This window comes from Deferribacter autotrophicus (assembly GCF_008362905.1).
Taxonomy (GTDB): Bacteria; Chrysiogenota; Deferribacteres; order Deferribacterales; family Deferribacteraceae; genus Deferribacter; species Deferribacter autotrophicus.
The window spans coordinates 1-115,343 of the sequence record NZ_VFJB01000002.1 but is presented as its reverse complement, the minus strand read 5'-3'; the positions used below and the strand labels follow the sequence as shown (position 1 = coordinate 115,343).

The following is a 115,343-nucleotide window of genomic DNA, read 5'->3' as shown; positions in this document are numbered from 1 at the left end:
GAAGATTGGTACTGCAATAAGAGCCAGCGCCATTGATCAACTTGCAGCTAAATTGATGGGGATTAATGTAAATAAAATTATTGTACTGATATTCATAATCGGTTCATCATTAGGTTCTGTGGGTGGTTTGTTTATTGGGATGTATTATAAAGGGATATATTTTAACATGGGATGGATTTACGGTTTAAATGCTTTTGTGGCGGCAATTATTGGTGGAATAGGTAATATCCCTGGCGCTATGCTAGGTGGTATGTTACTTGGTTTGTTTAATGCCTTTATTGCTGGTTATGTATCAAGTACTTGGGCTGATGCCTTTACTTACATTTTGCTCATCATAATCTTAATATTTAGGCCAACCGGTATTCTTGGAGAACGTGTTGCGGAGAAAGTGTAATGAACGATAAAAAGACATTAGTAGGATTTTTAGTATTTGTTGCTTTTTTGTTAATTTTTCCTTTTATAGCAAACTCAAGATGGCTTGCCGTTGGGACTACTTTTATAATTTATTCCATAGTTGCTCTCAGTCAGGATATTGTACTTGGAAGAGCCGGAATGTTTGATATGGGGCATGCTCTCTTTTTTGGATTGGGAGCATATTCTACTGCAATTTTAAATACTGTTTTTAATGTACCTGTTTTGTGGACAATTCCCGTAGCTATTGTTTTGCCACTGATTGTTGGTATTTTACTTGCTGCTCCAATCATTCACTTAAGAGGTGATTATCTTCTCGTTACTACAATTGGCTTCAATATAGTTTTTGAACAGGTACTTAAAAACAATCTTTTTGGTATAACTGGTGGACCTAACGGAATATTTGGGATTGGGGCACCTGAAATCTTTAGTTTTCAATTTTTTTCACAGCAATCAATTTACTTTCTATCCTTTTTTGTTTTGATGCTCACATTTTTCATTATCAGAAATCTTGAAACGAGTAAAATAGGTAGAGCTCTACATTACCTAAATGAAGATTCATTGGCGGCAGAATGTGTAGGTATAAATACGCGTTTTTACAGATTATATTCATTTGGTTTAGGTGCTGCTTTAGCAGGGCTTGCTGGAGTTTTGTTTGCTGTGCAATATGCTGCAGTTAGTCCTGAGGCATTTAGTTTTATTCAGTCCGTTCTGTTTTTTACAATTGTAATAGTGGGCGGACCATCATCAATTCCAGGTATTTTACTTGGAACCTTTGTAATGTTTGTATTACCAGAGATTTTTAGACAGTTCGCTACTGCAAGATATTTTGTATTTGGTATAGCAATGATTCTTACAATGATTTTGAGGCCAAGAGGGATTTGGCCAGCTAAATTTGGTAGAATTCCAAAATATATGGTGAAGGATTAAATTATGGCGTTGTTAGAGCTATCAAATGTAACAAAAATCTTTGGTGGACTTGTTGCTGTTGATGACCTTACTTTTAACGTAGAAAAAGGGCAGATTTTTGGTCTTATTGGACCAAATGGTGCAGGTAAAACAACTGTTTTTAACTGTATTACAGGAGTTTATAAACCAGAAAAAGGAGCTATCAGGTTCAATGGTAAAGATATAACTGGTTTAAAACCATATACAATAGCAAATATGGGTATTGTGAGAACATTTCAAACAATAAGATTGTTTGGAGAGATGAGTGTAGCTGAAAATATTATTTCAGGTAGACATAGTAAGAGTAAGCAAAAGTGGTATCACGGAATTTTTCATACACCCTTTTCTGCTAGAGATGAGAGAGAAAACTGGGAAAAAGTATGGGAATACATGGATCTGTTTGGTTTGACTGAATACGCAACTGTTTCGGCAACCAGTCTACCATATGGTATACAAAGAAAAGTGGAGATGGCAAGAGCCCTTGCCACTGAACCTGCCTTATTGATCCTTGATGAACCTGCTGCAGGTTTGAATGATAAGGAAACTTTGGAACTTGTGGATACCATATCTAAAATAAGAGATATGGGTGTGACTATTCTATTGATAGAGCATGATATGGACCTTGTGATGAGTGTTACTGATCAGATAGTGGTAATAAATTTTGGTAAAAAAATATCAGAAGGGACACCTGAGCAGGTTCAGAATGATCCGAAAGTTATTGAAGCATATTTAGGAAGCGATGAGGATGACGATGAGTAGTAAAGAATTGATGCTTAATATTAAAGATTTGAAAGTAAATTATGGAAATATAGAAGCTGTTAAGGGAATTTCATTAGAAGTATATAAAGGTGAAATCGTTACAATTATTGGGGCTAATGGAGCAGGTAAAACAACTACGCTTAGAACTATCAGTGGTTTGTTAAGGGCAAAATCAGGTAGTATCAAGTACAAAGGTATTGAGCTTACTAAGCTTGAGGCTCATGAAATTGTTAAATTAGGGATTTCTCAATCCCCTGAAGGGAGAAGAGTTTTCTCTACGTTAACTGTAGAAGAAAATCTTATTCTTGGTGCTTATACAAAAGAAAATGTTGATAGGGAAAAATTAAAATGGATTTATGAGTTATTTCCTAGGTTGGAAGAAAGGAAACAGCAGCTTGCAGGAACTCTTTCTGGTGGTGAACAACAGATGCTTGCTATTGGTAGGGCATTGATGTCCAAACCAGAGTTGTTGCTTTTAGATGAGCCAAGCCTTGGACTTGCACCTCTTTTAGTAAAGTCAATATTTAAAACGATTAAAGAGATTAGTGAGAGTGGAGTTACAGTTTTATTAGTAGAGCAGAATGCCAAAGCTGCATTGAAGCTTGCTGATAGGGGGTATGTGTTGGAAGTTGGAAAAATTGTTTTTAGTGGAACATCTCAAGAACTGCTGAATTCTGAAAAGATTCAAGAAGCTTATTTAGGAAAGAAGAAACATACCATATTGTAATCAGTTGCAAATAAAAATTAGGGGGCTTTTTGCCCCCTGTATCCTCGATATCAAAACTATCTGATGTCTTTGAATCAGCATAACATAGTTTTTGCATAATTATTTGGAAAATTGTCAAAATGTTTCAAAAAAATACAAAAAGATATTTTAGATGGGGCTTTTCATATTTTTTATGCGCTGTTTTTCACATTTGAGATAAGCTGATAATTTCTGATTACTCTGTTATAATAGAACTTTGGAACCTTTTTCTTTTTCCTGAGTCTGTAATTTAGATTTGATGGCCCTAGGTTATAGGCTATAATTGCATATTTTATGTTACCATTATATTTTTTTAAAAGATAAGCAAAATAACTCACTCCAATTTTTATGTTGGTAATTGGATCAAAAAGTTCTTTTTTATGAGAAATGTCAATGTCATCATTAAATTTTGAAATGTAATAAGCAGTATTTGGTAAGATTTGCATTAATCCAATAGCTCCTTTTCTTGAAATACTGCGGTGGTTAAATGAGCTTTCTGTAAGGATAAGGGAAAGCACAAGATAGGGGTCAATGTTATTTTTTGTGGATTCATCAACTATAGTATAAGCAATATCCATTGTAGAATATCTTACGTTTCCATTGGTAAAATATGTAAGGACATTGTTTATGTCTATTATCTGGTTATACTTACTAATTAAATATCTTGTATCTTCTTTTTCATTTATAAGGGTTGTTATTTTATTTTCGATTTTGTTAATGTAAATTTCTTGTTTGTTAATTATATCAAATAGATAAGCAGAGATCGAGTTAATATATAAACTAAAAGTTAATAATGTAAAGAAAAGAACTTTCAAAAAGCTATTCATAAGGTGTAAATTATGTTTGATTGTCATTGTTAACCTTGAAAAACCCTTAAAAATTTTATATTGTCGATTTTTAAAATATACAATTATTGTATTTTGTAAATGATTTTTTAAGAGGTGGAAGATGGAAAATTTGCATTCACTGGTAACCCAGCTTGATTCCATTGTCTGGGGACCTTTCATGCTGGTTTTGCTTATTGGTACAGGTATTTTGCTTACTGTAAGGTTGAAGTTTATCCAGGTGTTGATGCTTCCCAAGGCTTTAAAGCTTATTTTCAAAACAGTGAACGCTAATAAAGCCGAGGGAGATATTACACCGTTTCAAGCCTTAACTACAGCGCTTTCCGCGACAATAGGAACAGGTAATATTGCAGGCGTTGCTACAGCAATTGCTACCGGAGGACCTGGTGCAATTTTTTGGATGTGGTTATCAGCATTTTTTGGAATGGCTACAAAGTATGCTGAAGCTGTTCTTGCAGTTACTTTTAGGAGGAAGCTTGAAGACGGTACCAGTATAGGCGGTCCTATGTATTACCTGAAAGAAGGGTTGCAGGTTAAGTGGCTTGGGGCATTGCTTGGAATTTTATTTGCTATTTTTGGAATTGTAGCGTCCTTTGGTATTGGAAGTATGGTGCAGTCTCATTCAGTTGCATTGGCTGTAAATGATGCTTTTAATTTACCAAAAGGTGTTACCGGTTTTGTTATGATGATTTTGACAGCGCTTGTAATAATTGGTGGTATTAAAAGGATTGGTAAAGTTACTGAGAAAATTGTTCCATTTATGGCTGTGTTTTATTTTGTTTTTGCAATAATCGTAATATTCATAAATATTGATCAGTTTCTCAATGTGTTGGCTCTGATTTTTAAGTCAGCTTTTTCCCCTGTGGCTGCAGTTGGAGGTTTTGCTGGTGCTGCAGTGAGGGATGCAATTAGATATGGAGTGGCAAGAGGGGTTTTTTCAAATGAAGCAGGTCTTGGTAGTGCGCCCATAGCCCATGCTGCTGCTCAGACAGATAATGCCGTAAGGCAGGGGCTTGTGGCGATGACAGGTGTTTTTTTTGATACTATTATAATTTGTTCTTTGACTGCCTTTGTTATCCTTTTAACCGGTGTTTGGGATAATGGTAAAACAAGCACTGAGCTTACAGCTGCAGCATTTGCTACTGTTTTTGGTGGTAGTGGCAAAACTTTTCTAGCAATAGCTCTCATCTTTTTTGCTTACTCTACCATATTAGGATGGTCATATTATGGTGAGCAGTGTGCAAAATTCTTATTTGGTTACAAATTTAGTTATTTTTATAAGGTGATATACTGTTTAAGTGTATTTTATGGTGCTTTAAGAAAAACAGATTTTGTATGGGATATGGCAGATTTATTTAATGGGATGATGGCAATCCCTAACCTTATTGGATTACTACTGCTTTCGGGATTACTCGTTAAGGTTACAAAAGATAAGATGAGTGATGTTTAAATTTGATAATATTATAGTAGGTAGGTTTCTAAAAAGATATAAAAGGTTTATGGTTGATTTTGAGAGGAATGGAGTAGTTGAGACTGCTTTTAATCCAAATACAGGTTCTATGAAAGGGCTATTGAATGAAGGTTGTTTAATAGCCCTTTCCATTTCTGATAATACAAAAAGAAAATACAAATACACTGTTGAAGGTTTTCAACTAGATGGAAACTGGGTTTACACAAACACAATCAATGTGAATAGAATAGTGGAATATTATATTAAAGACGGGGCTATAAAAGAGCTTTATCCTTATGACTATTTAAAGAGAGAGTATTCAATCGGGGACAGCAGAATTGATTTTTATCTTGAAAAAGATGGTAGAAAAATCTTGGTGGAAGTTAAAAATGTTACATTGCTAAACGATAATGGAATTGCTGCGTTTCCTGATGCTAAGACAGAAAGAGGGAGGAAACATCTTCGCTTATTGACTGAAATGTCGAAACAAGGCTATGACTGTTATATTTTTTATGTAATTGCAGTAGATGCAAAATCTTTTGAATGTGCATGGTACATAGATAGTCTTTATTGTAAAGAGTACAAAGAGGCATTAAACTATGGTGTAAAACCAATTTTTTATAGAAACCATTTTAACGTTGATAGGAAAGAAGTGATTCTAAAACCCATGGGAAATTAGAAATGAATTATTTGGTTTAATTAGTTCTCACTGATAAAGTGAGAACTAATTTTTAAATAAAATTTTTATCATTTTAATAATTTTTAAATTAGTTTTCTTTAGAAAACTAATTTACTAAAAATAATAATTTCTATTTTTATCCTCTTTTCGGGGGTTCTAAAGGGGGTTTACCCCCTTTATGTTCTGTAAAAAAAAAATTCAAAAACTGGTGGGAATTTTTATGAGAGAAATAAAATAAGTCATTTATTATTAATTAGTTGCCACTTTTTCAGTGGCAACTAATTAAAGATGTGAGCTCGTATTCTATTTTTGCCTGAGATGTTTTTAACTTTTTATCAATTTGATAAAATTTTTCAATTAAACTGAAAAGCTCTTTTTTTGACCATTTCTCTGATGCAGATTTAATTTGAGCAATTTTATACGTCTGGCCAGAAATCAAATCTGGTGAAATAAGATAATGTAGTGTTTCAATCCCCCTTTTTGTGAGCATGTAAAAAGCCATTTGTAAATTTTCATGGTTTTCAATCATCAAATTTAATTTTGCAAGAGCCTTCTTCCAATCTTTGTTGTAAAATGATTCAATAAAAGCAAAAACATTATTTACATTTGAAGAACTAATAATGTTTAATATTTCCTCAAAAGATTCAGGCTTTTTATTGTGAAAGTAAAGGGAGATTTTTTCGAGCTCCTGATTAACTATTTCCATATTTCTTTGACATAATTCATAAATTTCTTTTGCTTCATTAAAGGAAATTGGTAGATTTCTTTCTTGGAATTTAGATATTATTTCTGAGACATCATCTTTGTAACTGTGCTTTTTCTCTTTTACAATTTCAAAACTATTTTCAAAAGCTTTTAATAATTCTTTGTTTTCTTCAGCTAAAAAGATTATATGCGCTTCACAGGGTGATTTGAATAATTCTGAATTTTTTGAAATTTCTTTAATCTTATGAGCATTTTTTATAATCAAATGTTTATCTTCACCAAATAATGGATAAGTAAAAAGATAATCTGATATTTCTTCCAGATTAAAGTTTTCATCGCTGTATTTTCTTACATCTGTATTATCATTCTCTTTGATAATTTCTTTTAATTTGTTTTCAATAAATTGAGGACTACCTATTATGATTAATTTCTTCTTTGAAATCATTTATAAAATCCAGAAGTATGTTGTTTAAACTTTTAATGAGAGCTTCCTGTTTTGAAGAGAGTGTTTGAGTGATATTTGTATAAATTGTGTAGTTATTTGAGTCTGTGTAAGTTTTTCGAAAAATTTCTTTTTCAGATTTTTTTACTTTTATTGTCACAGAAATGTGCAATTCTGATGATGTTGCCCTGTAATTTTGCTGTATAATTTTACTTTCATAGAAAATTTTATTTATTTCAATACTCAGTTTGAGATTATTGTTAGGATTTTTAGTGAGAAGATTGTGTTTGTTAAAAAAATCGTAACAGGTAGAATTTAAAATTGAGGTGTAATCTGATTCGGATGTTAAGTTTTTGATTGAGCTTAAATAAAATTTATCCTTTATGTCAATTTTTTCAAAACCTGCCATCCTGTATCCACAGGACAGCAGGATAAAAATCATAAAAAAGCTGAAATATTTTACCAATGTTTTCACTTTACAACCAAACTTACGAGTTTGTTAGGCACATAAATTTCTTTTACAAGATTTTTCCCTTCAAGATACTTTTTTACTTTTTCATTTTCTTTTGCAAGTTTTAATACTTCATCCTTTTCCATATTTCTTGGTATGTTGAGTTGTGCTCTCACCTTACCATTAATTTGAACTACGACAACGATTTCATCTTTTACTGTATATTTTTCATTGTACTGAGGCCAATCTACTTTTGATACATATCCATTGAATCCGCAAAGATGCCATAACTCCTCAGCTGTGTGCGGGATAAATGGGGTAATGAGTTTTATAAGGGTTATCAATGCATCTTTAAAAGCTGTTTTTTCTGAGTCGTTTGATAGTTTTCCTTCTAACAGATAAAGATTGTTTGTGAACTCCATTATAGCAGCAACGGCAGTGTTTAACTGAAATTTTTCAATATCATTAGTGACCTTTTTAATGGTGGTGTGTGTATGATATAAAATTTCTTTTTCAATATTTCCATTTTCGTTAATTTCGCAGTTTACATTGCTTTTTATTAGTTCGATATGTTTTATGATAAGTCTCCATACTCTGTTGATGAATCTGAAAGCGCCTTCAACTCCCTGTTCACTCCATTCAAGGTCCTTTTCAGGTGGTGCTGCAAAAAGAGAAAACAATCTTGCAGTGTCAGCTCCATACTGTTCTATTAAGGCTTCAGGATCAACTACGTTTTTTTTGGATTTACTCATTTTTTCTATTCTACCGATTATTACTTCTTTACCGCATTTTGCACATTTTCCATCTTGAACTTCTTCCGGGAAAAGCCAACCATGCTCTTCACATTTGTAAGTTTCTTTACAAACCATCCCTTGGGTCAGTAATCTTTCAAAAGGTTCATCAAAGTTTATATATCCTAAATCCCTTAACACCTTAGTATAGAATCTTGAATACAATAAATGCAAGATAGCATGTTCTATCCCACCTATATACTGATCTACTGGCATCCAGTATTCTACTTCATCTTTGTTAAAAGGGGCAGTATCACACTTTGGAGAGCAGTATCTTAAAAAATACCAGCTTGATTCTACAAACGTATCCATTGTGTCTGTTTCTCTCTTTGCGTTAGCTCCGCATTTAGGACATTTTACATTTACGAATTCTTCAACCTGTGATAGCGGATTGCCTGCGCCTGTAAATTCTACATCAGTAGGCAATTTTACAGGTAAATCTTCTTCTGGAACAGGTACAATACCACATTTGTCACAGTAGATTATTGGTATGGGTGCACCCCAATAGCGTTGTCTTGAAATTCCCCAGTCTTTCAATCTGTAATTTACTGTTTTTTTACCAACACCTAATTCTTCAAGATATTTTACAATTTCTTCTTTCCCTTTTTCATTATCAAGTCCATTGAAATTGCCGGAATTTACCATTTTACCAGGACCGGTGTAAGCTTCTGTCATTTTATCAGGATTTAATTCTTCACCTTCTGGTTGAATAACAACAATGATATCAAGACCATATTTTTTTGCAAATTCAAAGTCTCTCTGGTCATGAGCAGGTACAGCCATTACAGCTCCTGTACCGTAATCCATCAGTACAAAATTAGCAATAAAAATAGGGAGTTTTCTCCCGTTTACAGGATTGATAGCATATTTGCCAGTGAAAAACCCTTTTTTTTCTTTATCTTCAGCCGTTCTTGAAATTTTATCCTCTTTTAGTATTTCATTAATAAATTTTAGCCCTTCCTCTTCTTGTTTTGTGCCTTTTAACAATTTTTTGGCAGCAGGGTGTTCAGGGGCTATTGACATAAAAGTAGCACCAAAAAGAGTATCTGGCCTTGTGGTGAAAACTGTAATTGTTTCGTCCGTCCCATCTATTTTGAAGTCGATTTCAGCACCTGTTGATTTTCCAATCCAGTTTCTTTGCATGGTAAGTACACGCTCTGGCCACCCTTTGAGTTTGTATGTATATTCTAACAATTCTTCAGCGTAGTCAGTGATTTTGAAAAACCAACCTTCAAGTTCTTTGATTTCTACTTCGCTTGAGCATCTCCAACAACAGCCGTCTTCCACCTGCTCATTTGCCAATACGGTGTGACACTCAGGACACCAGTTAACTAGCGAGGTCTTTTTATAGGCAAGCCCTTTTTTGAACATTTCAAGAAATATTTTTTGTTCCCATTTATAGTACTCTGGGTCACATGTAGCAATTTCTCTATCCCAATCATAACTAAGACCAAGCATTTTTAACTGCTTTTTCATGTAATCTATATTAGAATATGTCCACTTTGCAGGATGAATATTATTTTTAATAGCAGCATTTTCTGCTGGTAGTCCAAAGGCATCCCATCCCATTGGATGAATTACATTAAACCCCTGCATCATTTTATAGCGTGCAATTACGTCTCCTATGGCATAGTTTCTTACATGTCCCATGTGGATTTTACCTGAAGGGTATGGAAACATTTCAAGACAGTAATATTTTTTCTTTGATGAATCAGCTTCTGATTTAAAGATTTTTTCTTTTTCCCAAATATCTTGCCATTTTTGCTCTATCTCAGCAGGATTATATTTCATGTAAAATTCCTCCCTATATTATAACTTTTTAATTTTATAGATTTATAAAATTAGGTGAAATAAATCAATGATTAATTTAAAAATTTTGGATTGAGGGGTATGAGTGAACAGAGGGGAATTCACCCCTCTTTAATTTATTAATAATTTTCTACAAAAAGTTCGAAATGCTCTTGTGGGTGTGCACAAGCAGGACATGCAACAGGTGCTTCAAAACCTTCATGAATATAGCCACAGTTTCTACATTTCCAGTAAACTTTTGTGTCGCGTTTGAAGACCCTATTTTTTTCAATATTTTCAGCAAGTTTTAAAAATCTTTTTTCATGCCATTTTTCTACTTCAGCAATCATTCTGAATTGATGAGCAATTTCTGGGAATCCTTCTTCATCAGCTATTTCTGCAAATTCAGGATATAATTTTACAAATTCCTCATGCTCACCAGCAGCAGCAGCCATTAAATTCTGATAGGTGTTACCAAGTTGTGCTGGGTATGAAGCAGAAATATCCACCATAAGAGGTTCGGTAAGGTTTAAATTTTCAATAACATGTTTATAGAATCTTTTGCCGTGTTCCCTTTCATTATCAGCTGTTTCTATGAAGAAAGCTTCAATTTGACGATAACCTTCTTTTCTAGCTATGGAAGCATAAAAGGTGTATCTATTTCTTGCCTGTGATTCACCTGCAAATGATTTCATTAAATTTTCAAGTGTTTTTGTTCCTTCTAAGCTTTTCTTTGGCATTGTATGACCTCCTTCTTTAGTTTCTCTTATAGAAATTATAGCATACAAATTTTAAACTTTCTTAAAATTCGTCTTAAGTTAAATTAGAATATGTTTAAAAATTATGTTTGTCAATTATATTTTATAAGTAATAAAATTTAGTATATAAAAATATTATAAAATTATATCTTGCTTTTATTAGAATTATTTTTAGAATAATTATATGAGTGATAAAAATCGGTATATTAACCAAATTTTAAAAAGACATAATCTGAAGGCTACCCCACAGAGAATTATTTTGATTGAAGCAATTGAAAAATACGGACATGCTACCATAGAAGAACTATATGAGGAAATTAAAAAGATACTTCCTACTATTTCTCTTGCTACAGTTTATAAAAATTTAAAAGTTCTTATAGATAACAGGATAGTGAAAGAGGTTCATTTAGAATCTCAAAAGACTCTTTTTGAACTTAATACAAAAGATCATATTCATCTTATTTGCAAAAGTTGTAATAAGATTATTGATAGAGAATTTGATAGGGAATCAATTATCAATTTTGCAAAACAATTTACAGATATGGAAGTGATTGATTATGAAATAAATTTATATTTTATGTGTAAAGAGTGTAGATTGCGTTAAAATTAGTTGTTAAAAACGGAAATTAGTGATAAATTGCCTTTTATGTTAAAAAAGCTAACATTTTTTTATTTCTTTTTAACGGCTTTCACCACGTTTTTTTATTCAGACTTTTTCATGTTTAAAGAGGGTGTTTATTTCCATGGTATGGTAGGTATTTTGGGATTTGCATTAAATGCATATTTATCTATTGTTGTTAACGAAAAAAATTTTAAAGTTGTTTTTGATACATTACAAAAGATATATTTTTATCTTTCAATAATATTGATAACATTAATTTGCTTTAAGCTTTATGTTTTGATTACCATTGTAAGCTTTGTATACTTTATTTTCACAATACCTATGTTATTACGATACGATCCTGATTATGTTGGTTTAGAAAAATTATTTATAAAAAGTTCTATTTATATTTTACTTCTAGATTGGGTTTATTTTATGTATTCATTAAACTATAATACTTTTTTTGGAATGAAAACAAAATTTTCTTATAATTACTTGTCTTTTTCTTTCCCTTTATCACTTATACTTTTTTCTGAATTTGTTAAATTTTTAAAAATGAAAAAGAAAGAGATTGTAGTTTCTGTGATTGTTTTAGTGGGTGGTGTTTTAACTATGTTTATTGGAATGCTTTTAAATATCCCGATTATTGAGTTATCGAGTGCAGGGATTTTGTTGCTTCTTATTTTTTATTATTTTGTTAAATCTGGGAAGATTAATGATAAATTTTTATTTTTCAATTATATGGGTTTGCTGCTAACTGGAATTTTCGGCTTCTGGTATTTGTATACAGTAATTGCAGGGGTAAGTGATAAGGTAATACTTTTATTACATGCACATTTTGCTCATTATACTTGGGCTACGTTCGGTTTATTTTATCTGTTTGTTAAAAATGTTAAAAAAAGAATATATTGTATGGCAAATTTATTGTTGTCTCTAGTGTGTTTGTCTGTTTATTTAATAAAACCGTATGCTTTTCTTTTGTATATTTCGTTTTGCTTCTTTGTAATATCTGGTCTGATTGCATTATTTGCTTTCTTAAAAAATGGTGTTAGATATGGATTTAAAACTTCTTGAGATTGCATCACTGCTTGTAAGCAAAAAAGACTTAGATGAATTGATGGATGAAGTTTTATTGCGGCTGAGAGAAATTGTAAATGCTGATGCTGGAAGTATATATCTTTATCATGAAGAATCTGATACTTTGATTTTTAAATATACACAAAATGATACAGTAGATATACCTTTTAAGGAATTTAGTTTGCCTGTTGATGAAAACAGTATTGCCGGATACTGTGCTTTTAAGAAAGAGATGTTTATTATAGATGATGTATATTGTTTAGGAGATGAGTTTCCTTTTAAATTTAATAGAGATTTTGATAAATTGTCAAATTATCGTACGAAATCGATGCTTTTGGTTCCTATTTTTGATGCAAAAAATAATCTTATTTCAGTATTACAACTTATAAATAAAAAAAACATACCTTTTGGCAATCCTATTATTAATTTTGAAAAGGATGTCACTGTTTTTGACAAAAAAGATATTAATGTGGTTCATTCTTTGAGTGGTATTATTGGGGTAGCCTTGGAAAATAGCATACTTTATAAAAACATTGAGGAAATGTTTGAAGGCTTTATCAGGGCTAGTGTTCAGGCTGTTGAATCAAGGGACCCAATTACAAAAGGGCATACAGAGAGGGTTTACAGAATAACATATAAGATTATTGAGGAAATGGACAAAGATGATGAAAATTTTCCTGATTTTAAAATGGGTAGAGATGATTGGAAAGTTTTAAAGTATGCAACACTGCTACATGATTTTGGTAAAATAGGTGTTAGAGAAAACGTGTTGATGAAACCAAAAAAATTATATGACGATCAATTTAAAGCATTACAAATGAAGCTAAAACTTTATCATTGTGTAGAAAATATCGATAAGGATGAGTTTTTAGAGATGTATGAATTAGTAGAAAGGGCTAATGAGCCAACAATTCTTGAAAATGAGCTGTCAGATAAACTGGATAGGTTAAAAAATGTAATATTCAAGGATAGTATTGGGGATGAGTATAGATTGCTGGACGAACATGAATATAAACAGTTGTCTGTAAAGAAGGGTACTTTAACTGATGAGGAAAGAAAAGAAATTGAGTCTCATGTGCTCCATACTTATGAGTATTTGATAAAGATTCCTTGGACAAAAGAACTTAAAGATGTGCCAAAAATTGCATGTATGCACCATGAAAGGCTTGATGGAAGTGGATATCCTTTTGGTTTAAAAGAAGATGAAATTCATATTTATGGTAAAGTGATGGCAATTGCTGATATTTTTGATGCTTTAACTGCTAAGGATAGACCTTATAAAAAAGCAGTGCCTGTTGATGTGGCGTTAAAGATTATTAGTGAAGAAGCTGATAAAGGGAAACTTGATAAAAAAATTGTTGAATTTTTTATAGAGAAAAAAATATACAATATGTTATAATATACACAAGCTTTAATATCTGAAAGGGGAAGTAAAGTGAAAACTGTGTTAATAGTTGATGATGATCCTTCAATAAGATTGTTGTTGAGAGATGAGCTGTGTGATTTAAAACTTAACGTTATTACTGCAGTGGATGGGGAAGAGGCGTTAATTTCTTTTGAAGAAAATGATATTGATTTGGTTATATTGGATTTGAAGATGCCAAAGGTTGAAGGGGATGAGGTTTTGAAAGTTATTGGTGAAAAAAGTAATGTGCCAGTAATTTTATACTCAGCAAATATTGACTCTTATGAAGGGCTCGACAAGCTTCATGGTAATGTATATTTTGTGGAAAAGAGCTCAAATTTAGATGATTTAATAAGTAGAGTTAAAAATGTATTAAATGTTTGATTTGAAAAAAGTAAACACAATATTAAAAAAGATTAAACCGCATTATAATGTAATCTACTTTAAGACCATTGATTCTACAAATAACTTTGCATTAAATTCTGATTTGAGTCCCGATAATATTATAGTTGCTGATAGGCAGATTAAAGGAAGAGGTAGGCAAGGAAGAGTATGGAATTCTGATGAGGAAAGTAATCTGTATTTTACTCTGGTATTGGAAAATAATAATTTTATAGATTTGTTTAAAATGAATATTATTTCTGCTTATGCATTGTGTGATGTAATGAAAAGTGATTATTCAATAAATTCAAAAGTAAAGTGGCCTAATGATGTGGTAGTTGATGGCAAGAAAGTTTCAGGTGTTTTACTAGAAGCAAGAATGGAAGGGAATAAATTGAAGAAAGTGGTTTTAGGGATTGGAGTTAACTTAAATAATAAAGAATTTCCTGACGAATTGAAACATAGAGCAGTGTCAATTTTTCAACTAAAAGGTGAAAAAATTAATAAAGAATACTTTTTTATAAGGTTTTTTGAAGAGTTTGCAAAGTGGGAGAGAAAACTTAATTTAATTAAAGAATATTGGGTTGAATATTCTGCGCATCTTAATGAAGAAATAATGTTTCATTATAATAATAATGTTGAAAAGTTTATTGAAAAAGGTATAAATGATGATGGATCTTTAATCGTAAAGGATATGAATGGTAAAGAAAAGATAATTTATTATGGAGAAATAGGATATGATACTTGCAGTTGATATTGGAAACACCAATATAGTTTTAGGTGTGTTTCATAATAATAAATTGATTTCAAATTTTAGACTTGCCACAGACTATTTGAAGACTACAGATGAATATGCTTCTATTATTATGTTGTTAATGGAAAAAAAAGGGATAGATATTGATAATATTCGTGGCGTTATAATATCTAGTGTTGTTCCTTCCTTAATATATACTTTTAGTAAGTTATGTAGGAAATATTTAAACAGTGAGCCAATGATTGTAGGACCTGGTATTAAAACAGGGGTAAAGATTGCGATAGAAAATCCTAAAGAAGTAGGAGCAGATAGAATTGTAAATGCTGCGGCTGTAATCAGCATGTACGGCTATCCTGCAATAATAGTTGATTTTGGAACCGCTACCACTTTTGATGTGATTAATAAAAATGGTAGTTATGTTGGTGGTTTGATTTGTCCTGGTATTAAGCTCTCTATAAAAGCTTTGCATACAGGAACAGCAAAATTACCTGAAGTAGAAATAGAAAAGCCTGAAAGAATAGTGGGAAGCAATACAATCAGATCGATTCAATCAGGTATTTATTATGGATATTTGTCGATGGTTGACGGTATTATCGAGAGGATAATTGATGAGTTGAAATGTGATACAAAGAATTTATCCATTGTAACAACAGGTGGACTTGGAAGTATTTTTGTTGAAGAGTCAAAATATTTGCAAGTATATGAACCGAATTTAACATTAGAAGGGTTGAGGATAATATATGAAAAAAATAATTAGTTTTTTTTTAATAGCAATTTTTGTTTCATGTGCTCCAAGAGTAGATAAGTTAAAACTTTCTGAGTCCCATTATAAATTGGGACTTGCATACTTGACTAGTGAAAATGATTTCAGAGCTTTAAAAGAATTTGAGGAAGCTTTGAAGTATAATCCAAAAGATGATAGGGTATATTATGCCATTTCTACTTTTTATTTAAAAAAGAATATTTTTTCTAAAGCTGAAGAGAATATTTTAAAAGCTTTAAATATTGCTCCAAATAATTCTGAATATATAAATACCTATGCATCTATTTTGGCTGCAAAAGGAAAAACTGAAGAGGCAATTAGTCAATGGATGAGGATATTACAGGATCCAACATATCCTAACATTCCGATGGTATATTATAATATTGGTTATGCTTATTTTACTTTAGGACAGCTAAAAGAAGCTTCAATCTTTTTTCAAAAATCAGTAAAAATGAATAGATTTTTTACTGCTTCTTACTTGATGTTGTATGACATTTATATGAAAACAGATCAGGTTGAAAAAGCTGAAGCGATTTTGGAAAAAAGTGTTGAGTATAATCCGGCTAATAATTCACTTAAATTGAAGTTGGGTGAGCATTACTATAACCAAAAAAAGTATAATAAAGCCGTAGAGATTTTTGAAGAAATTATTATAAAAACTCCTAATAGCCCTGAAGCAAAAAAAGCATCTAAATATCTTAATTCATTGGGTATTTATAAGTGAGTGAATTTGCAAAGCTCCTTAAAGAGAAAAGAGAAGAAAAGGGATTATCACTAAAAGATATATCTAGTAATATAAAAGTAAGTCAACATTATCTAGAATTTATTGAAAAGGGAGAATATACAAAATTACCTTCATATGTACATGCATATGGTTTTGCAAAAGCATATTGTGAATTTTTAGGACTTAATTTTGATGAGTTGAAAAGCATTTTTGATGAAGAGTGTAAAAAAGAGGATTTTGAAAGAAAATTTGTAAGAATTGAGAGTGATGAAATCATTCAGAAAGAAGTAAATTTAAAAAATATACATAGAGCAATAATATTATTTGTTGTAGTTTTAGTTTTAATTTTAGGGGTTGTTTATTATTTCCTAAGTGTGAATAAAAAGAAATTAAGTCAAAAAAAAGATGTGATTATTACAGAAACTGTTGCTGAGAATATTACTAAATATGAAGATGTTATTGCTGCAAATGAAACTGAAAGCAGTTCAATGGAGATAGACCCTGCAGAAATTCTTGAAAAGATAAAAGAGAAGAAGTTATTGGATAATGAAACTAAACATAAAGTTACACTTATATTCAATGATATTTGTTGGGTGAACATAAAAATTGATAATTCATCCGTTTTAGACTTTATTGCAGAGCAGGGTACTAAAAAAGAGATTAAATTTAAAAAATATTTTTTAATAGATATTGGTAATGCCGCTGCATTGACTATAAAATATGATAATATTACGTTTTCAAGATTTGGTGGATATAGGCAGCCTGTGAAAAATTTGTATTTCACTGTAAATGAAGATAATTATTTAATGTATGAAAAGATAAAATAATGCTTGCTTTTTTATTTAATACGTATATTTTGTAAAAAAAAGACAAAAAAGGTATGAATTATGTTTAAAGTGGGAATTTTTGCAAACGATTCTTTATTGCTTTCTGAATTAGTAGAGACACTAAATAACAGAGGTCTATCAATATTAACCAATATTTATACTGAGCAAGGTTATTTAGATTCAATGGATAATAGTGATTTTGTTAATATTAATAGCGTGCCTGAAAGGTTTGAGGATGATTTTTTAATAGTTTTGAGTGATATTTCTAACTATCTTGAAAGGTTAAAGGGTTATGAAAGAAAAGTGATCGATTTTTCTCGTACTGTTAGAGGTGTTAAACATGTTTCGTATATTTCCGAGCCTATACTTTATTGTTTAGAGCAGCTTGATATGGATGAAGATGATATTTTTGCCGTTATAAATGTTCCTGCTGCAGTTTTTGGCAAAGCTGCAGTTGATGATTTGCTAAATCAGACGAGAGATATATTTTCGTTTACAAGAAGCGTATACAAAGTGTTGGATAAGATGTTACCTTTTAATTACTTTTTTATAAAAGAAGATAATAATATATTTAAAAATTATTTGTCCTTTTTAAAAGAAAATTTGGAAGTAGATTTTGAATTGAGGATGCTTCCTGTTTCGACAGGATTTGTGATTGATATTTATGGAGAGTGTGAAATTGAAGATGATAAAATATTTGAGGAGCGATCCATAGATACCTTGCAAGAAGCACTGGAAGGTGAAAAAGTTTCATATTTTAAAAACAATAAAAAGATTACACTGGTTGGTGATTATTTGAAAGTAATAATCAACCAAATAATGGATGAAATTAAATAAGAGGAGTTTGATATGATTTACATGGATAATGTGGCGGGTACGAAGCCTGATAAAAGGGTTGTAGAAAAGATGTTACCTTTTATTAGTGAAAAATACGGAAATCCCAGTGCTCATTTTTACCCGCTTGGTAGAGAGTCTTTTGAAGCTATCGAAGAGGCAAGAGGGCATGTGGCTGCATTAATTAATGCCAAGCCTGATAATATTATCTTTACGTCTTGTGGTACAGAGTCTAATAATTTGGCTATTAAAGGGGTTGCTAATAACCCTGAGTATAAAGATAAAAAACATATTATTATTAGTGAAATAGAGCATTATTCAGTGCAGAATGTGGCGTTGAAGTTAACAAACTATGGATATGAAGTAACAAAATTAAAAGTTGATAATACCGGTCTTGTAAATCCGCAAGATTTGAAAAAGAGCATTAGAAAAGATACTCTTTTGGTCTCTATAATGCATGCAAATCCTGAAATCGGCACAATTCAAGACATTGAAGAATTAGGTAAAGTATGCAAAGAAGCAGGTGTCATATTTCATGTGGATGCAGTAGCTAGTTGTGGACATGTTGAAGTGGATGTTGAAAAGTTTCAATGCGACCTTTTAAGTATTGCATCTCAAAATTTTTATGGCCCAAGAGGTGCTGCTGCTTTATATATTCGTGATGGAGTTAGAATTACACCGTTGTTTGATGGAGGATTTCAGGAGAAAGGTTATAGAAGTGGTTCAGAAAATGTAGCTGCAATTGTGGGTATGGGAGAGGCTGCTAGAATTGCCAAAGAAGAAATGGCTGAGTACAGTAAAAAGATGATTAAGTTGAGACAGAAATTATGGGATGGACTTGCAAAGATGTTTGATTTTCTCCATTTTACAGGGCATCCTGAGAAAAGATTACCTGGCCATGTAAGTTTTTGGATAGAGTATATTGAAGGCGAGTCATTGCTCATGTGGTACTCTTTAAAAGGAGTATGCGCAGCAAGTGGTTCTGCATGTTCTTCAAATATTTTGGCAGAAGATGAGGAAGAGCTTGAGGCATCTCATGTTTTAACAGCGGTTGGAGTTCCCAATGATATTTGTGCCGGATCATTGACTTTTTCCATGTCAAAGTATATTGAAGAGAAAGATGTGGACTATGTCTTGGAGATTACTCCAGGTATAGTTAATAGATTGTGTGAAATGTCACCTTATTTTAACAAAAAGTAATGTTTTAGGAGGATATGATGGCAAAAGGACCATATAGTGACAAAGTTATGGATCATTTTATGAATCCAAGAAATATGGGGGAGATTGAAGATGCAAATGCGATTGGTGAAGTGGGCAATCCAGCATGTGGCGATGTTATGAAACTGTATATGAAGATAAATGATGAAGGTGTTGTTGAGGATGTGAAGTTCAAAACATTTGGGTGTGGTGCTGCAATTGCGTCAAGCTCAATGGCAACAGAGTTAATTAAAGGTAGAAAAGTAGAAGAGGTTTTAGAGCTTACCAATGAGGCCATTGTAGAAGCTTTGGATGGGTTGCCACCAGCAAAAATTCATTGTTCTGTGATGGCTGAAGAAGCAATTGAAGCTGCATTAAAAGATTATTACTCCAGAATGGGGAAAGATCCAAAAATAGTGGATGAAATGAAAGAAAAAATAAAATCAAAGGTAGTTAGTTAGGAGGTATTTGATGACATTAAAAGAACGTGTTCAAGAAGTTTTAAACCAGGTAAGACCAGGGCTTCAAGCTGATGGTGGTGATGTAGAATTAATTGATGTAACTGAAGATGGTATCGTTAAAGTTCAGTTAACAGGTGCATGTGGGACATGTCCGTTTAGTACTATGACTTTAAAGCATGGTATTGAAATGAGACTTAAAGAGATGATTCCTGAAATTAAAGAGGTGATTGCGCTTTAATTTTTCGAGGTTATTTATGAAAAAGTGGAAATGTAAAGTATGCGGATATATTATAGAAGGTGATACTCCACCTGATAAATGCCCTGTATGTAACGTACCTGCATCAGAATTTGAAGAAGTAGAATGATATCTAATTTTTGAAAGGAGAGGTTTCAAACCTCTCCTTTTTTGTTTTTAACTCAAGTATACCAATTTTAAAATTGAACTTTGAACTTCGAACTTTTTCTATTTCCCCACATCCTTCAATTTTTATGGGCTAGAGAATTGAGGATATTGCACAGTACACAGTTAAATATCATGAATGCACAACCAAGTGTTTAACATATTGATAATAATGAGATTGCTTCGTCGCATCCGCTCCTCGCAATGACGAAAAAAAGAGTTGTCACCCTGAGCGTCAGCGAAGCAATCTATTGTTTATCATAAAGTTACACACTTGAAACGTTTTTTATTGTGCAATGCCCTCGAATTGTTTTTTATGGTTGTAGGTAAGTTATTCTGCAAGAAATTAAGATTTTTTGAATTCTTTTGTTATTAACTCAGAAGGGATGCTTGCTAATATTAGTAAGCATTAATTTAGGCTGAGAAAAGTGAGTTTTTTCTATGTTGTTTGATATAATTCAACCAATCTCCGGAAGGGATGACTTTTAGTTCATTTAGTTTTTTTGAAAATTCTTTTTTTGCAGCATAAACCCAAAATGTGATATTATTTTTATTGAATTTCACCCTTTCATAGGGAGAATGGGGAGAATTTATTTCTTCATATTCATCAAGCTGATCTATAAGGCTTGCTGGCACCTCAAATATATCTCCAATTACTAATCCTTCTTTACCTGGAACAAATAATGGGTATTTATCCTTAGTAAGGTATAATTTACCTTGTAGTGTTATGGTAGTTATATATTTTGCATTTTTTAAGACAACTGTTGAAATAGGGCACCCCAATCTTAGGGTGCCGTAGAAGAAAAACAGATCTTTCATATTTATTTTGTAATTATCGCAGGATTTATTTCAATTTTTGCCTGATTTCTCAATTTATCAATATAACTGCTTAAAGCCTCATTTTGCTTTATATTTAAGATATAATTCTTAATTTCATCCTTTTCTTCTTTAGTTATTTTATTGTAATCAGGTGTTTTTACATCAATAACTGAGATAATATAAACATTGTCACCCATTTCATAAGGTGTTGATAACAATTTACCTTTATTAGTAAAAATATCTTTAGATAAATCGGTGTTAATGCCTAAATCAGGAATAGGTTCCGTTCTTTTAAAATATGGAGTGGTTGTAACTGAGTATTTTTCTTTATCTGCTATCTCATTAATGGTTTTATATTTCTTCAAAAAGTTTTCAGATTCTTGTCTAGCTAACTCCACCGCTTTATCATCGATAAAATCTTTTGTTACTTCATCTTTAATTGTATTAAATTCTGGGATGTATGAATCTTTTCTATCTTCAAGCTCAAAAATGTATTTTACCCCTTGAATATCAACAATGTTTGTAATTTCAGCGGTATCGAGCCTAAATAATTTATTTTTTAAATCAATATTATTTCCAATAGGAGGGACGTTGTCAAATATGGAGAAATAGCCAGTTTCATAAACTTTTATATTTTTATTTTCTAGAGCATAGGCAGTAATATTTGAGGCTTTTAAAATGTCTCTGTATGTATTAAACACATATTCGTTGAAAGCAGCATTCTTTTTCAATGTCTTTAATTTTTCAATTATTTGTTCTTTTGCTTCGTCCAAAGTCAACTTTTTCTCAGGTTTATAATCGTAAACTTTAATTATATGAAATCCCACAGGTGTTTTTACAACGTCTGAAATTTCACCTTTTTTCAATTTAAATGTTGCATCTTCAAATTCTTTTATCATCTGCCCTTTGGTAAAATAACCTAAATCACCACCATTTTTAGCGGATGGATCTTCAGAGTATTTTTTTGCTAAATCTTCAAATTTTTCACCTTTTTTAATTTTAGCTAGGATGTCACTAATTTTCTTTTTAGCACTTTCCACTTCATTTTTATTTTTCCAGTCTTTAACTCTTATCAAAATATGTTTTGCAGCTATTTCCTCTTTTTGTTGAAACTCATCTGGATGTTGAAGATAGTATTTTTCAATTTCTTCTTCAGTTGCTTTGAAAGTTTTATTAAATTGTTCTGGATCGAACATTATATATTTCACTTTTATTTTTTCAGGGACTCTATAATTTTCTTTGTTTTTTTCAAAATAATCTTTGAGTTCGCTATCCGTGTACTTTACTTTGTTTTTAAATTTCTCAGATGAGATTTTTATATAACTTATTTTAGCTACTGTATTTCTGTAATTGTATTCATTTTTTATTTCATCTTCATTTACAAAGACGCTGTTTTCTATCAACGCTTTCATTTTATTAACTATTAATTCTGTTCTAATAGAGCGTTCAAATTGAGATGGCGTCATTCTGTTAAGTTTTAGAACTTCCATATAACGTTTTCCATCAAATTTTCCGTTTGTTTGAAATGAAGGAATTTTTTGTATTTCGTGAAGGACTTCTATATCAGAAACAAAGACACCTTTCTTATTAGCTTCATCGATTAAAAGGTACTTTTCAACAATTCCATCTATAACTTGTTTATTGATATCAAGATTATCAGGAAGATTTCCACCTAATAAAGATTTCAGAGTATTGGAGAAGTTTTCGTATTCTTTTTGATATTCTGCAAAACTTACTTCGTAATCATTCACTTTTATGGCAAAATTTGCCTGCTTTGTTTTTCCTCCCATTCCCCATACTAAGAATATGGTGCCAATGAATGCAGCGATTACTAACCAAAGAAAAATACTTAATAATCTTTTCTTTTCTCTGAATACTCTGAGCATATGTGACTCCTCAATGAAATTTTGATTTAAATTGGCTCGACAGGGACACTCCGGCACATGGGAAACCACGCTACCGTTGCTCCCTTCCGGGCCTGGCGGGGTTCACGCAGCTCCCATTGCAGAGGCCCCATCGAGCCATCCTGTTGAAACGGAGAGGGAGGGATTCGAACCCTCGGTACCGCTTTTAACGGTACACACGATTTCCAATCGTGCTCCTTCGGCCAGACTCGGACACCTCTCCAAATCGTAGCAGAATGTCTCTATAACTTAAAATATTCTTTGTGTCAACAATTCCATATTCAAATTCTGAACTTTTGGTGTATATTAGTGTCTAATTAGTGAAGGAGGAAAGAGTGTCTGATAAAAGTATTGTTAAGACAGTGCTTGAAGGTGATATAGATTCATTTGAACTATTGATTATTAAATATCAAAAGCAGCTTTTTAATGCGATTTTATCTCTGGTGAAAGATACAGAAGTTGCTGATGATATTGTGCAAGAGGCTTTTATGAAAGCATTTGAAAAACTTGAGACATTACGTGATAAATCCCAGTTTTACCCATGGCTAAAAAGAATTGCTATTAATTTAGCCCTTGGCCATTTAAACAGAAGTAAAAGAAATGTGGATGTATATTCTGATAATGATGAAGAGAGTGAAAGAACAGATTATTTTGAAAATATTGCAGCTGATAATAATCCTGAAGAGCTTTTATTAAAAGAAGAATTAAAAAGATATGTAAGAAAATTTGTTGAATCACTTCCTGATAAATTACGGTTAGTGGTAATTTTAAGAGAAGTGGAGGATATGAGCTATGAAGAAATTGCTGATGTTTTAAATATTCCTGTTGGAACTGTGAGATCAAGGCTTTTTAATGCAAGACAAATAATTAAAACAAGGTTAATAAATCAGGGGTTGGCAGATGGATTGTACAAAATATCGTAAAATGATTTCATTATACGTAGATAATGAATTGAATGATTATGAAGTAAGTGATTTAATTACTCACATCAAAAAATGTGATAATTGTAAAACGTACTATGAAAATATTTTGTCATTAAAAGACAATATAAAAATATCATTTACAACTAATCCAGTCGATTATGACAAAAGTGCAGAGATTATGTCTAAAATTAGCAGAAGTGCGGGAAAAGGATTAAATAAGAAAAAGAAAAATTACTTTGTATGGATTAGTGTCGCTGCTGCACTTTTCATATTCGTTGTATCTTTTTATTTATATAACAACCTTAATAAAGAAAAGATTGCCGAGCAGTATAAATTAGAAAAATATGTGGCTGAACATCTGGAAAAAAATAGGGTAATTGATTTAGATTCACATATATCCAAAGTAAATTATGAAAAATAAATTAATATTTAATAAGCTTTTTTTGATTAGTAATATTATATTTTTAATTTTTAGCATTTCTATAAAAATAGGCTATGCAAAGACGCATATTGAAGGTGTATCAATAAAAATTGCTCTTGATGAGCATCATTATATAACCTTGGATTTTGAAAAAGAAACATATAAAGAAAAATATTTAAAAAACACTGTAGTTAATTTAGTTAATGATTTTTTTGATGCAGGTGCAATCTCAAGTGAGTATTATTCTGAAAAAATGTCTTTTAAGAAAATAGGAGATTCTCAATACCGCATTTATGAGTATTACTCTGTTTTTAATGATAGGTTTAATCATGTTATCTGGACATATAAAGATAATAGAATTTTTAAACATGAAGTTTATGATTTATCAAAAAAACTTCTTTATTCTTATACTTTTAATTTATTAAGAAGTAATGAATTTGTTAAAAGGTCTAAGAGAGTATGTAGTGGGTGTTATTTTTATAAAGGGTTTAAATTAATTTATAAGGGGAAAAATGTAGAAGGTGAAAATCAGCTTTTATTCACGGATGGTTTAAACAGTTTTTCAGTTTTTTGGAAAAAAGGGGAAAGAGAAGTTCAAACGGTAAGAAGGATTGTTTTAGGTAATTATATGCTAAGAGAATATTTAAATGGGTATATTTTTACCGTCGTAGGGACAATTCCGTATTTTGAAATGGAAAATATAATAAAGTATTTAATAAAAAAGGAGGTTATTAAATGAGAAAAAAAATATTGTTCATAAGTGTGTTGCTGCTTTTTGCGGTAAATCTATTTGCCTATTTTGGTGCACCAGAATCTTTTGTAGATGTTGTTAAAAAAACAAGAGATGGGGTTGTCAATATTAGTACAACCAAAATTATTAAAAGAAAAAGTATTCCATTTTTTTTCGATGATGATTTTTTCAAAAGATTTTTTGGTGATAATTTTAAGCATTTTGATGTTCCTAAGGAATATAAATCCAAGTCTCTTGGTTCTGGGTTTGTTATTGATAAAGAAGGATATATTGTTACAAACAATCATGTTATAGATGGTGCAGATGAAATTGTTGTTAAACTTGCTGATAAAAAAGAATTTAAAGCAAAAGTTGTGGGGAAAGATCCTTTGACTGATTTAGCATTGTTAAAAATTGATCCAAAAGATGAAGAACTACATCCATTAACACTAGGTGATTCTGAAAAAACTGAGGTGGGTGAATGGGTTGTTGCTATTGGTAATCCCTTTGGACTCGAGTGGACTGTTACTGCAGGTATTATAAGTGCAAAAGGGCGTGTTCTTGGAGAAGGACCTTATGATAATTTTATGCAAACAGATGCTTCCATTAACCCTGGTAACAGTGGAGGACCTCTCGTAAATATGAAAGGTGAGGTAGTTGGTATTAATACTGCGATTATTCCATCAGGACAGGGGCTAGGTTTTGCTATTCCGGTGAATATGCTTAAAGAATTATTGCCAAAATTAAAAGCTGGTAAAGTAAAAAGAGGATGGTTAGGTGTGACAGTTCAGCCTTTAGATGACAAACTTGCAAAATCATTTGGTCTTAAAAAACCTGAAGGAGCTTTGATTGCAGATGTTATTAAAGGGGATCCTGCTGATAAAGCTGGTTTGAAAGCAGGGGATATTGTAATAGCAATTGATGATAAGCCTGTTAAAGATAGTAGGGACTTGGTGATGGAGATAGGTAAACGAAATCCGGGAGAAAAGGTAACGTTGACTGTAATTAGAGATGGGAAAGTTAAAAAAATTGAGGTTGAACTTGGAGAACGTAAAGATGTGGATGTAGCAAATGGGGAAATTTCAAGAGAAGGGAAATTAATTGTTGCAGATTTAGATCAAAATGAGTTAAGAGAAATTGGAATTGATGGCGGGGTAAAAGTAACAATTGTTGATCCAGCTTCTAATGCTTATGAAGCAGGGCTTAGAAAAGGGGATATAATTGTTTGGATTAATAGACATAAAGTTAAAAATTCTGATGAATTTTATAAGATTTATGATAAAATAAAAAAAGGTGATATTGTTGCTTTAAAAGTTGTAAGTAGGCAGGGAAGTAAGTTTATAGCATTCAATAAAGATGAATAACTAAAAAAGGAGGGGTATCCCTCCTTTTTTAATAAGTTTAAGCGGGGGTTTATGAAAGTAACATCTAAAAATATTATAATTACTGTCTTAGCTATAATTTTGAGTATTAGCTGTTATTTTTTATTTAAGGCTCTTTATTTATTAAATGTAGATTTTCCTTATTCTCAAGAAATCTTAGCGGCTTTGATCGGAACTCTCATAACGATATTCATTACAGCTATTTTGTTAAATAAACAAACTGAAGTGGAGCTCTTAAAAGAGGAAAACCTGAAAATATTGGAGTTAAAAGCATCAATTTATGATGAACTGTTTAAATATTTGGAAGAGGTATTTTTAAAGCAGGAGTTGAGTAATAAAGATATTATAAAATTGAAATTGATAAATCAGAAGCTTTCCACGGTTGCATCTCATGACGTTTTAAAGATTTTTGGAAAATTTATTGATGAGTTTAATGAGGCGTCGTTAGATAAAAAGATTTTAGAAAATGATGTGGATGAAATTCTTGGTATTTTATCTGAATTGTCGAATGCAATTAGATATGATTTATTAGAAGGTAAGCATGTCGAAAAGAAATCTGAAAAAGCAGCTATCTTAAAACAGATTCTAAAGAATACTGAAATGTTAGAGAAAAATAAAATCTAGAATGTTGGTGGGTGGTTCACCCAGATCACTTCTGTTGTGCTGTTAGTAGGGTTTTTCCAGCTGTGTGGCAAATTTGATTTATAAATTGCTGAGTCGCCTTCTTTAAGATGAAAAACTTCATCACCTACGGTAATTTCAAGCTCACCTTTTAAAACGATTACAAACTCTTCTCCATTATGAGAATGCTGTTCTTTACCACTGTAAGCACCTGGTTCAAGATACATATAGAGAGCTTCTAGCTCAGTATCAGAAAACTGTGGTCTTAAAAGTTCGTAAGTTACTTTAGATTTTGGGTTTACCAATTTGTTGCGTTCATCTTTTCTAACAACTACTTTTTGATGTCTTGTGGGTTGATCAAAAAAGTGCATTATACTTACTTCGAGGGCATCGGCTATTTTTTTTAAAGATGAGACAGTAGGAGAAACCAAATCTCTTTCTACCTGAGATAAAAAACCAAGTGAACAACCTGATAATTTACTGAGCTGTCTTAATGTTAGTTGTTTCTTCTGTCTTAACTCTTGTACTTTTTTGCCAATCGTCATATGTTCAATTTATAAAACAAAATGAAATAAGTCAAGCAATTTTTATTATTATTTAATAAAATTCAATAAAACTTAATTCGGTTTTTCATATCTTAAATAATTTATTGTAGGTTAAAACTAAACTATTAATAGAACAGGGTTATAGAAATAGAGGTTGGTTGGGCATATAATAAAAAAATAATTGACAATCAGCATATTTTAAAATAAGTTATAGTTCACAATTTTAAACACTTAAAAAACTAAACGAGGAGGATGTATGAAGAAATTATTGTTATTAATATTGAGTTTTGTTTTAGTAATTTCTTTCTCACTTTTCGCAAAAAGTAAAGAGCTTACCATCGGTGTAGTAGGTCCTGAAACAGGTAACCTTGCTGTTTATGGTACTAAAACACTTGATGGAATTATGCTTGCAGTTGATGAAATTAATGCTGCAGGTGGTGTAAATGGTAAGAGGTTAAGAGTTGTTCACTATGACGATAGAGGTGATAAAGCTGAAGCGGCAGCTGCAACTCAAAGATTGATAAACAGAGATAGAGTATGTGCAATTATTGGTGAGCCTACTTCAGGAGCTACATTCGTTATCGGACCTATTGCTAACAGAGCAAAGGTTATATTAATTTCTGCTGGTGCTACAGCAAAAGGTGTAACAGATGGTAAACCTTTTGTTTTCAGAGACACATTGCTTGATAGCGATGGTGCTCCAGCTACACTTAAATTTATCATGGATAAATTTGGATGGAAAAATTTTGCATTGATAACATCAGTTAATAATGATTATAGTGTTGGTTTGTCAGGAATATTTAAAGATGCTGCTAAAAAATATGGTGCTAATATTGTAGTTGAGCAGACAGTTTCCGATGGTGATACAGATTTCTCAGCTCAAATCACAGCTATCAAGCCACATAATCCTGATGCTATTATTTTTACAGGTTACTATCCAGAAGGTTCATTAATTATGCTTGAAGCAAGAAAACAAGGTCTTAAAGCTCCTATGGTAGGTGGTGATGGTCTTCTTGCTCCAGATCTCTGGAAAGTTGGTGGTGATTCAGTATTGGGTTCAATTGTTTATGCTGGTTTTTCTCCTCAAGCAAAGGCTGAAAATGTTCAGAATTTTGTGAAAAAGATGAAAGAAAGAGGTAAAGAAGCGGACATGTTTTCTGCTCAAGGGTATGACGCAGTTTACCTTCTTGTAAATGCAATGAAGAAGGCAGGTCTTACAAGCTGTACTGATGTAAAACAAAGAATTAAAATGAGAGATGCACTTGCTGCAACAAAAGATTTTATGGGTGTTAGTGGAAAGATGAGCTTTGACAAAGAAGGTAATGCAAAGAAGGTTCCATTCATTCAAATGGTTGACAAAAAGGATGGAAAATATTATTTCAAACTCCTTAATGAATAAAAGTTAATTTAGTTACAATAAAAAAAAAGCCGCCGAATGGCGGCTATTTCTTTGTTAGGAGGCATCATTGTTAGAGATAATTATTAAACAGCTATTGAATGGTTTAACAGTTGGTAGTGTTTATGCTCTTATTGCTCTTGGTTATACTATGGTTTATGGAATTATTAAGCTGATTAATTTTGCTCATGGCGATATCTATATGGTTGGTGCTTTCTTAGGACTTATTGCTGCAACTGTTCTTGTTAAAAATTTTGTAGTTGTTCTTGTTTTTGCTATGATGGGCAGTGCTATTTTGGGTGTTTTAGTAGAAAAGGTTGCGTACAAACCATTGAGAAACTCTTCAAGAATTTCTGCGTTAATTAGTGCTATTGGTGCTTCGATTATTATATCAAATACAGTTGTTTTAATTAATGGCCCACAAAGGGAAGCATATCCAAAGCTTTTTCCAAATATTACTTTTACTGTAGGTGATATTTCAGTTTCATTATTGCAAATGTTTATAATTTTGGTTTCAATTGGCTTAATGTACGGCCTTTATTATATAGTTCACAATACAAAAATGGGTATTGCTATGAGAGCAGTATCCCAAAATTTAAATGCTGCAAGACTTATGGGGATTAACCCTGATAAAGTGATAAGCTTTACTTTTGCAATTGGTTCATCACTGGCTGCTGCAGCAGGTGTTTTAGTAGGAACTTACTACACCGCTATTGATCCGATGATGGGATTACTTTTTGGATTAAAGGCTTTTGTTGCAGCTGTTTTAGGTGGAATTGGAAGTATTCCAGGTGCTATGTTTGGTGGTATTGTTTTAGGATTGGCTGAAGTGCTTGGAGTTGCTTTTATATCTCCATCATTTAGAGATGCAATTGCATTTGGTATATTAATCTTTATTTTGATTGTAAAGCCTACTGGGCTATTTGGCTCTACTGCAAAAGAGAAGGTATAGAGGGAAGCTTATGGATTTGTTATCATTTTTACAGAATGATTATTTTCTGCAAATAGCTACAATGACATGTATTAATATAGTTATTGTTCTTGGACTCAATTTAATTACAGGTGTGACAGGGCAGCTTTCTTTAGGTCATGCTGCGTTTATGAGTCTTGGTGCTTATAGTTCTGCTCTGTTGGCATTAAAATTAAACATGCCTTTTTGGGTGTGCGTGTCCTTTGGTACTCTATTTGCCGGTGTGATGGGAGCATTGCTCGGTATTCCTATATTGAGATTAAGAGGTGATTATTTGGCGATTGCAACACTGGGATTTGGAGAGATTGTTCGTGTTGTTATTTTAAATACTCCGTTTGCTGGAAGAGCTTTAGGACTTTATGCTATACCTCAGTATACAACATTTATTATAGCTCTTGTTGCCGTTATTGTTGGAATAATTTTTATGTATCGTTTTGAAAATTCTATGCATGGATTAGCACTTAGAAGTATCAGAGAGGATGAGATTGCTGCTGAGATGATGGGGGTAAATATTGCTCGCTATAAAATTTTAGCATTTGCAATAGGTTCTGCATTTGCAGGATTAGGTGGTTCTTTGTATGCACATTTTCTAACATATATCAATCCAAACGATTTTGGGTTTATGAAATCAATAGAGCAGTTGTGTATGCTTGTACTTGGTGGGATGGGTAGTATTACTGGGGCTGCAGCAGGTGCTATTGTTTTGAGTACTGTTCCTGAATTGTTAAGATTTGCTTCTGAATATAGGATGGTAACCTACGGTGTAGTTTTAATTGTTATGATGGTTTTTAGGCCTCAAGGGCTGTTTGGTAAAATTAGAGTAAATGTTTAAGAGGCTGCCATGAGTAATGTTATATTAGAATTAAAAAATGTTTGTATGTATTTTGGTGGTTTAAAAGCTGTTGATGATGTAAGTTTTGAAATTAAAGAAAATGAAATCATGAGTTTGATAGGGCCCAATGGTGCTGGGAAGACAACTATTTTCAATGTAGTTACAGGAGTTTACACACCAACAAGTGGTGAAATATTATTTAGAGGGAAATTATTAAACAAGTATAAACCACATGAAATCACAAAGCTTGGGATTGCAAGAACATTCCAAAATATCAGGTTGTTTAAGCAGTTAACAGTTTTAGAAAATGTAATACTTGCTATGCATTGTCGCAGAAAATTGAATGTTTTTCATTCAGTTTTGCGCTTACCCTATTTCTATCGTGAATTAAAGAAAACTGTTATGAAGGCTGAGGAATTTCTAGACTATATGGGTTTATTAGGGAAAAAGGATGAAAAAGCTGAAAATCTTCCTTATGGTGAGCAAAGGAAGTTAGAGATTACAAGGGCACTTGCTACAGGAGCTGAGCTATTACTTTTAGATGAACCTGCAGCAGGTATGAACCCTCAAGAGACTACTGATTTAATGAGATTGATTGAAAAGATTAGAGAAGATTTAAATAAAACGATTTTTTTAATTGAACATGATATGAAAATGGTGATGGGAATTTCTGATAGGATTGTAGTGTTAGATTACGGTAAAAAGATTGCCGAAGGTTTACCTGAGCAAATACGTAATAATAAAAAAGTTATTGAAGCATATCTTGGTAAAGAGGTTGCAAATGCTTAAGCTTGAAAAAGTTCATACAAAATATGGTCATATTGAAGCCTTAAAAGGTATTGATCTTCATATTAAGGAAGGCGAGATTGTTACGATTATTGGTGCAAATGGAGCTGGTAAAACAACAACATTAAACACAATTTCTGGTATTTTAAAGCCAGCTGCTGGAAAAATTACGTTTTTAAATGAAGATATAACAAACTTATCTGCTGATAAAATTGTTGCAAAAGGTATTATTCAAGTGCCTGAAGGTAGACAGATTTTCGCTAATTTGACAGTTTACGAAAATCTTTTGATGGGTGCATATTTGAGAAAGGATAAGGTTGAAGTAGAAAAAGATTTAAAAAAGGTATATGAGCTTTTCCCGAGACTGGAAGAAAGAAAAAATCAGCTTGGCGGAACTCTTTCCGGTGGTGAACAGCAGATGCTTGCCATTGGTAGGGCTTTGATGAGTAGGCCTGTGCTTTTGCTTTTGGATGAACCAAGTCTTGGTCTAGCACCGATTATTGTAGAAAATATTTTTGAAATTATCAAAGAGATTAACTCTCAAGGGACAACGATACTCCTTGTTGAGCAAAATGCACATCTTGCCCTTTCCATTGCCCACAGAGGCTATGTGATGGAAACAGGACGTATAATCATGGAAGATGATGCAAAAGCTCTCCTGAATAATGAAGAAGTAAAAAAAGCTTATCTTGGTATGTAAAAAAGGCGGCAATTATTGCCGCCTTTTTAATATGCGAAAAATAAAAAAATTTTTTAAAAAGTATGTTCAAAATATTGAAATTTATTTTTTATTTTGATATAATGAACTATAAAATTTAAAAGAGAGGTGGACTATGTTCCTGTTTAACAACAGTATCGTTAAGATACCTTATCCGGAAAACGAACCAGTTTATAGTTATGCTCCTGGAACTAAAGAGAGAGAGTTATTAAAAGAAGCAATCAACGAGTTAAAAAGCCAGAAAATCGAGATACCATTAATTATTGGTGGTAAAGAAGTAAGAACTGGTAAACTTGCAAAAGTTGTTTGTCCTCATGATCACGGGCATGTTTTGGCTGAATATCATCAAGCTGGCGAAAAAGAAGTGAAAATGGCAATTGAAGCTGCTCTTGAAGCTTGGAAAGAGTGGCAGAAATTTAGATGGGAAGAAAGAGCAGCAATATTTTTGAAAGCTGCTGAATTGTTAGCTGGAAAATATAGATATATTCTCAATGCAGCTACAATGCTTTCAGCTAGTAAAAACGTTTTTCAAGCTGAGATTGACTCTGCGTGTGAATTAATAGATTTTTGGAGATTTAACACATATTTTATGCAGCAAATTTATACAGACCAGCCTCCATATTCTCCAAAACCAACATGGAATTATGTACAACATAGACCACTTGAAGGGTTTATCTTTGCAGTGACTCCATTTAACTTTACATCAATCGGTGGTAATTTACCTACAGCGCCTGCTATTATGGGTAATGTAGTTGTTTGGAAACCAGCATCTACTGCAGTGTATGCTCCTTATTTTATTATGAAACTATTAAAAGAAGCTGGGCTTCCTGATGGAGTTATCAACTTTATCCCTGGTCCTGGTTCTGTTGTGGGTAATCTTGTATTGAAAGATCCAAACCTTGCAGGAATCCATTTCACTGGAAGTACAGAAGTATTTCAAAACATGTGGAAAGTAGTGGGTGAAAATATCAAAAATTATAAATATTATCCAAGAATTGTTGGTGAGACTGGTGGTAAAGACTTTGTTTTTGCTCATAGCAGTGCAGATGTTAAAAAACTTGTTACAGCGCTTGTAAGAGGTGCTTACGAATATCAAGGACAGAAGTGTTCTGCTGCATCAAGAGCATACATACCTAAATCACTCTGGAAAGATGTAAAAGAATTGATGGTTGAAGAGATTAAATCTATCAAAATTGGTAATCCAGAAGATTTTACAAATTTCTTCAACGCCGTAATTGATGAGGCAGCATTTGAAAATATTAAATCTTATATAGATTATGCTAAAGAGTCTAATGAAGCTGAAATAATTGTTGGCGGTGGTTGCGATAAATCTGTGGGTTATTTTATTGAACCAACCCTGGTTGAAACCACAAATCCTAAGTTTAAACTGATGGAAGAAGAAATTTTTGGTCCTGTATTGACTGTGTATGTGTATGATGATGATAAATATGAAGAAACATTGGAGTTGTGTAACAGTACATCACCTTATGGTTTGACTGGAGCAATTTTTGGAGAAGATAGAAAAGCTGTTAGTGTTGCCCTTGAAAAACTTGAGTATGCTGCAGGTAACTTCTATGTAAATGATAAACCGACAGGTGCCGTAGTAGGACAGCAGCCTTTTGGTGGTAGTCGTGCTTCCGGTACAAATGATAAAGCAGGTAGCTATTTGAACCTTATTAGATGGGTGACTCCAAGAACAGTTAAAGAGAATTTTGATGCTCCTGAAGACTACAGATATCCTTTTATGAGTGAGGAATAAAGATGGGATTGTTGAATTTTCTCATTTCTAAATCAATTATGTATATACCAGGCCCCATTGTGGGCCTTTTTGCAAAAAGTTATATTGCAGGTCCAAATCTTTACGATGCAGTTAAAGTTACACATGAAATGAATAATAAAAACATGATGGCTACAATTGATATACTTGGTGAGTTTATTAGTACTAAGGATGAAGCAAAATATTTTAAAGAGAGATGTATTGAAATACTAGATACCATAGATAAAGAAGGACTTGATGCAAATTTATCCCTTAAACCAACTCAAATGGGGCTTCTCCTTGATAAGCAATTTGCTTTTGACAATATCAGAGAAATCGTGGCACATGCAAAATCGTTAAACAACTTTGTTAGGATAGATATGGAAGACTCCCCATGTACAGATGACACCCTTGAATTTTATAGAAAATTACGTGAAGAGTTCCCAGGACATGTGGGTACCGTTTTACAGGCTTATTTGAGAAGAACTCCTGATGATATTGAAAAACTGTCTGATGGCCCATTGAATTTCAGATTGTGTAAAGGGATATACAATGAACCGAGAAAAATTGCATATAAGGATCCGTATATAATTAACAGAAATTATACTTATTGTTTAGAGAAACTGTTTCAAAAGAGAGCTTATGTAGGGATTGCAACTCATGATGAGAAACTTGTATTTGAAGCATTACGCCTTATCGAAAAATATGATTACAAAAAGGATGAGTATGAGTTTCAAATGCTTTTAGGTGTGGACGAAGAGTTAAGGGAAATTATTGTATCTGCTGGTCATAGACTTAGAGTATATGTACCTTTTGGAAAGGATTGGCTTCCTTATTCCAGAAGGAGATTAAAAGAGAATCCAAATATTGGCCGACATGCTTTAAGACAGCTATTAGGCCTCCATGGGAATTGATTGAGGAAGCTTTTGCTTCCTCAATCAAATATATTGATAAGGTAATAGATTATCCAGCCTGTTAAAAATCCATCAAAAAACGCCCAAATGATTCCTACAAAAATCCCTTTTAAATTTTTAGTAGAAAAGCCTAAGTAAACCAATTTTATTTTGTCTAATATTAAATTGCAAAATTTGTTATTTTCAAAAAGTATTAACAGGCAAAATGTAATTGTGTATAATGAAGCTGCAATCATAGCGATTTTCATGGTATAATTATAAAAGAAAAAAAGAAAATAGAAAAGGAGTTATCTTATGAAAAGGATTTTATTTTTGTTCCTGATATTTTTAATATCTTGTGTATCTAAAACTGACCCTTATAAATTGAAATATATATGGCAGCCAGAATCCGATTATGGAAGGGAATTGAAATCGATATATGTGGCCGAGCTTTTGTCTGTCTATGAAAATATTAAATTAACCGGTTTAAAGGTGCAGGAAAAAGGGATAGGTTTTACAACCTCGCTGGAATGTGAAGGGAAAGATATCTGTGATGACAATAAATTTTATATGTTTATAATTTTACAAAATGGTGAGCTTAATAGTTTACGTTACAAAGATTATGAAAAACGTAAATCTAAGATGTTTAAGAAATATGGAAAAGATATTAAATACTTATTGAAAACAAGCAAGTTAGATAATTTGTTAAAAAATAAAGATTTTGGCGGATTTATAATTGATCTTAACTGGACTTTTAGGGATTTAAAGCATATTACAAAGCCGGTTTTTGAAAGTTATAAATATGAAATAAAAAAAGATGAAATAATGTAGTGGGAAAATTTAAAACACATGTAAAAACACTTTGAAAAATTATCGAAAGAAGTATATTCCAATATGCGCATATATGAATAAATAAACATGGAGGTCAAAATGGAAAAAGTTGTAATCGTGGGTGGTGGCCCTGCTGGAAGAGTGGTTGTTCATTCTTTGTATGCAGCGAAAAAAGAGTATGATGTGGTGTTAATAAAAGATGAAGAAATTAATGTAAACAGGTGTTCTGTTCCTTATGGAATAGTTGATAAAAAACCGGTGGAAAAATATTGTATTTCTGATTCTCTTATTACTGAATTTGGAGCAAAGCTTGTTATTGATACTGTAGTCGAAATAAATAAAGAGGAGAATTTCGTTGTAACTGAAAAGGGGCAAAAATTTAATTATGATTATCTTCTTTTGGCTACAGGTTCAAAACCTATTATCCTACCCATTCCGGGGATTGATTTGGATAATATAACATCAGTACGTTCGAAAGCAGATTTGGAAAGGCTGAGAAAATATGCAAAAGAATATAAGAAATGTGTTGTTGTAGGTGGTGGATATATTGGTGTTGAAGTTGCTGTGGTGTTAAAAAAATTGGGTCTTGATGTGACGATAGTGGAGATGTTACCTCATATATTGTTAGCCACTATGGATGATGACTTTGCCGAGATAATAGAAAATCATGTAAAAGAAAAAGGTATAAACGTGATGACAGGAGCAAAAGTTGTTGAGTTTGCGGGTAGTGAAGGGAAAGTAAAACAGGTTATTTTGGAAAATGGTGAGAGAATTGATGCTGATTTTGTCATTGTTTCGGTTGGTGTTGTTCCAAATACCGAATTGGCTGAAAAATCAGGTATAGAAGTTTCAAAATTTGGTGTTGTGACCGATGATTATTTAAGAACAAGTGTGGAAAATATTTTTGCTGCGGGAGATTGTGCTGAGAAGAAATCTTTTATTACCAAAAAGCCTACTAGGGGTGAGTTTGGCACAAATGCTGTTTTTATGAGTAAGGTTGTAGGAGCCAATATCCAAGGTAAAAATGTAATTTTTCCTGGTGTAATAAATGCAAACGCATCCACTGCTTTTGAATATAGTTTTGGCTCTGCCGGATTAATTCAAAAAATGGCTGAAAAAGAGGGGCTGGATATTGTTGTAGGTGAATCTGAAGTTTTAGATATGTATCCGATGATGGATGGAGTGGATAAAATTAAGACGAAATTGGTTTTTGACAGAAAAACAGGAAAATTAATTGGTGGTTCGGTGTTGAGAAAGGGGCATTGCACTGCTAACAATGTGGATTTTATCTCTTTTGCAATCCAAATGGGAGCCACCATCGAAGATATTATGAAGTATCAATATGCTACGCATCCCGAATTGGCTGCAAAACCTTCTGATAACACTTATATGTTTGCAGCAAGGGATGCTTTAAGCAAAATGTAGAAAATTTAGAAGGGGGGATAATCCCCTTTTTATGTTTTGTGTAGGTATCCGTATAGGGATATTTCAAGAAAATCTTTTTCAGTTTTCAAGAAAACTCCTGAGCCTTTTTCTACAATACCTATTTCATAAACTTTTTTCGGAACAATTTTTAAGAACGTTTCATAATATTTTTTATCGATGGTAAAAGTGAGTGCATATTCTTCGCCAGATTTCAAAATTTCATCTGTTGATACTGAAATGTTTTCAGCAACAGGTATTTTATTTTTATCAATTATAATTTTTACTTTGCTTGTATCAGCAATAGATGCCAAATCTACTCCAAGTCCGTCACTAATATCTGTACAACTTGTAACAAAAGGTAAAGTCCCCAGAAACTTACCGAGCTCTACTTCAGCTTCAAGATGATAATGTTCTGTAACGAAATCTCCTCCCAGTTCTTTGTTTAAGTAATAAATGGATTTTCCAAGAGGGCGAGATACAAAAACTATATCTCCGGGTTTTGCTCCTTTTCTTGTAAGTAAAAATTTGTTTTTTCTCCCAATGATTGTAACAGAGATGAAAAGTAATGCTGATTTTGAAAGGTCACCACCAATTAGATCGAGCTTATAATGGTCAAGTGCTTTCTCCAAAGCTTTTAAAAGGTCAGCATCATCAATATAATCGGGTAAGCCAAGTCCCAGTAAAAGATATTTAGCCTCTGCTCCCATTGCAGCTATGTCGCTAACATTTGAGGTGACGGCTTTGAGGATTATATCATTCAGATTATTTCTATAAATGAAATGTACGTTTTCGATAAGTATATCTTTTGAAATGATAAAATCTTGTAAAACTGCAGCATCATCAGTAAGATTCAATGATATTGATTTGTCTTTTGACAGGTTACGAAGTTTTTTTATTAAACTTTTTTCATCCATTATAGAAACTCAAGATTTCTTTTACTTTTTCAAATGGTTTTTTTGAAGCGCATATATAAGAGCTTATGGCAAAACCATCTATTTCTATGTTATTAAAATTGGAAATATTATCCCCTTTTATTCCACCTATGGCAACAGCAGGCATATTTGCTTTTTTGATAAGATTGATATAATCGTCCTTGCTTAAAACAGGTCTTAAATCTTCCTTAGTATTTGTTTGAAAAGCAGGACCTATCCCGATGTAATCCGCAGGTATGTCGTTTGCATAACGTATATCAGATTCGGTATTGCAAGAATAACCAATAATTAAATTAGGATATTTTTCTTTGACTACTTTTGCCGGAATATCCTTGACACCAAGATGAACACCATCAGCTTCAAGAACAATCGCCAAGTCTACTCTATCATTTACAATGAATAAAGCATCTTTGTTATTTAATATTTTTTTTATTTTTAAGCCTATTAAGTAGTTTTCTCTTGCAGTTTTGTATTTGTTACGAAGCTGGAAAGCTCTGGCTCCAGCTTCGTAACATTGAAGGATAAACTCTTCTAAAGGTAATTTTAGAAAATCAGTTTCTAAAATAATATAGCATTTTAAATAGTTGGCAATTTTTGGTCTATTTTTACTGCACATAATCTTCCACACATGGTGCAGGAATTTATATCCCTATTTTTTTGAAACTTTTCTCTTGCCCTTTTTGGGTCAATTGCAAGCGAGAACATACCTTCCCAATTAAGCTCTTTTCTATATTTGCTCATCTGTAAATCTCTTTCAAAGGCACCTGGAACACCTTTTGCAATATCTGCAATATGAGCAGCAATTTTTGATGCAATTACCCCTTGGTATACATCCTCTTCATCTGGAAGACACAAATGTTCAGCAGGGGTTACATAACATAGAAAGTCAGCGCCCACTGAACCTGCAATTGCTCCCCCTATGGCACTTGTTATATGGTCGTATCCTGGAGCAATATCAGTGGGAAGAGGTCCTAAAATATAAAATGGTGCTTCATCGCAGAGTCTTTTTTCTAATAAAATATTTGCCTCAATCTGGTTTATTGGGACATGTCCTGGGCCTTCAATCATAGCCTGTACATTCTTTTCTCTTGCCCTTTTTGCAAGTTCACCAAGGATAATAAGCTCATCTATTTGGGCTCTGTCTGTAGCATCTGCAATAGCACCAGGTCTGAAACCATCTCCAAGACTCAACGTCACATCATATTTATAAGCAATTTCAAGTAAATCATCAAAATATTCATAAAGGGGGTTTTCTTTTTTATTTCTTCTTATCCAGTCTGCTAAAATAGATCCACCTCTACTAACAATACCACACACTCTGTCTGTTCTGTCCATTCTTTCGACAGATTCTTTTGTGACACCACAGTGAACAGTTATATAATCTATCCCTTGCTTACATTGTTCTTCGATAGATTTAAATAATGTATCTGGATCCATTTTATAAGTAGGTATATCTTGTTCAGCTAATTTTGCTGCAACAGCATAAATAGGTACTGCACCAACCATAACTGTGGAGTGTTCTAAAATTGCTTCTCTAATAGCCTGCAAGTCTCCACCTGTGGATAAATCCATGACGCTGTCAGCACCTGCTTCAATGGCCACTTTCAATTTATTAATTTCTCTTTCGATGGATGGACAATCTATGCTTGTACCGATATTTGCATTTATTTTTGTTCTCAATTTCTTACCAATTCCCATTACATTAGGGAAATCGTGATTTTTATTTTTAGGAATAACAACTTTACCTTGAGCTACCAGTTCACGTAGTTCATTAGGTGAAATCTTTTCATCTTTTGCGATTTTTTCCATTTCTTTGGTTATAATTCCTTTTTTTGCAGCTTCGATTTGGGTCATCTTTTACTCCTTTCTAAAAAAAAATCCTTTCCGCCGCAGAGACGGAAAGGATTATTGTTTCCTTCACCGTTTCCCTGCGCCGGAATTACCCGGATCAGGTTCAAGGGGTATTTTCTCAGCCCCATAAAAGGAGCACCCCCACGGTGAAATTTATAATAGTTTAAAATTTTAAAAATTCAACAAAATAATTTATTGATTTTGCATAAAAAAGGGGTATCGACGTACTACTAAACATGTTTTCAAATCTTTACTTGTTAATTTTTCGGATACCTAAATATTTTTTTAAATCATTTATTTTTACTTCTAAACTGTTTTTAGTGCCTATACTATTGAGTTCTAACAAATCTTCGAAAACCTTATAATTAATATTTTTTAGTAATCTTTTTTGTGTCCTATTTTTTCCATTTTGTTTGATTTAGGAGTATTACTATTGTTAGGTGGGATTCAAACTGTGGTGAAAATGAGAAGACATCATTTACCTAAATCTTTCTAGATCTTTCTTAGTTGTAATTATGACATATTGTTTTGAATGGTCTATATTATAAAATGTGTTTTTGTATTATTAAAAATAAGTTTAATATTATCCTTTTTTGTTTTAAAATGATTATCTTCAATATATGTTTTTGATAATTATCCTCCATTTATTGATGTTATAATAATGACTGCGAGTGATAAATAATGGGGTAAAACTAACAATATTAGAAATTTTACCATATATAACCTTCTTTTATTTTTTAAACTATATCATAACATCTACAAAAGTTATTTTATTGTGATGAATAGTTGTTCAGTATGCCTTTAAAAACAAAAAACGGTTTTACTATAAAGGTGTGATTTATTATAGACAACAAAATAATTTTGTGTTATAAAAACAAATTGTATACAGTATACCATAATGATCGGAGAGGCTTATGGCAAAAGTTTACTATGGTTTCTGGAAAGACCAAATAATAGATAACAGAAATAAGCCGTACGAGGAGTGGACGGACGCTCCGCTAAAGATAGACGATGAATTTAATGGTAAGAAATTAAAAGTTTTCGTCAATTGGAACGGTTTTTTAGTTTTTGATAAAGATGTGGATCTTTTAGATGTTCTCACAAAGTACATGTATGAAATTAGTGGCTTTGGTTGTTGTGGTAGATGTTTTCCAGGTAGGATGGGAACAAGAATTTTGGCCGAGCAGTTGCAAAAAATAAAGAATGATGGTTTTAAAGAAGAAGATATTAAATTGGCATACGATATAGCTTATTCAATATATGTCTCTGCGAAATGTACCGTAGCTCCCACAGCTACTGTACCGGTAAGGCAGTTTTTGAAAAACTTTATGGAAGAGGAGTTCAAGGGAGTAATTCAAGGTGAAAACAGCAAAGAACTTGAATATGTTAAGCATTTGACTGCACCTTGTACTGCAGGGTGTCCTGCAAATGTTAAGATACCAGAGTTTATTGAAGCAATTAAGGATCATAGGTTTTTAGAGGCTTTAAAAATTATAAGGACTACTATGCCCTTACCCGGCGTATGTGGTAGGGTTTGTCCTCACCCTTGTGAAGCTAATTGTAGACGTGGTTTGGTGGATGATCCTGTAAATATTATGGTATTAAAAAGAACTCCATGGGATTACGAATATTATCATCATAAAGAGCCTGATATTGAAAAAATAAGAGATGAAGAAACAGGTAAAAAAGTTGCCATCGTGGGAGCAGGACCTGCTGGTCTTACGGCTGCTTATTATTTGGCATTGATGGGGCATCAGGTAAAAATTTATGAGATGCTTCCAGAGCCAGGTGGTATGGTTGCTGTGGGTATTCCTGATTATAGACAGCCAAGACACCTTTTGAGACGAGAGGTTGAAATAGTTCAGTCTTTAGGTGTTGAGATACAGTATAATACAAAACTTGGTAAGGATATATTTTTAAAGGATTTAAAAGAGCAATATGATGCTGTTTTACTTGCAATCGGAGCTTTTAAAAGCCGTGATATGGGTGTGGAAGGTGAAAAGGACGGTTATAAGGGTGTAATGGATAGTGGTATTGGCTTCTTGAGACGTGTGTCATTGGGTGAGCCCGTTGAAATTGGTGATAGAGTAGTGGTTGTTGGTGGTGGTAATACTGCAATAGACTGTGTAAGGACTGCTTTAAGGCTTGGTAGTAGCGATGTAAATCTGGTTTATCGTCGTTCACGTGCTGAGATGCCTGCTGAGGATTACGAAGTAGTTGATGCAGAGGAAGAAGGTGTTAAATTTCATTTCCTTTGCAATCCAGTGAAGCTTATTGCTGAAGATGGTAAGCTTGTGGGTGTGGAATGTGTTAGGATGAAGCTTGGTGAGCCTGATGAGTCAGGTAGAAGAAGGCCTGAGCCTATTCCTGGTTCTAATTTTGTAATTGAATGCGATACGATTATTCCTGCTATTGGGCAATTCCCTGATTTAAGCTTTTTAAGTGAAGAGGATGGAATTCAAGTAACAAGATGGAATACAATAGCTGTTAAAGAAGATCTGTATATGACTGACGTGCCAGGTATTTTTGCCGCTGGTGACTGTGAGTGGGGTCCTGCTACAGTGGTTAAAGCTATTGGCGCTGCAAGATGGGCAGCAAAAATGATAGATAGATATCTTATGGAAGGTGAGCCATATCTAACGGATGAGGAGAAATTAGAGCTGACTTTGTATAAGAATAAAGTGTTTGAAAAAGATGAGAGGATTCAAGAAACACATACAATTCCAAGAGTTCACCAAGAGAAGTTGCCACCTGAAGTTAGGGTTAGAAATTTTGAGGAAATTGAGAAACCGTATACTGAGAATCAAGCATATTTGGAAGCTACAAGATGTTTGAGATGTATTAGAATGGCAATGGTTGGTTTGGATAAATAAATATTAGGGGTATTGATATGGCACAGATTTTTATAAATGATAAACCTTACGAGTTTAAAGAAGGGGAAACCATATTAGATATTGCTAGAAGAAACGATATTTATATCCCTGTGATGTGTTATTTGAAAGATATTACCCCTACTGGAGCATGTAGGCTTTGTTTGGTACAGGTTGAAGGTATTGAAAAGCCTGTTGCTTCTTGCGTGACCTACGCTACCGATGGTATGAAAGTATACACTGATACCGAAGATGTTATTAAACAAAGAAAGAGAAATCTTGAGTTTATTTTAATAAAACATCCTCTTGATTGTCCTGTATGTGATAAAGCTGGTGAATGTATGCTTCAGGATACAACTTATGAATTTGGTATAAATGAGGAGTCTATTAAGTCTGTAAAACCGAATAAGCCCAAATTTGATTGGGAAATGATAATTCATGATGCAAATTTATGTGTACTATGCGAAAGATGTGTGAAAGTTTGTCACGAGATTACCGGGTGTAGTGCTTTGAAAATTAAGGAGAGGGGCTATAACAATCTAATTACTACAGCCAATGATGCAGGCCTGCAGTGCGATTTCTGCGGGCTTTGCGTTGATTTCTGCCCTGTTGGGGCATTGCTTGATAAGCCATATAAACACAGTGTAAGAAACTGGGATTTGGAATATGTAGAGACTACGTGTAATTATTGTCCGGTTGGATGTTCTGTCAAATATGGAAAGCATGAAAATATCATTTATAAGAGCTCAAAAGTAGAAGATAGTTATATTTGTTCCTTAGGAAGATATGCTTATAAATACACTGAACATGAAGATAGAGTAAAAACTCCTCTTATAAAGGCCGATGGTGAGTTAAAAGAGGTTGAGTGGACTGCTGCAATTGATAATATAAAAACTAAATTGGATGAGATTGTTGATAGATATGGCAATGACAGTATTGCTTTTATTTTAGGAAGCAGACTTTCTAATGAGGCACTTGTTAATTATAAGGTATTGGCTGATGGATTAGGAGTGAAGAAGATTGTATCAGATTTATCTTTTTATCACCCTGAGTTTTTCAATTTATATCATAAAAAGTTTAACAGTTATGAGGTTGTAGGCAGACTTGATGATATTAAAGATTCAGACTTAATATTTGTAATTGGGGCTGATCTTGCAAGGGAATCACTTGGAATCAAATGGAAAGTGATGAATGCTGTTATTCATAACGACTCAAAACTGGTAACAATAGGGCTTAAAAAGTATGAATATGATTATTTTACTGATGCGTCAATTTTAGCAGATTATGGTGATTTTGCGAAAGTTTTTCATGATATTATTAATTCTGATAATAAGATATATGAAGATATTAGAGGGTATATTAATAAAGCTAAAAAGATATCCTTTATTGTAGGTAATGAATATCTAGAAGCTGAATCTCAAAAAGAGTCAGTATTTGCATTTGTGGACTATGTGGGTGAAGATAAACTTAAATCTTTCTTTTATACCTTTGATAAACCTAATGTAGTAGCAAGCTTTTCTTTGGGTGTTTACGGTAATTACAGTGCTGATGAGTTGATTGAGGATATTGATAGAGGAAAAGTTAAATGTTTGATTGTTGCTGATTTTTATCCTTTTAATACAAAGGGTAATTATAAAAGGTTGAGAGATCTGGTTGGTAAAGTAGAATATTTTGTAAGTATAGATCTATTTAAGAATGATTTTAACAAGGGAGCTAATGTTATTTTACCTGTTCTTTCGCATCTTGAAAGTGAAGGAACTTTTACCACTATTGATGGCAGAATTGTAAAATATCAAAAAGTGATTGAACCTGAATTAGATGCAAAAAGTGATGTGGAGATTGCTTATTTGATAGGTTTTGCTAAAGGGTTGCAGCTTGAAAGCTATCCTAAGGCAGTTTGGGATAATGAAATTAAAGGTAAAAACGGTTATCCTGATGCTACCTACGATGAGATAAACGGATTACTTTATAAAGATAAAGATTACAATGTGAATAAAATAGAATATACTTATAAAGAGCAACCTAAAGGGACAAAAGAAGTATATGTAAACGCAAGATATCATAATAACTATTTATCTACAAAAGCTGCAATTGAAAAGAAATCTGATGAAACATATAGAAGATATTATTTTGATGTGGATAGATCTGTGGTTGTTGGTGAAGATGCAAAATGTAATATCCCAAACTGTAGTTTAGACAAAAATATAGCTAAAGGTATTGTTTTAATTCCAAAAAACTAAAAGGAGCTATTTAGCTCCTTTTTCTTGCATATCTGTTTTCCCTAAAACATATATGAATGAGATTTTTGTAAAAGAGCAGTAATTTTATGAACATTATCAGTATGTTACGCACTATATACAGAGGAAAATATTTTTCTCATCGTATATTAGAAATATGAAGAAAATGGTTAACAAAAGATTAAAAACAGCTTATGTAATTTATAGAGCACTGAAGGTGATAAAGGACTTTTTCTCATTGGTTGGAAGAAACCGTCGAGAATGTTGTCCCCACCTTCAGCTTTCCAAATACTGGACGGAACATTAGTTGCGAACCTGTATTATGTTGCGATGATAGTATAAAGGGAAGCAAAGCTCAAGAAAAAAAAGAGGGAGAGCTTATCAGATGAAGAGATTTGATAAGGTAGTGGGCATTGATGTGTCAAAATCGAAATTGTCGATAAGTTTTTATGATGGTATGACACACAATTATTACGAGACGAGCAATAATATAAGATCTTTTACGAAGGAATTTCTTGAGAAAGTAGAAGTAGAGGATTGGTCGAAAGTACTTTTTATGCTTGAGAGTACGGGTGTATATCATTTGAAATTAGCTACGTATTTGAGTAAGGATTTAGGTTATGTAGTGAGTGTAGCAAATCCTATGTCGATAAAGAGGTATTCGGACATGCAATTGAGGAAGGCCAAGACAGACCGTACAGACTCCAAATTAATAGCCGAATTTGGCTTAGAGCATGGTCATAGATGGATATTTAATCATAGGGATGATTTTTATTACGAGATAGATAGTCGATTAAAAGCGATAGAGGATTTTCATGAGCAGATAAATAGATTGAGTAGTCAGATAGAGGGGTTGCAACATTTACCATATGAACAATCAGAAATTATAGTTTGTTATCGAGAGATAATTGATGTTTATAAGCAGAAGATTAAGAAATTGGAAAGAGAGTTAGAGTTTTTATTGAGAGAGCGTTACAAGTCGAGTTATGAGCTAATCAGTAGTATTCCTGGGGTTGGGTTAAAGTTATCGTCGATAGTGTTAGGTAAGTTGGAGTGTTTTCATAATTTTAAGAGGGCGAAAGAAATTGTGAGTTATATAGGCTTATGTCCGGATATTAAGGAGTCAGGGACCTCTGTGAGAGGTAGTGGTCGTATATCAAGGCGGGGTAATGTATACATAAGGAGGATATTGTATTTATGTGCGTTGTCAGCGATTCGTTATAATAAATTTTGTTCAGATTTGTATAAAAGACTTTTATCATCAGGTAAGGCGAAGAAATTGGCAATAATAGCGGTAGCAAATAAACTGATAAGGCAAATATTCGGAGTGTTAAAGAGTGGAAGGCCGTATGATCCTAATTATTTGGAAAATTTAACAAGGGTTGCAAAAAATGTTTGACATTAAACACGGAACATTCTCGTGGCACGTCCGGTGCCACTTGCGAGGCAGGTTTCTCAAAAATCGCCATCCATGGCGATTTTTTGGAAACCTAAACCCGAAAAATATTTTCCTCTGTATTAGAAAATGTTATTTTGTGAATTTTGGGATGGCGCCAGTAATAATTTTTCTTGAAAAATGAGGTTTTATGTTTATTATATTTAGTGAAAAATTATTAGCACTCGGAGGTGGGTGATGCCAATTTATGAATACAAATGCAAAGAATGCGGCAACGTGTTTGAATTAATGGAAAGTATTAATTCAGATGTGTATGAGAGAAAGTGCGTGAAGTGTGGCGGTACAGCCAAAAGGATTATTTCTTTATCAAGTTTTCATCTGAAAGGTTCTGGTTGGTATGTGACAGATTATAAAAATAACAAAGGATCCGGTTCTAAGACAAAAAGTGAAAATACAAGTTGCGGGTCCGGATCAAAAGAAGCTTGCTCAACTTGTGCAGCATCACAAAATAATTAGTTACTGCTGAAAAAGTGTATTTTATTGATAAATAGAAAATTATTCATTTGTGATATTTGCAAAGATGATACTTAAAGGGGGCAAGCCCCCTTTAGAACCCCCTATAAAGAAAATAAAATGGATAAGAATTTGTTTATTATTTTTTACATAAATTAGTTTTCTAACGAAAACTAATTTAGGGGGCAAGCCCCCTTTAGAACCCCCGAAAAGGTTTAGAGTTTACAATAAATTATATAAGATAACAGATTTTAATAATTGATGGATAACAATCAGTATAATAAGGAAAAACATATTAACTATTAATTAGTTGCCACTTTTTCAGTGGCAACTAATTAGTTAGCCCATTATTCGGGCTAACTATTTTTATCATTAAAATCTATTTGTTCTCTTGTTTCCTTAATTATTTTCCATGAACCTTTTATTTGTTTCATATAAGTCGTACAAAACTGGACGATTTTTTCTTGATCATCTAAAATGTACTCGAAAAAAGTGACTTTTGATAAGCTACTTTTAATGTTTTCATCAAGAATCTGAATTTTTTCAATTTTTATCTGTTTTGAAAAATTGTTCATGAATGTGATGTAATCGGTAAGTGATGGGTGCATTTGTTTAAAGAGACTGCTATCATCGTAAAGCTCATAGATATCTTGAAAACGCTTTTCTTCAAGAAGTTTTTGGCGATAAATGATTATTTCAGCTGGACGCATGTTTTAATTTCTTCTTAAAAATTTTGTAAAAAATTTTATCGAGAAGAGGTTGGAATGTTTTTCTGTTCAATGCAGAGATAAAAACTGCTTCAGGATACTCTTTTTTTCTTTCTTTTAAAGTTTCATCATCAATTAAATCAATTTTGTTGAAAACAAGGATGGTGTCCATATCCTTAAGATTAAGCTCTTCGAGTATTTTATTTACACTTTCAATTTGTTTTTCATAATTTTTGTTTGAAATATCGACTACATGCAACAAAAGATCTGCATCATAAAGCTCTTCCAGAGTAGATTTGAAAGCATCTTTTAAATCTTCAGGCAAATCTCTAATAAAACCGACCGTATCAGTAATTATTATTTCTTTTTCTTCAGGAAAACGAAGCCTTTTAGAACTGGTATCTAAGGTGGCAAACATCAAATTGTCGGCGTATATGTTGCTATTTGTCAGGCTATTGATTAATGTTGTTTTTCCAGCATTAGTGTATCCTACAATGGATACTGTGGGGATATCCCTTTTAGTTCTTTTTTTCCGTTGGATATCTCTTGTTTTTTCTATCTGTTTTAGTTTTCTGGTTAAAAAGGCAATTTTGTCTTTAATTCTACGTCTATCTATTTCCAACTTTGTTTCGCCGGGACCTCTTCCTCCAATACCACCGGTAAGACGTGACAGGGAATCATCTTTTACACTTAATCTTGGCATTAGGTATTTTAATTGAGCAAGCTCTACTTTTAATTTCCCTTCGTTGGAGTGGGCTCTTTTGGCAAAAATATCTAGGATTAGCTGAGTTCTATCCATGATTTTAATTTCTACTAACTTACTTATTTCACGTGCTTGTGAAGGAGTAAGGTTATTGTCAAAAATTATGTAATCTACTCCAAGTTGATAAGCCCGGATTGCGATATTTTTTAACTTTCCAATTCCTAAGATGTATTTTGGATCAACTTTCTGCTTTATTTGGTATATTGTGTCAACAACATTTAAACCTGCACTTCTTGCAAGCTCTTTTAATTCTAATAAGGATTCTTTTGCTTCTTCCTTATTTTTAAAACATCCCACAAGAAATGCATTATTTTCCTTTTTTATCTGAAAAAGTGAAATACTTTTTTCTTCAATCTCTTTTTCCAAATTTTTAATAAATTCTGAAAAATTTGTCTTTTGGTTGTAAACATCAGTTTCATCCAAAATGTTATATATATTATTTTCTCTATTTGGTGGTAAAAGAAATGCAGTTTCGATTTTTGCTGGTAGACCTTCTTGATTTATAAGAATTGCTGATACTGCGTCAAGTCGAAGCATTGCAAGGTCAGTAATATCATCTTCAGTTAATCCTTCATTGTAAAGATGTGTATGAACTAATCTTAATCCCCTGAGTTTTCCCGGTACTAATCTAAATCTTTTGAGTTCAGGTATAAAAATCGATTTGTTGTCACCTACAATAACATATTGAATTTCATTATATCTATCAATCAAAAGCCCAATTTGTCTATTAATTTCTTTTGAAAGCAAGGACAACCGTTTTGCTAATTCAGGTGAAATAATAAAATCAGTTTTAAACTTTTTCCTATTAAGCTTTTCTAATTTTTTGATAATACTTTGTTTTAAATCTTTAGTATTTCCTGATAATATGATAACCTCCTAATGATATCTTATAAAAGTATTATAGTCAGTTGCAAAACTTTTGCAACTGACTTATAATTTTAACAAGTATTTCAGTAGGGGTGGAAGATGATAAATCCATTTGATGCTTTGGATTTGATACTATCAAATGTCGAGGAAGTTGGGTATGAAGTTATTCCTGTGTTTGATGCTATGAATAGAGTTGCTTATGAAAATGTTAAATCAAAGGTAAATTTACCCGGATTTGATAATTCGGCTATGGATGGATTTGCTTTTAAGTATGAAGATTTAGAAAAATGTAACGGTAAATTTCAAATTCAAGGGACAATTTCTGCTGGTGATTTTAATGATTATAAAATTGAAAATGATTGTGAATGCTACAGGATAATGACTGGTGCTAAAGTGCCTGAGGGTGCTGATACTGTGGTGGAATTTGAAAAAGTCGATGAAAAGGATGGTTTTATTATTTTACAGGATGAAATAAAAAGAGGGAAAAATGTTAGAAAAATTGGTGAAGATATAAAGGTGGGTGATGAGATAGATATAAAGGGGAAATTTTTAAAGTCGTGGGATATTTCGAGATTGATTAGTTGTGGTATTTTTAATGTTAAAGTGTACAGACGTTTGAAGGTAGCGGTTGTGGCTACTGGTGATGAGCTATTAGTTCCAGGTGAAATTCCCAATAGTGAAAAGATTTATGATGCAAATAGTTATAATATAAAGCTTTTACTTCAAAATTACGGTATCGATGCATCCTATTTTGGTGTTGCAAAAGATGATTCGGATGAGTTTTTGAAGCTATTTGACCAATTTAAGGATTACGATGCGGTTATTAGTAGTGCTGGTATCTCTTTTGGGGATTTTGATGTTGTTACCAATGCTTTTGAGAAGAGAGGAACCAAATGGTTATTTAAAAATGTTAAACAGAAACCTGGCAAACCTTTCTCTTTTGCGTTAATTGATGGGAAAATACCGTTTTTTGCTTTACCTGGAAATCCTGTAAGTGCTTTTTTCTGTACGTTTTTTTATGTATTACCTGTGTTAAGAAAAATGCTTGGATTCAAAAAATATACAAACAGTTTTGTGTATGCAAAGCTTATGGGTAATATGACGAAAAAAAATAAACGTTTTCATTTTAATCGTGTAAGTGTAAAATTAAATGATGGAGAGTTTTTGGCTTTTCCTTTCAGAACACAGGATTCACACGTGATAAGTTCCATATTTTTCGGTAATGCGTTTGCGGTGATAGAAGATGAAAGGGTTGGTGAGATACCCGCAGGGGAAAGATTGAAATGTTATCTTTATGATCATGAGTCAATTTTTTAAAAAGTATGATAAGCTGTATGAAGATGATGATATATTGGTGGTTTGCAAGGATCATGGTGTTCTTGTAATCCCTGACAGGTATGATAAGGATCTGTTTAATTTGAAAAATCATTTTGATGATGTGTATGGTAAGATTTTCGTAGTTCATCGTCTTGATGCTGGTACGGGTGGCTTGGTTGTTTTTGCAAAAAACAGTTTTGCCCATAAAAAATTATCACTGCAGTTTCAAAATAATGCAGTAAAAAAGAAATATTTTTGCATTACTGAGGGGGTGTTAAAATATCCGTTTACGACATTGTTGCCCATATCAAAGCGAAACTATCATGGTAAGTATAAAATCAATTTTAAGAGTGGTAGAAAATCGATAACAACTTTTTATCCGCTATCTTATAATGAAAGATATTCCTTTGTTGAAGCTGTTCCGAAAACGGGTAGATCACATCAGATAAGAGTTCATTTAAAGGCCTATAAAACTCCGCTGATGCAAGATTATTTGTACAATAAAAAGATTGATGATAAAAGATTAACACTTTTTGCGTATTTTTTGGAATTTGAACATCCAGCAACAGGAAAAACCGTTCAATTTAAAGCAAAGTTATTTGATTTTATGGAAGAAAAATTAAAAGAAGCTGGATTATCTTATTTATAAGATAGCGCTTTATCAGGAGATGAGAAAATGAGATTAGTTGTGGTTGATTCAGAAAGATGTGTAGGATGTCAAAGTTGTATGTTTGCTTGTTCAAGAAGTCATGGGGAAGCAGGTTTGTCAAAAACTTGTATCATGGTCAGGTCTGTTGGGGGGATGGAGTATGGTTTTGTTATTGTTGTATGTAGGGCTTGTGAAAATCCGTCTTGTATAAAAGTTTGTCCTACTAATGCTTTAAGTCGGAGGGGAAGAGGTGGGGTTCATCTGGATATTTCAAAATGTATAGGATGTGGGAATTGTCGTGATGCATGTCCAATTGGTGCGGTTTTTTGGGATGATGAAATTAATAAACCGATGATTTGTTCGCATTGCGGTTATTGTGTAAACTTTTGTCCTCATGGTGTTTTAAAAATGGAAAAAGGGGAGGGGAGACATGCTTAAAAATGATTCATTTGCTAATGTTCTTTACATAGATCTTACCGAAAAACGGTTCTGGATTGAGAGAAGGGAAGATCTTTTTAACGAGAATATAGGTGGTTCAGGTGTCGCTATTTCTCTTCTTCATGAAGAATGTCCGGAAAATTGTGATCCCTTATCGCCAGAAAATCCTATTATTTTTGCAGTGGGACCTTTAACCGGATTATTCCCTTTGGCATCAAAAACCGTTGCTATGTTTAAGTCTCCTCATACAAATAATCTTGGTGAAAGTCATTGCGGTGGACGAAGTGCTATTGCCATTCGAATGGCCGGTTATGGAGCGATTGTTATAAGAGGTAGAAGCGATTTCCCCGTGTATATTGCCATTCATGGGAATAAGGTTTATTTCCGTGATGCTTCCGCTCTTTGGGGTATGAGGAGTAGTTTTACAGCTGGAAGGATAATAAGGGAAAAAGAGCCGGGAGAGGGATTAAGAACGATAATGCGTATCGGCAGGGCCGGGGAAAAACAGGTATCATATGCGTGTGTAACTACAGAAACTTATCGCCATTTTGGTAGACTTGGTTTAGGTGCTGTATTTGGTAGCAAAAATCTAAAAGCGATAATTATTTCAGGAAAAAGGTCTTTACCTGTTGTTGATAACAAACAATACAAAAGGCTCTATTCGGATATTTACAAAGTCGCTGTTTCAACACCGGCAATGAAAAAATACCATGATTTGGGGACGCCACAAAATGTTCTTCCTTTAAATGAGCTTGGAGGATTGCCCACTCGTAATTTGAAAGAGACAAGATTTGAAAAGGCAAGAGAATTGTCGGGGGAAAATTTTGCTGAGAATTATCTTGGGAGAAGGATTGCTTGCGCTCATTGTCCTGTGGGGTGTGTTCATATAGCAGTTTTGAGAGATCCTTATGGGGACGAGCCATATTTTTATAAAACATCCATGATTTCTTACGATTATGAACCGATTTATGCATTGGGATTTATGCTTGGTTTACCGGATGTTCCAAGTTTTCTAAAATTGATGGATAAAATTGAAGTTCTCGGGCTTGATGTAATGAGTGCCGGAGTTATTCTCGCTTGGGCAACTGAAGCTTTAGAACGTGGTATAATTTCTATTAAAGAAACAATGGGTGTAGAGTTTAAGTGGGGGGAACTTGACCAGTATCTAAAAGCTATTGATTTAATAGTGGAACAACCCAACGAATTTTATCAAGCTTTAGCGCGTGGAGTAGAGTATGCGTCTTCCAAATATGGAGGGAAAGATTTCGCTCTAGCTTTTGGTAAAAACGAAATGCCTGGCTATCATACGGGTCCGGCAGCACATTTGGGATATTCAATAGGTGCCAGACATAGCCATCTAGATAATGCCGGTTACAGTATAGACCAAAAAGTTCTTACGAAAAAGAGTTTAAGTCCAAGAGAGATGGCCGAAGCTCTAATTTCGGAAGAACAGTGGCGACAGATTTTATCAAGCTTGGTGATTTGTTTTTTTGCCAGAGAAGTATATAAGCCTGAAATTGTATCTGAATCATTAAAAGTTGCAGGTTTCGAATTGGGGATAGATGAATTAAAAGAGATTGGTAAAAAGATTTTTTATGAAAAATATAAATTTAAGTTTAGAGAAGGGTTTTCTTTTGATTCTCTTAGATTACCTAAAAGAATTTTTGAAACACCATCACCTTTGGGTAAATTGGATGAAGGATATATGCGTAGTGTGTTAGAGCATGTTAAAGAAATAATTAAATAGTTAGCCCTTTTTATGGGCTAATTTTTTTAAAGGTTAGAGTTTTGTTAAACTCTGTTTTTTCTGATTTCCATATCGATAAATTGACCAAAAATCAATGTGATGAGACTTAAAAAAGCACCCAATAAAAAGGATATTTTATAGTCAATGCTCCATAAAATACCGCCAATGACAGGGAAAATTACTGCTGCAATGTGATTGATTGTGAAGCCCACAGCCATACTTGGGGCGATATCCTTTGGATCAGCAATTTTTTGAAAAAATGTCCTGATAGCTATAGCAAAGTTAAAGAATATATGATCTAAAATGTACATCAATCCAACAAGAATTTTAGAGTTTGAAAAGGCATAAATAGAAAAAATAATGATTAGAGAAAAATATTCCAAGCTTAAAACCTTTCTTTCTCCAAACCTATTGATGGCTTTTCCGATTAATGGATTGATGAAATAATTTATGAGGTTGTTAATTACAAAGAGTGCCGATATTTCAACAACGGAAAAATGGAATTTTTTTACCAATAAAAAAACAGAAAAGGCCACAAATATCTGTCTTCTTGCACCGGCAAATAATGTTAAGACATAAAATAACCAGTACTTTTTTCTAAAAATCATCTTTTTTCTTTGTGGTGGTAGGTCGTTTCTAGTGGGATCAAAAAAGAGTGTTATTACTCCTAAGATTACAATGAAAATTCCTATGGCTGTGAAGATTTGAGTATATGTAAAATATCTTACAATAAAGAACAGTATGACTCCGATAAAAATATTTGTAAGAGCGGCTATGGATCTGAGTTTTGCAAATACAAGTGGTGCTTCAGATGTGTTGAAATATTGTAATGTGAGTGACTGGTTAAGTGTTTCGTAGTAATGAAACCCGAATGACATCACTAATGTTGTAAAAATTATGCCGTAAAATGTGGGTAGATATCCGGTAAGTCCTATACCAATTCCTAAAATTATTATTGAAGTGGAAGCCAATCTGTGTTCGGAAAATATTAGCAAAAGATAAATCACTAAAAGAGCGAGAAAGCCCGGGATTTCTCTGACTGATTGTATCACACCGATGTGGAAACCTTCTAGTTTTGCAACTTCCACAGCAAAATTGTTAAACAGAGTTCTCCAACCTTGAAGACCTGAAAAAGCAGCTAGGGTTAGAATTAACAAGAAGATATACATTTTAAGACTTTCTTTAGAAAAGCTAAAATTTTTCATGGAAGAAAAATATATATCAAATTTTTTTTATGTAAACAAAAATTTATTAATATTTGACAAATTTCAGAAAAATTTAATATACTATAATATGTTTATCACATTTATCATCTTCTTATTTTATGGTCTTTCATTTTTTATCTTGGGATTTGCCATCTTATTAAAAGATAAGAGATTTAGTAGATTAAAAATAGCTAACCATCTAAATTACATAGCTTTTTTCGGGATTTTGCACGGTATCCATGAATGGATTGATTTGTATATTTTAATGGAAAAAAACTGTATAAAATTGGAATCTTTAATTAATTGGTATCAAATTAAATTTTTTATCTTACTGTTGTCGTTTTTATTTTTGTTATATTTTGGAATTAGTACCATATCCATATTAGCGAAGTTAGAAGTTTCAAAAATTTATAGATATCTTTTTTTGGCAATTGGTTTTGGATTGTCGTTAGTTATTTATTATAATTCAATAAAGATGAAGAATGATATTCTGATTAGATATGTGTTTGGTTTTTCATCTGCCGTTATATCTGGTGTGAGTTTTTTAATTATTTATGCAAAATTTAGAAGCAAGCATATATTTGGATACAAAAATCTAATGTTTTGTGGTTACTCATTTATTGGATATGGAATTTTTAGTGGTTTATTTCCTTCTAATTTTCATTTTGGGATTGTTTATGTAGCAATGATTAGAGGGATATTTGCCATATTAATATTTATTTTTCTTTTTAAATTCTTAAAAGTTTTCGATGATGAATATATCCAGCATATAGAAGATAATTTAAGGTCTCTTGCTTTAAATGATAGATTGTCATCTATTGGAAGATTAGCAATGGGAATTGCTCATGAAATAAATACTCCTCTTACAAATGCAACAATGATTGTGGAGATTTTAAAAAGCAAATTTAACGTCCAAGATAAAAAAATTTTAGAAAAACTTGATTCCTTAGAAAAAAATATTGACAGGGCCTCAACGATAGCAAAAGAGCTACTTCTGTTTTCTAAAGATGAGAAGATTCAATCATTTGAGAAAATAAATATTAAAGATATTATGGAAAATGTTAAGTTTTTTATAAAGAATCATGAGAAGTTTAAATTTGTTGTTTTTAATGTTGATAAAAATTGCTATTTCGAAGGGATAGCACATAAAATTGAAGAGGTGTTAATCAACCTGATAATGAATGCATTTGATGCTGTGGCAGAAAACCCTAAGATTGAAGTAAGTGCACATTGTAGTGACAAAAACATAATTTTATCAGTTAGTGATAACGGTGAAGGGGTAGATCCAGAAATACTGGATAAGATTTTTGATCCATTTTTTACAACAAAAAAACCTAATTATGGTACAGGTATGGGGCTTTATTTATGCTATAATATAGTTAAAATGCATAAAGGTGAAATATTGGTTGAGTCTGAATTAGGTAAAGGGACAACTTTCAAAATTATATTACCGAGATATCAAAATGAAATGCTCAATTTTAATTCTGGATGATGATATTGAATTATCTGAAAATATGAAAGAGTTGTTGGAAGATAGTGGCTTTGAAGTTATGGCCACGGATAATATTGATGAAGCGTTAAATCTAATAGAGGATTTCAGTCCTTCAGTTTTATTAGTAGATTATCTTATGCCTGATTTAGATGGTATTAGTTTCCTTAGTAGGATTAGAGAAAAAAACAAATGGATAAGGATAATATTAATGACAGCTTTTCCGTCCGTTGAGTTAGCTGTTGATGCTATAAAAAAGGGTGCAAATGATTTTATAGCAAAACCTTTTAAAAAGGATGAACTGATTACAAAAATTAATAAATCTCTTGAGGAATTGAAATTTATTTCAAACAGTTGTAACGAATCCGATATTGATGAGATATTAAACTGTTTATCGAACAAGATTAGGCGTGATATTTTACAGCTATTGTTTAAAAAGGATGAAATGCGTTTTATGGAGATTGTTAGAAGTTTGAATATGTCGGATCATACAAAGTTAAATTTTCATTTAAAGATTCTTATAAAGAATAAGCTTATTATACACAAAAATCAAATTTACAAGATTACTAAAAAAGGTATCAATGCATTACAATGTATAAAAAGATTAATATAGTTAACTATCAAAATTTTCTTTCAAACAATCATTTTAAGCACTGTCTCAGTTAGTAGTTCATTTGCTTACTTTTAAATGAAGAATATACAACATATTAATAATCAAAGAGTTTATTGATAGATGTGAAAAAAAATTCACAGAATATTTTATTATGTGACTATCTTTTATCTAGAATATATTTTTATCTAAATATATCTAAATTAATATGAGTGTGTCCTATAATTTATTTACGTGGAGGTGGTTATGAAAAAGTTTGTTTTATTGGTTTTGTCATTTTTACTTATTTTATGTTTTAGTGTGGTTGCTAGTGAGAAGAAAAAAGGTGTTGGATATGTTGGTTCTGAGGCATGTAGAAGCTGTCATGAGGACATTTATAATCTTTTTATTGAGTCTGGGCACCCATATAAGCTGAGGAAGGCTGAACTTGCTAAGAAAGCTGGTTTACCATTGCCTAAAGGGTACACGTGGGATGATATAGCTTATGTTATTGGGGGTAAAACTAAGAAAGCAAGATATATTGGTCTTGATGGATATATTATTACCACAGACAAAGAAGGTAATCCGATACCAACACAGTATAATTTGGCTAATGGTACATGGGTAAATTATCATGCTGGTGAGATTAAACCATATAAATGTGGTCCATGTCACATGACAAATTACTCTCCTGAAGGGCATCAAGATGGTAGACCTGGTATGATAGGTACTTGGTCATTTGATGGTATTCAGTGTGAGGAATGCCATGGACCTGCATCGGCACATGTGGCAAATCCAGAAGCTGTAAAGCCAATAATTGACACAAGTGCTAAGGCTTGTGGTAAATGCCATATCAGGGGATCTGCTGATAAAATACCTGCAAGTAAGGGTTTTATCAGACATCATGAGCAGTATAACGAGCTTCTTGCAGGAGCCCATAAAGATCTTAATTGTATAGAATGCCATGATCCTCATGCAAAGACTAAGGTCAGTATAAAGATAAAATGTGCGGATTGTCATGATAAGATAGCTGATGATTTTGCAAAAACTACTCATGGTAAGAGTCAAGTTGATTGTATAAGTTGCCATATGCCAAAAGCTGCAAAATCTGCTATAAAAGAAGCTAAGTATGTAGGTGATATAAGGTCTCATTTATTTAAAATTAACACTTCTGCAGATTATTCAATGTTTACAAAAGACGGTAAGTTTGCAAAAGGTGAACTTGGATTAGAGTACTCATGCTTAATTCCAGGTTGTCATGGTGGAATGACTAAAGAATGGGCAGCAAGGTATGCTAAGAAAATTCACAAATAAACTGAAATGAAAAAAAGCGCCATAATGGCGCTTTTTTTGTATTTTACGTTTTGGTATACATTGATTATATAGTTGCCACTGAAAAAGTGGCAACTAGTTGATAATAATTAATCTTTTTCCAATATTCCTATAAAAATTCCACCAGTTTTTGGATAGTTATTACAAAAAAAATGGGGGATAAAAGTTATACTATTACCTTATTTCGGGGGTTTTAAAGGGGGATGTAATCCCCCTTTAAGTCCTTTGTTGCTATTTCAAAAAATTATCATATAACACTTAAGCTTCATTTTTTCAGCAAACACTATATAATTTATTATTGAATATCTTTTTCAAGTTACTCTTTTTTTCATCATTTATAAATGTCCGTAATAAGTTGAGGCAATACATTTTTCTCACTCTCGCTCTACATCTAGTAGAAGCTCCGAGGCAAATGCCTCTAAAACCGCCGTCCGTGGAGGTTTTATGGGCATTTGAGCCTGAAAAATGTATTTCCTCAATTTGTGTGAATAAGGGAATTTGCAAAAATCGGGGTGATGCCAGAGGATCTTTCTGGAGTCACCCCATTTTTTGTAAAAGAGCAGTAATTTTATGAGTATTATCAGTATGTTACGCACTAAATACAGAGGAAAACATTTTTCTCATTCTCGTGGCACGTCCGGTGCCACTTGCGAGGCAGATTTCTCAAAAATCGCCATCCATGGCGATTTTTTGGAAACCTAAACCCGAAAAATATTTTCCTCTGTATTAGAAAATGTTATTTTGTGAATTTTGGGGTGACTCCAGAATGATCTTTTTGTTGACAAATAAAAGAAAATGGATATGCTTAATCATGGCGCTTGGATCCCTGGCGGGACCGAGACGGCTATAGAGAAACAATAGGGAATTGTTGCATATAAATAGCCTTCCGGTCACCGCCGGAAGGCTTTTTTTTTGTATGAGGTGATAGGATGAGTAAATATAAAGAGATTAAGAAGATTACTGTTAGTCATTTGAAAAAGATGAAGCAAGATGGTGAGAAGATAGCATGTCTCACTGCATATGATTATACTTCCGCTAAGCTTGTGGATTCAATTGGTGTGGATCTTGTTTTAGTGGGTGACTCGTTAGGTATGGTAATTAATGGTTATGAAAATACCCTTAGGGTTAGTCTTGATGAAATTATTTATCACACGAAGGCAGTCAAAAGAGGGTTAAAAAGAGCTTTTTTAGTAGCTGATATGCCTTTTGGGACTTATCATGTGAGTGATGAGGAAACCTTGAATAATTGTGTGAGAGTGATAAAGGAGTCAGGTGCTGAAGCTCTAAAACTTGAAGGTGGTAAGGAAATAGCGCCTTTAATCAAAAAAATAACTCAAGCTGGAATCAATGTGGTTGGACATATTGGATTGATGCCGCAATTTGTTCATGCTATGGGCGGTTATAAAATACAGGGTAGAGATGGCGGTGAAAAATTATTGGAAGATGCGAAGGCTTTGGAAGAAGCAGGTGTTTTTTCTATTGTTTTAGAAGGTGTGGTAGTGGATGTAGCAAAAAAGATAACAGAGTCAGTAAATGTGCCTACCATTGGAATAGGTTCAGGTAAATACTGTGACGGACAGATTCTTGTTTTTCATGATGTTTTCGGAATGTTTGATGATTTTGTTCCTAAATTTGTAAAAAGATATGCGGATGTAAAAAGAGTAATTGTAGAAGGTGGTACAAAGTACGTGAATGATGTAAAAAACTCTGAATTTCCTGATGATGAACATTCTTTTTTCTAAAAATAAGGTGGGAAAATGAAAGTTGTTAAAACAAAAAAAGAAATGAAAAAAATCTCTGATGATTACAGAAAAGAAGGTAAAAGTATAGGCTTTGTACCGACAATGGGATATCTGCATGCTGGGCATTTATCCCTTGTGAGAGCTGCCAAGAAAGATAATGATGTGGTAGTAGTCAGTATTTTTGTAAATCCGCTTCAATTTGGTCCGCAAGAAGATTTAGACAGATATCCGAGAGATTTCGAAAGGGACTGTTCTTTATTGGAAAAAGAAGGGGTGGATATATTATTTTATCCTGATGTGCAAGAAATGTATCCTGATAGATTTTTGACAAAGGTCTCTGTTAAAGAAATTACAGAAATTCTTTGTGGTGCAAGTAGGCCAGGGCATTTTGATGGTGTATGCACTGTGGTGACAAAGCTTTTTAATATTGTTAAGCCTCATAGGGCATATTTTGGGAAAAAAGATTATCAGCAGTTAAAGGTGATAGAAAAGTTTGTGGAAGATCTTGATATGGATGTTGAAGTAATTGGAATGCCCATTGTGAGAGAGAGTGATGGGCTTGCTATGAGCTCAAGAAACGTTTATTTGAGTGATGATGAGAGAAAATCAGCTTTAAGTTTAAACAAATCTTTTGATGTGGTTAAAGCTGCCCTTGATGAAGGGGTTAGAGATGTTAGTGAAATAAAGAGAAGAGTGCATGAGTTTATAAGTTCACATCCTTACACGAAGATTGATTATATAGAAATTGTAGATCCTGAAACTTTGGAAAAGTTGGATGTGATAAATAAGCCTTTTCTTTTAGCTTTAGCTGTTTTTGTTGGAAAGGCAAGATTAATAGATAATAATATATTTGAGGTGTGATATGAAGAGAATTATGTTTAAGTCAAAAATTCACAGGGCTACTGTGACAGATGCAGATTTACACTATGAAGGTAGTATTACCATCGATAAAGAGTTGATGGATGCTGCAGGTATTTTACCTTATGAGAAGGTAGATATTTACAATATTACAAATGGTGCAAGATTTTCTACTTATACCATTGAAGGAAGACCAGGTAGTGGAGAAATATGTTTGAATGGTGCTGCAGCAAGAATGGTGCAACCAGGAGATATGGTAATAATTGTATCCTATGGTTTATATGATGAGGAAGAGCTAAAAGATTTGAGACCTGTTGTAATACAAGTGGATGAGAAGAACAGGATTATCAGAAAAGAAGAAACAGCTCTTGTTTAAGTGATTGTGGTAGTATAGGCGAAAGTAAAGTAATGCGTTTAAAAATTTTGGATGTTACCCCAATTTTTTATAAGCAGGAGAATTATTTTTATAATTATCAATTGTTTAGTCTGAAATAAGTTGAGGAAATACATTTTTCTCAATTTGTGTGAACAGGATTATTTGCAAAAATTGGGGTGACTCCAGTAAAAATTTTAGTTGAAATGTAATTTGTAATTTGTTAAAATTAAATTAGAAAAACAGTTTCTTATTGCCCGGCTGTTTCTATGCTTCTACCCTCCTCCCCTCTGAAGCAATCAGCCGGGATTTTTTTGTTTGGTATTTGCTATTGGCTCTTTTTTTGTTCTGGATAACAAAGAATTTCTTCCTCCCCATCTTCCTATCTCCCCTTTTACCCCTAATATCCCCATAACATAATTACATTTTTTGATGAGATTGATAGCAGTATGGTGCAATATTTTATTTAAAAGTTTTAGTTAAACGGAGGGATAAGAAGTTATAAAGACGTCATCAACATTTTTAAGAATTATGTCCCTAATCATTTCAAAACTGAGCAAAAGTACATGGAGAAATATAATTATCCTGATGTAAAAATACATAAGTTGGAGTATGAAAAGTTTAGAAAAGAATTTGCGGTAAGAAGAGATTGAAAATATTTAAAAGTGTGACGTTTAAAGAGGGAATAGAGATTTTAGATTCGTTAAAAGAATGGTATACTTATAGGGTGTATGTTAAAAAATTTAATGTAATTATGGTATGTTATTTAAGAAACTGTATTGATGAAAAATAAATGTAAATTATTTTTAATTATGTTCGATATAATAAATGTATTATAATAGGGTTTTATATAGCTTAGGGGGTTAAACGTGAGCCTTAAATTGAAATTAGCTATGATTATCTCTGTTGTTATGATTATTTCTTTTAGTATCTTGTTTATTTTTAGTGCAAAAGAGGCAAGAAAAGCTGCAATAGCATCTCAAGTAGAAAGAGCCAGAAACATTATTGTGGTTGCAGAAGGGGTAAGGGAGTTTATGGCTGAGAAGTGGAAAGCTGGAGTTTATGATTTTGATGAGATAAAAAAAGATGTAAATAAGTTTCTTTATGCAGTTCCAGTGGTGAGTTCTATAAGAATTGTAAGGGAAAAAGCTGAGGAGCTTGGGATAAAATTTAAAGTGCCTAAAATTTCTCCAAGAAATCCTGAAAATGCGCCGGACGAAGAAGAGATAAAAATACTTAATGAATTAAAGAAAATGGATAAAGGAACCGGTAATACTCCTGAAAAAGTGATAGTTGATAAAAAAAGTGGTTATATTAGGTATTTTAAGGCTGTGAGGCTTACTAAAGAGTGTGAATGGTGTCATGGTAATCCTGCTGATAGTATTAAATACTGGGGTAATGATAAGGGGCTTGATCCCACTGGTGTAAAAATGGAAGGGTGGAAAGCAGGAGAGGTGCATGGAGCCTTTGAAATTTTTATTCCTTTAAAACCTATTATTGCAATGGTTAATAAAAATTTGATGCGTGATTTTACAGTTCTTATAATAATTCTTTTTATTGTAATAGGTGTGTTATACTGGATGAATTCTAAAATGATATTCTCTAGATTTGACAAGATAAACGCAGCTCTTACACAGATTGCTGGTGGTGATTTTACTGTAAAATTAAATGTTGAGTATGATGATGAGGTTGGTGCAGTTGCTAAAGCTGTTAATAAAATGGTGGATGATATAAAAAGTGTTTTAGAAGTGGTGTCAGAATCTGTAGGTTCTCTTGCCTCAGCTTCTGCTGAGCTTTCATCCAACTCTGAAGCAATCGCAGCAGGGGCTCAGGAACAGGCTGAGCAGGCAGCTACAACAGCAAGTGCTGTGGAAGAAGTAAGTGCCACTGTATCTGAAGTGGCTCAGAATGCTGCCAATGTGGCAAATAGTGCAAATGAAGCCAGAGAATCTGTTATAAAAGGGCATGCTTTAGTTGAGGAAACAAAGGTAATGATGGATCAAATTGCTCATACAGTTCAACAGGCTGCTGAAACAGTTAAAACTCTTGGGGACTCTAGTGAGCAGATAGGTGAAATTATACAGGTGATTAATGATATTGCAGATCAGACTAATTTACTTGCCCTGAATGCTGCCATTGAAGCTGCAAGGGCCGGTGAGCATGGAAGAGGATTTGCTGTGGTAGCTGATGAAGTGAGAAAACTTGCCGAAAAAACTGTAAAGGCTACAAAAGATATTACGGAAATGATTCAAAATATTCAGGCGGATACTGGTGGTGCTGTGGCCAGTATGGCAGAAGGTGTGGAACAGGTAGAGCTTGGTAAAGCCAAGGCGGAAGAAGCTAAAGAAGCTCTTGATGTTATAAAGAATAATGTTGAAAATGTATCCTTAGAAGTTGAAAATATTGCAAGAGCTACTGATGAGCAGGCAAAAGCCACTGAAATGATGGCACAATCTGTAGAGAGTATATCTAAAATTACCAATGAGAATTCCATTGCTGCCCAGGAGATGGCAAAGGCTGTGGACATGCTTTCAAATCTTGCAAATGAACTTCAAATTCAGATAAGTAAGTTTAAGATATAGAAAATTGTATATTGATGAAGTTGAGACGTTTAATTCAACGTCTCAACTTCATTTAGCTTTAAATTACAAATAGTTAGTTATCATTGATTTTTAGTTGGTTTTCACTTATAAAACCTTTATGGACAAAATCTATAAACCTTATTGTCAGGTTCTAAAAGAAGTTTTTCTTTATGGCGATTTACTAAAAATTAAACGGATAAATATTTTTTGTCATGATTTAGATGAAATAGCCAATTTTAATATTAATGAGATCTATAAATCTGATTCAATAGTGGAATCTGTAATTGATAAGGACATATTATTTAATAATTATAAAAGAATGATAACGGGCCAAATTGATAATTTTAGTGATATTGTTAGATTTCAGGCTAAGGATAATAAAATAATTGATCTTAGTTTTTATTCATCAGTAATTGAGAGAAAAGAGAATGGTGTTGTTGTTTTAGAGTTTATTGAAGAGAGTGAGCAGATTTATAAGGAAATCTTTAATGGATTAATAAAAAATAAGTTTGTTGGTGTTGTTGTTTATTATGATGATAAAATAGAATTTATCGATGAAGGATTTAAATATATTACCAATTTTAACGAAGATGATGTAAAAGGGATGAATTTTTCATCATTATTTCACGACTATGTTGTAGATACTATTAAGCATTTTGATTCATTACGTAAAAGTGGGAAGTTTTTAGAGAAACATTATAATTTAATGCCTATTAAAACTAAATCTGGCTATTTTAAATATGTAGCAGCACATGATATAACCATTAGATTTAAAGGTCAGCTTGCAGGCTGTATGACATTGGTTGATGTTACGGAAGAGAAATACTTAAAAGATTTCTATCAGATTTTAAATGGTATAAATAAATTAATATTTACCTCAAAAACAATTGAAGAATTTTTTCAATCAGTTTGTCAATATTTGGCTTCTTTACAAAATATTAGACTGGCATGGATTGGTGAATTATCTGGAAATAAAATAAAGCCTATTGTTGTAGCTGGTTATGATGAAGGCTATACAAAATATTTAGAGATTTCTATTGCATCAGAGGTGAAAGGGGCATCTGTTCCTGCGGCTACAGCAATCAGAAGTGGGGAAATTTCAATAAACCCTAATACAGAAAAGAATCCAAACGTTGAAATCTGGCGAGATGAGATGTTAGAAAGGAGATTTTATTCATCTTGTGCAATTCCAATAATGTTTGAGGATGAATATAAGTATGTGTTAAATCTCTACTCAGGGGAGCCATACTATTTCAATAAAAATTTGATGTCTATTTTAAAAAGTATTCAAAGGGATATAACGTTTTTCTTAAAAAATATTAAGGAATTGGAATTTAAAGAATTTTTATATAGAGCTATTGAAAATACACATGATTGGGTGATGATAACCGATAAAAATGGAGTTATTGAGTATGTAAATAATGCTGTTGAAAAAATAAGTGGTTATAAAAAAGAAGAAGTATTAGGTAAAACTCCATCAATTTTTAAATCTGGTTTGTATGGTAAGAAATTTTATAAAAAGTTTTGGGATAGTTTGTTGAAAGGAGAGGTTTATAAAGGGATTGTTATAAATAAGAGGAAAAATGGAGAATTGTTTCAGCTTGATCATACAATTATTCCGATTGTTGAAAATGGTGAAGTAAAGAAGTTTGTATCTATTGCAAAAGATATTTCTAAAGAACTTGCTTTGGAACAGGAAATTTTGAGGTTCAAATTTCAAGATTTACGAACAGGTTTGCTAAATAGACAAGGGTTTATTAAAGAGGTAAGAAAAGAGATTGATAAATATAGAAACATAAAACCATTGAAGGCAATAATTGTCATTGATATTTTTGGTTTTTCTCATTTAAATGAAATATATGGCGCTTCTATTTGTGATAACTTATTGATTAAATTAGGTGAAAAATTAAAAGAGACTTTTTTCAGCAATGATATAATAGGAAGGACTGGTAGTGATGAGTTTGCAGTATTTTTGATGATGAATGATTCAAATGAGTTATCAATAATGCTGAAAAAAGTGTATGATTTATTGGAAAAACCTTTAAAGATTGATAGTGGGGAAAAGATAAAAGTAAACGTTAATATTGGTATTAAAACATTTGAATTTGTAAATGAAGATATTACAGATGTTTTATATAAGGCTGAACTTGCCTTAAATATTGCAAAGAAAGATGGAGAAAACAGATTTAGGTTTTACAATGAAGAGCTTAACAAAGAAATTACAGAATATTTTGATAATATGAAAATGATTATAAAAGCCTTGGAAGAAAAGAGGTTTGTTTTTTATTTACAGCCGATTTATGATACCACTACGCTAAATGTAACAGGCTTTGAAGCCCTTGTAAGGATAAATCATCCAGAAAAGGGGATAATTTTACCTGTAAAATTTATTGATATTGTGGAAAAATCAGCTCTTTTAAAAGATTTTGAAAAATATTTGTTTGAGATGATAGTTGATTATCTAAAGAAAATGTACTCTGTTTTTAACTGTTATTATAATATTGCAATTAACGTAAGTGTTAATTCATTTAAAACTAAGGATATATTGTTATATGCAAAAAATATTCCCCAAGAGCTTATAAGATTTGTGAATATTGAAGTAACTGAGAGAGTATTTGCAGAAAATACTGAAGATATAATTTATGTATTGAATGAGCTAAAATCGCTTGGATTTACAATTGAAATTGATGATTTTGGTACTGGTTATTCCTCTTTGAGTTACATAGAGAAAATACCTACCGATATTATAAAAATTGATATGTCTTTTGTAAGAAAAATAAATCAATGCTCAAAGACTAAAGCTGTTGTAAAGACAATTATAGAACTAGCTAAAGGACTTGGTTTGAAAACCATTGCAGAAGGGGTTGAAACTGCTGAGCAGTATAATATTTTAAAAGCGCTAGGATGTGATTTTGTCCAGGGGTATTATTTTGCAAAGCCTTTATCTTTAGATGATGTCTTGAGTTATATTAAAGAAAAAAAGCATATTTCCTAAAATAGCTATTTTAGGTTCTCTTAACTAAGGATAAGATTTAAAACTTATGATATTACAGGGTCTTATTTTAACATATAATCAATTGCTTTTTTATCGCGATTGTAAAAGAAATAACCGTTTCTTAATTTTTTTTCTACAATTAAGGTGGCTTCACCTATAATTACTTTTACGTTTGGATAAACCTCTTTTAAAACTTCGATTTTTGCATCTTTATGTTTTTTGACTTCTTCATAAAGTTCTCTTAGTTTGACATCTATTTGAAGTAATTTTTTTGTTAGTTCTTTCTTAACTTTTTTTAATTTTTCTATTTTATCTTTTAATTTATCTCTGACCAATGGGTTTTCAGCGTTACCTAAGTACAATCTGATTTTAGTTATCTGTTCGTTTATTGAGTTTTTTTCTACAATTAAATGCGAAATTTCACTTACTATTTTTGATGAAATTCCTGAAGTTACAACAGTTTTAGCGAAAGAAGGAGAGCCCAATACTTTAGCTTTTATCCCTTTTAAAGCACTGATTTTACCACCATATATCATTCCAGGATTTCCTGTTACTTCTACGAAGTCTTCAGTGAATATAATAGAATCTCTTATGTATTTTTTTACTGCAATCATCGATTCTGTGGTTATGTGTGCAAACTGAATATAGTTTGCAGTTATTTCCCCTTTTGCATTAATTATTAGTCTGTTGACAAAGCTCTTACCAGAAATTCCTTCAGAAACTTTGATATTACCTTTTGTAATTATATTGCCTGAAACGGACTTAACAATTACATCTCCTTCTGCTTTTACTGTGAAATCTGGTTTGATTTCACCTTTGATTATAACAGAACCTGGGAAATCTATGTTACCGGTAGAATAATCAACATCTCCGTTTACTACAAATGTTTTTGTTACATCGAGATTGAAGTGAAGTTTATCAAATTGTTGTATGGATAGTAATCCTTTGATTTTAGAAATAATTTTGTTTTCAATTCTTTCTAAATTTTCGCTTATTGTTACTTCAACTTCTTTTCCATCACTTGCTTCTATTATTTTACCTGTTACTGTGTAACCGTTTTCACCTTTTGAAGGAGAGATAATCATGGCAATTTCTTCATTTTCATCTACGATTAAAAGTTTTTTCTTAAATGCTTCTTTATAATCAACTTTGTCATATATTTCTTCAGCACCTAAAATTGATTCAAAAATATCTTCTGACTTGGTTTTAATTATTAACTCACCGTCACTACCATTTTTAGGAGGTTTTCCTTGTGCAACTAAAATAGAACTTTCAAGTGGTTTTTCATTTTTGAGATAGTAAACAATTCGGTCTAATTCTGCTTCTATGATACCGCTTTTAACTCCATGTTCATTCAAAAGATTTAAAAGGTAATTTTTGTCAATATCTCTCCTTGGGTTTTTGGGTATAAAAAGATAAGCTTTCATCTCATCATCAGAGATAATTACTTCAAACTCATCAGTGAAGATTTCATCGTAAAGTTTTCCAGATTTTCCGATGACTTCTTCTTTAACACTAAAATCTAACACATATTTTTCATCATTATCTTCAGGATTAATAGATATGATTTTGTATTCTAAGTCCGTAATATTGCGGTTAAAATATTTTTGAGCTTTTTGAAATGCCTCTTCTAATGATCTAGCTTTTATAATGTATCCCATATTAATCCGTGAACTCAAAAGCAGTATTATACAAATAATTATCAATTATGTGTTTATTTATTCTAAACTTTATAATATTTTCACTTATTAAATCAAGTAAAAAAACTACCTTTTTTCTCTCAAAATAAAAAAGTACTTTTAAAAACTCATTTTTTGGTAATTTTATTTGACTGCAAATATTATCTAAATTCAATTTATAAACTTTTTTGTTTAATTCTTTATTCAATTTAAGAAGATAAATGATTGTGACTAATTTGTGTTTAAAATATGCTATTTTAAAAAATGTATCAAAGTTTATTTTTATTAAATTAGAAGTTGATACTGCTCTTATTGCAGTTGTTCTCTTACCAAAATGAAATAATCCCATTTCTCCAAAGAAGATTTTAGGTTCAAGTTTGTTAATAGTTTTGAGTGAGCCTTTTTTATCTTTTATTAATACTTCAAGTTCACCGCTTAACAATAGATATGCAGAATCAGCAATATCACCTTGGTTAAACAAAAAATTACCAGATTCAATAGTTATTACTTCACCATATTTTTTTATCAGTTCTAATATTTTATCATTTAATTCGAATTTTTTAATGAGGTTATTAGAATTCATAAACACATTATAACAGAATTATAAAAAACTGAAAAGGTATAAATAAATGGAATAAGTGAAAAAAGATAGTATGGTTGACAATATTATTGTATTTGCACTTAAATTAGCATCTCCATTCATGGTGGAGGCGAGGACAAAATTTACTGTGGCTGAAGGGGTAGCTAAAAGGATAATAATAATTTTGCTTTTAAGATCGATAGGTATTTTCATAATAAAGATAATGATAAAACCAATTAATGGTAAAAAAATTAATTTAAACAAAGAGTTAATAATAGATAATTTTAAAGAAGATTTTAATTTATCAAAATTGATACTTGCACCAATGGCTAAAAGGGCGAGTGGAAGTGTAGCAGAAGAATTAATATTTAAAAATCTGTCAATGGATAATGGTATTTTAATTTTAAAAAAAGAAAAAATAATTCCAATAATACACCCGATTGCTAAAGGGTTAAATATTATTTGTTTAAAGATTTTTGATAAATTTTTCTTGGTTGAGCTAAATATGGTGAGAGATATAATTGATAAAAAGTTTACAAATGGGACAATGAATGCCATGTAAATACTTGCTATTACTAACCCTTTATCTCCGAAAGTAAAATAGGATACAGGTAGTCCTATATAGGCATAATTACCTCTAAAGCTGTTCATTATAAACGTACCTATTATTTTTGATTCTGTTTTAAAAATTTTTAAAAAGACGTAACTTATGAGTCCTACTGATACAATAGCAATATACATTATGCCTATATGTTTAAGACTTAAAGTAGTTTCAATGTTAGATTTTGCAATTTTGTAAAACAATTAATTTATTAGTTTTTTTGACAAAACTTTCATCAATAAAATTAAATTTTTTTAATAAGTTTCCAAAAAATATAGTTAGAAATATGGGTAATATGTTATTTATCATAAACTAAATATACTTTAGCTTTTTTGTAAGTAAAGAGTTTTATTTTTGTAAAGTTTTTAAGTAGTTATAATTTTATCCAAACTCCAAAATTACTTGAAAAAATAAACAATTATAAATATAATTATATGATGAAGTTCGATAGCTCAGTAATTTTGGAAAAAGTAAAAGATATTCCACCTTTACCTCAAATAGCCAGTAAAATTTTGGCAGTTATGAATTCTAAAGATTATTCTATCTCTGAAGTAGTGTATTATGCATCAAAGGATGTTGCTTTAACGGCGGAGATTTTAAAAGTGGCTAATTCTGCCATTTTTTCTCCAAGGGATGAGATAAAGGATTTAAGACATGCTATTGTTATATTAGGTGAGAAAAATTTAAAAAGTCTATTAGCTGCTCTTTCAATGAAAAGCTATTTTTATAAAAACGAACCGAAGAAGGATTTGGCCAATAAAATATGGGAACATTCTCTCAGTGTTGCGATTATGGCAAGGCTGTTAAGTCAGCATGTTACAGATGTTGACAGCAGTGAGGCTTTTCTATTAGGGATTCTGCATGATATTGGTAAAGTTATTTTACTCCTTACTACTGAGTTTTATGAAGAAATTGTGACAATTGCTAGGAAAACAAATGTTAATATTTGTGAAATAGAATCTAATTTGATAGGTTTCAATCATGCTGAAATTGGTGGTTATGTATTGAAAGAGTGGAAATTGCCTAGAACTTATTATGAAAAGGTATATTATCATCATGATGTTACAGAATATAATGATAAAATGATTGCATTGCTCGGGGTATCAAATTATTTGGTAAATACAAAGGGAATCGGTTTGAATTTATCTGATGAGGTTGTTTTTGAAAAAGGGATGAGTATTTTAAATTTAGATAATGATACTATTAACGGTGTTGTTGAAACTTTTTCTGAAATATACGAAATGGAGAGAAAGATTTTTACGGGTGATTAATGTATAATTTTGAGTTGAAGAATTATAAATATTTTTTAGAACATATACCATACGGAATAATTATTACTAAACTGGATGGTTCTATTATATTTGCAAATGATAAAATATCTGAGATTTTAAAAGTCGAAAAAAATGATTTATTGTACAAAAAGTCCTTTGAGTTTTATGTAAGTTTAGATGATAGGGAAAAGATATTAAATTTAATTGCCAAAGATGGTTATGTGACTAATTATAGGTTGTTTTTAAAAAGGAGTGATGGTGAGAAATTTCCAGCGCTCATAACTGTTACTAAATATGTTTGTGAAAATGAGCAAATAGAAGGCTTGATGGGGATAATCAATGATATTTCCGACTTATATGAAAAAGATAAAAATGTTCATTTATTTGCTGAGATTGTTAACAAAACGCCACATTTTGTTCTTATAACAGATAAAAAATTTAATATCTTACATACTAATAACTCTTTAAGAAAATTTCTAAAGAATCAGGTTTTAAAGATAGATGAATTACCCTTCTTTGATAATTTTAAAACACTTAAAGAAAAAATAATAACTTGTCTGAAAAAAGATGATTATTTTAATGAGACTTCATCTTTTGTCGATGAAGGGAAAAAGTATTATTTAACATATGTTGTTTTTAAAATAGAATTTGAAGAGGAAGATTTTTATGTATTTATTTTTAAGGATATAACTTATCAGATAATGTTAGAAGAAGAATTGGCTAAAAAGGCAAAGTTTGAGGCACTGGAGAGGATGGTTAGAGGTTTTGCCCACAGGATTAATAATGATCTAACTGGGATAATTACATATACAAATCTTTGTCAAAATAGACTTGGTGGAGATAGTGAAATTAATCTATACCTTGATAAAATTGAAGAAATAGCCGATGGTATTGCTGCTTTAATTGATAAGATGATGTTTTTTATTCAGATAAAGGATGTTTCAAAGGATGAGTTTAGAGTTGATAAAGCAATAAATGAGTTATTACAAGAGTATAAAGAAATTTTTGGATCTGACATTAGAATTGATACAGAATTTAAGTGTAAATGTTATGTAAGTTTAAATAAAGAAGTTTTCAAAAATATAATTTTTAGCCTAATAATGAACTCTATTGAGGCTTTTCAGGGTTTGAATAAAGATGAAAAGATTATAAGGATATCTGTAGATGAATATGTTTTTGAAAACCAAAACAGTTATCAGCTAAAAGAAGGTTCATATGCAAAGATAGAGATATATGATAATGCTTCAGGTATCAGAGAAGAAGATCTGGATAAAATTTTTGATCCTTTCTTTACCACTAAGAAACTTGATAGAAGTATGGGATTAGGCCTTTCTATGGTATATGGTTATATAAAGGATAATGGTGGCATTGTAACTGTAGAGAGTAAGTATGGTGAATATACAAAGTTTACAATATTTTTACCTGTTATAGAAAAAGAAGATATTAATGTTTATACTGCTGATGATAGCGATATAGTTGGTAGGATTTTTGTTTTGGATGATGAAGAGATAATTGTATTATCTTTAAAAGAGTTTTTAACAGCAAATGGTTATGAAGTAGTAAGTGCAACTTCTTTAAATGAAGCAATAAGAATGTTAGATGAGTTAAATAAACCATTTGACTTGATAATATCTGATATCATGTTAGATGATGGTAAGGGTTATGAATTTGTGAAAATGTATCAGGAGAGATTTGGTTTTTGTAACGTGATTTATGTTTCAGGCTTTATAGGTAGTGAAGTGCCTGATTTGCCTGGTGTGCAGTATGAATTTATAAAAAAACCCTTCAGACTTCCCGATATTCTTCAAAAGGTTGAAAAGCTTCTTGATAATTAATTCTTAATGCCATTTGATTTATAAATTTGGCATAATACTTGCAAATTCCGGTCCAAACTGTTTAAATCTATTGATGTTTTATCAATGTGTATTATACTTATTCTTTGGAAATAATTGTTAATGATTTAATTACTGATTGTTGGGATTGTATGAATTATATTTATAGTTTGATTTGGATGACTGATTGATGGAAAAGTGGTCTGTAATAAATCATTATAGAAATTTGTTATCCACTGAAGAAAATTATATCCAGAAATTTGGAAGAGTTAAAATTGCCATTGTTTATCCAAATAGTTATGAAATAGCTATGCAAAATATTGGGTATCAGGAGGTGTATAGAATTTTTAATTCTTTTGATAATGTATCTTGTGAGCGCTTTGTCCTGGATTTCTTTGAAAATAATCTTTCTATTGAAAATCAGAGATTTTTACGAGAATTTGATATTATTGCTCTTTCCATAAATTATGAAGAGGATGTTTTAAATTTTATCAAGTTTTTAAATAATGAATCCATACCTATTTTTAACAATGAAAGGGATGAACAATATCCTTTAATAATAGCAGGTGGTGCACTTACATTTATTAATCCAGCAATGCTGATTGATATTGTGGATGTAGAATTACTTGGTGATATTGTAGTAATGTCAGATGAATTGGAGTCTATCTTTTCTAACTATGTTGATAAAAATGAGGCAATAAAAAGGCTAAAAAATTTACCCTATGCACTTACTAAAGATAAATATCCAGCTAAAGTGGTGTTGAGGAATAAAAGTGATGTTATTGCTTCCACTATAAAAACATCAATGGGGGAATTTGCTGGGGAATATCTTGTGGAGCTTTCAAGTGGGTGCAAATATTCATGCAGATTTTGTACAGCCACATTTGCATATAGACCTTTTAGAGTATTTGATTTTGAAAAGGTTAAAGAAAAAGTTGTAGGAGAAAGTTTTTCGAAAAATTTAGGTTTAATTTCTGCCGCTTTTGGGGATTTGCCTGATGTTAAAGATAAGTTGCGATTTTTTGTAGAGAAAGGGTTTTATGTTTCTGTTTCATCACTTAGAGCAGATACTTTGGATAGAGAGCTTATAGATATTTTAAAAAAAGGTGGAGTTAAGTCCATTACAATTGCAGAGGAGACTTGTGCTGATAGACTTAAAAAACTTATAAATAAAATGGTTAGCAAAGAGAATATCTTGAATGTGGCAAGTATGGTGGCTGATTGTGGAATAGAAAATTTGAAGTTGTACTATATGATTGGACTTCCCTCGGAAAACTATGATGAAGCATTGATGATAGCGGATAGAGTAAGAGAAATAGCTAAGATTTTTTTCGATATACAAAAGAAAAAATATAGAAGACTTGGGAAAATAAAAGTTTCAATAAATATTTTTATTCCTAAGCCTTTCACCCCTTTGCAATATTTTGGATTGCAGGAAAAGAAATTGATAGAGAGAAAAATAAAGGGGCTTAGGAAAGAGTTGGGTAGAATTCCTAATGTAAAATATGATATAATGAATTATAAAAGTGCCCTTTTGCAGGCTTTTTTGGCAAGAGGTGAAGATTATCTTAATGATTTTTATAAAAAATTTTTGGAAAATGGGTTTAATATTCAAAAAGCCTTGAAATTTGTAGATGCTGAAAGTATGGCTACAAAGTGTTTTGATGAAAATTATGTATTTTTATGGGAAAAGTTTGTGGAGCCAAACTTTGATAAAAATATTTTAAAGAATGAGTTTAGAAAATGCTTAGAGATATTGAAGGGATAAAACTGGTTGTGCCTGAATCTTTGGAAGAAAGTTTTGTTTCTTTTACTACCACGAAGTTTGGAAGTTTTTCAAAAGGAGTTTATAACGGTTTGAATTTTGGTTTTTTCTGTGGCGATGATTTAGTTGATGTAAATAGGAATTATTTGTTAGTAAAAAAAGTTTTTGATGTTAAGAGAATAATTCTTTTAAGACAAGTGCATGGGGCGTATGTAGTGACATGCGATATGAATACACCATCTTTTATTGAGGGTGATGGACTTTTTACTAAAGAGGTAGGTTTAGGGCTTGGAATTTTAACGGCAGATTGTTTCAATATGCAACTTATCGGTGAAAATGGAAGTATAGCAAATTTGCACTGTGGATGGAGGTCAGTCTACGAGGGGATTATTGAAAGGGGGTTAGAAAAGTTTGAGGGGGAAAAGCTTAAAAAGGTTATTGTAGGTGTAGGAATATGTGAAAAATGTTTTGAGGTGAGGGAAGACTTTGTCAATACTGTGAAAGATAGATTTGCTATGGATGAGTGTCTTTTGATGGAAAATGGGAAAATGTTTTTTAATCTGCGTTTGCAGATAGAGAAAATTTTATTAGAAAATGGTGTTGAAAAAAATTGTATAGAGCATATAAGATACTGTTCATATTGCAATGATATGTTCTATTCTTACAGAAGGGATAGAGTGACAGGTAGAATGCTTTCTTTTTTGATGAGGAGAAGATGATAAAAGAAAATCTTGAAAGAGTGTGGGAAAAAATTGAAAAAGCTGCCATCAAAAGTGGTAGAAACAAGGATGATATTACCCTTGTGGCAGTTAGTAAAACTTTTCCTGTAGAGTCAATTATTGAAGCTATTGAATGCGGGCAGAGGATATTTGGAGAAAACAGGGTTCAGGAAGCATTGAGTAAAATTGAGAAGATAAAAGAGATGAAGATTGATGCTGAATTTCATCTCATTGGGCACTTACAGACTAACAAAGTGAGATATTTGAAGGACAATTTTTCGCTTATTCAATCTGTAGATAGAGTAGAGGTGGCAAGGCTAATAAATGAAAGAGCAAAGAAAATAAATTATGTGCAGGATATTCTGCTGCAGGTAAATATTGCAAGGGAGCCTCAAAAATCAGGAGTGTTGATGGAAAACTTTGATGAGTTGTTAGAGTTTGTTGTGAACTGTGAGAATTTGAAGTTGAAAGGATTAATGATGATTCCACCTTTTGAAGAAAATCCGGAAAATAACAGAATTTATTTTTCAAAAATGCGTGAACTTTTTTTGGATGTAAAATCTAAATATGATATAGAGTATCTTTCCATGGGGATGAGTGATGATTTTGAGATAGCTATAGAAGAAGGCTCAAATATGGTTAGGATTGGTTCTGCAATTTTTGGAAAAAGAGAATATAAATAGGAGATGTTATGGGATTTTTTAGTTTTATTATAAAAAGTTATATCCTTGTTCTTATTTTACGCAATGTGATGACAAGGCAAGAGCTTTATTTAAATCCATTAGGCAAGATTGTGGCGTCATTGACAGAGCCTATTTTTGGAACAGTTCTTAAAAGTATTCCTCATGAGAAAAGTAAAAAATATACAGTCTTTCTAATAGCAATTTTGACAGTAATGCTTGGGTTGATTTACTGGACTTTTTCGGGGCAGACTTTTTTGGGTAGTATTGTTGGTGCTGTTGATGATGTGCTCAGGTTTTTAATGGTTTTTTATGTGGTATCAATTATTCTTGGTAGTCTTTTAAACACAGTATATCAGACTTCTATTTATACAACTTTTTTCTATAGGATTGGACTATTTTGGGTAAAACTCGCAAGAAGTATCATTAACATACCTGGTAATGGGATAACTGTAGTGGCGGTGATTTTGGTCTTTATTGTTTATGTGATTGTGGATTCAGTTTTTCAGGTAATTTTCAGTATAAGTTTTTATGGTAATCTAAATTTGATAGGTGCTATACTTTTTTCAGTAAAATATGGTTTATTTGCACTGATAGATTTGCTTGGAACTTTAACATGGCTAATAATTATCAGGGCGCTAATATCCTGGGTAAGTCCTGATCCTTATAATCCTTTGGTACAGTTGATAGTAGCACTCACAGAGCCAGTAATGGGTCCTTTTAGAAGATTAATACCTACAATTGGCATAATTGATATTTCTCCTATTATAGCGATATTTATAATTGAATTTTTAAGAGTATTTTTAAAACGATTTATAGGATTACTATTTTAAATGTATGAAACAAAAATTAGAAATATTGCAATAGGTTTTATTTTCCTATTATTTATTGCTTTAATAGGAACGATTACTTATGTGATGCTTGAAAATGCAAGTGTTTTAGATGCTTTGTTTATGACAATAATTACTATTTCTACTGTTGGTTATGAGGAGGTTATTCCATTATCAGCAAATGGTAAGATATTTACTATGTTCTTAATTTTGACAGGGACAGGTACCCTTGCCTATATTGGTACACAGGTTTTTGATTTAATAGTGGCTGGTGAAATAAGGAAAACTTTCTGGAGAAAGAAGATGGATAAGAAAATTGATAAACTAAGGGATCATTATATTATTTGTGGTTATGGAAGAATGGGAAAAATAATTTGTGAACAGCTATATGATAGAAAAATACCTTTTGTTATAATTGAAAAGGAAGAAAGTTTGGCTTCTGATTTTGATGAGAAAGGGTATTTGTATATTATAGGTGATGCAACAAAAGAGGATACTCTCGTAAAAGCAGGTATTTTGAATGCAAAGGGATTAATTTCAGTGGTGGAATCTGATGCGGAGAATGTTTATATAACTCTTACGGCAAAAGGGTTTAATAAGAATTTGAAGATTTTTACTAGAGCTGTGGATGATGAGGCTAGTGCAAAAATGTTTTGGGCTGGGGCTGATAGTGTTATTTCTCCATTTGTTATTGGCGGTCTTCGTATAGCAAATGCCATTGTTAAACCAAATGTATCAGAATTTTTAGAACTTGCTTTAGGGAAAAATGATTACAATATTGAAGTAGAAGAAATAACTATTTGTAAAGGCTCAAAGCTTGCAAACAGATCAATTTTAGAATCAAATTTAAGAAAATATGGTCTAATTGTAATTGCGATTAAAAAGAAAGGTAATCAATTTTTATATAATCCTGGACCAGAGGAAATATTAGAAGAAGATGATGTTTTAATTTGCCTTGGAAGAAGAGATGATTTTAAAGATTTGTTTTCTTATTTAAGGAGTTAGTTTATGTGGCTATTTAGGTTTATTTATTCTGCTATAATAATTGTAGTCTTTGTTTTTTTAAGAGATAAGATAGGGATTGATATTTATTATGCTGTAGCATATGCCCTTGGTGTAATTCTTGCAATTAATCTTATTGAAACCCTTATTAGTGACTTGAAAAGTTATAAAACTGTAAGTGCACTAATAGGTGGGATTATTTTTCTGATACTTGGCTATCTTATAATGTATCCTCTCGATACTTTTATTACTAATGAGCCTGTGAAGCTAGGTTTTTATTTTGTTGTAACTTATATAGGTATTTTGTTGGGTTACAAAAACTATACAATTGTAGAAAATCTTTTTTCAAAAATAAGTCTAAAACCTGTCAAAACAAAGATTCTTAAGATTCCAAAAGTTCTTGATACCTCTACACTTATTGATGGTAGAATTGTAGACGTAATTGATACTGGGTTTGTGGAAGGTGTGCTAATAATACCTGTGTTTGTGTTAAAAGAGTTGCAAAATATAGCTGATTCACATGAACATTTGAGAAGACAAAAAGGTAAAAGAGGACTCAATGTCTTGCAACGATTAAAGGAACAGAAAAAGATACCACTGATTATCGATGAAACTGATTTTACTGATGTGGGTACAGTGGATGAAAAACTTGTAATGCTTGCAAAGAAGATAAAAGGTAAGATTATCACAACAGATTATAATCTATTAAAGGTAGCTGAAATACAGAATGTAGAAGTTTTAAATATTAATAGCTTAGCTATTGCTCTGAGGCAAACGGTTTTACCTGGTGAAGAGTTAGAAATTACTCTTGTAAAAGAGGGGAAAGAGCATAATCAGGGAGTTGGTTATTTGGAAGATGGTACAATGGTAGTTGTGGAAAATGGGAAAAAATATATAGGTGAAAAAGTAAAGGTTGAAGTTACTAGTCTTTTACAAACTGAAACAGGTAGAATTATTTTTACAAAATTGAGATGAAAAAGATTGATATTGTAATTCCAGCAGCTGGTGTAGGAAATAGATTTGGTAGTGCAGTAAAAAAACAGTTTTACAAAATATTAGGCAAGCCTGTTTTTTATTACACCTTAAAGCATCTGAAAGAAAGTTATCCTTTCAATAATTTTATTATCGGTTGCAAAAAGAGTAATGATGAAATTTTTATAAGAAATCTACTTGATGAGTTAAAAATTGATAATTTTAAGATAGTTGAAGGTGGTAAAGAGCGATTTAACACAGTGTTTAACTGTTTGCTGGTGTCTGATGTGGAATATGTTTTAATTCATGATGCAGTGCGACCTATTGTGAAAAAAGAGGTAGTGGAAGAAATTATTTCAAAGCTAAATGAATATAAAGGGGTAATTTGTGGATTAAAAGTTAGAGATACTGTAAAAATTGTAGAAGGTGATATTGTAAAAGAAACTATTGATAGAGAAAAACTTTTACTTTCCCATACTCCTCAGGGTTTTGATAGGTTGAAGCTTATAGAAGCACTAAAATTTGTGCTCGATAAAGGGTTGAAAATTACTGATGAGGCACAAGCCTTTGAGTTACTAGGGGAAAAGGTGGGGTATGTGCCATCATATCCTGAAAATATAAAAATTACATATAAGGAAGATGTTGATTATGTTGAAACTTTATTAAAAGGGAGTAGGGAAATAGGGAAGTAGAAAAAGTTCAACCCGTGTAATAGAGCTATCGACTAACTCAAGTGAGTCTAATAATAACAGGGACGTCGAAAGCTATATTATGTTCATATACTTTTATTACACGGGTTCAAAGTTCAATGTTCAAAGTTCAAGGTTCAATGTTCAAAGTTAAAAAAAGGGTAGGATGAGGTTGAGGGAATAGGGTGATTTGCAAAAATTGTGGTGATGCCAGTTTTATACATGAGATTAAAATTTTTAAAATATAGGCTAAGCAGTAAAGAAAGCTCCGGATGGTATAAAACAAAAAATTGATTACGAATGGAAACAGATGTCTGGCTGAAGGGCCTTATTTGCTCATGAATACTTTGGTACAAACGATAATTATTTAGGATATAATAAAAAGTAAAATTCCAGGGTCCAGGGTTAAAGAATGTTCTGTTAAATGTTATGGTGTATGTCGAATTTGATAAAAGTTTTGACATTGCATTAACCTTCTGGTATTTAAAAAGGTTATGTTTGATATAAATTCTTTTTTGCGTGATTTGAGTATTGCCATTGTACCATTCCTCTTAGCAGTTACTGTTCATGAGGCTTCTCATGGCTATGCAGCGTATTTTTTAGGTGATGACACTGCAAAAAGAGCTGGAAGGCTTACATTAAACCCCTTTGTTCATATTGACATTTTTGGGTTGTTGTGTTTGTTGATTACAAGATTGTTTGGATGGGCAAAACCTGTTCCAGTAAATTTCAATGTGGTTGCAAGGAAAAAATATGGAGTTGCTATTGTAGCTGCTGCTGGGCCTGTTGCAAATTTTTTAGTGGCTATTTTTTCGGCAATACTTTATCACATTGTTTCCAGTATTCATACCAGTAACCCTTTAATGATAAAAATTTTATTTCCTATTACAATGATGCTTATATTTTCGGTACAAATTAATATAGCTCTTGGGGTATTTAACCTAATTCCTATTCCTCCCCTCGATGGTGGCAGGATTTTACAATCTTTTTTACCTGTTGATAAACAGGTAAAATTTGCACAGCTTGAAAGGTATGGTTTTATAATTATTTTACTTCTCATTATCACTCATGTGGTGGATTACGTAATTTTTCCTATTATACATTTTTTTGTGAGATTACTTATATAAGAAGGGGTGGTTATGGAACGAGTTTTGAGTGGTATGAGACCAACCGGTAAGCTTCATATTGGTCACTATTTTGGTGCTTTGAAAAACTGGGTAAAACTTCAAGATGAATATGAGTGTTTTTACTTTGTTGCTGATTGGCATGCCCTCACCACCAGTTATGAAAATCCGGAAAATATTGTGGAATATCGAAGAGATTTGGTTCTTGATTGGTTGAGTGTGGGGATAGATCCGGAAAAAAGCACCCTTTTTGTGCAGTCAAAAAATTTATATCATGCAGAGCTATTTGTCCTTTTATCAATGATTACACCTGTAAGTTGGTTGGAAAGATGTCCTTCTTATAAAGAGATTAAGCAGGAGTTGAAAGATAGAGACTTAAATAATATTGGCTTTTTAAGTTATCCTCTTTTGCAGACAGTTGATATTATTTTATACAGTGCAAAATATGTCCCAGTAGGGGTTGATCAGTTACCACATATTGAAATTAGTAGAGAGATTGTACGTCGATTTCACTTTCTTTATAAATGTGAAATTTTTGTTGAACCGGAAGGTTTATTAACAGAAGTACCAAAATTGTTGGGAACAGATGGTAGAAAAATGAGCAAATCTTATGGGAATACAATAATGTTGAGTGAAGATTTAAAGAGTGTAGAAAAAAAGATTTTAACCATGATGACTGATACTAACAGAAAAAGAAGAACAGACCCAGGAAATCCTGATATATGTCCAGTTTTTGATTATCACAAAGTATTTTCTACTGATGAAGAAAGAGCAGAAATTATTGATGGTTGTAAAAATGCAAAGATTGGATGTATTGATTGTAAAAGGGTATTATTGAAGCACCTGTTTTCTTTTCTTGAGCCTATTCAGGAGAAAAGAAGGTATTATGAGAATTTGATAAAGGATGTGGATGAGTTTTTGGCTCCTGGACAGAAAAAAGCTGAGGAAACGGCTGGGGCTATTATGGAAAAAGTGAGAAAAGTAATGAGAGTGTAGATGAGTGACCTTTTAGAGGTAAGATTAGAGAATTTTGAAGGTCCTTTGGATTTGCTTATTCATCTCATTTATAAGAATGAGATGAATATTTATGATATTTCTATATCTGTTATTGCCGATCAATTTATAAATACTATTAAACAGATGGAAGAGATGGATATTGAGGTTGCTTCAGATTTTATACAGATGGCATCCTATCTTGTTTATTTAAAATCAAAGATGTTACTGCCACAAAATAAGTTTGATGATGATGAAATGGATGTGGAAGAAGAGAAATTTTTGTTTACTCAACGTTTGATAGAATATTCTTTTTATAAGGATGTAGCAGAGATATTGCGCGAAAAAGAGGCTAAAGCTTCTAAGTGTTTGACGAGAGAGGATACTATATATTTAGAAAGGGAATTTGAACCTGGGGGTGATGCTTATACCATAGCAAAGCTGTTTTTTGATTTATTGAAGAGGGATGAGAAAAAAACTATAACATTAGAGAAAAAGAGTCTTGATATTAACACCATAATAGAGAAAATAAAAAATTTTGTTTTTGAAAAAAGAGAAGTATTTTGGAATGAGATAACAAAAAGGTGTGCAGATAGGAAAGAGGTGGCTGTAAGTTTTTTGGCGGTTCTAGAACTTATAAAATTAAAAGTAATTATAGCAATTCAGGAATCAAATTTTAGCAATTTTATGGTGAAGGTAAAAAATGGATGAGAAAAAGCTTTTTTATTCCACACTCTTTTTATCAGGCAAACCTGTTTCTATTAAGACTTTTCGTCAGATAATGGATCCTGTTAATCTCGAAAACAGGTTAATTGATTATATAGATTATTTTAATTCTCTTGATATTGGTCTAAAAATTAGGATAGTGGCAAATGGTTATCAGATGGTAAGTGATGAAAATGTGTATGAATCTCTTGTGGAAGTTTTTGGTGAAAAAGGGGAAACCCTTACCAGAGCAACCCTTGAGACTCTTGCAGTAATAGCGTACAAACAACCAATTACTAAGACAGAAATTGAAGAGATTAGAGGAGTAAATAGTTCGTCTATAATAAAAAATCTTCTTGATAAAGGATTTATAAAGATTATTGGTAGAAAGGATGTTCCTGGAAAACCTCTTCTTTATTGTACAACCAATAAATTTCTTGAATATTTTGGGTTGAACAATTTGAGTGAACTTCCTACATTTAGAGAATGGCAGGAGTTGAAAAAGAATTAATCAGGCTTAATAAACTAATAGCATCAAGTGGTAAATATTCCAGAAGAGAAGCGGACAGGCTTATCTTTGAAGGGAAAGTATCTGTAAATGGTCGAGTAGTATACAATCCCGCCGAAAGATTTTCGGTGCAGGATAGGATCAATGTAAATGGTGAGTTATTGGAACTTTCTAAAAAAATTTATTTGAAATTTTATAAACCAAGAGGGATGCTTACTTCATATGATAGTTTTAGAGGTAAAAAAAGTTTACTTGATATCCCTTTTTTTAGAAAGAATAAGCTTGGTTATTCGGGAAGGTTAGACTATGATAGCGAAGGGCTTATAATATTTACAAACGATGGTGAGCTAATTTATAATCTTCAACGACCTGAAAAGAAGGTGGAAAAGGAATACATTGTGCATGTAAATAAAAAACTAAAACATAAAGAAGAAAAAATGATAATAAATGGATTGGAAACAGAAGATATTAAATATTTGCCATGTAAACTGTGGTATGAAGGTGGAAATAAATACAGAGTCATTTTAGTGGAAGGGAAAAAAAGACAAATTAGGAAAATGTTTGGACATTTTAAAATTAATGTGGAGAGATTAATACGAATAAGAATTGGTAATATTACCGTTAAAGATTTAAAAGTTGGAGAATACAGGGAATTAACAAAAGCTGAATTGGAGGGATTATTAAAATGTATAGGTTGAGAGTAATTGATAGTTTTGCTAGTGCGCATTTTCTCAGAAATTATGAAGGGAAATGTGAAAATCTTCACGGTCATAACTGGCGTGTTGAAGTTTATCTTGAAGGTGATAAATTAAATGAGACTGGATTATTAGTGGATTTTAAGGAGATTAAAAAAGAATTAAAGAAAATATTAGATGAACTTGATCATATTTTCTTAAATGAACATGAGTATTTTAAAAATGTTAATCCCACAAGTGAGAATATTGCAAAGTATATATATGATAAAATGAAGGAAAAATTTGAAAATCTTATGAAATCAGTAGTAGTTTGGGAAAGTGATAATGCTGCAGCAGAATACTTTGAATAAAGGTTTTATAAAAGAGATTTTTAAGTCATATCAGGGTGAAGGAAAGTTTGTGGGTGCTAGGCAAATCTTTATAAGGTTTGCTGACTGTCCATTTAGTTGTGAAGGGTGTGATACAGACTTTTCTCTTTCTGAAAATTTTTTATGTGATGGTGTAGAATATAGCAATCCTGTTTTACCGGATGAGCTTTTTCAAATACTAAGAGAAAATTACAATTTTAAACTGTTTCATTCTGTTTCAATTACTGGTGGTGAGCCATTGATACAGAAGGATTTTTTAAGCGAATTTTTGCCAATTTTGAAAGATAATGGAGTTAAAGTATTTTTAGAGACAAGCGGTTATCTTGTGGATGAAATAATTGAATTGTCTGATTATTTGGACATAATTAGCGTTGATATAAAATTGAAATCTGTATTTGGTAAAAAATATCCCTCTAATTTAATAAAAGATTTAAAGGTGATTAATGAGAAAATATATTATAAAGTAGTTATTGGCAAAAATATTGATGAAAATGAGATAAAAACTGTTTTAATTGAACTGGCAAAAAATGACGTAGACGTGCTTTATGTGCAGTTTAAAAATAATTATTTTAATTTGGGTTTACTTGATAAATTATCTGATATAGGTTATAGTTATGGTATAGAAGTCTTTTTCGTGCCACAGGTTCATAAATTAATAGGAATTTTATAAATGAGATTATTTAAGAGTAAAGAATTAGATATACAAGATATAAAAAAATTATTTCTAAAGGGGCAATTAAAAAAGGCATTAAAGGAATGCAAAAAATATTTATCAAATAAAGAAAATGATTATGATGCATGGAATTTGTTTGGAGATATTCAGTTTAGGCTTGGGAATAAGTCTGATGCTTTAGAGACATACAAACGTTTGATTGCAAAACTAGAAGATGCAAAATACATTGATAAGGTAATTGCTCAAATTAAGAAAGTTTTAAAATTTTTTCCTGAAGAATATGAGCTCTACAGAAAGTTGGCACAAGCTTTTGAGAAAAAAGGGTTAATTGGTGAGCAGTTAAATACTCTAATCAAATTAAGTGATATTTATGAGAAGAATGGTTTAGTAGATAAATCTATAGATATATTAAAAGAGATTACGGAAATCGATAGAAGCAATATTTTGAATTTTAAGTTAGTACTAGAGCGATTGGATAAGTTTCAGAAAAGTTTTGAAATTTGTAAATTTCTTTATTCTGCCTTAAAGGTTGCACATGAACGATTCCAAAAAGAACAAACAGAACACATAAAAGAATACATTATCTATTTTTCTGAAATTGGTTTAAAACATAAATGTGATTTGACCGAAGTTATTCCGTTTATGTTACCATATTTTCAGAAAAATGAGGATAAGAAAAATGTATTGATTGAATTTGGTCGAAATTATCTTACAAAAACATTTGATTATGATTTTTACAATTTTTTAAAGAAGTATTACCCAATCAATATGGATTTAGATTTTTATAATGAATTAAAAGAACATTATAAGGAACCCGTTATATATAGAGATTTGGTAAATTATTATTTAAATAATGATGATTATGAGAATTTATCTAATCTTATCAAGGAAATAAATGAATTGCCTGACTATGATTTTAAAATCGAGTTTATACAGGTAATTAAAGGTATCTATGATAAAATAGATGACGATGTACTTTTAGATTTAATGGTAACATTAGCTGGTAAGTGTAAAGCTAAAGATTTACAGATTGCTATATATAAAAGATTAGCTGAAATTTATTCTTCCAGAAAAGATACTGAGAAGGCTGATAGAATATTAAATTACATTAACGATTTAGAATATGGGATATCACTTGAAAGTCATGAAGAGTATGGTCCTGATTTAGAAGGCGAAGATAAAACATCTCTTGAAGATTTGGAGTTTGGCAAACTTGAAGAGGTAATATCTGAAGATAAGAAAGAAGAAGATACGGTTGAGACAACGATTTCTGGGCTTGAAACAACAGTTTTAGGTCCCGATTTTGTCCCTGATACTGATGAAAGTTTTGAACTTGATGTAGATCTTGATTTGAGAGGTGAACAAGAGGTCAAGGGTGAAGAGAAAAAAGATGATGACGTTTTGTTAGAAGATGAGTTAGCTGATGTTATTTCAATAGAGGAGTTAGATTTAACTGGATTTGAATTTATTGATGAAAAAAAAGAGGATGAGTCATTAAAATCAAGATTGGCGGAAATTGAGGAGCTTATAAATTCTGGGCAGTATGAAAAAGCGAAAGGGGTAGTGGATGATTTATTGCTGGAATATCCAGATAATGAGAAGGTTAAAGATTACGCTTCAAAAATCTTTCTATTCTTTAATGAATTAGAAGACAGTGGAGAACTTATAGATTTGGATGAATTTGTTGAAGGTGAAGCTGTTACAGGTAAAAAAATCATACAATTAGATAAAGATGAAAAAACTTTGGTTGAGAATATAAGAAAAAGTATTAATGAAAAGGTTTCACCTGATGACTATGAAACACATTATGATTTAGCGTTAGCGTATTTTGAGATGGAATTGTACGAAGATGCTGTAGAGGAATTTAAGAAGGCATCTTATGGAAGTAAGAAATATGAAAGCCTATACATGCTGGCTGAATGTTACAAAAAAATGGGTAAGTACGATAATGCTATTAATGTTCATAAACTGATTTTAGCTGATTTTGATGATATAGAGAAGGTTAAAAACTCTCTGTATGAGCTTGCTCTTGTTTATGAAATTAAAGGGGATAAAAAGATTGCAAAAGTATATTTTGATAAGCTGGCAAATATTGATATGAATTTTCGTGACTTAAAAGAAAAACTAAAACAATATCCTGATTATGAAATAAGTGATTCGGAAAATATTTCAGATGAAAATGAGAAAACAGTTAAAAAGAAAAAAAGAAAAAAGAAAATATCATTTTTATAGGTTAAACGATGGGATTGAAAGAATTTTATGGTCTAAAAGAGCTACCTTTTAATAATACTCCTGATTTAAAATATTTTTTTAAGTCTGAAAAGCATTCACTAGTTTTATACAAGTTAAACTACCTTATTAATTATAGAAAAGGGTTGGGCATAGTTTTAGGTCCAATAGGTACAGGAAAAACTATTTTAGCAAGGTTGTTTTTTGAAGAACTTGACCCTGAAAAATACGAAGCTGCATTGATTGTAGTTGTACATTCCGAAGTATCATCTGAATGGTTTTTAAAAAAGCTCTGCTTACAATTGGGAATACAAAATATACCTTCTGAAAAACATGAGATGGTTAATACCCTTTATAAAGAGCTTTCAAAAATCAATGAAATGGGGAAAAAAGTTGTCATACTAATTGATGAAGCTCAGATGCTTTCCAAAAAGGAAGTTATAGAAGAGATGAGGGGACTTTTAAATTTTGAAGATGAGAAAGGGAAGTTGATTACATTCGTTTTGTTTGGTTTGCCTGAATTAGAAAGTAACTTAAGACAGGATAAGCCCCTTTTCCAACGGGTTTCTATGAGGCTTGTTTTAGAACCATTGGATTTAAATGAAACTTTACGATATATCAAACATAGACTTAAAATTGCTGGTTCAGAAGAACTCATTTTTGAATCAGAAGCAATAAAGAAAATTTATGAATATTCTAAGGGGATACCAAGGTTAATAAATACTATTTGTGATAATGCATTGTTTGAAGGATTTTTGATAAAGAAGCATGTTATAAATAAAGATTTAATTGAACAAGTGGCTCAGGATTTAGGCCTTGCTTAATGATTGCTGGAGATAAATCTAAACAGAAAAAGATTTTCCTATATTTTATTCTTTTATTGATATTAATTTTAATAAATTTCATTGTTAGTTCAAAGCTTGTTAATTTTGAATTTCCTTTTACTTCAAATATTTCGATTTTTTTGCTTATAAATCTAAATATAGTATTATTACTCGCTTTACTGATTGTTATTTTCAGAAATTTGGCAAAAATATTTTTTTCTAAAAGTAAAGGAGTATTTGGTGCATCGTTACAAAGTAAACTGGTAATTTTTTCGATTATACTAAGTGTAATACCTGTATCGATAGTTTTCATTTTTTCTATCAATATTATTAATAATAGTATTAATAAGTGGTTTGATGCTCAGGTAGAGCAGGCGTTGAAAAGTTCGGTGGATTTAATGCAAAAATACCAGAATCAATTGGAGCAGGATTTAGTTGAGCAAACGTCTATATTATCAAAGCTTGTTACCACTAAAGGTTTTTTGTATCAGAGGAATTACGGAGAGCTTAAAAATTTTGTGGTAGATTATCTCCAAAATAACAGAATTGATGGCGTTGCAGTTTATAATAAAGAAGGGAATAGAATTTTATCAGAGGATAAAAAATTTTATATAAATTTCTTAGTAGACAAGGAAACTGTTGAAGAGATAGTAAAAAATGCAAAACAGGTAGCAAAATATGAATTTTTCGGTGAGAATCAGATTTATTGGGTAGGGGCACCTGTTTCTGCTAAAACTTCGGAAAAAGTAATATTAGGAGCATTATTTGTATATAAAATTGTTCCACCTGCTCAAGCCGAAAAAGTTTCAAAAATAATGGATTCTTATAGGAATTATAGTCAGATAAAATTTTTTGCAGAACCTGTTAAAAATTCATATAAAATTCTCCTTGTTTTAATGACATTACTTGTTGCTTTAGCAGGGATTTGGGGGAGTATTGTTTTTTCAAAAAATATAACCGAACCATTAGGAGCTTTGGCAGAAGCCTCAAAAAAGATTTCAAAAGGTGATTTGGATGTTAAGCTAGAGGAAGTAGGAGACTACGAGCTGCGAGTTTTAATTAAGTCATTTAATGAGATGGCGAGAAGACTAAAAGAACACACTGAACAGTTAAATAAAAAGAATAAAGAACTTGATAACATGTATAGGCAAATATTTAGAGATAATCAGTATATAGATACGATATTCAAAAATACAAAATCGGCTATCTTTCTTTTTGATGAAAATCTTAAAATTTTAAAATTCAATGATAAGGCAAAAGAAATATTAGAAATTGGAGAAGAGTGGTGGAATGAAATTTTGAAACTATTAAAAGAATTTTTCAAAAATCATAATGAAAAAAGTAAAAGTTTTCAGAAAGACTTGAAAGTTCATAATACGCAAAAAACATTTTCTATTACCTTATCTAAAGTCTATTTGAGTCATGATGAACCAGATAATATTATCCTTTTTATGGATGATATCACGGATATACTTAATGCAAAGAAATACGAAATATGGAAAGAGATTGCAAGTCGTATAGCTCATGAGATTAAAAACCCATTAACTCCAATTAAATTAAATGCAGAAAGAGTATTGAGAAAATTAAAAGAAGAGAATGGTAATGTATCTGAATCGATACAAAAAAGTATAAAAACTATAATTTTTGAAGTGAATGATTTGTATAAAATGGTAAATGAATTTAACGAGTTTGCTAGAATGCCAAATGTTTACAAGACATATTTTGATTTAAATGATGTTTTGAATGAAGTTGTAGAATTTTATAAAAGTTCGCATAATAATATTAATTTTATTTACAAAAAAACAGAAAGCGTTGATTTCTACGGTGATGTTTCTCAAATTAAAAGATTATTTCACAACCTTTTAAATAATGCTATTGCAGCGGTTAACGATAATGGGACTATTGAAATAGATATATCTGAGAATAAAGAATATATATGTCTATCATTTAAAGATAATGGTGTAGGGATAAAAAAAGAGGATGTTGATAAGATATTTTTACCATATTTCAGTAAAAAATCTGGAGGGACAGGTCTTGGGCTTGCAATTGTAAAGAAAATTGTAGAAGAGCACGATGGAGAGATCAAAGTTGAAAGTGTTGAAAATGAATATACAGTTTTTAATATAAGATTTAATAAAACAAACTGGGGTAAATGATGAAGGTCTTAATCATTGATGATGAAAAAAATATATGTGGCACAATAAAAGATATTGTAGAAGATGAAGGGCATGAAGCTGATTTTGCATTAACATTTGAGGATGGTTTTAAAAAACTTAAAGAGGAAGTTTATGACGTAATTTTTCTTGATATCTGGCTTCCTGATAGGGATGGCAATGAAGGGTTGAAGGACATAAAAAAGTACTTTCCAGAGACGGAAGTTATAATCATTAGTGGGCATGGGAATATCGAAAATGCAGTTGATGCAATTAAGCACGGTGCCTATGACTTCCTTGAAAAGCCATTATCACTAGATAGAATAATTTTATTACTTAAACATATCAGTGACAAAATCGAACTTGTAAGAGATTTGAAATATTATAAATTTGATCTATTGAAAAAGTATGAGTTAATTGGTGTAAGTGATGAAATAACCAAATTAAAGCGTAGAATTGAAAAGATTGCTCCAACAAATGCTTGGGTACTTATTACAGGAGATAATGGGACAGGTAAAGAACATGTGGCAAGACTAATTCATCTTTTAAGCAAGCGTTCAAATCAGAGATTTGTGGAGTTGAACTGTTCTGCTGTTCCATCTGAATTAATAGAAAGTGAAATGTTTGGATATGAAAAAGGTGCATTTACGGGTGCCGTAAGTAGGAAAATTGGTAAAATTGAACTTGCAAATAAGGGTACTCTATTTTTAGACGAAGTAGGGGATATGGATTTGATGATGCAGGCAAAGTTGTTGAGAGTATTGGAAACATTTGAATTTTCAAGGCTTGGAGGGAATGAAGTTATAAGATCTGATTTCAGATTAATTTCTGCAACAAATAAAGATATTGAAAAAGAGATTGCAGAAGGGAGATTCAGAGAAGATCTCTATTATAGAATTAACGTGGTACCTATTCATGTTCCTCCTCTCAGGCAGAGAAAAGTGGATATCCCTTTGCTGATAGATCATTTTTTAAAAGAATCATGTTATAATAATGGTCTTAATTTGAAAGAGATTGATGATGAGTTGATGGAGTTATTTGTAGAGTATGATTGGCCAGGTAATGTAAGACAACTTAAGAATACAGTTGAAAGAATGGTGGTTTTATCAGAATCGGATAAACTTACAGTAGATGATGCTCCTGGGTTTTTGAAAGGGCTGAAAAATGATGACTTTGAAATTATTAGTATGGGCTTACCTTTGAAGAAGGCTAAAGAGATATTTGAAAAGAATTATATTGCAAAAGTATTAAAGAGTACTAATTGGAATATATCTCAGTCTGCCAAAATTCTTGAGATTGAAAGGACATATCTTCACAGAAAAATAAATCAGTTTGGTCTAAAAAAATGAATAACAGTTATATTGCAGATCTTTTTGAAATATATGCAGATTATCTTGAGTTGAACAATGAAGATCCGTTTAAAGTAACAGCCTACAGAAGAGGTGCGAGAGTAATAAGAGGATTGGATTTTGAAATAGTGGATTATGTGAGAAATGGTGGAGTTTTGACGGATATAAAAGGGGTAGGGAAAGCATTATCCGGAAAAATTTTAGAAATTATAGAGAAAGGAAGTTTTGATGCTCTTGAAAAAATAATACAAAATACACCTGAAGTTTTGATTGAGATGACAAAAATTCCGGGTTTAGGACCGAAAAAGGCGTTTAGGCTTTATAAAGAGCTTAATATAAGGTCTATTGGAGAACTTGAGTATGCTTGCAATGAGAATAGGTTAAAATTGTTAAAGGGATTCGGTTTAAAAACACAGGAAAAGATATTAAAAGGGATTTCTTTTTATAACAAACATAAGGATAGATATTTGTTTTCTGAAATAGAGCCAATTGCAGAGGATTTGAAGAATGTGGTTAAAGGGTTCAAGGATGTTAAGAGGATCGAGATAGCTGGTAGTTTGAGGAGAAAGCTTGAAACCGTTAAAGATATTGATGTTGTTGTTGAACTGAAAGAAAGTAATTGTATCCCTCATTTTATTCAGTATTTGAGCGAAAATGAGGACATTAATTTGGAAGAAAAAGGGGACAAGAAAATAACATTTAAATACAAAGGTATCCATACCGATCTTAGGATATGTGATGGAGATAGTTTTATTACAATGTTGCATCATCTTACGGGTAGTAAAAAACATAATGAAATAATTAGAATGAAGGGGAAGGAGAAAGGTTATAAAATAAATGAATATGGTGTTTTTGATGGAGATAAACAAATTAAAATTGAAAAAGAATCAGATATTTACACTCTTCTTGATATGCCATATGTGATACCGGAACTTCGAGAGGGGTTTTACGAGTTTGAAAGGGTGGTGGATGAAGAAAATTTGATTTCCTTAAATGATATAAGGGGTGTTTTCCATGTGCATACAAGCTATTCCGATGGTTCTATGAGTATTGAAGATGTTATAAAAGTTTGTCTGGATAGAAATTACCAATATGTAGGAATTTCCGATCATAGCAAGTCTTCTTATATCGCAAACGGGTTGGATGAAAAAAGAGTGTTTCAACAATTTGAAGAGATTGGAGAATTGAAAGAAAAGTATAAAGAAATTAAAATTTTAAAAGGGATTGAGTGTGATATTTTAGCAGATGGATCTCTGGATTTTGATGATGAAGTGTTACAAAGGTTTGATTTTGTGATTGCAGGTGTTCATTCTCATTTTAATTTGGATAAAAACAGTATGACAAAAAGGCTGGTTAAGGCACTCAGTAATCCTTATGTAAATATTTTTGGACATCCTACCGGTAGACTTTTATTGAGTAGAGAAGGATATACTTTTGACGAGGATGAAGTTTTTAAAGTGTGCAAGGAGAATGGGGTGGTAATTGAGTTGAATGCAAATCCTCACAGACTTGATATTGACTGGAGGAGGATGGAATATGTTCATAAATACAATCTACTCATTTCAATAAGTCCGGATGCTCATTACAAAGAAGGGTTTGATGATTTAAGATTTGGTGTTTATGTAGCGAGAAAAGGGTGTATTATAAAAGAGCAGGTTTTGAATACAAAAAGTTTTGACGAAATTGCGGAAAAACTAAGATTATAAGCAAAAATAACTAAGATACCTTAAAATTTTATCTAAAAGACTTGACAAACCTTATAAAACAATCTAGTAACTATCTGAGGTTTTTCTTAAATCTGTGTTATAATATAAAAAGAATAAAGGATAATTACCATAGGAGGAGAAATTGAAAAAACTTTATCCTGTTTATGTAAATAGAAAAAGTCCCTGTTATTCAAAGGATCATCTAGGAAACACAGGTTGTCCCGCCAAAAATGATATTCCAAAATTCTTACATCTGGTTAGTTTAAGAAGATTTGAAGAAGCGTTTTATCTGCTTAAAGAGACTAATCCCTTTTCTGCTGGATGTGGGAGGTTTTGCGACCATCCTTGTGAAACGGCCTGTAACAGAGCAAAATTTGATATGCCAGTGGATATAAAAGCATTAGAGCGTTTCGTAGCAGATTGGGGTTATAAAAAGGGGTTAAAACCTAAAAATGTTAAAACAAAAAATGATAAACAGGTGGCTGTGATTGGTTCTGGTCCCGGAGGACTTTCTGCAGCCTATTTCCTTGCAAAGGAAGGTGTTAAAGTGGATGTTTATGAAAAGCACTCAAAACCTGGGGGATTACTGGTTGAAGGGATACCTGTTTACAGATATCCGAGAGAGATTTTTCAAAAGGAGTTACAGTATATTATTGATACAGGAGTTAATATTTATTGTGATGAAAATGTTAATAAAGAGAAATTTTTAAAGTTAGTGAAAGAGTATGATGCCGTTATAGTTGCAACCGGTGCCCATAAACCTGGTGTTATGGGGATAGAAGGTGAGGATTTAGGAAAGGTTTATAACGGAATACAGTTTTTAAGAGATGTAAATTTTGATAATGTAGAAAATTTAAAGTTAAAAAAAGGTGAAAGTATAGGAATTATCGGTGGTGGTTATACTGCTTTTGACGTGGCAAGGGTTTCGGTGAGATTGGGTGCAAAACCGACTGTTATTTATAGAAGGACTGTTTCTGAAATGACCGCTCATCCGGGGGAAGTGGAAGAATCGAAAAGGGAAGGTGTTGATTTTAAATTTTTACTTCAACCTGTGAGTATTAAAAGGAAAAACGAGAAGTTGATTTTAAAATGCCAAAAAATGAAGCTTGGCCCTGTGGATGAAAGCGGAAGAAGAAGACCGGTGCCGGTAAAAGATGTTTATGAAGAGTTTGAATTTGACAGGATTGTAGTAGCTGTGGGTGACAAGCCTGATTTCTATTTCGTGGGGGAAAGTTTTTCAATAGAGTTTCCAAGGCTTATTTGTCATGATTTACCTGTAGAGTTGAAAGATAAAGTTTATATAACCGGCGATGCGGCCATGGGAGCAGTGGAGAATACCGGTATGGTGGTGAGGGCTGTTGGACTTGCAAGGGAGACAGCAAGAGCCGTATTAAAAAATCTGGGAATTGATGTGGCAGAGGAGCCTGAGAGAGAGATTGCATTTTTTGATACTTTAAATGTGAAATATTTTGATAAATCTTCAAGGTTAGTTGAAGAAAAACTCGATTTTGGAGAAAGAAAAGAAAGCTTTAGAGAGATTGTAAAAACTATTGATGAAGATATGGCTGTTCTTTTTGCAAAGAGGTGTTTCTTTTGTGGAATTTGTATACAGTGTGATTGGTGTTATAGGTATGCGGGTGGGTCCATTGTGAAACATATTACCGAATGGAGTCTGGAAAAGGATGCTTGTTTTTACCACTTTTTAGAGGAGAAGATGGGCTCAGCTACATTCAAAAGCGTGGAAGCCTGTCCACGAGCTGCCCTCAGTGTAATTGAGGAGGGTTCACCAAAAATAGATTATGTTGAAAAACAATATACAAACTTAAAAAAGCTATTAGGGGTTTCAGATGTTGAAAAGAAATAGAGAGATAACAGTAGAGGAATTTTCAGGGGGCAAAGAGGGGTTACCTCTTGGTGCCTGTGGTTTGCTGGCTTCCTTTGGAGAATTTCGGTTAATGCCGTTGTTAAAAGCTGCGATGTGTTTGCAATATCGAGGAAGGACCGGTGCCGGCGTAACATTAAAAGGTATTTATAAAGATAATGATTTTTACGTTTTTCACATAATGTATCGAAATCAGTACAAAGTAAGAGAGCTTGAAGAGGTAATTGAAGATTGGGGAGTTCATATTCTTGATTCACAAAATATGGTTCAGAAGAAATTTTACTATGAGTACGATTTACCTGTTATAAAAAGATACTATGTCACGCCTCCCACAAAAGAAGAAATGATGTATCGGGAGAGGATTGCTGACGATTACAAATATATTTTGAAACATGTAACTCTTTTTAATAAAACTTTTATGGATGACGCAAGAATCTTTTCATCTTCAAAAGAGAACGGAACGTTTCTTACCGCTTTTGAATTACAGGATACAATCAAACTTTATGACTTGGAGCAGTATGAAGATTGGTTTTATGAGGGTTGCCTGATACATTTGAGATGGCCTACCAGTAAAGGACGAGGTTTATGGTGGGGGCCTCAGCCTATATCTCTTGGAGAAATTTCAGGGATTCATAATGGCCACTTATCGAGTGATAAATCAAATGCCACTGCTCTTGAACAGCTTGGTATAGATTTGCATGTGGGTACAGATTCAGAGGCTATTTTTCTACAAACTGATTATCTTTTAAGACAAGGGTTTTCTATTGAGGAAATTGAGTGGATTATGTGCCGTAAGTTTCCTCAGGAGTTAGAAGAGATGGATGAGGAAAAAAGAGAGAGATATCTTGAGCTTATAAAAGATCCCTATTTAAATAGGATGAAGATGAGTGGTCCTGCTACCGCTATAGTTCTTGTGGATGATTATTGTATCGGTATGACGGATAGGGACCATTTAAGGTCATTTAGTATTGGATACAACGATAAAGTGGCATTTTTGGGTAGCGAACAGAGAGCGATTCTTTCTGCGGCTTATTTTATGGAAGTTTCTTTGGATAAAGTTTATGATCCAGATGCCGGCAAAATTGTTGCCTTTGAAGTCAAAGATAAAAAGCTAAAAAAATTAGATTATAACTGGAGATGGAACAATGATTAAGAAAGAGGTTATTGTAAAAACTTCCATTAAATATACAGAGCCTAAATCTACCGGAGTTTATGCAAGGGGAGCAAAATACTGGGTTAAAGTAACTACTGAGGAAGAAGAGCCTGGTAGAGGGTGTGTGCATTGTGCAAGGTGTGTGGAAGCCTGTACACACAATTTAAATGACCCCGAAAGTGGTTATGGTGTTTTCACTATGGAAATGGTTTATTATGACATTGAGGGCAACAGAGTGAAAGCAGGGGAAGATGATGAGATTCATTTGATTGAGAAGATATTATGGATTAATCCTGATGAGTGTTGCAACTGTAAAAGATGTGTGAAAATGTGTCCTCAAAGGGCAATCAAAGTATATAAAAATCCTGATTACCATGATATCGGTGTGGAGTTTACCGATTCTACGGTTATCAATAATTGTTTGATGAGGGCAAATGGCGAATCTACTGTTAGCAGTGCCCATTTGGGTTTGCAAAAATCAAAATTATCTAGCGATTGGCTCATTGATGCAGCTGAAATTTTGAGTCCTCAAAGAGATCATCTTCATGAGTATGCCGGTAAATTTGACAATATGTTTCTTGGAAAGAGGAAAGCAAAGTTTAAATGTGAAACACCGATTTTTGATGTGCATATGAGTTATGGCTCCAATAGTCATGAGGCTTTTCTGGCAAGGTTAATGGCAAGTATAAAGTTGGGACGTCCTTTTTTCACAGGGGAAGGGTATCTGCATCCGGATATGATGCCGGCAGCAAAATACTGCATACTGCAGTTTGGTTCAGGTGGATATGGACCATGGGTGGAGTTGGATAAATTTGCCGGTATTTCCATGAAGTATGGGCAGGATGCTAAGAAAGGAAAGGGTGGAAGGTTACAGGCTAAGAAAAATGATATTGAGATTGCTTTGCTTAGATGTGTTGAAGCTTTACGAGATTTAACTTCACCGAATCCTCAGCATTTACAGTATTCCATTGAAGAGCTACCTATGAGAGTGGAGTCTTTAAGGGCTTTGCTTGGAGATGAGAAGCTCATCGGTGCAGATGTATATGGTACGGCTTGGAATTTCACAGAAATTGTTGTTGCTCTCGCAAAAGCGGGATTTGATTACATTACTATAAAAGCCGGTGATGGTTCAACAGGAGCTGCCCATTATGTGGATTTACAAAATAAAGGTTTAAATGTAGTTTATCTTACTCACATTGCTGATCTTGCATTACGCAAAGAAGGGTTAAGGGAGCAGGTTTCCATTATATCAGAAGGAGGAGTGCTTGATAGTTTTCATGCATTTCTTGTGCTTCTTGCGGGTGCTGATTTTGTAGGGATGGGGATGAGGACTCTTCATCCTTTAGGATGCACTTTGTGCCAACGCTGTCATACCGGGCAGTGTGCATGGGGGATTACTTCTAGGCAGTATGGAGATAGAATCGATCCTGAAATTGCAAGTGAATATATCGTAAATATGATAAAATCGTTTCAAAAAGATATGGAAGGATTGGCAGCTGGGCTTGGTATGAGCTCTCATGCTGACGTGGTTGGAGCAAGAAGATTCAGGTATCACGGCAATGATCCATTGCTCTTCCAAACATTTGGAATAGAAGATTTTGAAAAACAGGTATCAAATGTAGCCATTAGAGAGAGAAATCATAAAGTTTTTAAAACTTATGATATGATTTACAGAGAAAATGAAGGTTTAATTAACGAGTGTTTGAGTAAAATAGAAGGTGATTTTTTAAAAATAGATGTTCAGGTGAGTGAGATTGATAGTAGGACGTTGAATCTTATTATGAAAATGGCGGTAGAGCGTGGAGTGAAAAGATTTTATCTAGATAATGTGGTGGGGCAGAGATTAATTGGTACAGGTGTGAAATGTGAGGAAATTACTGTTAGAGGTTTGGTGGGTAATCACTCTTTTGCCTTTGTGAGAGATGTGAAAATAAATGTGATACCAAACCACTCCACAAAGACTACAATTCCTGCCAATGTTCAGGTTGGTGTTGCCAATACGTCCAATCCTAAAGAGATAAATATTGCAGGAGATGTGAGTGATCTTTTTGCTGCTTATGCGGTAAGTGGTAAATTTAGGGTAGCAAAAAGTGGCGGTGTGAGAAATCTTTTACTGATGAAGGCTGGTTTGCCAAGAGAATGGGCTGAGCTTGATTTATCTAAGTACGAGTATTATGAAAAAAATGATATTTTAGAAGAATTGTTAATAAAATACCAGAAAAGAAAAAGCTTATGTAGTAAAATGAGCTGGGAGCAGTTTTTAGAAACCTTTGAAAAGAGATTAAATGAGCGGAAACCACCTGTGGCTATTTACGGCGTTGGATATGAAAAAGGTATGGGTGATTATTTTATGGAATATGCCCAGGGTGGAATTGGTATAGTATTAAATGTGGTAGATATGGATAACCCAATGGGGTATTATATATGTAGTGGGATGACGGCAGGGGCGGCTTACATAAGAGGAAATATCAAAGAGTCACAGCTCGGAGTAGGGGTTAAAAAGATAGATTATCTTACAGAAGAGGATAAAAAGTTTTTGGAAAATGAAATTATAGAGTTTTTGGATTATTTTTTGAATGTTGATATTGATGAGGAGTATAACAAAAAGTTAAGAATGTTTGCAGAGAGGTTTTATAATAATAAGGAAGACATTTTCAGTGATTTTCACAAAATTATTCCTGTATCAAGTCGCGACTCTGATTCACCATTTTCATAATATAAAGGGGGCTTATAGCCCCTTTTAAATCCCCTAACATAAAGGGGGATGCTTGCTCCCCCATTAAATCCCCCAAAAATGCTGGTTCATAAAAAATTATTAAAAAATCAGATTTTACTTAGTTGCCACTTTTTCAGTGGCAACTAATTATATTTTAAACTTTTCAGCTATTTTTGATAACTCTTTGTTGATTTGGACAAGTTTGTTGGACAGATTAAATACGTCTTGGACTTTTTGACTACATTCAACGTTGGTATTGTTAATATTATTAAGTGATTCAGCAATTGAATTAACAGCAGTGTTTAGTTCTTCAATCATATTAACAATTGGATTTATTGCGTTTATTGCATCTTCAAGTTTTTGAACATTGCTATTAAAATTATCACCTAAATTTTTTAAGTTAATTACTCCTTCATCAAGGGCATAGATTCCATCGTTTACCATTAATACTGAATTATCAATTTCGTTATTTATTGTTTTTATCATTTTAGAAATATCATTTACAGATTTTGCGGTTTTTTCTGCTAATTTTCTAACCTCATCCGCTACTACAGCGAAACCTCTGCCATGTTCACCTGCCCTTGCTGCTTCAATGGCAGCATTTAGAGCAAGTAAATTAGTTTGGTCAGCAATATCAATGATGATATTAACCACGTCATGTATTTTTTTGCTTGCTTCTTTCAAATTTGTAAGATTTACAGAGGCTTTCCCTAGATCTTTTGAAATATTAGAAACATCATTTATAGATTTGATTAACATATCATTACTTCCCAAAACATCATCTCTTACTGTATTTAGGTTTGTAATGCTTGTATTAATATTATTAGCAATATCATAGGCACTTTGAGAAAGCTGCTCAGTTGCTGCCACAGTACTTTCAATATTATGACTGACATCATTAAAAGAGCATGACATGGTATTCATTTCTTCTTCTAATTTTGAACTTACATCTTTTAGAGTGTTTATTGTGTTCATGATGTTTTTTATAATAGTTTTTAATCCGTTTTTCATTTCATTTAATGAATTACTTAGAGTGGCAAGTTCATCTCTACCTTTTGAAATTATATCTTCTGCAGTTAAATCTCCATCTTCAATTTTTTTAGCAAGATTAACCGCATAATTTATTGTGCTTGCAATTTTATTTGAAGATATAATGCCTATAATTAGTCCGATTACTATTGCTATTAGAACAGAAATTACTAATAAACTGTTTGTTTTATTTATAGATGATTCGATTGTTTTGAACGAGCTGGAGACTTTTTTATTGGATAGCAGAACAATTTTATCTATTTTCTTTTCAAGAGAGTTGTTTAAATTATTAACCTCTTTTAATAGGTTTATCAATTGTGTGTTTATTTGTATTTTTTTCATATACTCATTGAAAAGATTTTTAGCTTCTTTTTGTATTTGTTTGTTTAAATTTATCAGTTTGTTAAAATGTTTTATTTTCTTCTTGTCGGTGATTTGATTAATAGCAATTTTTTGGTAAGTACCACCTTTTAAAAAAGTATTAATGATAGCGACCATTGTTCTTGAATAGCTAATCATCGAATCTTTTGCGTCTTCTATATCAAATTCATCTGTAAAATTGATTAATAAAGAAGAGTAGATTTTTATCTGGAGTATATCTTCCATAATCTTACTAAGTAACATTAATTCGTTATTATTTTTAGTGTTAGAGGTAATTATAAAGGTTTCACCTTTTTGTTGCCTGTACAAACTATCTATTTTGTCAAAGATTTCCATAACATTTGCTGATGTGTTTAAATAATCGATTTTTAAAGAAACAAGCTTTTGGGAAAGGGATGAAAAATTTTTGTAATCTTTTTTTATAGCTTGTAACTCTTTACTAAAATCTTTTAAATTTACATTTAGTGATTTAAGATTTTTATCAATTTTACTTATTAAATTGTTAAGTTGTTTTTCACTATTGCTTATTTGTTCAATGTCTTCTTCAGCTTTTATATCCTTCAGGGTTGAAGATAATTTGAGAAAATCAGATTGGATATCTTTTAAGAATGTTTGTAGTTTTATAGAACCAGATATATCCTTTTGTAGTTGGTTAGATATTTTCTTAAATGATGTTATTGCAATTAACCCTGCGATTAAAAAAAGAAATGAAATTAATAGATAAGATAAAACGATTTTGAGTTTGATACTCATAATAACCTCCAACTGTTTTAACTATCGGTAAGACAAAAAGAAACTTTATAGCTATTGTAATAATTGCAATTTTGCATACTTATAATAGGAAGAGTTTAGCAAAGCTTCGACGTATTCAGTATTTTTTCTGAAATCTGATACAAGATTTTTTGGTAACGTTTTTGTAGGAGATTTGAATCGTAGTGGGTTTATGAATTTGCCATTTTTTGTTATTCGATAGTCCACATGGGGACCTGTGGCATAACCTGTCATACCTACGTATCCAATAATGTCACCTTGTTTCACATAATGTCCTATTTTTAACCCTTTTTTAAATCTGGAGAAATGTAGATAATAAGTATAATATCCATTATTGTGCTTTAATTTTACATAGTAGCCGTTTGCCTTTGAGTAACCTTTTTTTACCACAATGCCATCTGCTGTAGCATGAACAGGTGTTCCTATTGGAGCAGCATAGTCAACTCCATAATGAGGTCTATATGTTTTCAGTACAGGATGTAACCTTTTTATTTTAAAGGTTGACGTGATTCTTCCAAACTTTAAAGGAGCCTTTAAGAAACCTTTTTTAAGAGATTTACCCTCAGGTGTAAAATATCCTCTGATTTTATTTCCTTCAAAATAAAGAGCTCTTATGAGTCTACCTTGATTTACAAAATCTGCACCAAGTATTTTGCCGTATCCTATGAATTTGTCTTTACAAAAAAGTTTTTCAACTACTATTGAGAATTGATCACCTGGTCTTATATCTTTGAAAAAGTCAATTTCCCATTCAAATATCTCAGCAAGCCTAACAGCAAGTTCTTCAGATTCACCCATTGATTTAATAGCTTCAAATAAACTATAATTTATTTCACCAGAAATTACGGTATCGATTTTTTTCACAGGATATTTTATTATTTTTACCTGCAATGAGTTTAAATCAAGAATTATGTCTTTAGTAAAACCATCGTGAATTATCATCTTATTAGATTGAAAAGTGTATGTTACCCCTTTTTTTAAAACAAACTCTGGATCAGCTTTTTTCAAGTTTTTATTAAGTATCAATATTTCTTTAGGTGTTAATTTTTCGTTAAGTATGGAATAAATTGAATCTCCATTTTTAACAGTTAATGTGTTTGCAAAAGTAAAAATGGAATAAAACATAAAAAGTATTGTGTAGAATTTTTTCAATTTGCTCTCCTTTTGATAAAAACATAGGTGATTATCATTAGAACAATAAAAGGTATCATATAAAAGGTTATTTTGTGAAGATTATTTTTAACAAGTTCAATATTATTTCCTACAAAAAAACCTACATAGGCTAAAATTACGACCCAGATTCCAGCTCCAATTCCGGTGTAAAGGATAAACTTAACGAGATTCATCCTTGCAAGACCTGCAGGAAAAGAGATGTACTGCCTAATACCTGGCAGTAGTCTGCTCACAAAGGTGGTTATTTCACCATGTTTTTGAAAAAATCCTTCAATTTTTAGAAATTTTTGTTCATCAATAAAGAGATACTTGCCATACTTTATTAAATATTTTCTACCAAATCTGTAGGCAATATAGTAATTAAAAAGAGCACCTAAAATACTACCGACAATACCGCAAATTATAACCACTATCAGGTTCATTTTACCCTGTGAAGCAAGATATCCAGCTGGGGGGATTACTATTTCACTTGGAAATGGGAAAAAAGAGCTTTCAAGAGCCATAAGCAGAATAATTCCAAAATAACCTATTTGGGATATGCTGGCTACAATAAATGCTGCGATTTTATCCATTGGATTTTAGCAACTCCTCTGCTTGTGATAGTGATGATGCAGAATTTGTTCCGGATATCATGGTTGCAAGCACTTCCTTCCTTTCATTTTCATTTAGTTTTTTAATTAATGTGAATGTCTTGTCGTTAGCTGAGCTTTTTATAATGTGAAAATGAGCATTCCCCATTGCTGCTACAATGGGTAGATGGGTGATGACTATAAGTTGCTTTTTACTGGATAAGGCTTTTAGTTTTTCACCAACTTTTTTCGCTGTTTTACCACTTATTCCTGTATCCACTTCATCGAAAATCAGTGTATTGATTTCATCTATTTCAGCAAAGATCTCTTTTAGTGCAAGCATAATCCTTGAAAGTTCGCCACCTGAAGCTACCTTAGATAGAGGTGCTGTGTCAAACCCCTTGTTTGTTGTAATGTAAAATTCGGGAAGTTTGCTTCCATCGGCAGTTATTTTGTCCTGTTCTTTTAATTTTACTTCAAAGACTGCATCTTTTAATTCAAGCTCTTTAAGAATGGCTTCAATTCCCTTTTTTAATTTTTTAGCAATTTTTCTTCTTTCTTCGTAAAGCAGATTATCTTTATTTTTTAGTTCTTCGAAAGCTTTTAACACTTCACTTTGAAGTTTCTCGATGTATTCATCCCCTGTATCAAGGGATTCAAGTTCTTTTTTAATATTCTCTTTATGGTTTAATAAATCCTCAAGAGTAGGACCGTACCGTTTTAAAAGTTTATCTAAAGCCATTTTTCTATCAATTAGATTGTTCAATTCATCCACATTATACTCTTCAAAATCAAATATATTTTCCAATGTATTTACAATATCATTTATCTCGTAAGATATGTCTTCAGTTTTTTCGTATACTGATTTGAACTCTGATTTCAAGTCTTTAATAATAAGTAGATGGTGTGAAAGTTCAGAAAGAAGTTTTTCAATGGAAATATCTCCATAGCTTAAAATTTGTAAAGATGCATCGATTGCATTTTTAATTTTTTCGATATTTGATAAAAATTTAATTTTTTCTTCTAATTTTGAGTCTTCATCAATATCAATGTTTAGAGCTTCGATTTCTGATAGCTGTTCTTGCAAAATCTGTTTTTTAATCTCTAACTCTTTTCTGTTTTTTACGATGTTTTCAAGTTTACTTTTCAACTCAATGTATTTCTTGTAACTATTTTTAAAATCTATAACAATATTCTCATCAATTAATTTATCTATAAATAACTTATGGGAATCAGGATTTAAAAGAAGCTGATGATCATGCTGTCCATGGATATCCACAAGTTTTTTTCCAATTTCTTTTAATTCATTTAGTGTGGCAAGGTTTCCATTAATAAATATTCTGTTTTTTCCAGATGAATCAATTTCTCTTCTCAAAATTATAGAATTATCTATTTCAAATTTTTCTTTTGTTTCAGTGTCCAGAGCTATTTCTTCAAAGAGAGCTTCAAATACAGTTTTTTGTAGGGTATCTCTTTGTTTATCACGAGAAAATCTTTCACCAAGAACCATTTTTAGACTTTCAACAAGTAAAGATTTTCCTGCACCTGTTTCTCCAGTGATTACGTTAAGTCCTCTATCAAATTCTACTTCCACTTCTTCAAAAACTGAAAAATTTCTTATTTTGAGGTACGATAACATTATTTGTTACCCCAGTTAAGTTTTTCACGTAGAAGTGAAAAGTAATTTCTATTTTGTGGGATTATCAATCTTGCAAAATTTGTTGATTTTTTAATTAATATTTTGTCCCCTTTTTCAAGTTTTTTACCAATCTGGCCATCAAATGTAATAAAAATCTTTTCATCCTCACTTTTTATAACGATTTTAATAATGGAATCATCTGGGATAATTATGGGCCTGAGTGTAAGAGAGTGTGGACAGATGGGAGTGATTAGAATTGAGTCCATGGTAGGAAACACTATAGGTCCACCTGCAGCAAGGGAGTAAGCAGTGGAGCCAGTGGGGGTTGCTATAATAAGACCGTCAGAACGATAGGTGTTTACAAACATGTCATTTATGAAAACATCCATTTCAATTATTCTTGCAAGAGCCCCCTTATGAATCACAATATCGTTTAACACTTCCATCTGGAAGTTATCATTATCATTATTCAGGATTTCTCCATGCAGTTTCATCCTTTTTTCACATTTGTAATTATCAGCTAAAATATTTTCCAAGGTTTGGATGGCTTCATTTACCTTGGTTTCTGTGAGAAATCCTAGTCTACCTAGATTTATGCCAAGAATTGGAATATCTTTACTGTCAATCAAACGTATGGCGGAAATTAATGTCCCATCTCCGCCAAGAACTATTATCAGTTCAGAATTTTCTTTTATTTCTTCATCACTGTTTGAAGGTAAATTTAAAACAGATGCAGCACGCTCATCAAGTAATATATTTTTATTTTTTTCCTTTAAAAACGTATAAATTTTTTGGGCAACGGGTTTGGCTGTTTCAGAGTGTGGTTTAGCTATCAATGCAATGTTATTCATTTATCGCTCTCTCAATTAAATCGTCATAATTAATTTCTTCAGTGAAATTTGCCGAATACACAAAGTACGCCAAATATTCGGTATTTCCTTTTGCACCTTTAATGGGGGATTTTGCTAGCCCTTTTAATTTATAACCGTTAGTTTCTGCACAATCAATAATTTTTTTAATGACGTCTTTGTGAACTTCAGTATTTCTCACAACACCTTTTTTACCTACTTGCTCCCTTCCTGCCTCAAATTGAGGTTTGATAAGTACTATAAATTCACTCTTTTCTTTGCAAAACTGAATAGTTTTTGGTATTATTAGGGTTAAGGAAATGAACGAAACATCACTTGTAATGATATCTACCTTTTCACCAATCTGTTCAAATTCTATGTAGCGGAAATTACATTTTTCTATATTGATAACTTTTGGATTAATTCGCAGGCTGTAATGTAATTGCCCCCTACCCACATCTACCGCATATACTTTTTTTGCACCATTTTTTAATGCCACATCGGTAAAACCACCTGTGGAAGCACCTATATCGAGGACAGTTTTGTCTTTGAAATTCAGATTAAAGACCTTGACAGCCTTTTCAAGTTTTAGTCCCCCTTTGCTTACATAAGGAAGAGTTTCTTTTATAAAAATTTCTGCGTCTTCATCAACTTTAGTGCCTGGTTTTTCAATTTTTTCATTATTTACAAAGACAAGACCAGCCATTATTAAACGCTGGGCTTTTTCTCTTGATTCTACAAGCTTTTTTGATACAAGAATTTTATCTAATCTATCTTTTCCCATTCAGAAATAATCTTTTCTTCAATTGATTTGGCATCAAGTCTTATCAGTTTTCTGAGCTCTTTTACTGAGCCATGTTCAATAAATCTATCAGGAATTCCTAATTTTATGAATTTTTCAGGGTAAACATTGTTTTCTGCCAGTATGGAAAGTATTTCGTCGCCGACACCACCATTTACACTATTTTCCTCTACAGTTATAATCATCTTTTTATTTTTTGCTATTTCAAGGATTTTTTCAATATTTAGAGGTTTTAGGAACCTTAAATTTAAAAGGGCGACAGAGAATTTGTTCTTTAAGTTGTTATAAGCTTCAAATACTTCATCAAAAATGTGTCCAGCACTAATAATTAAGATTTCACCTGAATCATTTATAACTTCCGGCTCATAAAGTGTAACTGGTATTTTTGGTAAATCATATACTTTTATATCACCTCTTGGATACCTGATTGCTACTGGTGCATCTAATTCATAGCTTAATTTTAGCATTTCGATCAGTTCAAACTCATCTTTGGGAAGCATTATATGGATATTTGGAACAGTCCTAAGATATGAAATATCAAAACTTCCATGATGAGTTGGACCATCTGCTCCTACAAGGCCAGCTCTGTCAATGCAGAATATAACAGGTAAATTTTGAAGGGCTACATCATGAATAATCTGATCATAAGCTCTTTGAAGAAAAGTTGAGTAGATAGCCACATATGGTTTGCATCCACTGATTGCAAGACCAGCGGCAAAAGTGACGGCGTGTTGTTCTGCAATCCCTACGTCAAAAAATCTTTCTGGAAAAGTCTCAGCAAATTTGTTCAGACCTGTGCCTGGTTTCATTGCTGCTGTAATAGCTACAATATTATCATGTTGTTTAGCTAATTCTAAAAGAGCGTCGCCAAAAACTTCAGTAAATGTTTTACCTTTAAATTTTATTGGTTTTCCTGTTTCTATATCAAAGGAAGATACACCATGAAATTTCTCTGGATTTTCTTCAGCAGGCTTAAACCCTTTTCCTTTTTTTGTTATGACATGGATTAGGGTAGGACCATCCTGGATTTTTGCATTGTGTATAGCTTTATCAAGCTCTTTTAAATCATGTCCGTCAATGGGACCAATGTATTTCAAACCCAATTCTTCAAACAATATACCTGGAGTAAATAGCCCTTTTAACCCTTCTTCAAACTTTTTTGCCATTTTTAAAAGCTTATCTCCAAGGGGAGCGTGTTCTAAAATGTTTTGGACATCTTTTCTAAGATGGGTGTAAAATTCACCTGTCATTGCCCTTGATAGATAGCTTGAGATAGCACCCACGTTTTTACTGATTGACATTTCATTGTCGTTTAAAATGACAATCATATCTTTATCCAGATGCCCCAAGTTGTTTAACCCTTCAAAGGCAAGTCCTGCAGTTAATGCTCCGTCGCCGATTATTGCTACAATTTTGCGTTTTTTACCGATTATTTCATCCGCCATTCTTATCCCCAATGCAGCGGAAACAGAAGTACTGGTGTGTCCAACACCAAAGGCATCATAGGGGCTTTCTGAAGGTTTGTTAAAGCCGCTAATACCTTTAAATTGTCTTAATGTATGGAATCTTTCCAGTCTGTCAGTCAAAATTTTATAGGCGTAGGATTGGTGCCCCACATCCCAAATTATCCTGTCGTGAAGAGGATCGAAATTTTTTAATAAAGATAAAGTGAGTTCTACAACGCCAAGGGATGGAGCAATGTGTCCACCGTTTTTGGCGCAAACCTCAATAATTAGTTGTCTTGTTTCAGCGGCTAATTTTTTTAATTCATCGTAATTTAAATTTTTTATATCATCAGGTAGTTTTAATTGTTTTAGAAATTCCATCAATTTGTCCTTTCAATAATGTATTTGGCTATTTCAATAAGAGGAAAAGCAGCTTTATCATATACAGAGATTTCTTCGATGGCTTCATCTATCAATTTTTTAGCTTTTTTCTTTGACTCATCAAGACCAAATATTTGAGGGTAGGTGGCTTTGCTGTTTTTTTCATCACTTTTTGCATTTTTACCTAGTTGCTCTGTAGTGCTTGTGATATCAAGGATATCATCCACAATCTGGAAAGCTAAACCAATCTTTTCACCGAAATTATGCAATCTCTTTTTATCTGTCTCATCTCCAAAACCAAGTATAGCACCAAGCTCACAACAGTATGATAATAGTTTTGCAGTTTTATGAATATGAATAAAAGATAAGGTTTCTTCATCTATAGGTTTGCCTTCATTGTTTATATCTGCGTATTGTCCGCCCACCATTCCTTCAAAACCAGCATGTTTGGCAAGTTTAAAAGCTGCTTCAATCATGATATTTTCAGGGATATCCGGGTTTAAATCTTTATCGAGCATAACTTGAAATGCATGAGTTAAAAGAGCGTCGCCAGCAAGAATTGCAGTGGCTTCTCCAAACATAATATGATTTGTGGGTTTACCTCTTCTTAAATCGTCATCATCCATAGCTGGAAGATCATCATGGATTAAAGAATAGGTATGAAGCATTTCAACAGCAGCGGCAAAAGGGGTTACTTTATCAAAATAGCTTTCAAAGATACCGTAAGATGAATAGATAAGAACAGGTCTTAATCTTTTGCCGCCAGCAAAAAGGCTGTATCTCATTGATTCTAACAGACCAACAGTGTGTTTATTTGAATAAACAAGATTGTTGCGCATCCAATCATCTACTTTGTTTGCGAAAAATTTAATGTAGTTTTTTAAATTGAAATTATTACTCATCAAAAGGCTCCGAAGTTAATGTGCCATCTTCATTTACTTCCAATATTTTGTTTACCTTGAGTTCAAGTTTTTTTAAAAACTCTTTACATTCTTTACCGATTTTCATTCCTTCTTGAAAAAGCTGTAGCGATTCTTCAATACCAAGCTCTTCATTTTCAAGAATATTTACAATTTCTTCAAGCCTTTGCATTTTTTTTTCAAAACTATTTTTTTCACTACTCATTGGCAAGCCCTTTCAAAAATTCTACTACTTTTTCCACATGTCCATTAACTTTTACATTATAAAAAGATTTTATAATAATACTGTTTTCATCTATGATGAAAGTGGATCTGATAATTCCTTTTGTCACTTTACCATACATCTTTTTTTCACCAAAAGCACCATAGCTTTCAGCAACTTTTTTCTCTGGGTCTGATAAAAGTAAAAATTTGATACCATGTTTTTCTTTAAATTTTTTATGTGAATTAACAGAATCAGGACTTATTCCGACGACTTCTGCACCTAATTTTTTAATTTCTTCATAATAATCACTAAATCCTACAGCTTCTCTTGTACAACCGGGGGTGTTATCTTTTGGGTAAAAATATAAAATTAGTTTTTTCCCTTTAAATTCATCCAATGTGTGTTCTTTATTATCATCACCCAGTAGTTTGAAATCAATAGCTTTATCAGATGGTTGTAATTTTGTACTCATAATATTCTCCTGATGGCTTGTTCATAATGTTTTATCAATGTATGAAGCATAAAGTTGACCACAGGCTGCTTCAATGTCTGCTCCAAAGCTTTTTCTTATAAATGTTGCTATACCATTATTTATCAAAGTCTTTTGAAAATTTAAAGCACTATTTAAGTCTGGTGAGTCTAAATCACTCTCTTTTGTTTTATTGTATATTATTAGATTTACCTTTACGGGTAGTCCCTTAAAAAGTTTTACTAGTTTGAGAGCATCCTTTGTAGAATCGTTGAAATTTTTTATCATGACATATTCTAAAGTAATTCGTTTTCTTTTAGGGATTGGTAGTTTTTTTATAGTATTTACTATGTCATTTATATCGAATTTTTTATTTACAGGCATAATCGAATTTCTTTTTTTGTTGTCAGGAGCATTTAAAGATATGGCAATGTTTACTTTAAAGTCTTTGTTTGTTAATTTTTCTAATTTGTCGAGAAGACCTGCAGTAGAGATGGTTACTTTTCTATGACTAAAATTTAATCCATCTTCAGCAAGGATAATTTCAAGTGATTTTTCAAGATTATCTAAATTATCAAGGGGCTCACCCATTCCCATAAAAACTATGTTTGTGAGTTTGTTCCCGGTTTCTGTTAGAATGTTATTAAGTTCTATAATCTGTCTTATAATTTCTCCTACAGTTAAGTTTCTTATAAATCCAACTTTAGCGGTGTTGCAGAACTTACACCCCATTCTACAACCAATCTGTGTTGAAATACAAGCAGTTATCCTATCATCATCAAACATCAGTACTGACTCTATAAAATTGTTATCTTCCAATCTAAATAAAATTTTTTTTGAGCCATCAAGTTTAGATGTGGCAATATGTTCTATTTTTAATTTTGTAAAAGAGTATGATTGATTTAATTTTTCACGAAAAGTTTTTGATATGTCAGTCATTAATGAAAAATCAAGTACGCCTTTTTGATAAATCCATTTGAATAATTGATTTCCTCTATACGGTTTTTCACCTAGAATTTTTGCTAATTTTTGTAATTCTTCCTTAGAAAGACAATCTATTTTAAAATTCATATTACTTTTGTAACTACTTTGTTCTTTCCTGCCTTTTTTGCTTCATACATTGCATTATCTACTAGTTTGTATATTGAGTTATAATCAATATCAAAATTATTTTCAACACATACTAAGCCTACTGAGATAGTAACAGTATAATCGTTTAAAAATTTAAAAGTATGATGCTCAATTAAACTCCTTATCTTTTCTGCTAAGATAGATGCCCCTTCTTTCCTTGTTTGTGGAAGTAGTATGGCAAATTCTTCTCCGCCAATCCTTGCTATAATATCTGATTTTCTCAAATTTGATTTTATAAGATTTGTTAATTCTATTAAAACCTTATCGCCTACGTCGTGTCCAAAGGTGTCATTTATATTTTTAAAGTTATCAATATCATAACTTATGAATGCAAAGGGGTGCTTATGCCTTTTTGAACTATCTAATAAGTTTTTTAATGTTTCATCAAAGAAACGTCGATTATATATTTTTGTGAGATAATCTGTTATAATTTCATATTGAGCTGATTGCATTGATAGTAAAAAATTAATGAGAAGATTACTATAAAATATGGCATAATTTAGCAAATCATTATTGTATTTTTGGGTTTCAGTAAACTGTATAAAAATATGAATCTTATCGTTAAAATTAAAAAATTCATCAATGGTGCGCTCAGAAATTAAGTCAATTTCTGGACGTAGACTTTCTTTTACTATTTCTATATTTGCTATATTTAAATTAAATTTTTGAACTAGTATTTTAATAAGGTTACAACATAAATTGTTTGAGTTATTACTTATATATGCTTTTAATGTGTAATCTTCTTTTATTGTAATCAACAAGTTTAATGGTAAAAAGATTTTTTCTAAAATATCAAGCAGAAGGTAAATGGATTCATCTAATGTGTTTGATTTCTTATGGATGATTTCAAAAATACTGTTTGCAATAGTCAACTTAAGGATATTATCAGTAAACAATTCAAGTTTGTTTTTTTCTTTAATTTTCGAATCTATTTTTGTTATTTTTTTTAAAAGCATATCTAAATTTTTTTCTTGTATAAGACCAATGTCTAGATAAGTATAATTTTTAGAAGTCAGAATATAAAACTCTGGTGGAGTTTCATATATAAGGTAAGAGAGTATTTGTAAAATAAGTGTATTTGTTTTAGTAAAGGATTCAGAAAGTATTACTATTGAGTAATTACCTGTAAGTATTTCATTAATAGAAGAAATTAATGTTGTTCGTATTTTGGCATCTTTTTGAAGAAGATTTTTAGGAATGGTTTCGTGTTTATCAATACACAATAAAATATTACTCATTTTTCGCCATGTTTAATAACATTTAATTTCTCGATGTCTTCTTTTTTTCCAAAGAGTGAAACTTTTTTTTCAAGCATTTTAACAGCTTCTTCATAATCTTTGGCTTTTATACATAATTCAATATAATCATTAATATCATTTTCGGTAGGGTTAATTAGTAAAATATAAGTTTTTAACCACTTTTTAGCTTCGTATTGGTATCCGAAAGCAATAAGTTTATTAATAAAAGTTTTTAAAAATTCAGGATTAAATGTTTTTTTAAAAAGTGAATAATAAAGTGCACATATTTTTTCTGGTATATTTTCATTTTGTAATAAATTAATTAATGTTTGTTCATTAAGATTATCATATTGCTTTGCAAAAGCATAAATTTGCTCGCTTTCTGGATTTTTTAATATAGGTGTCAGTTCGTAAAGTTCTCTAAATTCTTTTTTTATTAAATCCTCAAGATTTTTCTTTTTAAAAGCGTTATCGTATGAATTATCTTCAATGAAGATATTTGACTCAAGAATTAAGTTATATTCTTCAACAGTAGTGAAAACTTTACCATTTTCATTTAAAACTTTATTGAGTTGTTCAAGGATTATTTTTATGAATCTTTTATCTATGTAAATCAAAACATTATTAATGAGGATTATGTTAAAATAGTTATTTTCGAAATAATTACTTATATCTTCTTTTATCAGGTTGATGTTTAAGAATTTTATTTTTTCTTTTAAAAAAGGTTTTATTATGTAGTTGTTATTTTTTTTTGTAAAAAAAGAGTAGTAAGGCTCTGGAAATTTTCTAAATGATCTAATGTTATAGATCCCCTTTTTTGCTTGGGCTAAAGCTTCATCATCAATGTCAATTCCAATAATTTCGTAATTATTTATATTATTTAAAAAGAATTCTATAGCTAAAGAGTAACATTCTTCCCCAGAGGAACAACCAAAAGATAAAATATTTACTTTAAAATTTTGTGCGTATTTCATATAGTCTAATATGCAGTCAATTTGGGTTTTATGACGAAAAAAATAGGTTTCATTATTTAGCATGAAGAATTTGAGATTCTTTTTTAAGGTTTTATACAGTTCACTTATTGATAGTGAGGATAAATCTTGATTTTCTAAAATAAACTTTGTTATTATATCAATATTAGCAGAAGTTACTTTTAAACCATATTCTGTTAGTAAAAACTCTGATATTATTTCAAACAGAGTGTTTTTCTTGAAGATGTTTGATAGCGTCATTTTCGCTATTAAAAATATCAAAGAGTTTATGAAGGTTAGTATTGGTAAATATTTTTGTTATATTATCAGAGAGATTACATAGAGCCATAGGAATATTCTTATCTTTTAAAATTCTTAAGGACTGGATTAATTCGCGAAGACCAGAACTATTTAGATAGTTGACTTTATTGAAATTAATTATAATACCGATTACATCTGTTAATTTACTTATATGATTTTTGATTTCATTACCGGTAATAGCATCTATTTCATTCATAGGGCAAATAATTTCAATATTATTAACTCTTTCATTTTTATATGCCATGAAATCCTCCAAAGGGGGTTATTTTTGCATCTTTTTTAGTTCTATTTGACGTTTAAAAACATAATGTATTATTTTATCTCTATCATTTTCTCTTATCGATATAAATTCAATTCCTGCTTCATATTTATTATTTAAACTTACAACTCTGACTACTTTTCCAAAAACCTCTTTTATATTATTGATGGTACCGTTGAAATCTATTTCAACAATATTTTCTGCTTGTAGTGGTAATTCTGTAACAATTTTAATTCCACCACCAGAAATATCCTTAATAATTCCAAAATCACACTCTTTTACCATTTCGGGAATGTTTTCGTTGTTATTGTAATTTATTTTACATATTATTACCTTAAGATGAGTTTCTACTCGAAAATATTTTCTTAGTTCTTTTCTCATTAAAAAGCTTGGTTTTTTTACTTTTAGCATTAAAATGTTTTCTTTAATTCTTTCTACAACTTCACTTTTGAAGCTAAACCTACCTTTATCGGTAATAAATGAAACTTCAATTTTTGTTCCGGGGGTTAGTGGGGCAGGGATTGCATTTTTGGTAGGGACGGATATGTAAAGATAGTCTTTATCAACTATTTCTATCCTGGAATCATATCTGTCTTGAAATTCTCCAGATAACACATCTACTGTAATTTTTATATTAGGTTCGAGATAGCTGTCTACACGAGTAATTTTTTCCATTATTTATATTCCTTTTCATATTTTGGAAATGATATAACAAATTTTGTGCCGTTTTTGCCTGTATCAAACATTATGTTAGCATTATGATCTTCTACTATTTTTTTTACAATTGCTAATCCCAATCCTGTTCCCTTACCTTCAGGTTTTGTTGTAAAAAATGGTTCAAAAATTTTATCTCTAATATCTTCGGGAATTCCATTTCCATTATCCTCAATTTCGAGAAATACTTTTTTATCATCGGCGTATGTTTTAACATGAATCTCTGGATTTCCATTTTCGGTTGCAGCATGATTAGCATTTATTAGAAGATTTAAGACTAATTGTTCTATGCTGGTTTTATTACCTAAAATAAGGGGCAGATTTTCATTAAGTTTAAAGATGACGTTTACATTTCCTCTTTTTATTTCATATTCACTAAAAGCAAAGACGCTTTTTATTATATGATTTAAATTTAAAGGGTATTTTTTTTCAGATGATTTTCTTGTAAATGTCATAAGATTGTTGGAAAGAGAAAAAATTCTATCAATTCCAAATTCTATTTTTTCTAAAATCGATAGTTGTTTTTCATCATTAATGGTATTTTTTAAAACGGAAAGATAGTTTTTTACAGCGGTAATTGGGTTATTTATTTCATGAATGATTCCTGAAGTTATTTGTCCAATAGTGGCTAGTTTCTCAATGTGTTGAACGTTTTCTTCAAATTTTTTAATATTTGTGATTTCTTTAAGAGTAACTAGATAATTATTGTCAATGAAAGAAAAAGTGGTAAGGAAAAAACGATTTGAATCATTATTTAAAGTAAGATATATGCCACTTAATTTATTAAACTTATTTAAATTATTTTCTAAATCTTCTAAATTATAATCGATAGTAGAAAAAATATCAAAAAAATAAGAAGTATTTAAAAATTTATTGTCTAGTATTTTCAGTTTCAATCCTTCAGTGTTCATATATTCAATAGTAAAATCTTTCTTTATTATAAATATTGCATCGGGTAATGAGCTAAGTATTTTATTGAGTTTGTAATTTAAATTTAGGATTGTTTTTTCTAATTTAACTAATTCTTCAGTTTTGTGTTTTAAAGAAACGCTTATTTCTTTTGATAAAAAATCTATTTCTTTTTCTTCAAATTTTCTTTGCTCAATGTATTTTAAAATTTCTTTTCCAAACTTTTGTGGATCGATAGGTTTTGTATAAAAAGCATCGCAACCTGCAAGCATAGATAGTTTTTCGTAATTACTATCAGAAACTGCTGTTAAGGCAATAATGGGAATATGATTTGTTGCTTTGTTAGATTTTATAATTGCAGCAGCTTCATATCCTTTTAATTTTGGTAAATTTATGTCCATAATTATTAAATCAGGCACAAGTTTTTCAGTAAGTTCGATTGCTTCAAGTCCATCTTTTGCTAAGGTTACTTCTATATTGTGTTTTTTTAGAACCAATTCCACTAATTTGAAACTTTGAAAATCATCTTCAACATATAAAACTTTAAACATTTTTACCCCAAATAGGTATTTTTAAGAGTAGTTTTTTTTCATCTTGTTCTATAATAGTGCCTGTTATTTCGGTTATTGTTTTATAATAATTATCTTTTTTCAACTCCTCTAATAATTCCGTATTTATTTCTTTTTCAATTACACAGCTCAAAAAAGTTTTATTAAAACTAAACAATAACTCTAAAATTGTACTTTTTACACCGAGAGGTATTGCTATTTCACTTCATCTAGGGCTCTTCGCAACTGCAGTCTCTTACATGTTTTTTATCAGAGGACTAAAGTTTGTAAAAGTTTCTACCACTGCAACATTATCTCTTAT

General features: G+C 31.8%; 108 protein-coding genes, 1 tRNA gene, 1 other RNA gene, 1 pseudogene and 1 riboswitch (1 of these 112 running past the window's edge). Of the genes and pseudogenes, 74 read left to right on the top strand and 37 right to left on the bottom strand.

The window, feature by feature from the left end:
• The 4 genes in view from FHQ18_RS02040 to FHQ18_RS02025 are tightly spaced (at most 3 nt apart) and all read left to right on the top strand, a layout consistent with a single transcriptional unit that may run on beyond the window.
• Positions 1-394, top strand: the final stretch of a protein-coding gene (locus FHQ18_RS02040; RefSeq protein WP_149265509.1) for a branched-chain amino acid ABC transporter permease. Its footprint begins 509 nt before the window's first position; 394 of the gene's 903 nt are visible here — the last part of the coding sequence; its start codon lies beyond the left edge, outside the window; it ends in the stop codon at positions 392-394.
• Positions 394-1,341, top strand: coding sequence for a branched-chain amino acid ABC transporter permease (locus FHQ18_RS02035; RefSeq protein WP_149265508.1), 948 nt, complete (start codon positions 394-396; stop codon positions 1,339-1,341). Before FHQ18_RS02040 ends, FHQ18_RS02035 begins: the two co-directional genes overlap by 1 nt.
• Positions 1,342-1,344: 3 nt before the next feature.
• A complete protein-coding gene (locus FHQ18_RS02030; RefSeq protein ID WP_149265507.1) occupies positions 1,345-2,118 on the top strand; it encodes an ABC transporter ATP-binding protein in 774 nt (257 codons plus the stop codon).
• Positions 2,111-2,845, top strand: coding sequence for an ABC transporter ATP-binding protein (locus FHQ18_RS02025; protein ID WP_149265506.1), 735 nt, complete (start codon positions 2,111-2,113; stop codon positions 2,843-2,845). Before FHQ18_RS02030 ends, FHQ18_RS02025 begins: the two co-directional genes overlap by 8 nt.
• Before the next feature lie 170 nt (positions 2,846-3,015).
• Here the strand turns inward: FHQ18_RS02025 and FHQ18_RS02020 are convergent, their stop codons facing one another.
• A complete protein-coding gene (locus tag FHQ18_RS02020; protein WP_188020317.1) occupies positions 3,016-3,690 on the bottom strand; it encodes a lytic transglycosylase domain-containing protein in 675 nt (224 codons plus the stop codon).
• A gap of 121 nt (positions 3,691-3,811) precedes the next feature.
• On the opposite strand from FHQ18_RS02020, the gene FHQ18_RS02015 reads away from it, so the two are divergent.
• Together FHQ18_RS02015 and sfsA are read left to right on the top strand one after the other, a co-directional pair.
• Positions 3,812-5,158: an alanine/glycine:cation symporter family protein gene (locus FHQ18_RS02015; RefSeq protein WP_149265504.1), complete on the top strand. Its 1,347-nt coding sequence runs from the start codon at positions 3,812-3,814 to the stop codon at positions 5,156-5,158.
• Complete coding sequence (sfsA, locus tag FHQ18_RS02010) at positions 5,151-5,837, top strand: DNA/RNA nuclease SfsA (protein WP_149265503.1); 687 nt, start codon at positions 5,151-5,153, stop codon at positions 5,835-5,837. The genes FHQ18_RS02015 and sfsA overlap by 8 nt, the downstream gene beginning before the upstream one ends.
• A 268-nt stretch (positions 5,838-6,105) precedes the next feature.
• Here sfsA and holA read toward each other — a convergent pair whose 3' ends face one another.
• The 4 genes from holA to rbr form a co-directional block, all read right to left on the bottom strand.
• Entirely contained in the window at positions 6,106-6,987 is an 882-nt protein-coding gene (holA, locus tag FHQ18_RS02005; protein WP_149265502.1) for a DNA polymerase III subunit delta, read from the bottom strand.
• Positions 6,953-7,426 (bottom strand): hypothetical protein, encoded by a 474-nt coding sequence (locus FHQ18_RS02000; RefSeq protein ID WP_149265501.1) that lies wholly within the window; start codon positions 7,424-7,426, stop codon positions 6,953-6,955. The genes holA and FHQ18_RS02000 overlap by 35 nt, the downstream gene beginning before the upstream one ends.
• 29 nt (positions 7,427-7,455) lie before the next feature.
• Complete coding sequence (gene leuS / locus FHQ18_RS01995; protein ID WP_149265500.1) at positions 7,456-10,017, bottom strand: leucine--tRNA ligase; 2,562 nt, start codon at positions 10,015-10,017, stop codon at positions 7,456-7,458.
• Between the two features lie 137 nt (positions 10,018-10,154).
• The gene (rbr, locus tag FHQ18_RS01990; RefSeq protein WP_149265499.1) at positions 10,155-10,754 is read right to left on the bottom strand and encodes a rubrerythrin; all 600 of its coding nucleotides are present in this window, start codon (positions 10,752-10,754) and stop codon (positions 10,155-10,157) included.
• 202 nt (positions 10,755-10,956) lie between these two features.
• On the opposite strand from rbr, the gene FHQ18_RS01985 reads away from it, so the two are divergent.
• The 13 genes and pseudogenes from FHQ18_RS01985 to FHQ18_RS01925 all read left to right on the top strand — a co-directional run.
• Positions 10,957-11,376 carry a Fur family transcriptional regulator gene (locus tag FHQ18_RS01985; RefSeq protein ID WP_149265498.1) on the top strand — a complete coding sequence of 140 codons (420 nt, stop codon included), beginning with the start codon at positions 10,957-10,959 and terminating at the stop codon, positions 11,374-11,376.
• A gap of 42 nt (positions 11,377-11,418) precedes the next feature.
• Complete coding sequence (locus FHQ18_RS01980) at positions 11,419-12,447, top strand: hypothetical protein (RefSeq protein ID WP_149265497.1); 1,029 nt, start codon at positions 11,419-11,421, stop codon at positions 12,445-12,447.
• The gene (locus FHQ18_RS01975; RefSeq protein WP_149265496.1) at positions 12,428-13,849 is read left to right on the top strand and encodes an HD family phosphohydrolase; all 1,422 of its coding nucleotides are present in this window, start codon (positions 12,428-12,430) and stop codon (positions 13,847-13,849) included. Before FHQ18_RS01980 ends, FHQ18_RS01975 begins: the two co-directional genes overlap by 20 nt.
• Positions 13,850-13,885: 36 nt before the next feature.
• Positions 13,886-14,239 (top strand): response regulator, encoded by a 354-nt coding sequence (locus tag FHQ18_RS01970; RefSeq protein ID WP_149265495.1) that lies wholly within the window; start codon positions 13,886-13,888, stop codon positions 14,237-14,239.
• On the top strand, positions 14,232-14,990 hold the full coding sequence (locus tag FHQ18_RS01965; protein ID WP_149265494.1) for a biotin--[acetyl-CoA-carboxylase] ligase: 759 nt from the start codon (positions 14,232-14,234) through the stop codon (positions 14,988-14,990). The genes FHQ18_RS01970 and FHQ18_RS01965 overlap by 8 nt, the downstream gene beginning before the upstream one ends.
• Entirely contained in the window at positions 14,974-15,747 is a 774-nt protein-coding gene (locus tag FHQ18_RS01960; protein ID WP_149265493.1) for a type III pantothenate kinase, read from the top strand. Before FHQ18_RS01965 ends, FHQ18_RS01960 begins: the two co-directional genes overlap by 17 nt.
• A complete protein-coding gene (locus FHQ18_RS01955) occupies positions 15,731-16,477 on the top strand; it encodes a tetratricopeptide repeat protein (RefSeq protein ID WP_149265492.1) in 747 nt (248 codons plus the stop codon). The genes FHQ18_RS01960 and FHQ18_RS01955 overlap by 17 nt, the downstream gene beginning before the upstream one ends.
• Positions 16,474-17,304, top strand: a complete 831-nt coding sequence (locus FHQ18_RS01950; protein WP_149265491.1) for a helix-turn-helix domain-containing protein — start codon at positions 16,474-16,476, stop codon at positions 17,302-17,304. The genes FHQ18_RS01955 and FHQ18_RS01950 overlap by 4 nt, the downstream gene beginning before the upstream one ends.
• Positions 17,305-17,364: 60 nt before the next feature.
• The gene (locus FHQ18_RS01945; protein WP_149265490.1) at positions 17,365-18,141 is read left to right on the top strand and encodes a hypothetical protein; all 777 of its coding nucleotides are present in this window, start codon (positions 17,365-17,367) and stop codon (positions 18,139-18,141) included.
• A 12-nt stretch (positions 18,142-18,153) separates the two neighbouring features.
• Complete coding sequence (locus FHQ18_RS01940; RefSeq protein ID WP_149265489.1) at positions 18,154-19,338, top strand: cysteine desulfurase family protein; 1,185 nt, start codon at positions 18,154-18,156, stop codon at positions 19,336-19,338.
• A gap of 17 nt (positions 19,339-19,355) precedes the next feature.
• A complete protein-coding gene (gene nifU, locus FHQ18_RS01935; RefSeq protein WP_149265488.1) occupies positions 19,356-19,796 on the top strand; it encodes a Fe-S cluster assembly scaffold protein NifU in 441 nt (146 codons plus the stop codon).
• Between the two features lie 10 nt (positions 19,797-19,806).
• Positions 19,807-20,034, top strand: coding sequence for a NifU family protein (locus FHQ18_RS01930; RefSeq protein WP_149265487.1), 228 nt, complete (start codon positions 19,807-19,809; stop codon positions 20,032-20,034).
• Positions 20,035-20,050: 16 nt separating this feature from the next.
• Positions 20,051-20,158, top strand: a pseudogene (locus FHQ18_RS01925) (rubredoxin-like domain-containing protein); the annotation flags it as partial.
• A 452-nt stretch (positions 20,159-20,610) separates the two neighbouring features.
• On the opposite strand, the gene FHQ18_RS01920 reads toward FHQ18_RS01925, so the two are convergent.
• From FHQ18_RS01920 to FHQ18_RS01905, 4 genes are all read right to left on the bottom strand, one after another.
• The gene (locus FHQ18_RS01920) at positions 20,611-21,015 is read right to left on the bottom strand and encodes a gamma-glutamylcyclotransferase family protein (RefSeq protein ID WP_149265485.1); all 405 of its coding nucleotides are present in this window, start codon (positions 21,013-21,015) and stop codon (positions 20,611-20,613) included.
• 2 nt (positions 21,016-21,017) lie between these two features.
• Entirely contained in the window at positions 21,018-22,901 is a 1,884-nt protein-coding gene (locus FHQ18_RS01915; protein ID WP_149265484.1) for a SurA N-terminal domain-containing protein, read from the bottom strand.
• A gap of 34 nt (positions 22,902-22,935) precedes the next feature.
• An RNA gene (gene ffs, locus FHQ18_RS01910) (signal recognition particle sRNA small type) lies at positions 22,936-23,034 on the bottom strand.
• Positions 23,035-23,050: 16 nt separating this feature from the next.
• Positions 23,051-23,142 (bottom strand) — tRNA-Ser (locus tag FHQ18_RS01905).
• Between the two features lie 112 nt (positions 23,143-23,254).
• Here FHQ18_RS01905 and FHQ18_RS01900 point away from each other — a divergent pair.
• From FHQ18_RS01900 to FHQ18_RS01880, 5 genes are read left to right on the top strand one after another with little or no spacing between them, the layout of a single operon-like run.
• Positions 23,255-23,842: an RNA polymerase sigma factor gene (locus FHQ18_RS01900; protein WP_149265483.1), complete on the top strand. Its 588-nt coding sequence runs from the start codon at positions 23,255-23,257 to the stop codon at positions 23,840-23,842.
• Complete coding sequence (locus tag FHQ18_RS01895) at positions 23,820-24,263, top strand: anti-sigma factor family protein (protein WP_149265482.1); 444 nt, start codon at positions 23,820-23,822, stop codon at positions 24,261-24,263. Before FHQ18_RS01900 ends, FHQ18_RS01895 begins: the two co-directional genes overlap by 23 nt.
• Positions 24,253-25,002: a hypothetical protein gene (locus FHQ18_RS01890; protein ID WP_149265481.1), complete on the top strand. Its 750-nt coding sequence runs from the start codon at positions 24,253-24,255 to the stop codon at positions 25,000-25,002. The genes FHQ18_RS01895 and FHQ18_RS01890 overlap by 11 nt, the downstream gene beginning before the upstream one ends.
• The gene (locus FHQ18_RS01885; protein ID WP_149265480.1) at positions 24,999-26,357 is read left to right on the top strand and encodes a DegQ family serine endoprotease; all 1,359 of its coding nucleotides are present in this window, start codon (positions 24,999-25,001) and stop codon (positions 26,355-26,357) included. The genes FHQ18_RS01890 and FHQ18_RS01885 overlap by 4 nt, the downstream gene beginning before the upstream one ends.
• A gap of 51 nt (positions 26,358-26,408) precedes the next feature.
• Entirely contained in the window at positions 26,409-26,999 is a 591-nt protein-coding gene (locus FHQ18_RS01880) for a hypothetical protein (RefSeq protein ID WP_223144564.1), read from the top strand.
• Here FHQ18_RS01880 and FHQ18_RS01875 read toward each other — a convergent pair.
• Positions 26,996-27,541: a helix-turn-helix domain-containing protein gene (locus tag FHQ18_RS01875; protein ID WP_149265479.1), complete on the bottom strand. Its 546-nt coding sequence runs from the start codon at positions 27,539-27,541 to the stop codon at positions 26,996-26,998. The two genes, FHQ18_RS01880 and FHQ18_RS01875, sit on opposite strands and share 4 nt — an antisense overlap.
• Before the next feature lie 256 nt (positions 27,542-27,797).
• Here FHQ18_RS01875 and FHQ18_RS01870 point away from each other — a divergent pair, with 256 nt between their 5' ends.
• The 7 genes from FHQ18_RS01870 (at position 27,798) to FHQ18_RS01840 (ending at position 34,913) form a co-directional block, all read left to right on the top strand.
• Positions 27,798-28,940: an ABC transporter substrate-binding protein gene (locus tag FHQ18_RS01870; RefSeq protein WP_149265478.1), complete on the top strand. Its 1,143-nt coding sequence runs from the start codon at positions 27,798-27,800 to the stop codon at positions 28,938-28,940.
• A gap of 67 nt (positions 28,941-29,007) precedes the next feature.
• Complete coding sequence (locus FHQ18_RS01865; RefSeq protein ID WP_149265477.1) at positions 29,008-29,889, top strand: branched-chain amino acid ABC transporter permease; 882 nt, start codon at positions 29,008-29,010, stop codon at positions 29,887-29,889.
• A gap of 10 nt (positions 29,890-29,899) precedes the next feature.
• On the top strand, positions 29,900-30,739 hold the full coding sequence (locus tag FHQ18_RS01860) for a branched-chain amino acid ABC transporter permease (RefSeq protein WP_149265476.1): 840 nt from the start codon (positions 29,900-29,902) through the stop codon (positions 30,737-30,739).
• A 9-nt stretch (positions 30,740-30,748) separates the two neighbouring features.
• On the top strand, positions 30,749-31,528 hold the full coding sequence (locus FHQ18_RS01855; protein WP_149265475.1) for an ABC transporter ATP-binding protein: 780 nt from the start codon (positions 30,749-30,751) through the stop codon (positions 31,526-31,528).
• Entirely contained in the window at positions 31,521-32,225 is a 705-nt protein-coding gene (locus FHQ18_RS01850; RefSeq protein ID WP_149265474.1) for an ABC transporter ATP-binding protein, read from the top strand. Before FHQ18_RS01855 ends, FHQ18_RS01850 begins: the two co-directional genes overlap by 8 nt.
• A gap of 133 nt (positions 32,226-32,358) precedes the next feature.
• Positions 32,359-34,002 carry an L-glutamate gamma-semialdehyde dehydrogenase gene (pruA, locus tag FHQ18_RS01845; RefSeq protein WP_149265473.1) on the top strand — a complete coding sequence of 548 codons (1,644 nt, stop codon included), beginning with the start codon at positions 32,359-32,361 and terminating at the stop codon, positions 34,000-34,002.
• A gap of 2 nt (positions 34,003-34,004) precedes the next feature.
• Complete coding sequence (locus FHQ18_RS01840) at positions 34,005-34,913, top strand: proline dehydrogenase family protein (protein ID WP_149265472.1); 909 nt, start codon at positions 34,005-34,007, stop codon at positions 34,911-34,913.
• A gap of 20 nt (positions 34,914-34,933) precedes the next feature.
• Here FHQ18_RS01840 and FHQ18_RS01835 read toward each other — a convergent pair whose 3' ends face one another.
• The gene (locus tag FHQ18_RS01835) at positions 34,934-35,161 is read right to left on the bottom strand and encodes a hypothetical protein (RefSeq protein ID WP_149265471.1); all 228 of its coding nucleotides are present in this window, start codon (positions 35,159-35,161) and stop codon (positions 34,934-34,936) included.
• A 46-nt stretch (positions 35,162-35,207) separates the two neighbouring features.
• Between FHQ18_RS01835 and FHQ18_RS01830 the strand changes: the two genes are divergently transcribed.
• A complete protein-coding gene (locus FHQ18_RS01830; RefSeq protein WP_149265470.1) occupies positions 35,208-35,723 on the top strand; it encodes a hypothetical protein in 516 nt (171 codons plus the stop codon).
• Between the two features lie 99 nt (positions 35,724-35,822).
• Positions 35,823-37,148: an NAD(P)/FAD-dependent oxidoreductase gene (locus tag FHQ18_RS01825; RefSeq protein ID WP_149265469.1), complete on the top strand. Its 1,326-nt coding sequence runs from the start codon at positions 35,823-35,825 to the stop codon at positions 37,146-37,148.
• A gap of 29 nt (positions 37,149-37,177) precedes the next feature.
• Here FHQ18_RS01825 and thiL read toward each other — a convergent pair whose 3' ends face one another.
• From thiL to thiC, 3 genes are read right to left on the bottom strand one after another with little or no spacing between them, the layout of a single operon-like run.
• Positions 37,178-38,062, bottom strand: coding sequence for a thiamine-phosphate kinase (thiL, locus tag FHQ18_RS01820; protein WP_149265468.1), 885 nt, complete (start codon positions 38,060-38,062; stop codon positions 37,178-37,180).
• Complete coding sequence (gene thiE / locus FHQ18_RS01815; RefSeq protein ID WP_149265467.1) at positions 38,055-38,696, bottom strand: thiamine phosphate synthase; 642 nt, start codon at positions 38,694-38,696, stop codon at positions 38,055-38,057. The genes thiL and thiE overlap by 8 nt, the downstream gene beginning before the upstream one ends.
• On the bottom strand, positions 38,657-39,934 hold the full coding sequence (gene thiC, locus FHQ18_RS01810; RefSeq protein WP_149265466.1) for a phosphomethylpyrimidine synthase ThiC: 1,278 nt from the start codon (positions 39,932-39,934) through the stop codon (positions 38,657-38,659). Before thiC ends, thiE begins: the two co-directional genes overlap by 40 nt.
• A gap of 53 nt (positions 39,935-39,987) precedes the next feature.
• A riboswitch (TPP riboswitch) is annotated at positions 39,988-40,084 on the bottom strand.
• Positions 40,085-40,845: 761 nt separating this feature from the next.
• Between thiC and FHQ18_RS01805 the strand changes: the two genes are divergently transcribed.
• The 4 genes from FHQ18_RS01805 (at position 40,846) to FHQ18_RS01790 (ending at position 46,950) form a co-directional block, all read left to right on the top strand.
• Positions 40,846-42,804 carry an FAD-dependent oxidoreductase gene (locus tag FHQ18_RS01805; RefSeq protein WP_149265465.1) on the top strand — a complete coding sequence of 653 codons (1,959 nt, stop codon included), beginning with the start codon at positions 40,846-40,848 and terminating at the stop codon, positions 42,802-42,804.
• A 17-nt stretch (positions 42,805-42,821) separates the two neighbouring features.
• Positions 42,822-45,041: a molybdopterin-dependent oxidoreductase gene (locus tag FHQ18_RS01800; protein ID WP_149265464.1), complete on the top strand. Its 2,220-nt coding sequence runs from the start codon at positions 42,822-42,824 to the stop codon at positions 45,039-45,041.
• Positions 45,042-45,423: 382 nt separating this feature from the next.
• Positions 45,424-46,437, top strand: a complete 1,014-nt coding sequence (locus FHQ18_RS01795; protein WP_149265463.1) for an IS110 family RNA-guided transposase — start codon at positions 45,424-45,426, stop codon at positions 46,435-46,437.
• Positions 46,438-46,671: 234 nt separating this feature from the next.
• Positions 46,672-46,950: an FmdB family zinc ribbon protein gene (locus FHQ18_RS01790; RefSeq protein WP_149265462.1), complete on the top strand. Its 279-nt coding sequence runs from the start codon at positions 46,672-46,674 to the stop codon at positions 46,948-46,950.
• Positions 46,951-47,303: 353 nt separating this feature from the next.
• On the opposite strand, the gene FHQ18_RS01785 is transcribed toward FHQ18_RS01790, so the two are convergent.
• Entirely contained in the window at positions 47,304-47,657 is a 354-nt protein-coding gene (locus FHQ18_RS01785) for a hypothetical protein (RefSeq protein WP_149265461.1), read from the bottom strand.
• Positions 47,644-49,170 (bottom strand): GTPase HflX, encoded by a 1,527-nt coding sequence (gene hflX / locus FHQ18_RS01780; RefSeq protein WP_246798621.1) that lies wholly within the window; start codon positions 49,168-49,170, stop codon positions 47,644-47,646. The genes FHQ18_RS01785 and hflX overlap by 14 nt, the downstream gene beginning before the upstream one ends.
• A gap of 213 nt (positions 49,171-49,383) precedes the next feature.
• On the opposite strand from hflX, the gene FHQ18_RS01775 reads away from it, so the two are divergent.
• Genes FHQ18_RS01775 through FHQ18_RS01760 form a run of 4 tightly spaced genes read left to right on the top strand, consistent with a single transcriptional unit; the run spans position 49,384 to position 53,435 of the window.
• Entirely contained in the window at positions 49,384-50,601 is a 1,218-nt protein-coding gene (locus tag FHQ18_RS01775) for a molybdopterin molybdotransferase MoeA (RefSeq protein ID WP_149265459.1), read from the top strand.
• The gene (locus FHQ18_RS01770; protein WP_149265458.1) at positions 50,585-51,250 is read left to right on the top strand and encodes an RluA family pseudouridine synthase; all 666 of its coding nucleotides are present in this window, start codon (positions 50,585-50,587) and stop codon (positions 51,248-51,250) included. Before FHQ18_RS01775 ends, FHQ18_RS01770 begins: the two co-directional genes overlap by 17 nt.
• 27 nt (positions 51,251-51,277) lie before the next feature.
• Entirely contained in the window at positions 51,278-51,688 is a 411-nt protein-coding gene (locus FHQ18_RS01765) for a 4Fe-4S binding protein (protein ID WP_149265457.1), read from the top strand.
• Positions 51,681-53,435 carry an aldehyde ferredoxin oxidoreductase family protein gene (locus FHQ18_RS01760; protein WP_149265456.1) on the top strand — a complete coding sequence of 585 codons (1,755 nt, stop codon included), beginning with the start codon at positions 51,681-51,683 and terminating at the stop codon, positions 53,433-53,435. The genes FHQ18_RS01765 and FHQ18_RS01760 overlap by 8 nt, the downstream gene beginning before the upstream one ends.
• Positions 53,436-53,479: 44 nt before the next feature.
• Here FHQ18_RS01760 and FHQ18_RS01755 read toward each other — a convergent pair whose 3' ends face one another.
• Complete coding sequence (locus FHQ18_RS01755; protein WP_149265455.1) at positions 53,480-54,640, bottom strand: MFS transporter; 1,161 nt, start codon at positions 54,638-54,640, stop codon at positions 53,480-53,482.
• 88 nt (positions 54,641-54,728) lie between these two features.
• Between FHQ18_RS01755 and FHQ18_RS01750 the strand changes: the two genes are divergently transcribed.
• From FHQ18_RS01750 to FHQ18_RS01715, 9 genes are all read left to right on the top strand, one after another.
• Positions 54,729-56,132, top strand: a complete 1,404-nt coding sequence (locus FHQ18_RS01750) for a sensor histidine kinase (RefSeq protein WP_149265454.1) — start codon at positions 54,729-54,731, stop codon at positions 56,130-56,132.
• A complete protein-coding gene (locus FHQ18_RS01745; protein ID WP_149265453.1) occupies positions 56,104-56,742 on the top strand; it encodes a response regulator in 639 nt (212 codons plus the stop codon). The genes FHQ18_RS01750 and FHQ18_RS01745 overlap by 29 nt, the downstream gene beginning before the upstream one ends.
• Positions 56,743-56,985: 243 nt before the next feature.
• On the top strand, positions 56,986-58,032 hold the full coding sequence (locus tag FHQ18_RS01740) for a multiheme c-type cytochrome (protein WP_149265452.1): 1,047 nt from the start codon (positions 56,986-56,988) through the stop codon (positions 58,030-58,032).
• A gap of 947 nt (positions 58,033-58,979) precedes the next feature.
• Positions 58,980-59,792 (top strand): 3-methyl-2-oxobutanoate hydroxymethyltransferase, encoded by an 813-nt coding sequence (gene panB / locus FHQ18_RS01735; protein WP_149265451.1) that lies wholly within the window; start codon positions 58,980-58,982, stop codon positions 59,790-59,792.
• Between the two features lie 15 nt (positions 59,793-59,807).
• Positions 59,808-60,653 (top strand): pantoate--beta-alanine ligase, encoded by an 846-nt coding sequence (gene panC, locus FHQ18_RS01730; RefSeq protein WP_149265450.1) that lies wholly within the window; start codon positions 59,808-59,810, stop codon positions 60,651-60,653.
• Between the two features lies 1 nt (position 60,654).
• A complete protein-coding gene (gene panD / locus FHQ18_RS01725) occupies positions 60,655-61,026 on the top strand; it encodes an aspartate 1-decarboxylase (protein WP_149265449.1) in 372 nt (123 codons plus the stop codon).
• A 664-nt stretch (positions 61,027-61,690) separates the two neighbouring features.
• Positions 61,691-61,816, top strand: coding sequence for a hypothetical protein (locus FHQ18_RS12820; RefSeq protein WP_281285437.1), 126 nt, complete (start codon positions 61,691-61,693; stop codon positions 61,814-61,816).
• Between the two features lie 76 nt (positions 61,817-61,892).
• Positions 61,893-63,605 (top strand): methyl-accepting chemotaxis protein, encoded by a 1,713-nt coding sequence (locus tag FHQ18_RS01720; protein WP_149265448.1) that lies wholly within the window; start codon positions 61,893-61,895, stop codon positions 63,603-63,605.
• A 118-nt stretch (positions 63,606-63,723) separates the two neighbouring features.
• Positions 63,724-66,600: a bifunctional diguanylate cyclase/phosphodiesterase gene (locus tag FHQ18_RS01715; protein WP_149265447.1), complete on the top strand. Its 2,877-nt coding sequence runs from the start codon at positions 63,724-63,726 to the stop codon at positions 66,598-66,600.
• 62 nt (positions 66,601-66,662) lie between these two features.
• Here the strand turns inward: FHQ18_RS01715 and FHQ18_RS01710 are convergent, their stop codons facing one another.
• Genes FHQ18_RS01710 through FHQ18_RS12940 form a run of 3 tightly spaced genes read right to left on the bottom strand, consistent with a single transcriptional unit; the run spans position 66,663 to position 69,600 of the window.
• Positions 66,663-68,261, bottom strand: a complete 1,599-nt coding sequence (locus FHQ18_RS01710) for a flagellar assembly protein A (RefSeq protein WP_149265446.1) — start codon at positions 68,259-68,261, stop codon at positions 66,663-66,665.
• A gap of 1 nt (position 68,262) precedes the next feature.
• Positions 68,263-68,862, bottom strand: coding sequence for a cyclic nucleotide-binding domain-containing protein (locus tag FHQ18_RS01705; protein WP_149265445.1), 600 nt, complete (start codon positions 68,860-68,862; stop codon positions 68,263-68,265).
• Between the two features lie 18 nt (positions 68,863-68,880).
• The gene (locus FHQ18_RS12940) at positions 68,881-69,600 is read right to left on the bottom strand and encodes an AEC family transporter (RefSeq protein ID WP_149265444.1); all 720 of its coding nucleotides are present in this window, start codon (positions 69,598-69,600) and stop codon (positions 68,881-68,883) included.
• 297 nt (positions 69,601-69,897) lie between these two features.
• On the opposite strand from FHQ18_RS12940, the gene FHQ18_RS01695 reads away from it, so the two are divergent.
• The 24 genes from FHQ18_RS01695 to FHQ18_RS01580 all read left to right on the top strand — a co-directional run bounded on the left by FHQ18_RS01695 (position 69,898) and on the right by FHQ18_RS01580 (position 98,298).
• The gene (locus FHQ18_RS01695; RefSeq protein ID WP_188020315.1) at positions 69,898-70,731 is read left to right on the top strand and encodes an HDOD domain-containing protein; all 834 of its coding nucleotides are present in this window, start codon (positions 69,898-69,900) and stop codon (positions 70,729-70,731) included.
• A complete protein-coding gene (locus FHQ18_RS01690) occupies positions 70,731-72,566 on the top strand; it encodes a PAS domain-containing hybrid sensor histidine kinase/response regulator (protein ID WP_149265442.1) in 1,836 nt (611 codons plus the stop codon). The genes FHQ18_RS01695 and FHQ18_RS01690 overlap by 1 nt, the downstream gene beginning before the upstream one ends.
• 187 nt (positions 72,567-72,753) lie before the next feature.
• The gene (locus tag FHQ18_RS01685) at positions 72,754-74,331 is read left to right on the top strand and encodes a radical SAM protein (RefSeq protein WP_149265441.1); all 1,578 of its coding nucleotides are present in this window, start codon (positions 72,754-72,756) and stop codon (positions 74,329-74,331) included.
• Positions 74,307-75,047 carry a purine nucleoside phosphorylase YfiH/LACC1 family protein gene (locus tag FHQ18_RS01680; RefSeq protein ID WP_149265440.1) on the top strand — a complete coding sequence of 247 codons (741 nt, stop codon included), beginning with the start codon at positions 74,307-74,309 and terminating at the stop codon, positions 75,045-75,047. Before FHQ18_RS01685 ends, FHQ18_RS01680 begins: the two co-directional genes overlap by 25 nt.
• Entirely contained in the window at positions 75,044-75,730 is a 687-nt protein-coding gene (locus tag FHQ18_RS01675) for a YggS family pyridoxal phosphate-dependent enzyme (RefSeq protein WP_149265439.1), read from the top strand. The genes FHQ18_RS01680 and FHQ18_RS01675 overlap by 4 nt, the downstream gene beginning before the upstream one ends.
• A gap of 8 nt (positions 75,731-75,738) precedes the next feature.
• Entirely contained in the window at positions 75,739-76,560 is an 822-nt protein-coding gene (locus FHQ18_RS01670; RefSeq protein WP_149265438.1) for a YggT family protein, read from the top strand.
• Entirely contained in the window at positions 76,561-77,562 is a 1,002-nt protein-coding gene (locus tag FHQ18_RS01665; protein WP_149265437.1) for a potassium channel family protein, read from the top strand.
• 3 nt (positions 77,563-77,565) lie between these two features.
• Positions 77,566-78,534 (top strand): PIN/TRAM domain-containing protein, encoded by a 969-nt coding sequence (locus FHQ18_RS01660; protein ID WP_149265436.1) that lies wholly within the window; start codon positions 77,566-77,568, stop codon positions 78,532-78,534.
• Complete coding sequence (gene ispD, locus FHQ18_RS01655; RefSeq protein WP_149265435.1) at positions 78,531-79,223, top strand: 2-C-methyl-D-erythritol 4-phosphate cytidylyltransferase; 693 nt, start codon at positions 78,531-78,533, stop codon at positions 79,221-79,223. The genes FHQ18_RS01660 and ispD overlap by 4 nt, the downstream gene beginning before the upstream one ends.
• A gap of 491 nt (positions 79,224-79,714) precedes the next feature.
• The gene (locus tag FHQ18_RS01650) at positions 79,715-80,347 is read left to right on the top strand and encodes a site-2 protease family protein (protein WP_149265434.1); all 633 of its coding nucleotides are present in this window, start codon (positions 79,715-79,717) and stop codon (positions 80,345-80,347) included.
• Positions 80,348-80,359: 12 nt separating this feature from the next.
• Positions 80,360-81,340, top strand: coding sequence for a tryptophan--tRNA ligase (gene trpS, locus FHQ18_RS01645; protein WP_149265433.1), 981 nt, complete (start codon positions 80,360-80,362; stop codon positions 81,338-81,340).
• Positions 81,341-82,048, top strand: a complete 708-nt coding sequence (locus FHQ18_RS01640; protein WP_149265432.1) for a segregation and condensation protein A — start codon at positions 81,341-81,343, stop codon at positions 82,046-82,048.
• Entirely contained in the window at positions 82,041-82,553 is a 513-nt protein-coding gene (scpB, locus tag FHQ18_RS01635; protein ID WP_149265431.1) for an SMC-Scp complex subunit ScpB, read from the top strand. Before FHQ18_RS01640 ends, scpB begins: the two co-directional genes overlap by 8 nt.
• Entirely contained in the window at positions 82,529-83,248 is a 720-nt protein-coding gene (locus tag FHQ18_RS01630; RefSeq protein WP_149265430.1) for a pseudouridine synthase, read from the top strand. The genes scpB and FHQ18_RS01630 overlap by 25 nt, the downstream gene beginning before the upstream one ends.
• Positions 83,236-83,595 (top strand): 6-carboxytetrahydropterin synthase QueD, encoded by a 360-nt coding sequence (gene queD / locus FHQ18_RS01625; protein ID WP_149265429.1) that lies wholly within the window; start codon positions 83,236-83,238, stop codon positions 83,593-83,595. The genes FHQ18_RS01630 and queD overlap by 13 nt, the downstream gene beginning before the upstream one ends.
• Positions 83,570-84,283: a 7-carboxy-7-deazaguanine synthase QueE gene (locus FHQ18_RS01620; RefSeq protein ID WP_149265428.1), complete on the top strand. Its 714-nt coding sequence runs from the start codon at positions 83,570-83,572 to the stop codon at positions 84,281-84,283. Before queD ends, FHQ18_RS01620 begins: the two co-directional genes overlap by 26 nt.
• Positions 84,284-86,518 carry a tetratricopeptide repeat protein gene (locus FHQ18_RS01615; RefSeq protein ID WP_149265427.1) on the top strand — a complete coding sequence of 745 codons (2,235 nt, stop codon included), beginning with the start codon at positions 84,284-84,286 and terminating at the stop codon, positions 86,516-86,518. It begins immediately after the preceding gene.
• Positions 86,519-86,526: 8 nt separating this feature from the next.
• Positions 86,527-87,339: an ExeA family protein gene (locus FHQ18_RS01610; protein WP_149265426.1), complete on the top strand. Its 813-nt coding sequence runs from the start codon at positions 86,527-86,529 to the stop codon at positions 87,337-87,339.
• A complete protein-coding gene (locus tag FHQ18_RS01605; protein ID WP_149265425.1) occupies positions 87,339-89,495 on the top strand; it encodes an ATP-binding protein in 2,157 nt (718 codons plus the stop codon). The genes FHQ18_RS01610 and FHQ18_RS01605 overlap by 1 nt, the downstream gene beginning before the upstream one ends.
• The gene (locus FHQ18_RS01600; RefSeq protein ID WP_149265517.1) at positions 89,495-90,841 is read left to right on the top strand and encodes a sigma-54-dependent transcriptional regulator; all 1,347 of its coding nucleotides are present in this window, start codon (positions 89,495-89,497) and stop codon (positions 90,839-90,841) included. The genes FHQ18_RS01605 and FHQ18_RS01600 overlap by 1 nt, the downstream gene beginning before the upstream one ends.
• Complete coding sequence (polX, locus tag FHQ18_RS01595) at positions 90,838-92,547, top strand: DNA polymerase/3'-5' exonuclease PolX (protein WP_149265424.1); 1,710 nt, start codon at positions 90,838-90,840, stop codon at positions 92,545-92,547. Before FHQ18_RS01600 ends, polX begins: the two co-directional genes overlap by 4 nt.
• A 142-nt stretch (positions 92,548-92,689) precedes the next feature.
• Positions 92,690-94,411, top strand: coding sequence for an FAD-dependent oxidoreductase (locus FHQ18_RS01590; protein WP_149265423.1), 1,722 nt, complete (start codon positions 92,690-92,692; stop codon positions 94,409-94,411).
• Complete coding sequence (locus tag FHQ18_RS01585) at positions 94,395-95,582, top strand: class II glutamine amidotransferase domain-containing protein (RefSeq protein WP_188020313.1); 1,188 nt, start codon at positions 94,395-94,397, stop codon at positions 95,580-95,582. Before FHQ18_RS01590 ends, FHQ18_RS01585 begins: the two co-directional genes overlap by 17 nt.
• Complete coding sequence (locus FHQ18_RS01580) at positions 95,575-98,298, top strand: glutamate synthase-related protein (protein WP_149265422.1); 2,724 nt, start codon at positions 95,575-95,577, stop codon at positions 98,296-98,298. Before FHQ18_RS01585 ends, FHQ18_RS01580 begins: the two co-directional genes overlap by 8 nt.
• A 147-nt stretch (positions 98,299-98,445) precedes the next feature.
• On the opposite strand, the gene FHQ18_RS01575 is transcribed toward FHQ18_RS01580, so the two are convergent.
• From FHQ18_RS01575 to FHQ18_RS12570, 17 genes are read right to left on the bottom strand one after another with little or no spacing between them, the layout of a single operon-like run.
• On the bottom strand, positions 98,446-100,461 hold the full coding sequence (locus FHQ18_RS01575; RefSeq protein ID WP_149265421.1) for a HAMP domain-containing methyl-accepting chemotaxis protein: 2,016 nt from the start codon (positions 100,459-100,461) through the stop codon (positions 98,446-98,448).
• 51 nt (positions 100,462-100,512) lie between these two features.
• Positions 100,513-101,631: a M23 family metallopeptidase gene (locus tag FHQ18_RS01570; RefSeq protein WP_246798618.1), complete on the bottom strand. Its 1,119-nt coding sequence runs from the start codon at positions 101,629-101,631 to the stop codon at positions 100,513-100,515.
• Positions 101,628-102,224, bottom strand: a complete 597-nt coding sequence (locus FHQ18_RS01565; RefSeq protein WP_149265420.1) for a DedA family protein — start codon at positions 102,222-102,224, stop codon at positions 101,628-101,630. Before FHQ18_RS01565 ends, FHQ18_RS01570 begins: the two co-directional genes overlap by 4 nt.
• On the bottom strand, positions 102,217-103,860 hold the full coding sequence (recN, locus tag FHQ18_RS01560; RefSeq protein ID WP_149265419.1) for a DNA repair protein RecN: 1,644 nt from the start codon (positions 103,858-103,860) through the stop codon (positions 102,217-102,219). The genes FHQ18_RS01565 and recN overlap by 8 nt, the downstream gene beginning before the upstream one ends.
• Entirely contained in the window at positions 103,860-104,711 is an 852-nt protein-coding gene (locus FHQ18_RS01555) for an NAD(+)/NADH kinase (RefSeq protein WP_149265418.1), read from the bottom strand. The genes recN and FHQ18_RS01555 overlap by 1 nt, the downstream gene beginning before the upstream one ends.
• A complete protein-coding gene (locus FHQ18_RS01550; RefSeq protein WP_149265417.1) occupies positions 104,704-105,492 on the bottom strand; it encodes a TlyA family RNA methyltransferase in 789 nt (262 codons plus the stop codon). The genes FHQ18_RS01555 and FHQ18_RS01550 overlap by 8 nt, the downstream gene beginning before the upstream one ends.
• The gene (gene dxs / locus FHQ18_RS01545; protein WP_149265416.1) at positions 105,474-107,336 is read right to left on the bottom strand and encodes a 1-deoxy-D-xylulose-5-phosphate synthase; all 1,863 of its coding nucleotides are present in this window, start codon (positions 107,334-107,336) and stop codon (positions 105,474-105,476) included. Before dxs ends, FHQ18_RS01550 begins: the two co-directional genes overlap by 19 nt.
• A complete protein-coding gene (locus FHQ18_RS01540; protein WP_149265415.1) occupies positions 107,336-108,238 on the bottom strand; it encodes a polyprenyl synthetase family protein in 903 nt (300 codons plus the stop codon). Before FHQ18_RS01540 ends, dxs begins: the two co-directional genes overlap by 1 nt.
• On the bottom strand, positions 108,231-108,461 hold the full coding sequence (gene xseB / locus FHQ18_RS01535) for an exodeoxyribonuclease VII small subunit (protein ID WP_149265414.1): 231 nt from the start codon (positions 108,459-108,461) through the stop codon (positions 108,231-108,233). The genes FHQ18_RS01540 and xseB overlap by 8 nt, the downstream gene beginning before the upstream one ends.
• Positions 108,454-108,933: a thioredoxin-dependent thiol peroxidase gene (gene bcp / locus FHQ18_RS01530; protein WP_149265413.1), complete on the bottom strand. Its 480-nt coding sequence runs from the start codon at positions 108,931-108,933 to the stop codon at positions 108,454-108,456. The genes xseB and bcp overlap by 8 nt, the downstream gene beginning before the upstream one ends.
• 21 nt (positions 108,934-108,954) lie before the next feature.
• Positions 108,955-110,001: a dual-specificity RNA methyltransferase RlmN gene (gene rlmN / locus FHQ18_RS01525; RefSeq protein WP_149265412.1), complete on the bottom strand. Its 1,047-nt coding sequence runs from the start codon at positions 109,999-110,001 to the stop codon at positions 108,955-108,957.
• On the bottom strand, positions 109,998-111,299 hold the full coding sequence (locus FHQ18_RS01520; RefSeq protein WP_149265411.1) for a GGDEF domain-containing protein: 1,302 nt from the start codon (positions 111,297-111,299) through the stop codon (positions 109,998-110,000). The genes rlmN and FHQ18_RS01520 overlap by 4 nt, the downstream gene beginning before the upstream one ends.
• Entirely contained in the window at positions 111,296-112,531 is a 1,236-nt protein-coding gene (locus tag FHQ18_RS01515) for a CheR family methyltransferase (RefSeq protein ID WP_149265410.1), read from the bottom strand. Before FHQ18_RS01515 ends, FHQ18_RS01520 begins: the two co-directional genes overlap by 4 nt.
• The gene (locus tag FHQ18_RS01510; RefSeq protein ID WP_149265409.1) at positions 112,491-112,835 is read right to left on the bottom strand and encodes an STAS domain-containing protein; all 345 of its coding nucleotides are present in this window, start codon (positions 112,833-112,835) and stop codon (positions 112,491-112,493) included. The genes FHQ18_RS01515 and FHQ18_RS01510 overlap by 41 nt, the downstream gene beginning before the upstream one ends.
• An 18-nt stretch (positions 112,836-112,853) precedes the next feature.
• Entirely contained in the window at positions 112,854-113,525 is a 672-nt protein-coding gene (locus FHQ18_RS01505) for a flagellar brake protein (protein WP_149265408.1), read from the bottom strand.
• Positions 113,525-115,024 carry an ATP-binding protein gene (locus tag FHQ18_RS01500; RefSeq protein ID WP_149265407.1) on the bottom strand — a complete coding sequence of 500 codons (1,500 nt, stop codon included), beginning with the start codon at positions 115,022-115,024 and terminating at the stop codon, positions 113,525-113,527. Before FHQ18_RS01500 ends, FHQ18_RS01505 begins: the two co-directional genes overlap by 1 nt.
• Positions 115,017-115,175, bottom strand: coding sequence for a hypothetical protein (locus FHQ18_RS12570; protein WP_188020312.1), 159 nt, complete (start codon positions 115,173-115,175; stop codon positions 115,017-115,019). The genes FHQ18_RS01500 and FHQ18_RS12570 overlap by 8 nt, the downstream gene beginning before the upstream one ends.
• Between the last annotated feature and the right edge of the window lie 168 nt (positions 115,176-115,343).

What these genes read in the sequence shown, in the direction of transcription:
- FHQ18_RS02035 (WP_149265508.1), top strand. Translation starts at nt 394, where the DNA reads ATGAACGATAAAAAGACATTAGTAGGATTTTTAGTATTTGTTGCTTTT.
- FHQ18_RS02030 (WP_149265507.1), top strand. Translation starts at nt 1,345, where the DNA reads ATGGCGTTGTTAGAGCTATCAAATGTAACAAAAATCTTTGGTGGACTT.
- FHQ18_RS02025 (WP_149265506.1), top strand. Translation starts at nt 2,111, where the DNA reads ATGAGTAGTAAAGAATTGATGCTTAATATTAAAGATTTGAAAGTAAAT.
- FHQ18_RS02020 (WP_188020317.1), bottom strand. Translation starts at nt 3,690, where the DNA reads ATGAATAGCTTTTTGAAAGTTCTTTTCTTTACATTATTAACTTTTAGT.
- FHQ18_RS02015 (WP_149265504.1), top strand. Translation starts at nt 3,812, where the DNA reads ATGGAAAATTTGCATTCACTGGTAACCCAGCTTGATTCCATTGTCTGG.
- sfsA (WP_149265503.1), top strand. Translation starts at nt 5,151, where the DNA reads ATGTTTAAATTTGATAATATTATAGTAGGTAGGTTTCTAAAAAGATAT.
- holA (WP_149265502.1), bottom strand. Translation starts at nt 6,987, where the DNA reads ATGATTTCAAAGAAGAAATTAATCATAATAGGTAGTCCTCAATTTATT.
- FHQ18_RS02000 (WP_149265501.1), bottom strand. Translation starts at nt 7,426, where the DNA reads ATGATTTTTATCCTGCTGTCCTGTGGATACAGGATGGCAGGTTTTGAA.
- leuS (WP_149265500.1), bottom strand. Translation starts at nt 10,017, where the DNA reads ATGAAATATAATCCTGCTGAGATAGAGCAAAAATGGCAAGATATTTGG.
- rbr (WP_149265499.1), bottom strand. Translation starts at nt 10,754, where the DNA reads ATGCCAAAGAAAAGCTTAGAAGGAACAAAAACACTTGAAAATTTAATG.
- FHQ18_RS01985 (WP_149265498.1), top strand. Translation starts at nt 10,957, where the DNA reads ATGAGTGATAAAAATCGGTATATTAACCAAATTTTAAAAAGACATAAT.
- FHQ18_RS01980 (WP_149265497.1), top strand. Translation starts at nt 11,419, where the DNA reads ATGTTAAAAAAGCTAACATTTTTTTATTTCTTTTTAACGGCTTTCACC.
- FHQ18_RS01975 (WP_149265496.1), top strand. Translation starts at nt 12,428, where the DNA reads ATGGATTTAAAACTTCTTGAGATTGCATCACTGCTTGTAAGCAAAAAA.
- FHQ18_RS01965 (WP_149265494.1), top strand. Translation starts at nt 14,232, where the DNA reads ATGTTTGATTTGAAAAAAGTAAACACAATATTAAAAAAGATTAAACCG.
- FHQ18_RS01960 (WP_149265493.1), top strand. Translation starts at nt 14,974, where the DNA reads ATGATACTTGCAGTTGATATTGGAAACACCAATATAGTTTTAGGTGTG.
- FHQ18_RS01955 (WP_149265492.1), top strand. Translation starts at nt 15,731, where the DNA reads ATGAAAAAAATAATTAGTTTTTTTTTAATAGCAATTTTTGTTTCATGT.
- FHQ18_RS01945 (WP_149265490.1), top strand. Translation starts at nt 17,365, where the DNA reads ATGTTTAAAGTGGGAATTTTTGCAAACGATTCTTTATTGCTTTCTGAA.
- FHQ18_RS01940 (WP_149265489.1), top strand. Translation starts at nt 18,154, where the DNA reads ATGATTTACATGGATAATGTGGCGGGTACGAAGCCTGATAAAAGGGTT.
- nifU (WP_149265488.1), top strand. Translation starts at nt 19,356, where the DNA reads ATGGCAAAAGGACCATATAGTGACAAAGTTATGGATCATTTTATGAAT.
- FHQ18_RS01930 (WP_149265487.1), top strand. Translation starts at nt 19,807, where the DNA reads ATGACATTAAAAGAACGTGTTCAAGAAGTTTTAAACCAGGTAAGACCA.
- FHQ18_RS01920 (WP_149265485.1), bottom strand. Translation starts at nt 21,015, where the DNA reads ATGAAAGATCTGTTTTTCTTCTACGGCACCCTAAGATTGGGGTGCCCT.
- FHQ18_RS01915 (WP_149265484.1), bottom strand. Translation starts at nt 22,901, where the DNA reads ATGCTCAGAGTATTCAGAGAAAAGAAAAGATTATTAAGTATTTTTCTT.
- FHQ18_RS01895 (WP_149265482.1), top strand. Translation starts at nt 23,820, where the DNA reads ATGGATTGTACAAAATATCGTAAAATGATTTCATTATACGTAGATAAT.
- FHQ18_RS01890 (WP_149265481.1), top strand. Translation starts at nt 24,253, where the DNA reads ATGAAAAATAAATTAATATTTAATAAGCTTTTTTTGATTAGTAATATT.
- FHQ18_RS01885 (WP_149265480.1), top strand. Translation starts at nt 24,999, where the DNA reads ATGAGAAAAAAAATATTGTTCATAAGTGTGTTGCTGCTTTTTGCGGTA.
- FHQ18_RS01880 (WP_223144564.1), top strand. Translation starts at nt 26,409, where the DNA reads ATGAAAGTAACATCTAAAAATATTATAATTACTGTCTTAGCTATAATT.
- FHQ18_RS01875 (WP_149265479.1), bottom strand. Translation starts at nt 27,541, where the DNA reads ATGACGATTGGCAAAAAAGTACAAGAGTTAAGACAGAAGAAACAACTA.
- FHQ18_RS01870 (WP_149265478.1), top strand. Translation starts at nt 27,798, where the DNA reads ATGAAGAAATTATTGTTATTAATATTGAGTTTTGTTTTAGTAATTTCT.
- FHQ18_RS01860 (WP_149265476.1), top strand. Translation starts at nt 29,900, where the DNA reads ATGGATTTGTTATCATTTTTACAGAATGATTATTTTCTGCAAATAGCT.
- FHQ18_RS01855 (WP_149265475.1), top strand. Translation starts at nt 30,749, where the DNA reads ATGAGTAATGTTATATTAGAATTAAAAAATGTTTGTATGTATTTTGGT.
- FHQ18_RS01850 (WP_149265474.1), top strand. Translation starts at nt 31,521, where the DNA reads ATGCTTAAGCTTGAAAAAGTTCATACAAAATATGGTCATATTGAAGCC.
- pruA (WP_149265473.1), top strand. Translation starts at nt 32,359, where the DNA reads ATGTTCCTGTTTAACAACAGTATCGTTAAGATACCTTATCCGGAAAAC.
- FHQ18_RS01840 (WP_149265472.1), top strand. Translation starts at nt 34,005, where the DNA reads ATGGGATTGTTGAATTTTCTCATTTCTAAATCAATTATGTATATACCA.
- FHQ18_RS01835 (WP_149265471.1), bottom strand. Translation starts at nt 35,161, where the DNA reads ATGAAAATCGCTATGATTGCAGCTTCATTATACACAATTACATTTTGC.
- FHQ18_RS01830 (WP_149265470.1), top strand. Translation starts at nt 35,208, where the DNA reads ATGAAAAGGATTTTATTTTTGTTCCTGATATTTTTAATATCTTGTGTA.
- FHQ18_RS01825 (WP_149265469.1), top strand. Translation starts at nt 35,823, where the DNA reads ATGGAAAAAGTTGTAATCGTGGGTGGTGGCCCTGCTGGAAGAGTGGTT.
- thiL (WP_149265468.1), bottom strand. Translation starts at nt 38,062, where the DNA reads ATGGATGAAAAAAGTTTAATAAAAAAACTTCGTAACCTGTCAAAAGAC.
- thiE (WP_149265467.1), bottom strand. Translation starts at nt 38,696, where the DNA reads ATGTGCAGTAAAAATAGACCAAAAATTGCCAACTATTTAAAATGCTAT.
- thiC (WP_149265466.1), bottom strand. Translation starts at nt 39,934, where the DNA reads ATGACCCAAATCGAAGCTGCAAAAAAAGGAATTATAACCAAAGAAATG.
- FHQ18_RS01805 (WP_149265465.1), top strand. Translation starts at nt 40,846, where the DNA reads ATGGCAAAAGTTTACTATGGTTTCTGGAAAGACCAAATAATAGATAAC.
- FHQ18_RS01800 (WP_149265464.1), top strand. Translation starts at nt 42,822, where the DNA reads ATGGCACAGATTTTTATAAATGATAAACCTTACGAGTTTAAAGAAGGG.
- FHQ18_RS01795 (WP_149265463.1), top strand. Translation starts at nt 45,424, where the DNA reads ATGAAGAGATTTGATAAGGTAGTGGGCATTGATGTGTCAAAATCGAAA.
- FHQ18_RS01790 (WP_149265462.1), top strand. Translation starts at nt 46,672, where the DNA reads ATGCCAATTTATGAATACAAATGCAAAGAATGCGGCAACGTGTTTGAA.
- FHQ18_RS01785 (WP_149265461.1), bottom strand. Translation starts at nt 47,657, where the DNA reads ATGCGTCCAGCTGAAATAATCATTTATCGCCAAAAACTTCTTGAAGAA.
- FHQ18_RS01775 (WP_149265459.1), top strand. Translation starts at nt 49,384, where the DNA reads ATGATAAATCCATTTGATGCTTTGGATTTGATACTATCAAATGTCGAG.
- FHQ18_RS01770 (WP_149265458.1), top strand. Translation starts at nt 50,585, where the DNA reads ATGAGTCAATTTTTTAAAAAGTATGATAAGCTGTATGAAGATGATGAT.
- FHQ18_RS01765 (WP_149265457.1), top strand. Translation starts at nt 51,278, where the DNA reads ATGAGATTAGTTGTGGTTGATTCAGAAAGATGTGTAGGATGTCAAAGT.
- FHQ18_RS01760 (WP_149265456.1), top strand. Translation starts at nt 51,681, where the DNA reads ATGCTTAAAAATGATTCATTTGCTAATGTTCTTTACATAGATCTTACC.
- FHQ18_RS01755 (WP_149265455.1), bottom strand. Translation starts at nt 54,640, where the DNA reads ATGAAAAATTTTAGCTTTTCTAAAGAAAGTCTTAAAATGTATATCTTC.
- FHQ18_RS01750 (WP_149265454.1), top strand. Translation starts at nt 54,729, where the DNA reads ATGTTTATCACATTTATCATCTTCTTATTTTATGGTCTTTCATTTTTT.
- FHQ18_RS01745 (WP_149265453.1), top strand. Translation starts at nt 56,104, where the DNA reads ATGAAATGCTCAATTTTAATTCTGGATGATGATATTGAATTATCTGAA.
- FHQ18_RS01740 (WP_149265452.1), top strand. Translation starts at nt 56,986, where the DNA reads ATGAAAAAGTTTGTTTTATTGGTTTTGTCATTTTTACTTATTTTATGT.
- panB (WP_149265451.1), top strand. Translation starts at nt 58,980, where the DNA reads ATGAGTAAATATAAAGAGATTAAGAAGATTACTGTTAGTCATTTGAAA.
- panC (WP_149265450.1), top strand. Translation starts at nt 59,808, where the DNA reads ATGAAAGTTGTTAAAACAAAAAAAGAAATGAAAAAAATCTCTGATGAT.
- panD (WP_149265449.1), top strand. Translation starts at nt 60,655, where the DNA reads ATGAAGAGAATTATGTTTAAGTCAAAAATTCACAGGGCTACTGTGACA.
- FHQ18_RS01715 (WP_149265447.1), top strand. Translation starts at nt 63,724, where the DNA reads ATGGACAAAATCTATAAACCTTATTGTCAGGTTCTAAAAGAAGTTTTT.
- FHQ18_RS01710 (WP_149265446.1), bottom strand. Translation starts at nt 68,261, where the DNA reads ATGGGATACATTATAAAAGCTAGATCATTAGAAGAGGCATTTCAAAAA.
- FHQ18_RS01705 (WP_149265445.1), bottom strand. Translation starts at nt 68,862, where the DNA reads ATGAATTCTAATAACCTCATTAAAAAATTCGAATTAAATGATAAAATA.
- FHQ18_RS12940 (WP_149265444.1), bottom strand. Translation starts at nt 69,600, where the DNA reads ATGTATATTGCTATTGTATCAGTAGGACTCATAAGTTACGTCTTTTTA.
- FHQ18_RS01695 (WP_188020315.1), top strand. Translation starts at nt 69,898, where the DNA reads ATGAAGTTCGATAGCTCAGTAATTTTGGAAAAAGTAAAAGATATTCCA.
- FHQ18_RS01690 (WP_149265442.1), top strand. Translation starts at nt 70,731, where the DNA reads ATGTATAATTTTGAGTTGAAGAATTATAAATATTTTTTAGAACATATA.
- FHQ18_RS01685 (WP_149265441.1), top strand. Translation starts at nt 72,754, where the DNA reads ATGGAAAAGTGGTCTGTAATAAATCATTATAGAAATTTGTTATCCACT.
- FHQ18_RS01680 (WP_149265440.1), top strand. Translation starts at nt 74,307, where the DNA reads ATGCTTAGAGATATTGAAGGGATAAAACTGGTTGTGCCTGAATCTTTG.
- FHQ18_RS01675 (WP_149265439.1), top strand. Translation starts at nt 75,044, where the DNA reads ATGATAAAAGAAAATCTTGAAAGAGTGTGGGAAAAAATTGAAAAAGCT.
- FHQ18_RS01670 (WP_149265438.1), top strand. Translation starts at nt 75,739, where the DNA reads ATGGGATTTTTTAGTTTTATTATAAAAAGTTATATCCTTGTTCTTATT.
- FHQ18_RS01665 (WP_149265437.1), top strand. Translation starts at nt 76,561, where the DNA reads ATGTATGAAACAAAAATTAGAAATATTGCAATAGGTTTTATTTTCCTA.
- FHQ18_RS01660 (WP_149265436.1), top strand. Translation starts at nt 77,566, where the DNA reads ATGTGGCTATTTAGGTTTATTTATTCTGCTATAATAATTGTAGTCTTT.
- ispD (WP_149265435.1), top strand. Translation starts at nt 78,531, where the DNA reads ATGAAAAAGATTGATATTGTAATTCCAGCAGCTGGTGTAGGAAATAGA.
- FHQ18_RS01650 (WP_149265434.1), top strand. Translation starts at nt 79,715, where the DNA reads ATGTTTGATATAAATTCTTTTTTGCGTGATTTGAGTATTGCCATTGTA.
- trpS (WP_149265433.1), top strand. Translation starts at nt 80,360, where the DNA reads ATGGAACGAGTTTTGAGTGGTATGAGACCAACCGGTAAGCTTCATATT.
- FHQ18_RS01640 (WP_149265432.1), top strand. Translation starts at nt 81,341, where the DNA reads ATGAGTGACCTTTTAGAGGTAAGATTAGAGAATTTTGAAGGTCCTTTG.
- scpB (WP_149265431.1), top strand. Translation starts at nt 82,041, where the DNA reads ATGGATGAGAAAAAGCTTTTTTATTCCACACTCTTTTTATCAGGCAAA.
- FHQ18_RS01630 (WP_149265430.1), top strand. Translation starts at nt 82,529, where the DNA reads ATGGCAGGAGTTGAAAAAGAATTAATCAGGCTTAATAAACTAATAGCA.
- queD (WP_149265429.1), top strand. Translation starts at nt 83,236, where the DNA reads ATGTATAGGTTGAGAGTAATTGATAGTTTTGCTAGTGCGCATTTTCTC.
- FHQ18_RS01620 (WP_149265428.1), top strand. Translation starts at nt 83,570, where the DNA reads ATGCTGCAGCAGAATACTTTGAATAAAGGTTTTATAAAAGAGATTTTT.
- FHQ18_RS01615 (WP_149265427.1), top strand. Translation starts at nt 84,284, where the DNA reads ATGAGATTATTTAAGAGTAAAGAATTAGATATACAAGATATAAAAAAA.
- FHQ18_RS01610 (WP_149265426.1), top strand. Translation starts at nt 86,527, where the DNA reads ATGGGATTGAAAGAATTTTATGGTCTAAAAGAGCTACCTTTTAATAAT.
- FHQ18_RS01605 (WP_149265425.1), top strand. Translation starts at nt 87,339, where the DNA reads ATGATTGCTGGAGATAAATCTAAACAGAAAAAGATTTTCCTATATTTT.
- FHQ18_RS01600 (WP_149265517.1), top strand. Translation starts at nt 89,495, where the DNA reads ATGAAGGTCTTAATCATTGATGATGAAAAAAATATATGTGGCACAATA.
- polX (WP_149265424.1), top strand. Translation starts at nt 90,838, where the DNA reads ATGAATAACAGTTATATTGCAGATCTTTTTGAAATATATGCAGATTAT.
- FHQ18_RS01585 (WP_188020313.1), top strand. Translation starts at nt 94,395, where the DNA reads ATGTTGAAAAGAAATAGAGAGATAACAGTAGAGGAATTTTCAGGGGGC.
- FHQ18_RS01580 (WP_149265422.1), top strand. Translation starts at nt 95,575, where the DNA reads ATGATTAAGAAAGAGGTTATTGTAAAAACTTCCATTAAATATACAGAG.
- FHQ18_RS01575 (WP_149265421.1), bottom strand. Translation starts at nt 100,461, where the DNA reads ATGAGTATCAAACTCAAAATCGTTTTATCTTATCTATTAATTTCATTT.
- FHQ18_RS01565 (WP_149265420.1), bottom strand. Translation starts at nt 102,224, where the DNA reads ATGGATAAAATCGCAGCATTTATTGTAGCCAGCATATCCCAAATAGGT.
- recN (WP_149265419.1), bottom strand. Translation starts at nt 103,860, where the DNA reads ATGTTATCGTACCTCAAAATAAGAAATTTTTCAGTTTTTGAAGAAGTG.
- FHQ18_RS01555 (WP_149265418.1), bottom strand. Translation starts at nt 104,711, where the DNA reads ATGAATAACATTGCATTGATAGCTAAACCACACTCTGAAACAGCCAAA.
- FHQ18_RS01550 (WP_149265417.1), bottom strand. Translation starts at nt 105,492, where the DNA reads ATGGGAAAAGATAGATTAGATAAAATTCTTGTATCAAAAAAGCTTGTA.
- dxs (WP_149265416.1), bottom strand. Translation starts at nt 107,336, where the DNA reads ATGGAATTTCTAAAACAATTAAAACTACCTGATGATATAAAAAATTTA.
- FHQ18_RS01540 (WP_149265415.1), bottom strand. Translation starts at nt 108,238, where the DNA reads ATGAGTAATAATTTCAATTTAAAAAACTACATTAAATTTTTCGCAAAC.
- xseB (WP_149265414.1), bottom strand. Translation starts at nt 108,461, where the DNA reads ATGAGTAGTGAAAAAAATAGTTTTGAAAAAAAAATGCAAAGGCTTGAA.
- bcp (WP_149265413.1), bottom strand. Translation starts at nt 108,933, where the DNA reads ATGAGTACAAAATTACAACCATCTGATAAAGCTATTGATTTCAAACTA.
- rlmN (WP_149265412.1), bottom strand. Translation starts at nt 110,001, where the DNA reads ATGAATTTTAAAATAGATTGTCTTTCTAAGGAAGAATTACAAAAATTA.
- FHQ18_RS01520 (WP_149265411.1), bottom strand. Translation starts at nt 111,299, where the DNA reads ATGAGTAATATTTTATTGTGTATTGATAAACACGAAACCATTCCTAAA.
- FHQ18_RS01515 (WP_149265410.1), bottom strand. Translation starts at nt 112,531, where the DNA reads ATGACGCTATCAAACATCTTCAAGAAAAACACTCTGTTTGAAATAATA.
- FHQ18_RS01510 (WP_149265409.1), bottom strand. Translation starts at nt 112,835, where the DNA reads ATGGCATATAAAAATGAAAGAGTTAATAATATTGAAATTATTTGCCCT.
- FHQ18_RS01505 (WP_149265408.1), bottom strand. Translation starts at nt 113,525, where the DNA reads ATGGAAAAAATTACTCGTGTAGACAGCTATCTCGAACCTAATATAAAA.
- FHQ18_RS01500 (WP_149265407.1), bottom strand. Translation starts at nt 115,024, where the DNA reads ATGTTTAAAGTTTTATATGTTGAAGATGATTTTCAAAGTTTCAAATTA.